Below are 115,343 nucleotides of genomic sequence, written 5' to 3' on the forward strand. Positions count from 1 at the left end.
AAGAGGGTTTTCTTTTTTGTTTTTAACAGGTGTACTTAATTTCACAATATATTTTCCATTCTTATCCTTTTGAGTTAGCATTTCAGTGCTTTTACCTTTATTAGTCTTAGCAATATATTTAGCTTTTTCTGCGGAGATTTTTTTATCATCTAAGTAGAAGGTTGCGCCTTGTTTTTCCATGTCTTCTATATATGCTAAGAATGAAAGGTTTTTAGTAGGAGATTGAGGTGCTGGAGGTGGAGGAGGCAATGTCGCTTTTTCTTCTTCATTTAAATCTTTGTACTTTTTATAATAGATGCTACCATTAAGAGTAACTTGTACGTAAGGTTTAATTGGTGAAATAGGTCGTTTTACTTTTGCTTTATTCTCTTCGGATAGTCTAAAATACATACCGCCTAAGTCAGAAAATAAAACATCTAATTCTTTTTGCTGTTTTTCTGTTTTGTTTATATAATGAGGTTTCGAGCTTCTTAATGTTTCGTACATTTTATATTTTGTTATGTATTCTTTAATACCAGTCGTGTTTTTCGATTCATTAGATAATGGTATAGGAGGAGATTGTCTAATATTGAGTCTTTCTATTTCATCTTTTGTAAATGTCTTATAAATCTTATCAGCTTGAGCTTTTATAATTTTAAGTTCAGAATTATCAGTCTCATTACCTTGTAAGTAGTTAGAAATTGCATTTGAATATTTTGTAACAGCTTTGTTATAGCGATTTAATTGCGAATTTTTATAGGTCAATTTAAACCCTTCTTTTGTATATAAATCATATTGATTTGCTTGAGGAAACTTTATACTTCGAGCATTTTTATGAACTATTGAGCCAGTTACATGTACAAAATCATTTACTGAATATTGATTTAATACAGTATTTGATACGTGTTTACCGTCAATCCAAATAGCATATTGATTAGCATTTTTAAAAGCTTCATATTGAGATGCTGAGGGTTGCCTTGGTTGTGTCTTAGAAAGATTAGATTCTGGTATTATACGCGTTGGATATTTTTTTACCGAAGAACGTTGCTCATCTGACATTAATTGGTCATATATTATAACTGCACGTTCATATTTTGAATAAAAAATAGTATTAGTTTCTGAATACTCTTTTATAAAATCTCGATATTCTTGCATCAGTTTTTCATTTGCATCACCGACGTAAGTTATGTTAAGATTATTAGCTTCTTGTAATTCTTTTTCGATGGCAGTTACAGTGTCAATTTTGTTGTTTTCAACATATTCTCTTTCTGCAAAACTGTAAAATAAAATAGCAATTAAAGGCATTACTAATAAGGTACTTAACCAAATTCTGGTTTTTGATGTTTGTGTTTTCATAACTGTAAATCGTTTTTTGATGGATGAATAATTAATGGCACTCGCTAATTGATGGTTTTGAGTGTTCGATGAAAATTGTAATAAAATATTTTGATAAACTTTAGCATCTGAGCATTGATTTAAAACGGCTTGATCGGCTAAAAATTCGTGATTAAGTTTTACGTGATGTTTCAGAATGTAAATGAGTGGATGGAACCAAAAAACAATCTGCAATACCTCTAATACTATAATATCTATACTGTGCAATTGTTTCGCGTGGGTTTCTTCGTGTAATAAAACCTCTTGCGGAATGTTATTTGATTCAAACCTGGCTTTATTAAAAAAGATATATCTAAAAAATGAATGTGGAATTAAGTCTTCATTAAGTAAAACATATATAAAAGAAGGTGTAGAAATTTGCTTATTTTTAGAAATACGACGACGCATATTTATAAGATTCACGATAAAGCGTAATGCAAATAATAGTGCGCCAACACCATAAATAAACCATAATATATTTACTAAGGTAAAAATTGAAGGTGTGTCTACAGGTGTTATTTCCACAAACTCTGTAGGAATAAAACTTGGAGCCATTTCAAAATCTGTTACAACAGGTTCTATGTATTCTGTTATTGTTAAATTAGGAATTACTAATGCAATTATGAAAGCAGCTAAAAGATAAAAGCGCTTAAACAGATGCATATTTTGGCGTTCTAGAAAAAGAATATAAACTACCCAAAAGACAAATAAACATGCGGAGAATTTTAATAGATAGGTTTCCATAATTACTTGTTTTTAATTTCCGTATCAATAATTTTTTTTAAAGCTTCTAGTTCTTCTTTCGTTAAGTCTGTTTTACGCGTAAAAAATGAAGCAAACTGTGAGGCGCTATCGTTAAAAAATGTTTTAATGAGACCATTAACGTGTTTTGAGAAATAATCTTCTTTTTTCACTAAGGGAAAATATTCTCTAGATTTTCCGTAGGTTTTATAATCTATAAATCCTTTGCCAATCATGCGCTTTAATAAGGTCGCAATTGTTGTGGTTGCTGGTTTTGGTTCTGGGTAGCGCTCCAATAAATCTTTCATAAAGGCTTTTTCAAGCTTCCAGAGATGCTGCATTAATTGTTCTTCGGTTTTTGAAAGTTCCATGCTCAACGTTTTTAGAATTAACTCTACAAATGTAGAATATAAATTTTAATTCTACAAATGTAGAGTATAAAAAGAAGGTAAAAAAAATCCGCTCACTCGGAACGGATATTTTTTTAATGTATTGATTTCTTAAGGTTTATAGTGAGTTTGTTACACTTAATTCTATTTGAATGACTCCGTAAAATACTTGTAAAACCAAGGAATAGTTTCAATGCCTTTGAGGTAATTCCATACTCCAAAATGTTCATTAGGAGAATGAATGGCATCACTATCTAAACCAAAGCCCATTAAAATAGTTTTACTTTTTAGCTCTTTTTCAAATAATGACACAATAGGAATACTTCCTCCACTACGCTGTGGAATTGGTGTTTTTCCAAACGTTTCTTCGTAAGCTTTAGATGCTGCTCTGTAACCAATACTATCTATTGGTGTTACATAGCCTTGTCCGCCATGATGCGGTGTTACTTTGACAGTTACACCATCTGGAGCTATACTTTCAAAATGAGTTTTAAATAAATCTGTTATCTCTTCCCAATCTTGATTAGGTACTAATCGCATGGAAATTTTTGCAAATGCTTGGCTCGCTATCACTGTTTTGGCACCTTCGCCTGTGTAACCTCCCCAAATTCCATTGACATCTAGAGTAGGTCTAATAGAATTTCGTTCGTTTGTAGAATAACCTGCTTCACCATAAACAGCATTAATATCTAATGATTTTTTATAAACTTCTAGTGAAAAAGGTGCTTTAGCCATCTCTGCACGTTCCTCATCAGATAAGTTTTCTACTTTGTCATAAAAACCAGGAATGGTAATATGATTGTTTTCATCATGAAGTGATGCAATCATTTTAGTTAAGACATTTATTGGGTTGGCTACAGCGCCTCCATATAAACCAGAGTGTAAGTCTCTGTTTGGTCCTGTAACTTCAACTTCTACATAACTAAGACCTCTTAAACCAGTAGTGATTGATGGTACATCTTTAGCTATCATGCCAGTGTCTGAGATTAAAATAACATCATTAGTTAATTTTTCTCTATTGGCTGCTACAAATTTAGCTAAGTTGACACTACCAACTTCTTCTTCGCCTTCTATCATAAACTTAACGTTACATGGCAACTCATTGTTAGATGTCATGTACTCCATAGCTTTAACATGGATATACATTTGACCTTTATCATCACAAGCACCTCTTGCAAATATGGCACCTTCTGGATGTAAATCTGTTTTTTGAATAACAGGTTCAAAAGGAGGTGAGTTCCATAAATCTAACGGATCTGGTGGTTGCACATCATAATGACCATAAACAAGAACAGTTGGTAAATTTTTATCAATTATTTTTTCGCCATATACAATAGGATAGCCTTCAGTTTCACAAATTTCAACTTGGTCGCAGCCTGCCTTTTCTAAGCTAATTTTAATGGCATCAGCTGTTTTTAAAACATCAGTTTTGTAGGCTGAATCAGCGCTTATAGACGGGATTTTTAAAAGTTCTATAAGCTCATTTAAAAATCGATCCTTATGGTCGTTTATGTAAGATTGTATGGTTTGCATGATGGTATTTGATTTATAACAAAAGTATGAAAACTAGTTTGAAGATATTCTTAAAAAAATCTTATTTGAATATTGAAACTATTGTTTATATTTGCATCCCAATAATTATTGGAAAGTTGCAGGCGTGGTGGAATTGGTAGACACGCTAGACTTAGGATCTAGTGCCGCGAGGTGTGAGAGTTCGAGTCTCTCCGCCTGTACAATCAAAAAAAGCTAACTTTAACGAGTTAGCTTTTTTTATTTTAAATAGATGTACTATTTATCCCGAAAATTAGTTAATGGCTAATATTTGTTCTATTACCCATGATGCTTTTGCTGCGGTTTCTCCTGTAGAAGGGTGTATCGCTGAATTATTTAGATGTTTCTTGATGTTTTCAACATGATATAATTGAATATTTTCTGGATGTTCAATTACTAAGCTTTCAATTTTTCCATTGCAATCTAATTCAATGGGGTTTTCATTAAATACCGAAAAAGAGATTTGTCCTTTGCTACCATATATTTTTACGGAATCTACTCGTTTTTCTGTTCCAAAATTCCAACTTCCAGATCCTGTTATTCCAGATTCATGAATCCAATTGCCTTCAATCGCATCGAGTGCAGAATATAAGCCTTGTTGATTTGTAGCAATTCCGTTTGCTTTACTAATGTCTCCTAAGAAATAGGCAAATAAGTCTAATCCATGTGATGCTAAATCATCAAAATATCCGGCAGGTGCAATTGTTGCATCTGTACGCCAATTATATTTTTTAGATAAATCGATATCATTTGCAGGCTTATTCAGAACCCAATTAATATGTCTAATTTCACCAATCTTATTTGCATCAATCCAGGATTTTATTTGATTAAATCGTGGTAAGGAACGTCTATAATAGGCTACAAATAGTGGTAGGTTTTTAGATTTAAAGGCTTTATTAATATTCAGACAAGCTTTGTGAGAAGGCGCCATTGGTTTTTCTATACAGCAAATTTTTCCGGCTTCAGCCACTTTCAAGGCGTAATACTCATGAGAATCTGGAGGTGTTGCAATGTAAATAGCATCAATTTCAGAATCATTGATTAGTTTATCAGCATCACTGTAATATTTTGGAACATTGTGCCGCTTAGCATAATCCTCTGCTTTTTCAGCATCTCTTCTCATTACAGCCGTTAACTCAAAGCCTTCCGTTTTTTGATAAGCTGGTCCGCTTTTACGTTCTGTAACGTCACCACATCCAATAATACCCCAATTATATGTTTTCATGTTTGTTATTTTGATACACCTTTCATTTTATGTCCCCAAATTGCAAAAAATAATATCATGGCGTAGCATGGAATTAAAATCCAGTAACTTTCTGTTGAAGCTGTTGCTAATGCTTCAGTTTCATTAATTCCTTTGGATATAAGTTCGTTTTTAGAACTGTCTACAATTCTACCGTATAAGGGCGGAATAAATGCACCACCAGATATTGCCATAATTAATAATGCTGAGGCTGTTTTGGTATGTTTGCCAAGACCATCAATTGTTAATGGCCAAATAGCTGGCCAAACTAAAGCGTTTGCGATACCTAATGCAGCAACAAATAGAACAGATATAAAACCTGAAGTTGATAAAATTAAAAGACTAAACACTATTCCTAATACTGCACTTGCAACTAAGGCTGTTTTTTGGTTAATATATTTTGGAATTAAAAAGACACCTAAGGCATAGGTTGCTACCATGGCGAGCAATGTATAAGTTGTGAAATATTTAGCCTCTTCACCAGTAAAACCTAATGAAATTCCGTATGCTATTATTGTATCTCCTGCAATAACTTCTGCACCAACATATACAAATAAAGCAACTACACCTAACCATAAATGCGGAAACTGAAATATGGTTTTATTTGAAGAACTGTTCTCTGTTGTTGTTTCTTCTTCTGTTGGTTCAACATGTGGTAAAGGCGCTTTTCTAATTAAAATTGCTAAAATAATTAAGACAGCTGCCATTATTATATAAGGCAAATAAACACTGTCTGCCATGGTATCTAAAAGGGTTGCTTTCTCAGCTTCTGAGGCAGTAGCTAATTGTTCCTTTACAGCATCAATACCAGAAAGGAGAAGGGCTCCAAAAATAATAGAACCTAACGCACCAGCCACTTTATTGGCAATTCCCATTATAGCGATACGCTTGGCACCACTTTCAATAGGTCCTAAAATAGTGATGTAAGGATTAGAAGCCGTTTGCAAAATAGTCATTCCTAAACCTTGAATAAAAATACCAGTTAAAAACACCCAATAGGTTCTTGCTTCTGCTGCAGGAATAAATACTAATGCACCAATAGCCATAATAAACAAGCCTAGAGACATGCCTTTTCTGTAACCAATTTTATTTAGAATATAAGAAGCAGGTAAGGCCATCAAGACAAAAGAAATATAAGATGCCGAAGCTACAAGATAAGATTGTGCATCCGTGAGCTCATTTATAGTTTTCATAAAAGGTATTAACGCACCATTTATCCAGGTTACAAAACCGAAAATAAAAAATAGTCCAGCAATTATAAGTATTGGGATTAAGTTGTTTTGTGTTTTTGAAGTTGTGCTCATATGCGCTATATTAATTATAGAGATGTAGTTTGAAATTTTTACTCAATTTACACAACTATTCTTTAGGTAAATAACAAATATATTAATTTAGAGTTTCAATAACTTATCAATAGTACTAATTACCTTCAAAATGATAGTACCATTAATTATTCATTATAACATGGTAAGAAATAAAAAAGAGCTTCTAATAAAAGAAGCTCTTTTGTTTTAAATCAAAAAACACTTAATCTTTATGACTTAATTAATTTTGATGTTAATACTTGATTATTTTCGTTTTGAACTCTAACCATATATATTCCTGAATTTAAAGATGAAATATCAAACGAATCTGTTTTAGTAAAATCGCCGTTATATGACTTTACTAATTTCCCTGTTAAATCGTAAATTTCAACATTTGAAATATTCGCATTTATGCTAAACGCGTTTTCAGAAGGATTTGGGAAAATACTAAATCCATAGAAAGCTTCGTCATCAATACTTAATACAGAAGACGCTTTATTACCTAAAATTCTAAACTGACCTGAAGGTATAGAAATGGAAGTTGTTGAGTTGCTAATGGTTGTATTACCAGTTGGGTCCATTAAATCATACCAAGTTGAAGTTACACCACTCGGAAAGTTTGTATTAATTGTTTGCGTAGATACATCGAAATTAGCAAGGATAATAACATTTTTTAATTCCGTTGATGGAATTGAATTGTCAAATACATCAATTCTAGGTGTTAAACTGCCAGAAGTGATTGAGTAGTCACCTTCAAAAACGGCTTCTTCAATTTTTAGTTTATGAAGTTTAGACCAATCGTCATAGATCTGTCCTCTTAATGCTTCAGTTAGCCAGTTATTTGCCCATTGAGGTTGTGGTTTTGTATCTAATTTACAATCGCCATTGCCATCACCATCTCCAGGGAAATTAGTGGAGCCATTATTACAGGTAAAAATAGAATTCTCCATTCCTAATTCTCCGAAATGCCAAATCATTTTTGGTCCAGGAACCATAGCAGATACGGCTCCTAAAGCAGACATTCTAGATAAGGCAATATTTAAATTTTGAACATTATGGGAAGAATTACTAGTGTTTCCATAAGTAAGATTTTTAAACATTAAACGTTCTTCATCATGACTTTCTGGGTAACCAACAACTCTAGGTCCATTAAAACCAGTGTGAGCATTATGGCCAATTCTGTCAATATTCTTATCGCCATTTTGACCCATAGTTAATTCATTATAAGGTTCTGTCATTTTTCCCCACATCATAATACCTTTGCCTTCGTCTAAACGATAGTTAGCCCATTCTTTTTCTTCATTATCAGATCCTAAATGCTCAAAAATAGCATAGTGATCAGTGTCTATAGACCATGAATGATCTGCATAAGTTTTTAAAATATCTACACGATCTTGTTGATAGCCATTCGTACAACCATCGTTTCCAGATGTACAATTTTGAGTGAATCCTTTAGTTAAATCCCAACGGAAACCATCAATATTGAATTCATTAATCCAATGTTCAATCGTACGTTTTACAAAATCTTGAGTTCTAGGATTAGAGTGGTCAAAATCTTCACCAACGCTATAACTATGCAAAGCAACTTCATTAAAGTAAGGGTTTTCAGAGCTAGGCGCTCCCCAACCATCTCCATCAGGATCATTCATCCACATTCTTACCATTGGGTTTCTACCGAATGCGTGGTTAAAAGCAATATCTAAAATTACCGCTATGCCGTTTTGATGACATACATCTACTAATTCTCGTAGCTTATCCTCAGTACCATAATACTTATCTAAGGCCATATGAAATGAGGTGTTATAACCCCAACTTTCGTTACCTTCATATTCCATAACAGGCATTAATTGAATGGCATTGACATTAAGATTTTTAAAATAATTTATTCTGTCTATAATATCTTGATAGTTTCTATTAGCATCAAAGTCTCTTACTAAAAGTTCATAGATAACTAAATCTTCTTTCTTTGGTTTATTGAAATTTGTAACCTGCCAATTGTAAGCAGTTTGCCCTGTTTTTAATACCGTAACTTCTCGTTCTTGACCAGCAGGATATGTTGGTAAATTAGGATATGTTGTTGCAGAAATATAAGGGTCATCAAATGGAGAAAGTACTAAGGTAGAATACGGATCTGCTGTTTTAACTAAAGATGGTGAATTAGCAATAGGTGTTTTGTCTACAACCCAATACTGGTAAGTTTCAACTTGTCCTGGCGTTAAACCAGTTAATTCTAACCAAAATTTATTATTTCGGGTAGGATCTTTCTTCATAGCATAGGCCGAATTTGGTTGCCAATTATTAAAGCTACCTGCTACATAAACAAAATCTTTTCCGGTTGCGTATAAAACTAAAACAGCTGTATTATCATCAATATATGTAATGCCATCTTCATAGGTTGTTGGCATAATACCAATATTAGATCCAGGGTCTACTATAACACTAAAGGTTTTGATAATGGTGGTGCCATTTGCCACTGCAGTTAGTTCGTAGTTTTTGTTAGCTGTAATGTTAGTGTCTACAAAACTATAACTATTAGTTGAAGTATTTGTGTCTATTGTTGTTCCATTTGCCTTCAATGTATAGCTTGCATTACCACCTATATTTGATGCTGTAATCGATAAATCTTCACCAGAATTTAAAATTGTAGTGTCACTACTTGGAGATGTAACACTAACTTGAAATGTTCCCACTTCAAATATAAAATCACTACAACCACTAGCTTTCATTTCTTGTGAACCGTCAGCATTTCTGAAGACCATTCCCATTTGTATAACGTTGGCTGCTTGCGTAGTTGTTAAATTATAATAAGTTTCAGGCGTTAATGTAATACTAAATATTCCTCCGCCTTGATTGGTCATTTCACCAATACCATCATCTTGTCCCCAATTTCCAACAACACTAATACCAAACGCATTAGAACCGTCGCCTACACCAGAGTGCATATATACTTTAGTTGGGTTACTAAGTCCATTACAATCTGTAGCTGAACTATTAATATCAACCGAAATCGTGATACTTTCATCAACCTCAAATGGATTCGGAGTAATTGTGACCTGTGCAAATGCGAATATTGACAGACAAATACATAGAAAGGATAAGTAAATCTTTTTCATATTTTTTTTGTTTAAAAAAAGGGCTGATGTTAATCAGCCCTTTTAGGTTATAAGGGTTTAAAGTTTTTTATTGAATTTTGTTCAACATATAAGTACCACTTGTAGTGTCCAAATGTACTCTATATAAACCAGCTGTTACTGCAATATTATCACCACCACTATCTAAGGTGCCATCTGCTCCTGTATCTCCGAAATCCATTGCCCAATCGTTATTTGCTCTAAATTTAATTTCTCCATCTAATAGAGTTGCAATGTCGCCATAAAAGATACCAGGTTGAACTTCAGTTAACGAGAAATCTGGAGAGGCTCCCCAATCATTAAATCCAGATCCAACTATTCCCCATACATCAGTAGATTCAATTGTATAAGTACCAGCATTAAAATCTAAAGTAATAGCATAATGACCAGCTGTAACAGCGATGTTATCACCACCACCATCTAAAGTACCATCAGCTCCTGTATCACCAAAATCAGTTGTCCATTCGTTGTTTTGTCTAAATTTAATTTCTCCGTCTACTAATTGAACGCCGACTTTAAATGTATCAGTCGTATAATCGTAATAGAACTTTGCATCTGGAGAAGCTCCCCAATCATTATAACCTGAGCCTACAACTCCCCAAGAAAACGCTTCCATTGTATAGGTACCAGAAGCAATATCTAGAACAATTTTATAAGTACCAGCAGTTACTGCAATGTTTGATCCACCTGCATCTAAAGTTCCGTCTGCATCATTGTCACCAAAATCATTGGTCCACTCGTTGTTTTCTCTAAATTTAATTTCACCATCAATAAGTGTAACATAAGCGACATAAACATCAGCTTCACTTGTAGTGTAGAACTGACCATCAGGTCCTGCTCCACCCCAATCATTGTAACCAGAACCTACAACACCCCAAGTTGCTGGCATAAATCCGCCACCACCAACGCTAGTTTGTTCTTGTAATTCTACATTTAAGGCTTTTATCTCTGAATAAGATGGTAATCCATCATTTCCAATAACTGCCATTAATCTAAAATAAAGTGTTCCTGTATTAGGTTCAGCAGTATCAGGATCATTATCTAATCCAGCCACTTCTGCTAAAGCAAGCATTTGCGCAACTGTAACAGGGATTTCATTTGCTTCAGGATTGGCAGTATTGCTACCTAAATCATATAAGTTGTCACCAGCCACGTAATCTGAAAAATCTGCAGCTGTGGCACCTTGTAGGTAATACGTAATATTAGTTGGTACCCCAAAGTCTGCATTGTTCCAAGTAAAACGCTCAGCAAGATTAGCTGAAACCGCTGAATTTAAAACATAGTTTTCTAAGAATGAAGTGTTAAAGGCTACACCTTCTGCTTCATTTGCTACAAATTCTAAATCGTCATCCGTTTCACAAGCTGTAAAACTTACAACTGTAATAAATGCTAGTAGTATAAATTTTAATTTTTTCATTGTTATTTATTTTATTAGTGTATTAGTAACCTGGATTTTGTGTTAAGTTAGGATTGGCTTGTAATGCCGTTGCCGGAATTGGAAATAATTTGTAGTCATCAGATATTGATGTACCACCTGCTGTACCACCTTTCCAAGGCCAAATATAGCTTCCTCCTGTAAATTTGTTGAAACGGATTAAATCACTTCGTCTCATGCCCTCTAAGTTTAATTCTCTTGCGCGTTCGTCAATTATGAAATCTAAAGTTAAGTCAGACATTCCAATGGCATCAGCATTAGATCTAGTTCTTACATTGTTCACATAAGTTAACGCGTCAGTCATAGATGTACCAGCTGCACCTCTAAGTGCAAGTTCAGCATACATTAGGTATACATCAGATAAACGATAGAAAGGAAAGTCAGTTGAAGAGAATTCTACAGGATTACCACTACCATCTGAAGCTGTATTTCTAAATTTCGTAGAAGGGAAACCATCTGTCCATTCTCTGTAATCATTCATTTCATAATTATGACCTGTAGTCCAGAACAAGCTTGCTCTAACATCACTAGATGATCCTAAATCAGCTGCGCTGTTACCAAACAAACCATACCAAGCTTTTGTTGTTCTATGACCTGTCCAACCTCCAGAGGCACCAAACTGCGCTAAAGGCATAGTATCAGCACTTAAGCTTCCATTTACGATGTAAGTTGTATTACCATAACTTTGACTCGTTAAAGACTCAGCTAGTAATGGGAATATAATTTCTGGAGAGCTATTGTTATCCGAAGAAAAGATTCTTACAAAATTAGAATCTAATGAATAACCTCCTTCATTTATTATTTTATTTACATAAGTTGCAGCATCATCCCATCTTGGTGTTCCTGTGTAAACTTCTGCATTAATATATAGTTTAGCTAAAAGCATGTCTACAACAAACTTATTGGCTCTACCATAACTAGAAGTCGTTGTAATTACAGGTTCAATAGCTAAAAGCTCTGACTCGGTGTAGTTAAACAATTCTAATCTTGTCGCTTCAGGAAGCGGCTCTGATTGTCCAAAATTAACTTCAGTAGCTAACACACCTTTTCCAAATACATCTATAATGTTATAATAAGCCAATGCTCTTAAAAAACGAGTTTCAGCAACAATGTTTTCTTCATTTGGAAAATCTGCCACATCAAGTGCTTGTAAAAAGTTATTACATTGTGGAATGGTATAATAAGCTCTATCATAGAATAATCTAAAGAATTTATTATTTCTGTCCCAATTTGATGTTGTAGTTAATTGGTCTAAACCATCATCTCCCCATCTGTTCTTCATTCCGTCTGCAGTAAAGTCTTGTAAATTGACAATTGCTCTTAAAAAAGCACCTTCACCAGCATCTGGACTTACAATATCAGAACTCCCTGGACCACTTGGACCAGTAAGTGCATACGAAGCATACAGTCTAGCTACTAGTCCTTCAACAGCATTTGGGTCAGAGGCTAATAACTCTTCAAGAGTAAGTTCCACAATTGGTTCAGTATTTAGGTCATCTGTACAAGATGTATAAATACCAAACGTGGCAATACTCAATAAAATTAAAAATCTTTTTTTCATAATTTTTTTTTTAAAAATCTATATTAACACCTAAAGTATAAACGGTAGGTCTTGGATAAGCGTTTCTATCAATACCTCCAAAATTTTCTGGATCTTCACCAGAATAGTCTGTAATTAAGAATGGGTTTGTTACAGAAGCATACAATCTAAACGAGCCATCTTTAATTAACTCATTAAAACGGTAACCTAAAGCTATATTATCACATCTTAAAAAAGTAGCGTCCTCTAAATAGTAGTCTGAGAATTGTACATTTCCATTTACATTATCAATTACTGGATTTGCAGAACCGTCATAAAAATTTAATACGTTAGTTAAATTATTTTGACTAGAAAAAACGGCACTTTCAGTAAAGCCAAAATTTAATTGAGCAAAATTATAGACGTTACCACCAATTTGTCCTCTGAAGCTAGAGCTTAAATCCCAGTTTTTGTAATTTGCATTTAGGTTAAAACCATATGTCCAGTTAGGTGTTACTTGCTTGTAATATCTATCATCATCTGTAATTTGGTTATCACCATTTAGATCTACAAACGCATTTGGAATAGGATTACCTTGAGCATCATAAACTTGTTTGAACACATAAGCACTTCCAGCTTGTTCATCAATAGCATGTCTCAACAAATCAGCACCAGTTCCTCTTAAAGTTCCACCTGCATTTAATGTTTCTAAACTATTTAAGTCTGTAACGATTGTAGAATTGTAAGATAAGTTACCACCTAAGCTAAGTGTAAAATCATCGGTATTTATAGGAGTTAAATTAATATTTAATTCAAAACCTTCACTTTCAGTTTCTCCAATGTTGTCAATAAATGAATTGGTTAATGCTTGTCCTGGAGGAACAGGAGCTTGTGCTAATAAATCTCTTGTATTTCTTCTATAAATATCAAAAGAACCAGAAAGCAATCCGTTATTGAACAAGTCGAAATCTAACCCTAAATTTATAGTACTAGTCTTTTCCCAAGTTAAGTTAGGGTTGAAGGCAACTGCGGAATAAAGCGATGAATTAGGGAAATACTGACTATTAGCATCTCCTGCTAAGAAAAGTGGGATTGATGGATAATAACCAACAGTACCAGTTATATCTTGCTGTCCTGTTTCTCCCCAACCTATACGTAACTTTAAAGAGTTAATTACTTTAGAGTTTTCTAAGAAAGCTTCTTCATTTATTTGCCATGCTAATGCTGCAGAAGGGAAATATCCCCATCTGTTTTCTTCAGTAAATAAAGAAGAGGCATCAGCTCTTACAGATGCTGTAAATAAATATCGATCCAAAATACTAACATTTCCTCTTGCGAAAAAAGATTGTAGATTTAATACATTATAATATCTGAAATTAGGATTTGCGGGATTTAAAACTGGTTCTCTTTGACCTGAATCTAAATCATACTGATAACGTTCTTGGTTACCGTCATTTTTAAAATTTTGATAAGAATATCCTGCTTGTAAATCCCATTTGTTAATGACTTTATCAGTTAGTAACTTTGTGTACTGTAAAAAACCATCTAAGGTTGTATTCGTAATTCTTTGGTTTTCTCTAAAATTAACACCAGGATTGAATAAAAAATTATTTTCTATATCTGAATTGCCTGCGTTAAATTGGTAAGTTTCAAAAGAATTCTCACTGAAACGTTCTTCAATTTTAGATCCAGAAGCATCTAAACCAAAGTTTACTACGGCTTTTAATTCTGGTAAAAATGGCATAGTGTAATCAAATTCAACATTTCCTAAGAAACGATATACGTTTTCAGGTCTTTCACGTTGTTCTAATCTAGCTAAAGGGTTAGATTGAATGATTCTTCTAAACGTGTCGTCATCATCAAAAGTAGTTAGGTAATATCCTCCAAATCTATTATTTTCAGAATTGTCATAAATAGGTTTTGTAGGATCAAATGTTAGTGCTTCACCTAAAGCTCCATCAGAATCAATAGCATTCTTAAATGCAAAAATACTTTTGGCGTTTACATCTATTTTAAGATTATCGTTCAATAATTTCGGAGTTAACTTAACAGACATTGTTAATCGCTCATAATCATCATTCTTTACAATACCTTCAGCATAAGTATATCCAACAGATCCTCTAAATGGAATTTTGTCAAATAAATTTGCTCTAGCGCTAAAGTTTGTATTAGATGTTGTAGCTGTTCTAGTTATAGCATCTCTCCAATCTGTATTATAAATGTTTCTTCCATTAAGTGTGCTAGATACAGTTTCACCTGTGCTAACAGAACCAGCTGGTACACCTAATTGACCAACTCTTGTTGGATGATATTCTTGAATAAATCTTGTGTATTCATCACCGTTCATCATATCTAAGCCGTCACCAATTTTACTAATTGAGTAATCCGTAGAGAACGTAAACTGTGGACCTCCAGAAGTTCCTTTCTTTGTTGTAATAATAATTACACCATTAGATGCTCTTGATCCATAAATAGCAGTAGCAGACGCATCTTTCAATATAGAAAAACTTTCTATATCGTTAGGGTTTACTAATGTTAAAGGGTTAGATACACCAGCCGGATTATCATTACCAATAGCAACACCATCAATTACAATTAATGGGTTGTTTTGCGCGTTAAGGGATGATCCACCTCTAATTCTAATATTTGGAGCAGCATCTGGAGAACCACCCGAAGTAGTTATTCTTACACCTGCAGCTTTACCATTTAATAATTGATCGGTAGAAACAATCGAACCTTTATTAAAATCCTTGGATGAAACGACATCAACAGAACCTGTTGCATCTTCCTTTTTCACAGAGCCGTATCCTATTAATACAACTTCATCTAATTGTGACGCATCTTCTTCAATGGCAACATCTATAGGAGACTGACCATTAAATACTATTTCTTGTGCGGTATAACCAACATAAGAAAAGACGAGAACTTCACCATTACTTACCTCTATTGAATAGTTGCCGTCAAAATTTGTCGAGGTTCCTCTAGAGGTCCCTTTAATAATGACATTTACACCTGGCAAAGGCATAGCATTTGCTTTATCTGTAACTGTACCTGTCGCAGTAGATTGCGCCATCAAGGAAGCAGGTAGAATAATTAGACAGAATAGTAAAGCATTTAAAAATGTTTTCATATAATGTTTTTAGTTAATTACTTAGTTAATTGATTTATATTTTCACTTCTCGGGTTAAATCTAGGTAAATTTAATGTGATTAGCGTGTTAAAAACTATGACGAAAGTCACGAAAACGTTTGCGTGTTAAAAACTTTTAAGATAAAATGGTATTAGCAGTAAAATAATAAAAAAAATACGTGATTTTCACTATTTCGTTTCAATATTAAGATATTGGCAATATTTAGTTTCTAATTTTGAACTATATTCGTTCCTTATTTAAAGTTAAAAATGAAAAAGAAAATAACATTAAAACAGATTGCAAGGGAATTGGATGTATCGATTTCTACAGTGTCTAAGGCCTTAAAAAATAGTAAGGAAATTAGTGCTGATACCATTCAAAAAGTCCAGGCTTTTGCTAAACTCTACAATTACAGACCCAATAACATTGCACTTAGTTTAAAAAACAGAAAGACAAATACCATCGGAATTATCATACCAGAAATAGTTCATCATTTTTTCTCAAAAGTAATTCGAGGTGTAGAATTGGTGGCAAACAAAAGAGGATATAATGTAATCATTGGGTTGTCTAATGAGTCATTTTCAAAAGAGGTAATTAATATGGAAATGCTTGCCAATGGTAGTATTGATGGGTTTATACTTTCCATGTCAAAAGAAACCTTGCTTCAACAAGATTATCACCATTATACAGAAACTATAAATCAAGGAATGCCTATTGTAATGTTTGATCGTGTGGTATCTGAGATTAAATGTGATAAAGTCATCGTGGATGACTTTAATGGCGCAAAAAATGCTGTTAAAAAATTGATTGCTAATAAATGTAAACAGATAGCCTTAATAACTACTAAAGATTACGTGAGTGTAGGTAAACTGAGAACTCAAGGGTATCTAGAAGCTTTGCATGAGAGTAATATAACACCTCAGGCTGAATTAATTTTAAAAATGGACGATACTTTAGATTACGAAGTTCATTTAGAAAAACTTGAAGCAGAAATAGAACAACTTTTCAAGGCACATAAAAAAATTGATGGTGTATTTGCTGTAAATGAATTGTATGCTTTATCGGCTATGAAAGTAGCAAGGAGATTAGGTTTAAATGTGCCTAATGATATTCAGGTAATTGGTTTTACAGATGGTGTGTTGTCAAAGCATTCAACACCTAGTTTAACTACAGTTAGTCAGCATGCGCAACTCATGGGAGAACGTGCTGCAGATTTATTAATTGATAAAATTGAAACGGAGTTTGATACCGAAGAAGAACAGTATCAGACTGTTGTTGTTAATACGGAATTAGTAGAGCGAGAATCCACCAAATAGAATTTTATCATTGTTATTTTAAAATCTTTCATATATTTGCTCCATATTCAAAACTTATATTTTCACTTCTCACATAAGTTTTGATAAGCATAGCTTGTCAGAATAGTATTAATTTAAATATACTATTTCATGAAAAAGCGTATTCTTGGATTTTGGGAAATTTGGAACATGAGTTTCGGGTTTTTAGGAATTCAATTCGGTTTTGCTTTGCAAGGTGGCTTTATGTCACGTATTTTCCAAACACTTGGTGCAGATAAGCATGACATCCCTTTATTGTGGATTGCAGCACCTTTAACAGGTTTACTTGTGCAGCCAATTATTGGTTATATGAGTGATAGAACTTGGAACTCTCGTTTTGGAAGACGACGACCGTATTTTCTTGTAGGAGCTGTTTTGAGCTCCATAGCTTTATTTTTTGTGCCATACTCGCCAGCCTTATGGGTTGCTGCAGGTTTTCTTTGGATTCTAGACGCATCCATTAACGTATCAATGGAGCCATTTAGAGCTTTAGTTGCAGATAAATTAGATGAGTCCCAAAGAACTTATGGTTTTGTAATGCAAACTTTAATTATTGGAATAGGTACTTGGGTAGCTAGTAATTTACCTTGGTTGGTTTCAAAAATGGGCGTAAGCGATTCTGCAGGACCTGGTATTGTTACTGATTCAGTTAAGGTTGCTTTTGCTATTGGAGCATTTGTATTCTTAATAAGTATTCTTTACACTGTATTTACAACAACTGAGTATCCGCCTGAGGATATGGAAGAGTTCGAAACAGAGAAAGCTAAAAAAAGTAGTTTTGTTTCAGATATTTTAAATAATATTGGGAACATGCCATCTACAATGAAAAAATTGGGCATCATTCAATTCTTTAGTTGGTTTGCCTTTTTTACCATGTGGAGTATGGCAAATCCGGCCTTAACAGAACATGTATTTAATACACCAGCACCTATAGAAGCTAATTTTGATATGACAAGTGCTATTGATAAAGAAGCATTCGATTTAGAAAACACAGCATTTCAAAAAGCATCTAATTCAGTTGGTTCTGCAATGGGAGTTTACGGACTTTCCTCAATGGCTTTTGCTTTATTATTAGTATTTTATACTTCAAAACGAAATATAAATAGAAAATATGTGCACATGCTATCCTTAATAATAGGAGGTGCAGGTTTCTTATTAATGACAGTTGTGTCACCAGAACAACTTAAATATTGTTTCATATTAATTGGTATTGCTTGGGGAAGTATTTTGTCCATGCCATACGCCATGCTTTCTAGTTCAGTAGACCCAAAGAAAATGGGAATGTTTATGGGTATTTTCAATATGTTTATTGTAATCCCTCAAATTATTGCGGCACTTGGTGGCATTAATTTCATTTCTGGTCTATTAGGAGAAGAAGCAATACATGCTATGACCATAGCAGGTTTAAGTTTAATTATCGCTGGTTTCTGTAATTTTTTAATTACGGAAAAAGCAGCAATATCATATCAACCTACAGAATAAAATTTAAAAATGAACAAAAAAGGATTCATATTCGATTTAGATGGTGTCATTGTAGATACTGCAAAATATCACTTTTTAGCGTGGCAAAGGTTAGCTAAAGGGTTAGATATTAATTTTACTGAAGAAGAAAACGAACAATTAAAAGGGGTTAGTAGAGTACGCTCACTAGAAAAAATACTGGCTTGGGGAAATAAAACTATTTCACAAGAATTGTTTGATGAACTCATGGGTAAGAAGAATGAAGAGTATCTCAGCTTCATTGCAGAAATGGATACAAATGAAATTTTACCAGATGTCCCAAGAGTATTGAAGTTTTTGAAGGAGATGGATCAACCTATTTCATTAGGTTCTGCGAGTAAAAATGCAAGAACAATTTTAGAACGCGTTAATCTTAAATCTAGTTTTAATGCCATAGTAGATGGTAATGATGTTTCAAAAGCAAAACCAGATCCTGAAGTCTTTTTAATTGCCGCTAAAGAAATTGATGTGAAACCAGAAGATTGTATTGTTTTTGAAGATTCAGTAGCTGGTGTTACTGCTGCAAACACAGCCAATATGATTTCAATTGGTATAGGAAGTAAGGATGTTTTAGGTCACGCAAATTATGTCTTTAAAGATTTTACAGAAATATCTAATGACCTCATTAAGTCCTTAATAGAAAATTAAATAAAAGTTAAATGATTGAATTGTTCTTGTCAAAGGACTTTAAAGGTGTTTTTCTAAATTTTGAAAACACACCAAACAAAATTCAATAAATATATCATTAAAATGAACCTAGATTATATCATTCCAAACAATTGGTCAATCATAGAAGAAGGATTTGACCCAAATCAGGTGAAAGCATCAGAAAGTTTATTTAGTATCGGAAATGGTGCTATGGGACAACGTGCTAATTTTGAAGAAAAATACTCAGGCCCAACTTTTCAAGGAAGTTATATTGCAGGAGTTTACTATCCCGACAAAACCAGAGTAGGTTGGTGGAAAAATGGCTATCCAGAATATTTTGCAAAAGTATTAAACGCACCAAATTGGATTGGTATTAATGTTTCTATAAACAATGAACAACTCGATTTATTTGCGTGTAAAGATGTCAAAAAATTCAGAAGAGAGTTGAACATGCAAGAGGGTTGGTTGTCAAGAAGTTTTGTGGCGACGCTTCAAAATGATATAGAAGTTGAAGTTAAAACAAAACGGTTCTTAAGTTTAAATTTAGACGAAGTAGGTGCAATAGATTTTAGTATAACACCACTAAATTCAGATGCAGAAATTACATTTGAGCCATATTTAGATTCTGGTATTACTAATGAAGATACCAATTGGGATGATAAGTTTTGGGATACATTACAGGTTAGTCATGAGAATAACCAAGCCTTTATCCAGGCAAAAACCATGAAAACAGATTTTTATACATGTACCTTCATGGAATCTCAAGTTTTTATAGATGGGAAATCTATATTGGTAGAGCCTAATTTCAAAGCAGATGCTAATTTGGCTTCATTTAGTTATGCATACGACGTTAAGCAAGGCGAAACATACGCAATAAATAAATTTGGTGGATACACCGTAGATAGAAATCACAATAAAAATGAATTAATTGCAGTAGCAAAAACGTCATTAAGTAAAGCAAAATCTTTAGGTTTTAATAATTTGTTAGAAGACCAAAAGCAAGCTTGGGCTAAAATATGGGATATGGCAGACATCACTATCGAAGGCGATGTTAAAGCTCAACAAGGTATTCGTTTTAATATTTTCCATCTTAATCAAACTTATCTAGGAACAGATCCATTATTGAATATAGGACCAAAAGGATTTACTGGAGAGAAATATGGAGGAAGTACATACTGGGACACAGAATCATATTGTATTCCTTTCTATATGGCTACTAAAGATCAAGAAGTAGCAAGGAATCTTTTAACGTATAGATATAAGCATTTAGAAAAAGCAATAGAAAATGCAGAGAAATTAGGGTTTTCTAATGGAGCAGCATTGTACCCAATGGTAACTATGAATGGCGAAGAATGCCATAACGAATGGGAAATTACATTTGAAGAAATCCACAGAAATGGAGCCATTGCTTTTGCTATTTTTAATTATTACAGATACACAGGAGACTTCAGTTACATACCAGAAATGGGATTAGAAGTTTTAATTGGTATTGCACGTTTTTGGCATCAAAGAGCTAATTTTTCTACAAAGAAAAATAAATATGTAATCCTTGGTGTAACAGGGCCTAACGAATACGAAAACAACGTTAATAATAATTGGTACACTAACTACATTGCAAAATGGTGTATTGATTATACTTTAGAAACGATCAAAAAAGTAAAAGAAGGTCATAGCGATGATTACGCTAGGATTTCGGGCAAAACTAAAATTTCTCACGAAGAATTAGCACTTTGGGAAAAGGTAGCAGACAATATGTATTTTCCATATTCTGAGGAGGAAAACGTTTATCTGCAACAAGATGGTTTCTTAGATAAAGAATTAATTACGGTTGCTGATTTAGATAAATCGCAACGACCAATAAATCAGAAATGGTCTTGGGATAGAATTCTACGTTCACCATATATAAAACAAGCCGATTTGCTTCAAGGAATGTATTTCTTTGAAGATCAATTTACAACCGAAGAACTAGAGCGTCATTTTGATTTTTATGAGCCATTTACGGTTCATGAAAGTTCATTATCGCCATGTGTTCACAGTATTCAAGCGGCTAAATTAGATAGAATGGACCAAGCCTATACCTTCTATTTAAGAACATCGCGTTTAGATTTAGATGACTATAATCACGAAGTTCACGAAGGTTTACACATTACTTCAATGGCTGGTACTTGGATGAGTATTGTTGAAGGTTTTGGTGGTATGCGTGTTAAAAATGACACTTTATCTTTTGAGCCAAAAATTCCTTCGCAATGGGAAGGTTATTCATTTAAAGTGAATTTTAGACATCAAGTTATCACTGTAAGTGTTAACCAAAATGAAACACAATTTAAACTTGAAGGCGATAAAGAATTAACCATTTATGTAGATGGAAAAGAGGTTTCTATAAATCCTAATAATATGGTTACTATTTAACTTAAAAGACCTAATAGGTTTTTAAAACCTAGCAGGTCTAAAATATCAATAAAAAATCCTGCAAGGTTTCAAAAACCTTGTAGGTATTCGTTTAAACTTACTACAAGGACTTGTTTCATTTATAAAATATAATTACAATGAAAGCACTAAAACTAACTCTATTAACACTATTAGTTGCAACGGTGTTTTCATGCCAAGAAACTAAATCTGAAGAAAATGAAGTTTCAGAATCTGTAACTGAAATCCTAAACGATATTGAAAAAATGGAGCCACCACATTGGTGGGTTGGTTTCAAAAATCAAGACTTGCAATTATTGGTAAAGCATCCTAATATTGGTAAAGCGACAGCAAAAATTAATTATTCTGGTGTTAGTTTAGTGGAAACACATAAAGCAGATAGTCCAAATTATCTGTTTTTAGATTTAGAGATTTCTGAAACGGCAAAAGCAGGGAAATTCAATATTACATTTCAGCTCGAAGATAGTTCCGAATTAATTCAAACTTACGAGTTAAAATCAAGAGAAAAATCAGCGGAAGATTACATAGGTTTCAATAGTTCAGATGCCGTTTATCTTATCACACCAGATCGTTTTGCTAATGCAAACTCAGAAAATGATGAGGTTGATGGGCTTTTACAACAAGGAATTGATAGAACTGATGGTTACGCAAGGCATGGAGGCGATTTACAAGGAATTACAGATCATTTAGATTATATAGAAAACCTTGGATTTACAGCAGTTTGGCCATGTCCTGTTTTAATAAATAATATGCCAAGTGGTTCTTATCATGGTTATGCAATGACTGATTTTTATAAGGTAGATCCAAGATTCGGAACTTTAGAAGACTATAAAAAATTAGCTTCAGATTTAGAGTCTAGAGATATGAAACTTATCATGGACCAAGTAGCAAATCATTGTGGTTTAGAACATTGGTGGATGAAAGATTTACCGTTTAAAGATTGGGTAAATTATCAAGAAAACTACGAGAAAAACATAAATAATTGGGATAGTAAAACAACTATAACTTCTAATCATAGACGTACTTCTAATCAAGATTTATACGCATCTAAAAAAGATAATGAAGGCATGACAGATGGTTGGTTTGTATCTGGAATGCCAGATTTAAATCAGCGCAATCCGTTTATGGCTAAATACATTATACAGAATAGTATTTGGTGGGTAGAAACTTTAGAATTAGGAGGCATTCGTCAAGACACATATCCTTATCCTGATAAAGATTTTATGAGTGATTGGGCAGGTTCAATAATGACAGAATACCCAAATTTTTCGATAGTAGGTGAAGAGTGGAGTTACAATCCTTTACTTATTGCTTATTGGCAAGATGGTCATAAAAACGCAGATGGTTATGATTCTAATTTAAAATCAACTATGGATTTCGCCATGCAAAGAACTATTGTTGAAGCTTTAAAAGAAAATGAATCTTGGGATAAAGGTCTGGTAAAAATGTACGAAGGTTTAGCTAACGATTTTGTGTATGCGTCGCCAAAAGATATTATGGTGTTTCCAGATAATCATGATATGAGTCGAATTTTTACACAATTAGATGGGAATATTACTAATACTAAAATGGCTCTAAGTTACCTCTTAATGATGCCTAGAATTCCTCAAATTTATTACGGAACAGAAATCTTAATGGACGATTTTGATAAACCTGGAGATCATGGGTTAATCCGTACAGATTTCCCAGGAGGTTGGGAAGGCGATTCTATAAATGCGTTTACAGGTGAAGGACTTACAGATTCTCAAAAAGACATGCAATCTTTTTTAAGCAAGATGTTAAATTACAGAAAGACTAGTGAAGCTTTACATAACGGTAAAACGCTCCATTTTGCGCCTCTTAACGGAATTTATATGTTAGCAAGAGTGATTGATGACGAAACTGTTGTTCATATTATTAACAAGAATGATGAGGCCCAAGATTTGGATTTATCTCGATTTGAAGAGTTAGGTTTAAACGGAAAAACGCTAACTAATATTATTTCAAAAGAAACCCTAATTTGGAATTCTAGTTTAATATTAGAAACAAAAGGAAGTATTATTTTAACAACCAAATCATTATAGCATGAAAAGTGTTTTACTACTATTGAGTGTTAGTTTATTTATGTTTTCATGTAAAAATGAAACAAAAAGTCAAGAAGTGAATACTTTAGAAATAGACAGTGTTGATGCACCTTTAAATTTTCAGCATTTAAAAAGCGCAAGACTTTATAAAGGCGAAATCCATAGAATAGATAGTTTTCCATCTAACTATATTACACCAAGACCAGTAGATGTTTGGCTGCCAGAAAGCTATGTAGAAAACAAAACTTATGATGTACTTTATATGCACGATGGTCAAATGTTATTCGATTCATTATCAACTTGGAATAAACAAGAATGGAAAGTAGATGAATGGGCTTCAGAATTAATGTCAGAAGGGAAAACTAAGGATTTTATAGTAGTTGCTGTTCATAATATTGCAAAACTACGTTGGCAAGACTTATTTCCTCAAAAGGCCTTCGATTATATAAACGAAGCCACTAAGGATAGCTTAAAAGATCTTTCGGGTTCAAAGGATTTTAAACTAAAGGGTGATAATTATTTAAAATTTATTGTTGAAGAATTGAAGCCAAAAATAGATAAAACGTATGCTGTGAATCCTGAGAAAGAAAGCACGTTTGTAATGGGTTCTAGTATGGGAGGATTAATGTCTATGTATGCCATTTCTGAGTATCCTGAAGTTTTTAGTGGTGCAGCATGTTTATCTACGCATTGGCCAGGTGCAATGCCAATGGAGAATAATCCGTATCCTGAAGCTATTTTTAAATATATGGACGCTAATTTACCACAAGCTGGTGGATACAGGTTGTATTTTGATTATGGAAATAAAACCTTAGACGAGCATTATCCGCAATATGCGCCAAGGGTAAATGACATATTAAAATCAAAAGGCTACACCCAAGATAATTCTAAAAACTTATTTTTTGAAGGAACAGATCATTCTGAAAATTCTTGGAATAGTAGATTAGATCAACCACTAATGTTTTTGTTAGGTAAAGACTAAATTATGAAGCAATTAATTTTATCAATAATAATTCTTTTTTCTTTTGCCTGTTTATCGGCTCAAAATACAAATCGTGTTTTTAAAAGTGCTGTAAAACAAGGACTAGATTTAAAGATAGAAGTCAATGATGGTTATTACTTGATAAAGCCATATTCTTCTAATATTATTGAAACCACTTTTGTTCCAAAAGGCGATTATTACAAATCGCAATCTCATGCTGTTGTAGCAAAACCTTATGGTTCTTATTTTGAGATGACTGATAGAGGTAATGATGTTGTATTAAAAACAAAGGGCTTATATGTAACAATTACAAAGAGCCCATTTCAAATTTCATATTACTATAAAAATCAATTTATTGTTTCAGAAAAAGAAGGTTATGTAAAAAATGACAGTTTAGAAACCATTCAATTTAACCTTACAAAAGATGAAGTATTATATGGCGGAGGCGCAAGAGCTTTAGGTATGAATCGTCGTGGAAACCGACTTCAACTATACAATAGAGCACATTATGGTTATGAAACCCATAGTGAATTAATGAATTTTACAATGCCAATTGTGGTATCATCTAAACAATACATGTTGCACTTTGATAATGCACCAATAGGATTTTTAGACTTGGATAGTAAAAGTGATAACACCTTAACTTATGAAACTATATCTGGTAGAAAAACCTATCAGGTCATCGTTGGAGATTCATGGTTAAATTTAATTAATAATTATACAGATTTAACAGGTAAGCAACCTATGCTTCCGCGTTGGGCTTTAGGGAATTTTTCTAGCCGTTTTGGTTATCATTCTCAAAAGGAAGTGGAGACGACCATTGCGACATTTAAAGACGAAAAAATTCCGGTAGATGCTATTATTCTAGATTTATATTGGTTTGGAAAAGAGTTAAAAGGCACTATGGGGAATTTGGAAGTTTTTAGAGATTCCTTCCCAGATTTTGAAGGCATGGTAAAACGCTTAAACGACAAAGGCGTAAAAACTATAACTATTACGGAGCCATTTATTTTAACAACATCAAATAAATGGGATGAAGCTGTTCAAAATAGAATCTTAGCAAAAGATGCTATGGGAAATCCGGCTAAATACGATTTCTACTTTGGCAACACTGGACTCATTGATATATATAATCCTGATGGTGAAAAATGGTTTTGGAATATCTATAAAGATTTGGCTAATAAAGGTGTTGCAGGTGTTTGGGGAGATTTGGGAGAGCCAGAAGTACATCCAGATTGGGTAATGCACAAAACAGGATCTGCTAACGAGGTTCATAATATATACGGACACGATTGGGCAAGATTAGTATATGAAGGTTATGAGCGCGATTTTCCAAATACAAGACCATTTATTTTAATGCGAGCGGGTTATTCTGGCTCACAACGCTATGGAATGATTCCTTGGTCTGGAGATGTTAACAGAACTTGGGGAGGATTACAATCGCAACCAGAAATTGTGTTACAAATGGGTATGCAAGGTTTGGCATATATGCATAGTGATTTAGGTGGCTTTGCGGGTGCAAATTTAGATGATGAATTGTATGTGCGTTGGTTACAATATGGTGTTTTCAATCCTATTTTTAGACCTCATGCACAAGAAGATGTGCCAAGTGAGCCAATTTATAGGAGTGAACATGCCAAAGCATTAGTCAAGCAAGCTATAGAATTACGTTATAAATTATTGCCTTACAATTATAATTTAGTTTATGAAAATAGCCAATTAGGTAAACCTTTAATGCGACCATTGTTCTTTGAAGAACCTACGAATAAGAATTTGTTTAATTATTCAAAAGCCTATTTGTGGGGAAATGATATATTGGTGTCGCCAGTTTTAGAACCAAAAATTACAGAGCAGGAAGTTTATTTTCCAAAAGATAATGTTTGGTTTGATTTCTATACAGATGAAAAAATAAAAGGAGGACAAACAAAAACAATAGAGTTAAATGAAAATTCTATACCTACTTACATTAGAGCTGGTGCTTTCATTCCCAATCTTTCAATTATTCAAACTACTGATAATTATGATGACTCCATGTATAAGATTGAATATTATCATGATGCCAGCGTGCTATCTAGCAGTCAACAGATTTATACAGATGATGGTGTTTCTGCCAAGACCATAAAAAATAATGATTATGAAATTTTAAAGCTAGATATGAACGTAAAGGGTTCAACATTAGAATTTAAAATTAGTAATGAAATAGGAAAAAATTTCAATCCAAAATCGCGTAGATTTTATTTAACAATTCATGGTTTAGAACATAAACCCAAGCGTATAAAGGTTGGTAAGTATTCATCTTTTGATTGGTCGGAGAGTTCTAAAACTTTAAGAATTCCTATTGAAAGAAATTCAAGTGAAACATCAGTTGTAACTGTTAAACTCAAAAAGTAGTTTAAATGAAAATTATAAGAAAAAGTATTATTTTAATAGCTGTATTCAGCATTTTTGGATGTGAGAATGAAACTAAAACACCCTTAGAGTTCAAAGAAATAAAAATTAATATGAAGAAAAAAGAAGTCGTATATCAAGTTTTTACTCGCTTATTCGGAAACACGAATACCACTAATAAACCTTGGGGAACACTTCAAGAAAATGGAGTAGGTAAGTTTAATGATTTTACAGATAAAGCTCTAAAAGAAATAAAGGATTTAGGTGTAACACATATTTGGTATACAGGAGTTCCACATCATGATGTGATTACGGATTATTCACAATTTGGGATTTCTAATGATGATCCAGATATTGTAAAAGGTCGAGCAGGTTCGCCATATGCAGTAAAAGATTACTACAATGTAAATCCAGATTTAGCTGTAAATGTTGAAAACAGACTCGAAGAATTTGAAGCTTTAATTGAACGTTCTCACAAAGCAAATTTAAAAGTGATTATTGATATTGTTCCTAATCACGTGGCTCGTAATTATCAAAGTTTAACTAATCCTGAAGGATCAACAGATTTTGGAGCAGAGGATGATAAAACAAAAACGTACGATGTTAATAATAACTTTTATTACAATCCAGGAGAAGCTTTTACAGTACCAGAATGGAAACATGGTTACCAACCCTTAGGTGGAGAAAAAAATAGTTTAGCAGATAGTAAGTTTGAAGAAATTCCTGCAAAATGGACAGGTAATGGATCTAGAGCTTCACAACCAGATATTAATGACTGGTATGAAACTGTAAAAGTAAATTACGGCATTAGTCCAGAAGGTAGAAAAGATTTTGATGAATTACCTGCTGGTTTTGAAAACGAAAATTACAAAAAGCATTACGAATTTTGGAAAGATAAAACCGTACCAAGTTCTTGGGTTAAATTTAAGGATATTGCGTTGTATTGGACGGCAAAAGGTGTTGATGGTTTTAGATACGATATGGCAGAAATGGTGCCAGTTGAATTTTGGAGTTATATGAACTCTCATGTAAAAATGAAAAACCCAGAAGCCTTTTTATTAGCTGAGGTCTATAACCCAAGTTTGTATAGAGATTACATTAAACGTGGTAAAATGGATTATTTATATGATAAAGTTCAGCTCTATGATACCCTTAAACACGTAATGCAAGGTCACGGAAGTACAGACAATATTCCACCAATTTTAAATGATTTAAGTGATATTGAACATCATATGCTTCATTTTTTAGAAAACCATGATGAGCAACGAATTGCTAGTCCAGATTTTGCTGGTAGCGCAGAAAAAGGAAAACCAGCCATAGTGGTTTCTGCAACATCATCTACTGCACCAACAATGATATATTTTGGGCAAGAATTTGGTGAACCTGGTGCAGAGGATTTAGGTTTTGGAGATCCAACAAGAACTTCAATTTTCGATTATGGCTCAGTGCCTAGTTTAGTGCGTTGGGTAAACGATAAAAAGTTTGATGGCGGACAATTAACCAAGCAAGAAGATGAACTTCGTGATTTTTATAAACGTCTATTGAATTTCACAATAAATAGTTCTGCTTTGATGGGCAATTATCAAGATCTTCAACATTACAATCATCAACACACAGAATGGTATAACGATAAAGTTTTATCGTTTGTTCGTTGGAGTAGTGATGAAAAACTAATTGTCATTTCAAATTTCAATGCAGATAACACCTATGGATTCGAGTTGCAGTTACCAGAAGATCTAGTTCAAAAATTACAACTAAAAGATGGAGAATACAACGTTGAAGATCAATTATACAATACGTACGCTTCAACTTTAAAAGTAAAAGATGGAAAGGCCAATGTAAGAATTGATATTAAGCCTTTAGAGTCGTTTATTTTGAAAATTGAAAATTAAAACGACAAGACATAATAGTTTCTATAAATTTATAAACAACAATGAAAAAACTAATTTTATTCACGATAATTCTAATCACTTTGAGTTGTAAAGATAAAGCAGAAGATAACAGAAGCAGTAGGGATGCGTCAGCAGAAGTAACTGAAACACCTTTTGTTTGGGAAGGCGCAAATCTTTATTTTTTACTCACGGATAGATTTAATAATGGAGATCAATCTAATGATGTAAATTTTAATAGAACTCGAAAAACTGGTAAGCTAAGAGGTTTTAAAGGAGGTGATATAAAAGGGATTACTCAAAAAGTGAAAGAAGGTTATTTTACAAAATTAGGTATTAATGCAATTTGGATGACTCCAATTGTTGAGCAAATCCATGGAGGAACAGATGAAGGAACAGGAGTATCTTATGGTTTTCATGGGTATTGGACAAAAGATTGGACTCGTATTGATCCTAATTTTGGGACCAAAGAAGATTTACGTGAGTTAATAAAAGAAGCACATGAAAGAGGTATTAGAATAGTATTAGATGCCGTTATTAATCATACTGGTCCTGTAACAGATAAAGATCCAGTTTGGCCAGAAGAATGGGTAAGAACAGATAAGCAATGTACCTACGATAATTATGATAATACGATTAGCTGTACGTTGGTTGCAAATCTTCCTGATATTAGAACAGAAAGTAATGAAAATGTAGAATTGCCACCGCAATTAGTAGAAAAGTGGAAAGCCGAAGGTCGTTACGAACAAGAGGTAAAAGAACTCGATGCGTTTTTTGAAAGAACGGGCCATCCTAGAGCACCACGTTTTTATATCATGAAATGGTTAACAGATTACATTACCGAATTTGGAGTTGATGGATATAGAGTAGATACTGTAAAACATGTCGAAGAATATGTGTGGACAGAATTCAAAGTAGAATGCGATTTTGCTTTTGCAGAATACAAAAAGAACAATGCTGAAAAAGTACTAGATGACAACAATTTTTACCTTGTTGGCGAAGTATACAATTATGGCGTAAGCTCAGGCCAGGAGTTTGATTTTGGCGATAGAAAGGTCAATTATTTTAATCCACCGAGTTTTCAAAGTCTCATCAATTTTGAATTTAAATATAATTCTAAGGATAAAGATTACGAAGACTTATTTAAACATTATAATGCTATTTTACATGATGAGTTGAAGGACTTTGGAACATTAAATTACCTCAGCTCACATGATGATGGTAGTCCATTTGATGCCCAAAGAAAAAAGCCTTACGAAACTGCAAATAAACTTTTATTGTCGCCAGGAACATCGCAAGTTTATTATGGAGACGAATCCTCAAGATCATTAATAGTTCCGGACACAGAAGGAGATGCTACATTGCGATCTATGATGAATTGGGATTCTATAGCCAAAAGAAAACGCATAAAAGAAGTTTTAACACATTGGCAGAAATTAGGTCAATTTAGAGCAAAACATCCTGCTGTTGGTGCAGGTACTCACCAAATGATAACGTCTTCTCCTTACTATTTTTATAGGAGCTACCAGAAAGGTGATTTTAAGGATTTAGTGTTAATAGGGTTAGACTTAGAACAAGGCAAGAAGGTCATAGATGTTTCTAAAATTTTTGAAGAAGGAGATGTTTTAAATGATACATATTCAGGCAAAACGGCAACAGTAGAAAATGGTGAGATTACAATAGACTCAGAATTTGAAGTCGTACTGATAGAAAAAAAATAATCTATTTATTATCCTACTAGGTTTCAAAAGCCTTGTAGTTATGGATTATAGACTTAGAAGGTTTTTAAAACCTAGCAAGTCTCTTAGTAAAGTAATAAAATAAAAAAAACGAACCTATGAGGTGCCGACTGCGATTATGCTCAGTTAGCATTAATATTAGTTGGTCTAAAACTTTATACAGCATGAAAAACTACATTTCAATATTTGCAATTGCATTGGTATTATTCTCTTGTAATTCAGAAGAAAAACGAATTACAAAAATCACATCGCCAAACGAAAAAGTATTGGTAGATTTTAATGTTAATTCTGAAGGTCGGCCATTTTATATGGTAAAATTTAATAATGAGACTATTGTAGATACGTCTTATCTAGGTTTTGAGTTTAAGAATATTCCAGCTTTTAATAAGAATTTCATTATTAAGAATTCAAATATTTCAACATTCAACGAAACATGGCAAATGCCTTGGGGCGAACAATCAGAGGTTGTAAATAATTATACAGAATTAAAGATAGAACTTCAAGAAACAACAAGTCCAGAACGTTTTTTGCACATTATTTTCAAAGTTTATGATGATGGCATAGGTTTTAGATACGAATTTCCGGAACAAGCACGATTAAAAAACGATGTTTTTATAACTGAAGAAAACACCGAATTTAACCTTACAGAAGATTATAAAACCTTTTGGATTCCTGGAGATTGGGATATTTATGAGCATTTGTACAATACCACGAGTCTATCAGCAATTGATGCCTTACAATTTAAGAATCACAAGAATCTAGCACAGACCTATATACCAGAAAATGCAGTTAATACACCAGTCACTATGGTGGGTAAAGATGGAATACATCTTAGCTTTCACGAGGCAGCTTTAGTAGATTATTCAGGTATGACCTTAAAAGTAGATACCGAAAACTTAAACCTAATAAGTAATTTGGTTGGTTCAGAAAATAGGGATTACAAGGTTAAAAAGACGATGCCTTTTAATACACCTTGGCGAACGATACAAATTTCAGACAATGCGCCAGATTTAATTGCATCTAAACTTATAGTGAACCTTAACGAGCCAAATAAACTTGGCGATGTATCTTGGTTTAAACCTATGAAATACACAGGAGTTTGGTGGGAAATGCATTTAGGGAAATCCTCATGGGATTACGGAATGACTCAAGATATGAACACATGGACAGATGGTGGGAAATCGCATGGAAAACATGGTGCTACAACAGAAAATGTAAAGAATTTTATTGATTTCTCTGCTAAGAATAATATTGGTGGTGTATTAGTTGAAGGGTGGAATACTGGTTGGGAACATTGGATTGGTTTTGAAGACAGAGAAGGTGTGTTTGATTTTGTAACACCTTATCCAGATTATGATATTGCAGAGGTTGTACGTTACGGAAAAGAAAAAGGTGTCGATATTATTATGCATCATGAAACTTCTGCTGCAACAGAAACTTACGAGAAACAACAAGATACTGCCTATGCTTTGATGCAGAAATATGGTATGCATGCTGTAAAATCTGGTTACGTAGGTAAAATTCTACCAAAAGGGGAATATCATCATGGACAATACATGGTCAATCAATATAATAATGCAGCTATAAAAGCCGCTAAATATCAAGTCGCTGTAAATGCTCATGAGCCTATTAAGGCAACAGGATTACGAAGAACGTATCCTAATATTATATCTAGAGAAGGTTTACGAGGTCAAGAATTTAATGCTTGGGCAAGTGATGGTGGCAATCCACCAGAACATTTGCCAATAGTAGCGTTTACTAGAATGTTATCAGGACCAATTGATTATACACCTGGAATTTTCAATATTAAATTTAATGAATATAAACAAGACAATCAAGTTAATACAACCCTCGCACAGCAATTAGCACTTTATGTGGTTATATACAGTCCTGTGCAAATGGCTGCTGATTTAGTAGAACATTATGAAGCTAACCCTGAACCTTTGCAGTTCATCAGAGATGTTGGTGTTAATTGGAATAAATCTCTTATTTTAAATGGCGAAGTAGGTGATTATGTGACTATTGCAAGACAAGAACGAGAAACAGAAAATTGGTTTGTTGGTGGAATTACAGATGAAAATTCTAGGACTATAGATTTAGATTTTAGTTTTTTAGATAGTGACACAACTTACGAAGCTATTTTATATAAAGATGGCGAAAAGGCGCATTGGGATGATAATCCATTAGATCTTAAAATTGAAAAAATTGAACTAAATAAAGAGTCAAAGCTCTCTATAAAGCTTGCCGAAGGTGGCGGTTTTGCTTTGAGTCTAAAAACTAAATAATAATTAATTTTTTTATCCCTTATGAAAAATGTAATACTAATATTAGTATTGGTACTCTGTTTTAATGGTGCCAATGCTCAAGTTGGTGTAGGAACAACAGACCCAAAAAGCACCTTGGATATTAACGGCAATTTATCATTAAAAGTAGTAAGTGTAAATGGTGGACCAAGTGGATCTGCGACACCTATTGATGATGGTGTTTATATCAATTTAACGCCAACAACTGGTAGTGAGGAATTTATATTACCAGATGCTACAGTGGTACCAGGGAGAATTTATATTCTAAGAAATGTAACCGATACTGTAAATGCCGATATTTATACGTTCGGAGCAGGTGTGTTGTTTTTTGCTGGTGATAGTACTGCAGGTGTATCAGTTGTAAATATGACAACTACTGTAGGTAATGGAAACACTAGTAAAACTTTAATATTTATAAGTGATGGGTCTAACTGGACGTACGGTCAATTAGGATTTTAGACCTTATAGCAGACTGTTTTAAATTAAATACAAGGTGTAAGAAATTAATTCGATACACGACTATTCTTAATATTTGTAACTTTGCCTATATAAAAAAACTACTTTTTTTGGATATTAACGATAACATAGAATCTCCTTTTGAAATAAAAATAAGTTTCAACAAACTTCTTAATCAGTATGAAAATTTAATAGCTGCTGATAATGATTTTATAGCTGCTAATGCACGACGTGTATTAAGTATAGCAGAGAAAAATCCTATTTTAAGAGATGGATTTAGTGATTTTGAAATCTTTAATACTTATGAAAAAGAGATTGAAGGATTACTCCAAGATGCTTTTAGTCCATTATTAACTAAAAATGAAATTAAAACGGCATCTATTCCATTTCATAATTTTACATTCAATTCTTCAGAGCGTTTTAAGTCTATTATAAATACAGCCGGAAGTAATTTTGATTTGGAAATTCAGAATATGCCTAAGGATCAAAAATATATTTTTGCTTGTGCAATAATTTTAAATTTTTGTTATGGTTATAATTTAAATTTTAAACGACCTTTTTTTTATGAAATACCAGATTCTAATGGTGTAATTCGTTACTACAAAATGTTGTATAACGCGGATTTTACAGAAGTTATTCCAACAGAAAACGCGCCACAGATTACTCAGCAAGATTATGATGAGCTAATAGATAATTTTGAAGATATAGAACTGTGGAAAAAGAAGTTTCCGCCAAATAGCTATCTTTTTAAAGGCTTTGTGATTTCTAATATTTTTGATATTACAGACGATCAATCCATTTCTAACGTAAAGACCACTTTAATAGGTGAGACCCAACAAAAAAGTGAAGGTTTTATGGAAGGTTTTCATGACATTTTTCAGTCTTTATTTGGGCTTAAAAATATCAAAGTTGGTTTTTCAACTTTCAATGCAGAAGAGGATGTTTTTGAGCGTATTTATGGTGTTGGCATGAATAGTTATTTACTTAATAATTTAGAAAGTCAAAATTGTACGGATGCCTTATGTACGTGGTCTTACAATAAGCTTTTAAAAGAATTTAAATATTTTTCAGTATCTGATGTAGATAAATCTTTTGAACGGTCACAAGGCCAAGCGCCTCATATAAATGTTTTACATGAGCAAGGAATTAAAAGCGCCATTTTTGCGCCTATTGCTAATAAAGATGGTTTAATGGGTATTTTAGAAATTGTTTCTAACGAGCCTAAAATCCTAAATAGTATCAATGCTAATAAATTGGTGGATGTTATGCCCTTTATTGTAAGTGCTGTAGAACGTTCTAAAAATGAAGAGTCTAATTTAATTGAAGCAATAATACAAAAAGAATGTACATCAATACACTCTAGTGTACAGTGGAGATTTAAGAAAGAAGCGAAGCAATTTATTAAGGACCAAATGAATGGTAAAGACACTAATTTTAATAAAATTGCTTTTGAAAATATCTATCCACTTTACGGTCAAATAGACATAAAAGGGTCATCAGAAGCTAGAAATTGGGCAACTCAAAAAGATTTATCATTACAACTTAATGCATTAAAGAATGTTTTGTCTAATGCTTTTCAATTAGAAGCACTTCCAATTTATGAACAATTTATATATCAAATTGATAGCTTTTTAGAAAGTGTTGATTCTCATTTTCAGGTTGATAGTGAGCATCAAATTTCTGTTTTTATTAAAAAGGAAGTAGAGCCTGTTTTAAAACATTTGTACACTGTTGATGCATTAAAAGAAGAAATTGATAACTATTTTGAAAAAATAAATTCGCAAGCAGATACTTTATATCATCATAGAAAACAATACGATGATACTATATCACTTATAAATAAAGAAATGGCTTCTATTTTAGATACTAAACAAGAAGAAGCACAACAAATGTATCCGCATTATTTTGAGCGTTTTAAAACTGATGGTGTAGAACATAATATGTATATCGGTGAATCCTTAACTAAAGAAGATGGTTTTAATACAATTTACTTATATAATTTAAGGTTATGGCAATTACAAGTGATGGTGGAAATGGAGAATGCTTATTATCAAATGCAACCAGATTTTCCAGTAGCGTTAGATGTTGCGTCGATGATTTTGGTATTCAATCAGCCATTGTCTATTAGTTTTAGAATGGATGAAAAACAATTTGATGTTGATGGAACATACAATGCTAGATATGAAATTGTAAAGAAACGGGTGGATAAAGCCTTTATAAAGGGTACCAACGAACGCGTGACTCAAAAAGGTAAATTGAGTATTGTTTATTCTCAGAGAGAAGACGAAATGGAGTATTTACAATACGTAAAATTCTTGCAGGCTAAAAAATACCTAGATACAGATGTAGAAATTGTAGAATTGCAAGATTTACAGGCTGTAACAGGTTTAAAAGCTATACGAGTTAGTGTTTTATATCACAAAGCGAAAAACGACAAGGAGTTTTATACCTATGAAGATTTAATGAAAGAAATTAAAGCTTAATTTACAATTGTAGTTATTGGAGATTCTTGGCCAGATAGTTGAAAAGCTATAGCAAACGATATTACACTAACTACAATCCCAATCGCAAAAAAGGTATAGGTCAGTCTTAAAATCTTATACTTTCTATTTAAAACTAAACCGAGGAAATAGAGATCTTTAGTCAGTGATCCGTAAAGGTATTCCTTGTCTTGCATCATTTCCTCCATTGCCCATTCAAACTCTTCAAGTTTCATTTTGTGAAAGTTTCCAAAGAATAACAAGTTTACTTTTTTATTAGCGACATCCTCCTTTGTGAATTTTCCGCTAGTTACATTCGGTCGTGTTGCTATTACAGACAAAACAATTGATACAACTGTAAATATTGCAAAAATGAACGTTGGCCAAATAAGATATTCGTTTGTAGGGTTATCTAGTTTAGAAACTAAGTTAGATAAGACTAACGAGATGATAATGGCATTTACAGATAATAAAATATTAGCTTTTGTGTCTGCAATATCACTTAATGTAATGTGATTTCTTAATGCAACTCTAAACATAGTTTCTATACCACGATCTGGTAAGTCTAACTTTGCTTTCTTAAAATTTAATTCTGCCTTTTTCTGTTTTAATTTTTCTGTATTTGCTTTTACTTTATTTTGATTTTGTAAAAGGTTGGCTAAATTTTTCCCTTTACGACCTTCCCATTTCTTTGTTGCTAAGTCGGTGTAAAAACTATGGTTGGTTAAAAAGGCAATATTTTCTTTTATCCATTCAGTCTTAGATACTTTTTTACCTAAAGTCAGTTCCCATTCTTTTCTTAATAAAGACGCGTATTTGCGGTAGTTTTTACTAGATAAATGTGCACAATCTGCATCTTTAATATAACCCTCTAATTTATTAGTAGGTTGGTAACCCATTGTAGTAGCTAAAATAATAGCGGAAATGGTTTCAATAGTTTTATCAGAAACATTTTGAGATTTTAAAAATTCCGTTGCTATTTTTACACTTTCCTGCTCGTGCCCTTCGATAGTTTTAGTAAATCCAGTATCATGAAACCAAGCAGCAACTAACAATTGATCTTTTTCGGTTTCGTTTAAAGGACCTTCTTCCAAAAGTTCGTTCACTTTACCAACAACCCTTTGCGTATGCGCAAGGTTATGATATACAAATGAGGCATCTAAATTACTATTTAAATAAGCTATAACGTATTTTTCTGCTTCTACTACAATGTTCTTCATATAATAAATTGTGAGACTAAATTAAGAATTTTTTATAAGCTTAGTTAATATTTGAGTTAGCAATCCTATTTCTCGTTTTATTTTTAACAGTTGTTAGGTTCGTTAACTTACTAATTCCAGTTTCTACAATTCATTGTCATATAATTACCTTATAATTCAGTTTTTTAAGATTCTACAAATGGGGTAATTAATTCGTATTTTTGAATACCAACCCTTTTTTATGAAAATAGTATACAAGTACGGGATTTTTTTAGTCTCAATATTAGTTTTTAATGCGTGTGCAACCTATAAAAAACAAGTTGTACGTGATGCAGAAGTTGCCCAGCCAAAACATAAAGAATTAGCGCATACATTTTATCTTATTGGTAATGCAGGTGACTCAAACCTAGGCGAAAGTTCTGATGCTTTAAAAGCTTTTAAAGTTGAATTGGAAAAAGCAGATAAAAAGAGTACGGCTATTTTTTTAGGTGATAATGTCTACCCAAAAGGTATTCCAAATAAATCATCAAAATTTTATGAGTTAGCAAAGCATAGGTTGCTGTTGCAAACGGAAGCAGTTAAAAATTTTGAAGGTAAAACTATTTTTCTGCCAGGAAATCAGGATTGGTATTCTGGAATCAAAGGTTTAAAAGCCCAAGAAAAAATAGTTGAAAAAGAATTAGGGAAAGATAGTTTTTTACCTGAAGATGGATGTTCTATTGATAAAATTCATGTTTCAGATGACATTGAACTTATTCTGGTTGATACGCATTGGTACATAAACAATTGGGACGAGCAACCAACTATTAATGACGACTGCGAATTAAAAACAAGACAGAATTTTTTAGATGAGTTTAGTGATTTAGTTAAAAAAGCGCGAGGCAAAACTACAATTATAGCATTGCATCATCCCATGTATACTAATGGTCCTCATGGTGGTCAGTTTAGTGTAAAAAGTAACTGGTCACCTGCACCAATTGTAGGAACTTTAAATAATGTTTTTAGAAAAACAAGTGGTCGTGTAGAAACAGATTTACAAAATGCGTGCTACAACGAATTAAAAAAGCGTTTAGTAACGCTAGCGCAAGTAAATGATAAGGTTGTTTTTGTATCTGGTCATGAACACAGTTTGCAATATTTAATTGATGATAATTTACGTCAAATTGTTTCTGGTTCAGGATCTAATGTGTCTGCTGTAAGAAATGTTGGTGCTGGTATTTTTGGATATAGTACACCAGGTTATGCTACGTTACGTGTTTACACAGATGGTTCTACCCATGTATCCTTCTATTCATCCGATGAAGATGCAATTGTATTTGAAACAGAAGTTTTTCCGCAAGATGCACCATTAGAACTTAAAACATATAAAGAAAATTTAGAGTCGCATACAACGGCTTCTATTTATGCAACAGAAGAAACGGATGTTACTGGGTTTCGAAAATTCCTTTGGGGAGATCGTTATAGAAAAGAGTTTAGTACCAAAGTTATGGTGCCAAATGTAAAGTTAGACACACTATATGGTGGTTTAGTTCCTGTAAGGCAAGGTGGTGGAAATCAGTCTAAATCCTTAAGGTTAGAAGATAAAAACGGAACACAATATGTGATGCGAGCTGTCCGTAAACAAGCTCTTCAATATCTACAAGCTGTACTTTTTAAAGATCAGTTTATTGATGGTCAGTTTGATAATACTGCGACCGAAGATTTAATTTTAGATGTTTTTGCAGGTTCTTATCCATATGCGCCATTGATTATTGGAGATTTAGCAGATGCAATTGGTGTTTATCATACAAATCCGGTTCTCTATTTTGTACCAAAACAAGAACGATTAGGAGAATATAATAACGACTATGGTGATGAACTTTATATGATTGAAGAACATACATCTGAAGGTCATAATGACAAAGCAAGTTTTGGGTTTCAAAATGAATTGTTATCAACGCTTGATATGATGAAAAAAATTCATAAAGATGAAGATATAATCATAGATGAGCCTTCGTATATAAAAGCAAGATTGTTTGATATGCTAATTGGTGATTGGGATAGGCATCAAGATCAATGGCGCTGGATAGAATTTAAGGAAGATGGGAAAAAAATATATAGACCAATGCCAAGAGATCGTGATCAAGCGTTCTCAAAAATGTCAGATGGTTTTCTTTTGGGTACAGCCGTTAAACTAATGCCAACTGCACGTTTATTGAGGGCGTATTCTAATGATTTAGTAGATGTAAAAGGTGTTAATGTAGAACCTTATCCGCTAGATATGGAAATTATAGTGAGATCTGGTAAAGTAGATTGGGATGCGCAGGTAAAAATTATACAAGAAGGTATCACGGATGAAGTCATAGAAAAAGCTTTTGCAAATATTCCAAATGAAATGCCAAGTGAGTCTATTAAGGATATTAAGAAAAAATTGAAAGCTAGACGAGGTAATCTTCAAGCGATATCAGATCGTTATTTTGAATTACTCAATGAGTATGCCGTTATTAAAGGGACTAATAAAGACGATTGGTTTGATATACAACGTTTACCAAATGGACAAACAAAAGTTACAGTTTACAGGATTAAAAAAGGAGAAAAAAAGGATAAGTTTCACGAGAGAACGTATAATAAAAATGAAACTAAAGAAATTTGGATCTATGCATTAGACGACGATGATGTATTTGAGGTCACAGGAGAAGGTGATAGCTATATCAAAGTAATTTTAATAGGAGGTCAAAATAATGATAAGTATAACATTGAAAATGGAAAACGTTTAATTTGCTATGATTACAAATCCAAAAAAAACACATTTGTTACAGATAAAGGACGTATAATATTAACTGATGATTATGAAACAAATGTGTACGATTATAAGAAACTCAAAAATAGTACGAACCAAATCATCCCAACATTAGGCGCAAATCCTGATGACGGATTTAAGTTAGGGATTCAAAATGTTTACACAACTTATGGCTTTGTGCGTAATCCGTTTACTGCTCAGCATAAACTTTCAGCAGCTTACTACTTTGCAACTGAAGGTTATGAATTAAACTATATAGGTGATTTTGCGAAAGTAGTTGGTAATTTTAATTTAGGTATAGATTTGCGTTTTACTAGCCCTAATTATGCATTTAATTTCTTTGGTTATGGAAATGATTCATTAAACCCAGAAGATGATACATCAGATGGATTAGATGTTAATTTAGATTACAATAGAGTAAAACTTCAAACCTTAAAGTTTGAACCGTCTCTTAAATGGATAGGTAGATATGGTGCAAGTTTTAAATTTGGTTTAACCTATGAGTCTATAGAAGTAGAAAAAACGGAAGGACGATTTATTAATTCGGTAATTGGTGATAATATAGAAGTTGAAAATGTTTTTTATGGAGCAGATGCCACTTACCAATTTGCACATTCAGATACTGAAGTATTTCCAACATTAGGATTCTTATTTAATATTCATGGCGGATTTAGAAATAATGTAGAAACCTCAAAAGGGTTTGGTTATGTAATATCTGAGTTTGGGTTAGATTATAAATTGGTTCCAAATGGTCAATTAGTATTGGCAACAAAGCTTAGAGGACATTTTAATATTGGAGATAATTATGAGTTTTACCAAGGCGCAACAATAGGAGCTAATAACGGTTTAAGAGGTTATAGAAACCAAAGATTTAATGGTAAAAGTGCTTTTGTACAAAGTACAGATTTAAGATTAAACCTAACTAAAGTAAGGACTGTCATAACACCTATGAAACTTGGGTTGTATGGAGGTTTTGATTACGGTAAAGTTTGGATTAGTAATGGGAATTCTGACCATTGGAATACGTCAATTGGTGGAGGCGTTTTTGCTATTGCAGCAGACTTATTAACGCTTAATTTATCAGCTTTTAATAGTGATGAAGGTGTGCGTTTTGCATTTAAATTAGGCTTTGATTTTTAAAAATTTGGGTAAGGTTTCATATTATTTGTAGACCTATAGATGAATCGCGTATATTATGAAAAACACAAAATTAAAAATTGAAAATAGAAAAGGAGATATTTTAAGTGCTCATCTAGAGTTGCCTGCAAATCAAAAGCCAAATTACTTTGCCATTTTTGCGCATTGTTTTACATGTAGTAGTAATCTCAATGCAGCTAGGAATGTGAGTAGAACACTGACACAACAAGGTTTTGGAGTCATAAGATTTGATTTTACAGGTTTAGGCAAAAGTGAAGGCAAATTTGCAGATAGCCATTTTTCTGCTAATGTAGAAGATTTAATAGATGTTCATGCATATATATCGCAAGCTTATACAGCACCAAGTTTATTAGTTGGGCATTCTTTAGGAGGTGCAGCTGTACTTGTAGCGGCTTCAAGAATTGCAGATGTTAAAGCAGTAGCAACAATTGGTGCACCAGCAACAGTAGATCATGTTAAACATTTGTTCTCTCATCAAATAGATGATAATAACGCAACCAATGATGTAGAGGTAAATATTGGTGGGCGACCATTTGTGATAAATAATGATTTCGTTAAAGAATTTGATAAAATAGATTTACCAGAAGTTGTAAAAAATCTTCGTAAGCCATTATTAATAATGCATTCGCCTTTTGATAAAATTGTTGGTGTAGAAAACGCTGAGAAGTTGTATAAAACGGCCTTACATCCTAAAAGCTTCATTACTTTAGATAATGCAGATCATTTATTAACAGATGTAATTGATAGCCAATATGCTGGTGAAATGATTGGGACTTGGGCAAAACGTTATTTTCCTAAAGAAGAAAATAAAATGATTAGTACAGAAGGCGAACAATTGGTCGGTCATCTCAACATTGTAGAAGATAACTTTACAACAACTATTCAAACTAAAAACCATGCTTTAATTGCAGATGAACCCATAAGTATTGGTGGTAATGATTTTGGTCCTTCTCCTTACGAGTATCTCAATGCCGCCTTAGCAGCTTGTACTGTAATGACACTAAAAATGTATGCAGAGCGAAAACATTGGGATTTAAAGGAGGTTTATGTTTACGTTTCGCATTCTAGAAAGCACAGTGATGACCTAAAATTAGAAGTTGATAAGCCAAAATACTTAGATCATATCAGTAAAAAGCTTAAGTTTATTGGTAACTTAGATTCTGATCAAAGAGAGCGATTAAAAGAAATATCGTCGCGTTGTCCTGTACATAAAACTATAGCGAGTGAATTAATCTTTGAAACGCAATTACTTCAAGATTAGAGAATTATTTATAAAAGATAACAGTCAGAATTGATAGTATTAGACTTTGGTTGTTTATGTCGTAATTTTTTTAAAGATGCGGTATAACCAATTCAATTTTTGTTGTTTTTCTAATGGTAATTACTATTTTATAAATTCTACGCGCTAATGTGCGTAAATGGATTAATATTTTAAGATTGTTATTAAATCCATTAACTAATCTAATATACCTTTACATTATAAATATACACATGAGAAATTTTATCAAGAAAACAATTATTATACTATCGTCAATTATATTAAGCGCTTGCGCAACAGAAAAGGCCTTGTATAAAAGTGAAGATGATAAATCTGGTGTTTTGCCTAATAAAAAGGTAGATAAGGTATTCTATCTAATTGGAGATGCAGGGAAATCTCCTAAAGGCGGAATGTCTAAAGGTCTTACAGCTTTTAACAATTACACTAAAAATAAAAGTACTAAAGGGGACTTTGTGATTTTTTTAGGAGATAATATTTATCCAGCGGGTTTACCAAAGAAAGATAAAAAAGGAAGGGCTGAAGCAGAAAATGCATTAGATGGCCAAATATTATCAATCAAAGGGTTTGATGGCGAAGTTCTTTTTATTCCTGGCAATCATGATTGGTACGCAGATGGAGTTAAAGGAGTTAAGAGAGAAGAAAAGTATATTGAAGATGCTATCGGTAAAAATACGTTTCAACCAGAGAATGGATGTCCTTTAGAGAGTATTGATGTTAGTGAAACTGTACAGTTAATAGTCATTGATACGCAATGGTATTTAGAAAATTGGAATGATCATCCAACTATTAACGATGAGTGTGAAATAAAGACTAGAGAACGCTTTTTTGAAGAATTAGAAGGGGAACTTAAAAAAGCTCAAGGCAAAACAATTGTCTTTGCGATGCATCACCCAATGTATACAAATGGTGTGCATGGTGGCCAGTATGCTTTTTCTAAACACCTTTTTCCTGGCCAGAAAAAAATACCGTTACCAATATTAGCCTCATTGGCTACACAGATAAGAACTCAAGGTGGCGTTTCTATTCAAGACCGTTACAATGAGCGTTATAATAAATTAATGAAGCGAATTGAAACGTTAACTTTTGATACTAAGAACCTTGTTTTTGTTTCAGGCCATGAACATACCTTACAGTATATAGAAAATGAAAATGTAAAACAAATTGTCTCAGGATCTGGAGCTAAAGAATCTTATGCTAATCTTAATAATAATGGATTGTTTTCTTACGGAAAACAAGGGTTTGCAGAATTAACCATTTATGAAGATGGTAGCAGTTGGGTTTCATTTTTCGGTGAAGAAAACGGTAAGGCTAAAAAGTTATTTACCAAAATGATATTTGAGCCTACAAAAACGTATGACGTATCTGTTTTGCCTGATACTTTTCCACAAGAAATTGAAACATCTATTTATACTGCTGAGGAAACTGATAAAACTGGGTTTTTTGAGTCGGTTTGGGGAAGTCATTATAGAGATATTTATGGTACAAAGATAAAAGCTAAGGTGGCTACACTAGATACATTATATGGTGGTTTAGAGGTTGTGCGAGCAGGTGGTGGTCACCAAACAAAATCGTTACGCTTAAAAACCAAGGATGGAAGGGAGCTAAATATGAGGGCGTTACGAAAAAGTGCTACACAATATTTACAAACTGTTGTTTTTAAAAATACTCATATAGAAGATGAGTTTGAGAAAACCGCAGTAGAAGATCTAATTCAAGATTTTTATACAGCAGCACATCCATATGCATTTAAAGTAGTTCCAGACTTATCTGACGCTGCTCAGGTTTACCATACAAATCCAAAGATATATTACATTCCAAAACATAAAAACTTAGGAAAGTTTAATGATGAGTATGGTGATGAACTTTATATGATTGAAGAGCGTCCAGAAGAAAATTATACTGATGAAAGAAACTTTGGTTACGCTGATGACATTGAAAGCACTCATGATATCATTGCGAAAATTAGAGAGGATGAGAAATATAAAATTGATGAAAATTCTTATGTAAGAGCACGACTTTTTGATATGTTAATTGGCGATTGGGATAGACATCAAGATCAATGGCGATGGGCACAATTTGATCAAGAAAATGGTGATAAACTATATAGGCCAATTCCAAGAGATAGAGATCAAGTGTTTTCTAACTTCGATGGAGCGTTATTAGATGTTATGAAAGTTATATCTGGTTCTACAAAGCAATTGCAAGTCTATGATGCAGAGCTAAAAGATATTGAATGGATGAACGCAGCAGGAGTTAAGCTAGATCGTATTTTGGTTCAGAAATCTACCAAAGAGAAATGGCTTGAACATGCCAAATTTATTCAGGAGAATATTACTGATGAAATCATTGATAAGGCGTTTTTAAAAGTACCAAAAGAAGTACAAGATGAAACTTTAGAAGATATTAAAGTTAAACTAAAGGGAAGACGAGCTCATCTTATAGATATTGCTGAGCGCTATTATACATATCTCAATGAGTTAGTGATTTTAACAGGTACTGATAAGGATGACTATATAGAAGTCACTAGATTAAGAGATAATGAAACCAATGTAAAAATTTATAGAATTATAGATGGTGAAAAGAGTGAAGTGCTTGTAGATAAAACTTTTAATAAAGATACAACTAAGGAGATCTGGATTTATGGTTTAGACGATAAAGACATATTTGAAGTTAATGGAAAAGCAAATAATTTAATTTTCACTAGACTTATTGGCGGTCAACAAAATGATACCTATATTATAAATAGTGGCAGACGAATAAAGGTGTATGATCACAAAAGCAAACCAAATACTATAAAAGTCAATAATAGAGGAGTAGTAAGGTTAACAGATGTCTATAATTTAAATTTATTCGATTTTAAAAAAAATATAGTTACTAATAGTGTGATAACACCTGCAATTGGTTTTAATCCAGATGATGGAATGTTAGTGGGAGTTCAGTTTATTAAGACTAAGAAAGGCTTTCAACGTAATCCATTTTCGCATCAACATCGATTTAAAGGTGGTTATTATTTTGCGACGCAAGGCTTCTCTTTAAATTATGATGGAGAATTTGCCAACATAAAGGACGATTGGAACTTACACATTGGAGGGCAATTTACTTCAGATAATTTCACAAATAATTTCTTTGGTTATGGAAATGAAACAATCAATTTAGATGACGACCTCGATTTAGATTACAATAGAGTAAGAACAAGTATTTATATGCTCAAAGCTGGAATTCTAAAGAAAGGTAATTTTGGTAGCAATTATGGTTTTAGAACTGTTTTTGAAGCTATAGAAATTGATGAGTCTTCAGATAGATTCATTTCTGAGTTTAGTGATGCAACTAATGATGGATTTTATGACAGAAGAGTATTTGGAGCAATAGAAGGAGAGTACACATATAATAGTTTTGACGAACGACTTAACCCAACAAGAGGAATGACCTTTTTACTCAATTTAGGCGTTAAAACAGAGTTTGCAGAAACAGAAAATACTTATGGTTATATTAACTCTAATTTAGGTTTTTATAATGCGCTTTCACAAAATAGAAAATTAGTATTAAAAACAGATTTAAGGACTCAATTTAGAATTGGAGATGACTTAATCTTTTATCAAGCTGCAAATATTGGCGGGCGAAATGGACTACGAGGGTTTAGAAATGAACGTTTTACCGGAAGAAACTCATTAGTTGGTAGTACTGATTTACGTTATAGTTTTAACCAATTTAAAACAAATACACTTCCATTGAAAATTGGTGTTTTTGGCGGGTTTGATGTTGGTAGAGTATGGCTTAAAAATGAAAATTCAGATAAATGGCATAATGATTATGGTGGTGGTTTTTGGATTACTGCAGCAGAAAGCCTCTCGGGAACATTTAATTTGTTTAACAGTGTGGAAGGCTTAAGATTCTTATTTGAATTTAATTTAAATTTTTAAAATTTATGATAAGTTTTCTACGCAAATCATTTAAGTTTATATATCAACTTGAAGCTAAAATTGCATTCTATCCCACGATTATAAGTATAGCAGGTATTGTTTTTGCATTTTTTATGTTTTATTTAGAAAGTCATGGCATATCAAAGATGCTTTCTAAACACGCGCCTATTTTAGTTGTTAATGATACAGATACTGCACGTAGCTTATTAACAACCTTTGTTGCTGGGCTAATCTCAATCATGGTATTTAGTTTCTCTATGGTAATGATTTTGTTAAATCGAGCATCAAGCAACTTTTCTCCTAGAGTTTTGCCAGGTTTAATATCTAATAGGCGACATCAAATTATCTTAGGTATTTATAATGCTTCATTATTATACTGCATTTTTACGTTAGTAGGTATAGAGCCTGTAAGACAGGAGTATCAGTTGCCTGGTTTTTCGGTTCTAATTTCTATTTTTTTCATGACAGTATGTTTAGGCGCTTTCATATATTTTATACATTCTATTTCTCAAGAAATTCAGGTAAATAATATAATGAGCAGAATTTTTACTACGGCTAAAAATAGATTGGTAGATTTAATTGATAGTCAAAGTGAAAGTGTGATAGAATTTCCTGATTCAGAGAATTGGAATACTTTAAGGTCAAAAAAGTCTGGTTATCTTCAGAACATATCCATAAATGCAATGGCTCAAATTGCAAAAGAACATAATTTGCAATTCGAAATCATTCCAGCTAAAGGTACATATGTACTAAGTGAAATGCCAATTTTAAAGTATAATAATGATATCAGTGACACTCAGAAAGACGACATATTATCTAACTTTCTTTATTCAAAAGGTGAGCGTGTTGCAGATAATTATGTGTTAGCATTTAAACAGCTTACAGAAATTGCAGTAAAGGCAATGTCACCAGGTATAAATGATCCAGGTACTGCTTTAAACGCCATAGATTATATTACAGAATTATTTCTTATTCGATTAAAAAAGAAGGATTGTGCTTATTGTTTAGATGACGATGAAAAACCACTAATATTAATAAACACAATAAATTTTGAAGATTTACTTTACAATGTCATGGTCGCCTTTAGAACATATGGAAAGGGTGATGTTATAATTGTACAAAAGCTATTATTAATGTTTAAGTTGTTACTAAGTAGTCAAAATTCGGTTGTAGAATATTATAAAGAACTCTTAAGGAAAGAAACCAATAATTTATATGAAGATGCTTCTCGGAGTCTTAAAAATACTTCAGATTTAGAGCATGTTACGCAACAATTTGAAGCTATTAAGAAAAATTTATTCTAACTTTTTTCTCCATTGTTTATCATGTTTATGTCAAAGAAGAGTTTTCCATCATCAGTATCAATAGTTAAGCTGTAGTTTATGGAGCTCCATAGAGAAGATAGTTAAAGAGGCGACTTATATATTGCTATAATTAGTAAAGGAAATATTAGTCTCTTGATGTATATCATCGTAATTTTATGTTTTTAATTAAGGTAATTTTCCTCATTTAAAATGAAAAGATTATTAACTCACAACTTCTTAAAATTGCTATTTGAATTCACATAGAGACATAATTATCATAGGAGGAGGAGCAGCAGGCTTTTTCGCCGCTATTAATATTGCGCAGCAACACCCAGAACTATCCGTTGCAATTTTAGAACGTGGAAAGGAAGGTTTACAAAAAGTAAAAATCTCTGGAGGAGGTCGCTGTAATGTAACACATGCGGAATTTACTCCATCAGAATTGGTACGCAATTATCCAAGAGGAGAAAAAGAACTTTTAGGACCTTTTCATAGTTTTATGACTGGTGATACTATCGCTTGGTTTGAAGAACGAGGTGTAGAATTAAAAATTGAAGAAGATGGTAGAATGTTTCCGGTTTCAAATTCATCTCAAACGATTATAGATTGTTTCCTTTCTGAAGCACAAAAACATAACGTTGAGGTGCTTTATAATTATTCAGTGAAAGCGATAAAAGCCAATGAAACCAATTTTTCTATTGAAACAAATCATAACGCAATAGATTGTAATAAACTCGTCATTGCCACAGGAAGTAATCCTAAAATATGGAATCTACTAGCAGATTTAGGACATACAATTATTCAACCAGTGCCATCACTATTTACATTTGATATTAAGGATAAACGTATCAAAGATATTCCTGGTGTTGTTGCCAAAAACACTGAAATAAAAGTCGTAGGAACCGATTTAGAATCTAATGGACCATTGCTCATTACGCATGTTGGTATGAGTGCGCCAGCTATTTTAAAATTGTCTGCTTTTGGTGCAGTGGAATTAGCAAAACGAAATTATAATTTTAAGATTGAAGTGAATTTTATCAGTTTAGATTTTGATAGTTGTTTAACTGAGCTTAAAAATTACAAACAAGAATTTGCTAAGAAAACATTAATCAATTATACGCAATTCAATATACCAAAGCGACTTTGGAAACAATTGGTTTTAGCCTCTAATATTAGTGAAAACGAACGTTGGGCAGATATTAATAAACAGCAATTAGAAAATTTAGCATCACAATTAACCAAAGCAATTTTTGAAGTGACAGGAAAAAGCACATTTAAAGAAGAATTTGTAACAGCTGGAGGTGTAGATTTAAAAGATGTTAATTTTAAAACCTTTGAGAGTAAACGAATTCCTAATCTTTATTTTGCAGGTGAAGTAATAAATGTAGATGCGGTAACAGGTGGTTTTAATTTTCAGAATGCATGGACAGGCGCTTATATTGTGTCACAATCTATTAACAAATAATGCATACTTATATCGCACTGTTAAGAGGAATTAATGTTGGTGGACACAAAAAAGTGCCAATGGCAGAGTTAAGAGAATTATTAACGAATTCTGGCCTGCAAAACGTAAAGACATATATACAAAGTGGTAACGTTATTTTTCAATCTTTAGAAAGAAGCAGTAATATTTTAGAAGACACAATTCAAAAAGTCATTTTAAAACATTTTGATTTTCAAGTTCTAGTAATAATAAAAACTAGAGCAGAACTTTTATTAATCTATAATAATTGTCCATTTTTAGATTCGAAGAAGACAGATAGTTATTTTGTAATACTTAACGAAATTCCAGAGGCTCTTGTGGTGGAAAATGCTTCAGAAAAAACATACCCAAATGACGAGTATGTGATATTCAATGATTGTATTTATTTGTTTTGTGCTAACGGCTATGGTCGTTCAAAATTCAATTTAAATTATTTTGAGAAAAAATTAAATGTCATTGCAACAGCAAGAAATTATAAAACAATGCTAAAACTCTTATCTTTGTCGGATATATAGTAAGCAATGACTGAACAAGACTTTATTCTTAAAACTTATAATTCTAAAATAGAAAACGGTTCCGTAAAATGGGCTTCTCCAAGTAATATCGCTTTGGTTAAATATTGGGGAAAAAAGAAGCATCAAATTCCAGAAAACCCTTCGATTAGCTTTACACTTTCGGATTGTAAAACCATAACCGAAATAACGTATTCTAAAAAGAACGAAGACGGTTTTAGTTTTGATGTTTATTTTGAAGGAGAGAAGAATGAAGCCTTCAAGCCTAAAATTAAAACATTTTTTGAGCGTATTGAAGTCTATATGCCTTTTTTAAAGGAGTATCACTTCAAGATTGAAACCACAAATACATTTCCACACAGTTCAGGTATTGCTTCTTCCGCTTCTGGCATGAGCGCAATTGCGTTGTGTTTAATGAGTATTGAAAAAGAGCTAAAAACTGATGATGGCAATTCTAAAATAGATAACAAATCTTATTTCAACCAAAAAGCCTCATTTTTGGCTAGATTAGGATCAGGTAGCGCATGCCGCAGTATTGAAGGAGAAATTGTAGTTTGGGGAGAAAATGAAACTTTTACTCAAAGTTCAGATTTATATGGTGTAAAGTTTGAAGGTGATGTACATTCCAATTTTAGTAATTATCAAGATGCTATTTTACTGGTAGATAAAGGTGAAAAACAAGTGAGTAGCACAGTTGGTCATCAGTTAATGTATGGTCATCCTTTTGCAAAAGAGCGTTTTGCCCAAGCGCATGATAATTTGGCGAAATTGAAAACCATTTTGGCTTCAGGTGATTTAAATGAGTTTATTAAAATTGTAGAAAGTGAAGCACTTACATTGCATGCTATGATGATGACAAGCATGCCTTATTTTATTTTAATGAAACCTAATACTTTAGAAGTAATAAATAAAATTTGGGCTTACAGAGAAAAAACAGAATCTAAAGTTTGTTTTACGCTAGATGCTGGTGCAAATGTTCATGTGCTTTATCCTGAAAATGAAAAGGAAAATGTGCTAGAATTTATTAAGAATGAATTGGTTAGCTATTGCCAAAACGGTCAATACATTTGTGACCAAATCGGACAAGGCGCAAACCAAATACAATTATAATACGTATATTTGTTAAAGTAATTGCTCTCAAATCATGAAAGGACCACTATTTTATTCAAAAATTCTATTATTCGGAGAATATGGAATTATAAAAGATTCTAAAGGCTTATCAATACCTTATAATTTCTATAATGGAGCACTTAAGGTAGATAAAAATCCTACTGAGGAAGCTGTGAAATCTAATGAGAGTTTAGTGCGCTATGTTGCATATTTAAAGGATTTAGATAAAGAATTAGTGTCTTTTGATATTACTACTTTGCAGAGTGATGTAAATAAAGGTATGTATTTTGATTCTTCCATTCCACAAGGTTATGGTGTAGGTAGTAGCGGTGCACTAGTGGCTGCGATTTATGATAAATATGCGTCAGATAAGATTACAGTTTTAGAAAATCTTACTCGAGAAAAATTGCTAAAATTAAAAATGATTTTTTCTGAAATGGAATCTTTTTTCCACGGAAAATCGTCTGGATTAGATCCTTTAAATAGTTATTTAAGCCTTCCAATCTTAATTAATTCTAAAGATAATATAGAAGCTACAGGTATTCCATCGCAACAAACCGATGGTAAAGGTGCCGTATTTTTATTAGATAGTGGTATTGTTGGTGAAACTGCGCCAATGGTAAGTATTTTTATGGAAAACATGAAGAATGAAGGTTTCCGTAGTATGCTTAAAGACCAATTTATAAAGCACACAGATGCTTGTGTAGATGATTTCTTAAAAGGTGATATAAAGTCATTATTTCATAATACTAAACAACTATCTAAAGTTGTATTAAATAACTTCAAACCAATGATTCCTTCACAATTTCATGAACTTTGGAAAAAGGGAATTGAAACCAACGACTATTATTTAAAACTTTGTGGTTCTGGTGGTGGAGGCTATATCTTAGGCTTTACAGAGAATATTGAAAAAGCAAAAGAAGCTTTAAAAGGACAAAAGCTAGAAGTAGTTTATAATTTTTAATCAAGGTCCTTTTTTGAATTTAGTTTAGCAGTTTACCAATATATAAGCCATGTTATCAAGACGGCAGAAACACATTCTTCTTAAATTTTTTAGTTTGTTTTCTGTAGTAAGAGGCTATAATATTCTTGTTATTGTTGTTGCTCAATATCTGGCTTCGGTTTATATTTTTGCACATCACAAACCCTTAAAATCTGTTTTATTAGATGTTAATTTGCTTATGCTTGTATTAGCATCAACGGCTACTATTGCTTCAGGTTATATTATTAATAATTTCTACGATTCGGAGAAGGATTTAATTAACAAACCTAGAAAAACAATGTTAGATCGATTGGTAAGTCAAAATACCAAGCTATCTTTTTATTTTACACTTAACTTTTTAGCTGTTGTTTTTGCAAGCTACGTGTCGTTTAAAGCCGTATTATTTTTTGCGTTCTATATTTTTGCAATTTGGTTTTATTCACATCGCTTAAAAAAGCAACCTATTATAGGGAATATGGTTTCTGCTATATTAACGGTTACGCCATTCTTCGTTATTTTTATATATTATCAAAATTTTGAAAAAGTAGTTTTTGCGCATGGTATCTTTTTGTTTTTGCTCATTTCTATGAGAGAACTCACTAAAGATTTAGAAAATATAAAAGGTGATTTGGCTCTAAACTATAGAACGGTTCCAGTGGTATACGGAGAAAAAGTGTCTAAACTCATGTTAACCGTAGTTGGCGTTTCTACAATAATTTCTGCGATCTTATTAATACTATTTTTTAAGATAGGTCATATGTATTATTACTTTTATCTTAGTATCATACTATTGCTTATTTATCTCATAATTTTACTAAAATCAAATAAGAAGACTCATTACCTTATACTTCATAATATCTTAAAATTTATTATCGTAGCTGGTGTTTTATCTATTTTGTTAATTGATGTTTCAGTTGTTTTAAACCGTTTATAAATGAATCATACTTTAAAAATTGCAATGGCTCAAATAGCGCCTGTTTGGTTAGACAAAGAAGCTACATTACGCAAAATTGAAAGTTCAATAGTTGAAGCTTCAAAAGAAAATTGTGAATTAATTGTTTTTGGAGAAGCGTTATTACCAGGTTATCCATTTTGGTTAGCGTTAACAGGTGGTGCAGAGTGGGATAAAAAAGTAAACAAAGAATTACATGCACATTACGTTAAAAACGCTATTAGCATAGAAAAAGGAGAATTAGATGCGGTTTGTAACCTTGCTAAATCTAATAAAATAGCAATTTATTTGGGTATAATAGAACGACCTATAGATCGTGGTGGTCATAGTATTTATGCCTCTTTAGTTTATATAAATGAAATAGGTGATATCAAGTCTGTACATAGAAAATTACAACCAACTTATGACGAACGTTTAACTTGGGCACCAGGTGATGGTAATGGTTTAAAAGTGCATGCTCTCAAAGATTTTACCGTTGGCGGACTTAATTGTTGGGAAAATTGGATGCCGTTGCCAAGGACTGCATTATATGGCCAAGGAGAAAATTTACATATTGCAGTTTGGCCAGGTAGTGATCATAATACAAAAGAGATTACGCGTTTTATTGCTAAAGAATCACGCTCTTTTGTGGTTTCTGTATCGAGTTTAATGTCAAAAACAGATTTTCCTGAAAACACACCACACTTAGATGCCATACTAAAAAATGCACCAGAAAATTTAGCAAATGGAGGAAGTTGTATTGCAGGACCAGATGGCGAATGGATTATAGAACCTGTTTTACACAAAGAAGGTTTAATTATTCAAACTATAGATTTTAATCGTGCTTTAGAAGAACGTCAAAATTTTGATCCGGTTGGTCATTATTCTCGACCAGATATTACTAAACTAACCGTAAACACAGAACGACAAACAACTGTAGAAATTAAGTAGTTAATATCAACTATTGTTATACCTTTGCGAAAAATTACAACATGAGCAGAAATCAAGATAGCAAGGAAAAAGGGAAAACTTCAGGAAGAGGAAATGCTAATAGTAAAAACAAAAGTTTTACTAGAGGAAATGCTCCTTTTAAAAAGAAACCGAAACCTGCGAAGCAAGCATCTAATTCAGATGAAATCCGTCTGAATAAGTACATAGCTAATTCTGGTATGTGTTCTCGTAGAGAAGCAGATGAAAATATTGCTATTGGTTTAGTGACTGTTAATGGTAAAATTGTCACTGAAATGGGTTATAAGGTTAAGCGTTCTGATGAGGTTAAGTTTGATGGACAACGTATTACACCAGAAGCAAAAGTGTATGTGTTATTAAATAAGCCAAAAGGATTTGCGACAACAACAGCAGAAGGAAAAGGAAGAACTGTAATGGATTTGGTTGCAAATGCAACTAGTGCAAATATAAAGCCAATAGGTCGGTTAGGTAGAAATTCTTTAGGGTTATTGCTGTTTACCAACGATGATAAAGTGGTACAAAAATTTACCAACTCCAAAAATGGTGTAGCACGATTGTTTCAAGTTGAGTTAGATAAGAACTTAAAATTTGAAGACTTAAAAAAGATACAAGAAGGATTTAAAGTTGAAGGGAAACTCGTTGCAGTAGAAGAGATTAGTTATATACAAGGCGAATCTAAAAACCAAGTAGGTATAAAGATTAAAAATACTGGTAACACTATTCTTCGTACTATTTTTGATCATTTTAATTACGACCTCGTAAAAATTGATTGTGTAGCAATTGGTCACTTAACCAAAAAAGATATTCCTCGTGGTCACTGGAAACATTTAACTGAGCAAGAAGTGAATACTTTAAAAATGCTTTAATATTCAGCTTTTTACTTTAAAAGTATACGTTGCAATTAAATGGTCTTCTAGATATAAGTGAACATCATAAAAGCCCTTTTTTGTGAATTGGTGTTCTATTTTTAAGGTTGAATTTTGAACGGAAATATTCATAGGTTCGATTTTTTCAATACTTGTGCCATTATCAATTTTAAATACAACAGCCTTTGGTTGAATCTGTTTTTTTAGTTGATATTCAAACCTTACATTTTCAAAGCGTTTAATAGTTTGGTGCATTTGTTTAGGAAGGATATGATTATCTAATCTTTCATAAGCTTTGCCATAAATAATTGGTGCAGCTAAAAATTCTTTAAAGGTAGCTGCGTTATCTTCTATAAGCGACCATTTTTCATCAACCGGAAAATGATTTACTGCAAACAGTTTTGGTTCAGCTAAAAAGAAACCATTGTTATATTGAAAGCTAAAACTATTTGTCTTGGGATTAGGAATACCACTAGCCCAAGTAGGATCGCATAAATACCATTTATCATTTAGTTTTACCGCATTCCAAGAATGATTTGGTAAGTCTAATGTTTCAATATTTGTTGTGCTTACTCTACCATATCCTTGAATAATGTTGCATTTTATATTGGCAAGATTGGCGAGTTCTCGCACTAAATAAGCGTAACCTGTGCAAATTGTTGTATTATGTTTTAGTAATTTTTTGAAAAGCTTTTTTTTGAAGTTATCATTCCAGTTTTTAAGCTTTATGCTATCATTTTTAAGACGATGACGTTGGTGTTTATTTCTTAGATATAGACTATAATTATTAGAAATATTATGACAAACCCAAAAATAAATAGATCTGAATTTTTCCGCATCTGTATCTAAATCGTTTGTCAATTGAAAAGCTAATTTTGGTAAATTATAAAGCCCTTCATTAGTGTAAGACAAAGCTATGCTATCTGCTTTTTTAAAATCTATGTGATTAAAATCAGAGATTTGCGCAAAAGAATGATTTGCAGTAATGAAGAGCAAGATTTTTATTATCGTTTTCAAATAATGAATCTAAAATTAAATTAAAGATGTTTATGGGTTTTGTAATTAATCCTTACGTTTAGATTTGTACGGTTTACCAGTATCTAATGTGCCAATCATAGTTACAGCGTCTAAAGTCAACTTTAATGTAATAAACGATGTATCTTCTTTTATTACTACTTTTTGAGTTTCATAACCTATGTAACTAAAAAGCAAAACATCGCCTACATTCAATTTTTTAGGAAATGTAAATTCGCCTTTTTCGTTGGTTGTTGTGCCATTGACTGTGCCTTCTTGCACAATGTTTACACCAAGTAGTACATCTGTTTCGTCGCTAACGATGCCTTTAATAATGCGTTCCTTTGTAATTGATGTTGCCTTGTTTTCGTTTTCTGTTTGCCCGAAAATAGGATTACTTATAAAATAAGTAAGTAGCAAAAGGCCAATAAAACTAAAAGTAGTCAAATGATTTTTTTGAGGTAATCTAACATGTTGTTTCATAATATCTGTGTTTTGTTTCCTTCAAATCTAGATGTTATGCTTACAAGTTAATAATAGTTTTGAGTAACAGCAACCAATGAATTAGTAAAGTAGTGTTTTTGGTCAGTGAAGCTTTTAAAGTAATATTAAAATTAGCCAAGTTCTATTTCAAATTTTAATAAAAAAAAGTACTCTCGTTACATTTAAAACTCGAGTACTTTGCTATCAATCAATCAATTTATAATTTTTCTATATTACATTGTGCTTGCTTTAATTGGGCAGCCAATTGCTTTTGTAAGATTAGGACTTGGCTTTTCACCTTTTTCTAATGCAGCTATTGCATCTTCAACATATTTTACCTTTACATTTTCTGATGATTTAGCGTTGTCATCAATAGATCCAATGTATTGTACTTTTCTTTCGTTATCTAATAAAAACACATGAGGTGTTCTTACAGCACCATATTGAGGATATATTTTCTGACCTTCATCAACTAAATATGCAAATGTAAACCCTTTGTCTTTAGCACGTGTTTGCATTGCAGCATAACCTTCTTTTTCGTTTTCAGGGCTGTTAGGATTAATAGCAATAACAGAATAGCCTTTAGGTGCATATTCGTTATGTAATTTTATTAAACGGTCTTCGTAAAGTTTAGCAAACGGACATTCATTACAAGTAAAGGTTACGATATAACCTTTGGCATTTTCTATACTAGCTAAAGACACCATTTCGCCATCTACGTTTTTGAGGCTGAAATCGGTAGCAACATCTCCAATTTTATAGCCACCAATCTCTTCTAAAGTTTTAGTTTGCTCTGGTCCATGTCCACCACCTGGAGGAGGTCCTTTTCGATCTCCTTTGCCTTTAGGTGGATGCCCTTTAGGTGGATGCCCATTTGGATCATGTTTTTGGTTTTCAGTTATTGTTTCTTCAGAGTTGCTAGCCTTGTCTTTACAAGAAACTAATGCAGTTGTAGATAAGACAACAGCAGCTATTAATACACTTATTTTTTTCATTCTAATTATTAATTAAAGTTTTGATAAATTTCATTCTCTAAGTCGTTAATATTTTCGAAAGCGCGTTCATAAAATAAACGCTTTTCATTATTATAGATTATGGTAAAAGGAATTGAGCCAGACCAATTAGGGTCTATTTTGTCAATCCAAGTATTAGAGTCAGGATCGTCTAGTAAAACAACATTTGCAGAAATGTTATTTTCTATTAAAAAAGGTTTGAGTTGTGTGTCAATGTCTTTTGGGAAATCTAAACTTACTAATAACAATTCTACATCCGTATTTTCATTCGCATATTGTTGTAAATAAGGTAATTCTTTTACACAAGGAGCACACCACATAGCCCAAAAGTTCACAATGGTTACATTGCTACTTTCAGTATAGAGTTGTGGTTCTAATTGATCAAAGTTATAGACCTTAACCTCGGAAATCTCCGTTTTTTTAGGTGCATTACAACTCGTTATTAAACAAATAAAAAAAACTAGAAAAGATAGTCTTTGAAATTTTATTTTCATCAAATGAGAATAGTTTCTCATTAGACTTTATTAGTAACAAAAGGTTTAATTAAGCCTGAGATTTTTTCCTTTTTATAGAAAAACGGTGGAATTGAATAAAATTTTTCTATTTGAGATTCAGTAAAGGTGGTGCAGTTATGCGTTTTTTGAATCTTTATTATATTTTTTATGAACGATATTCTTTTTTGCTAAAATCGCGTAGAATTTTCTTGGCGAAATTTTTAAGTCTTTGGTTATATCACTCACTTTCTTTTTGCCTTTTTTATATAGCTTTAAATTATCGTTTACCTTTTTATTGAAGTAGTGTTTCTCTAACCTTTCAACGATTTGTGTTTCGGTTAGATTAGATTGATTAGCATATTTTTCTATTTCAGATTTAATGCTGGCTAAATTACTCATGAGTTTTGTTTTTAACGTTCTGTCGTAGGAAGCACTAACATTCTTTTTTAAATTCTTTGGGATGAATTATATCTTGAAAAAGTGATTAGTTCACAATGATATTAGGTGCTAAGGTAAGAAATAAAAAACAATTGTAAATTCCTATTGGACTTTTAAAGATTGCTTGTAGGAATTTTATATGCGTAGAATTTTATCTGAAGATATAAAGAATCTGGTTTCAATAAAAAAAATTATGGGTATTATGAGCATTACGGATTCCCTGTGCTATTAGATTCATTTTCTGTAATTTGTTATAGGCTTTAACGTTGTTGATTCTCATAGTTTTAGTTAAATTTTTGGTTTTCATATGTTTATAACGGTTAGAAAAAAAACAAAAAATGTTATTCATATTGATAAATAATATAGATTTGTGCCGAAAATTGGTATTATCTATTTAAGATTTTAAAAGCCATTTTAAGCTAAACAATTGAAACATGTTTATATGTTCGGGTTCTTGATAATTAAGAAGTCATATTCAAGAGCAGCTTACAGGTTAAGTAACCGAATTTTAGAGCTAACTTCCGCTACTGCAATTGCTGCTAGTCAGCATGTTTATGGTTTTGTACCTACTACACATAACCAGATTCAAGTATGATATAACGTAGCCTTAACAGAGTTTACACATATTTTTTTTATTTTACATACTTAAGTCCCATGCGTTGGGAATTTTACCAGAATAACATCATGAACAATAAATACATTGATCTCATTGATCAATCCTTTCACTTTCCACAAGACGAATTTACCCTTGAGGACAAAACATTACGCTTCCATAATATTGACCTAATGAAATTGGTTGAAGAACATGGAGCACCTTTAAAGTTTACCTATTTACCTCAAATTTCTAATAACATTCAGCGTGCAAAAACCTGGTTTGCTGATGCGTTTGAAAAACACAATTATAAAGGCAAATACAATTATTGCTATTGTACTAAAAGTTCACATTTTAAACACGTTTTAGATGAAGCGTTGACTAATGATATTCATATTGAAACCTCTTCTGCTTTTGATATTGATATAGTACGTGCGCTTAAAAAAGAGGGTAAAATAACTGATAAAACCTATGTGCTAAGTAACGGTTTTAAACGCGAAAAGTACATCACTAATATTGCTGAGCTTATCAATGATGGTCACAAAAACTGTATTCCTATAATTGATAATTATGAAGAAATTGATTTATTATCTGAAGAAATTAAATGTAAATTTCAAGTTGGTATTAGGATTGCTTCAGAAGAAGAACCAAAGTTTGAGTTCTATACATCACGATTAGGAATTGGCTATAAAAATATTGTGCCTTTTTACAAATCTCAAATTCAAGATAATGAAAAAGTAGAGCTAAAAATGTTACACTTTTTTATTAATACAGGGATTAGAGATAATGCGTACTACTGGAACGAATTAACAAAGTGTTTAAAGGTTTATACAGCTCTAAAAAAGATTTGTCCATCTTTAAATAGCTTAAATATTGGAGGAGGTTTTCCTATTAAAAATTCTTTGGCTTTCGATTTTGATTACGCTTATATGGTAGACGAAATTGTAAATCAAATTAAATTGGTCTGTGATGAGGAAGGAGTTGATGTACCTAACATTTTTACCGAGTTTGGCAGTTTCACAGTAGGCGAAAGTGGAGGTGCTATTTATAAAATACTGTATCAGAAGCAACAGAACGATCGTGAAAAATGGAACATGATTAACTCATCTTTCATCACAACATTACCAGATACTTGGGCAATTAACAAACGTTTCGTGATGTTACCAATTAACCGTTGGAATGATAGTTACGAACGTGTACTTTTAGGTGGTTTAACTTGCGATAGCGATGATTATTACAACAGTGAACAACACGTTAATGCCATTTATTTACCAAAGTATAATAAAGACAAACCCTTATACATTGGCTTTTTTAATACAGGAGCTTACCAAGAAACTATTGGAGGTTTTGGCGGTTTACAGCATTGTTTAATTCCAACACCAAAGCATGTTTTAATTCAGAAAGATGCAGAAGGAAATCTAAGTACTCATGTATTCGCAGAGCAACAAAAGAGTGAAAATCTTCTCGGTATTTTGGGGTATGAAACTGAGATTAAAGAGGAAAAAGAGATAGAAGAGTCAAGAATTAAGACTGCTTCACTGTTAGAAAATAGATTAAGTTGAAATAACTTTTAAAAGATAAATTTTAAAGTAAAAAAAATAAGCCTCTCGGTTAAATTGTCCCCTTATGGATTAGTGAGAAACAAAATATTTTTTGTTTTGAAGCTACCGAGCGAAGCACTTAGGAGTGTATTAGAAAAGTATAACAATTAAAAAGATTCCCGTTTTCACGGGAAGTAAACATGAAAACAAAAACTTACGCAGGTATACCAGAAGAATTAGCAAAATTAGAAACTGCTAAAATTGTTCTAATTCCTGTACCTTATGATGGTACAAGTACGTGGCAAAAAGGCGCAGACAAAGGTCCTGATGCTTTCTTAGAAGCTTCCGAAAATATGGAGCTTTATGATATTGAAACAGATTCTGAAGTTTACCATCAAGGCGTATTCTTAGCAGATGCGGTAACAGAAAACGCGTCGCCAGAATCTATGGTAGAAGCGGTTCATTTAGCAACAAAAAAATACATCAAAAAAAATAAATTTGTCACTGTTTTTGGTGGCGAACATTCTATTTCAATTGGTACCATTAGAGCATTCAATGAAATGTTCACAGATTTAACGGTTTTACACATCGATGCTCACGCAGATTTACGTGAAAGCTATGAAGGTTCTACCTGTAACCATGCATGCGCTGTATATGAAGCGAGCCAAACTACCAATTTAATTCAAGTTGGGATTCGTTCCATGGATAGTATTGAAAAAACGGTTATGGACACTGATAAAACCTACTTTGCGCACGAGATGGCAGAAGACGATAGTTGGATGGATTCTGCCATAGACCAAATGACAGATAATGTATTTATTACATTCGATTTAGATGCACTAGACCCTTCAATTATGCCGAGCACTGGCACACCAGAACCAGGAGGAATATTGTATTACGAAACGTTAGATTTCTTAAAACAAGTCTTTGAAGAAAAGAATGTAGTTGGCTTTGATATGGTTGAATTATGTCCGAATGAAAATGAAAAATCATCCGACTTCTTAGCAGCAAAACTCTATTACAAAATGTTAAGCTACAAGTTTCAAAACCAAGATAGTGATGATACTTTTGAGAGTAACTTTAACGATGCAAATAACCAAGGAAAGAAGAAATCAAAATTCCAAACTGAAGATGACTACTAATAAAGGCGAAATTTCAAAATTCATTGAAAAGTATTATTTACATTTTAATGCGGCTGCTTTAGTTGATGCAGCAAAAGGTTACGAAGACCAATTAAATTCTGGAGCAAAGATGTTAGTGTCTTTAGCTGGTGCTATGAGTACTGCGGAATTAGGGAAGATTTTTGCAGAAATGATTCGTAAAGACAAAGTGCAAATTGTGTCTTGTACAGGTGCAAATTTAGAAGAAGATATCATGAATTTGGTAGCACATTCGCATTACAAACGTGTGCCAAATTATAGAGATTTAACACCTCAAGATGAGTGGGATTTATTAGAGAAAGGCTTAAACCGAGTAACAGATACTTGTATTCCAGAAGAAGAAGCTTTTAGAAGAATACAAGAACATATCGTTAAAATTTGGAAAGAGGCTGAAGCTAAAGGCGAACGCTATTTACCACACGAGTATATGTACAAATTATTATTATCTGGTGTTTTAGAAGAGCATTACGAAATAGATTTAAAGGATTCTTGGATGTATGCTGCTGCAGAAAAAAACTTACCTATCGTTTGTCCTGGTTGGGAAGATAGCACCATGGGAAACATTTTTGCAAGCTACGTACTTAAAGGCGAGTTAAAAGCAAGCACTATGAAATCTGGTATAGAATACATGACGTTTTTAGCAGATTGGTACACAGATAATTCTCAAGATGGTATTGGTTTCTTTCAGATTGGAGGTGGCATTGCAGGCGATTTTCCAATTTGTGTAGTACCAATGTTATACCAAGATATGGAGCGAAAAGATACGCCATTCTGGAGTTATTTTTGTCAGATTAGTGATAGTACAACAAGTTATGGTTCTTATTCTGGTGCAGTACCAAACGAAAAAATAACTTGGGGAAAACTAGATATTAATACGCCAAAATTCATCATAGAGAGTGATGCAACGATTGTAGCTCCGTTGGTTTTTGCTTATATTTTGGGCATGTAAGTTGAGATTGTAAATTTTGTAATTACTTAAAAAAGATGTTTATCATTTTATTTGAGTAAGCAAATAAGTATTATATTTAAAAAAAAATTAGCACTAGAAATTTTATCAGAAAATGAAACCGAAAGACGCACATTTAAAACGAGTTATAGTTGATTTTAAAAAATTAACACCAGAAATTTTAGCCCTTCTTGTGGAGAAATATCCACATGGTTATGATGATGGTAATGTGATTTCGTTTAAAAATGCAAAAAATGAAATTGTAGAGGCTGTTGAAGTTACTACTGAAGACACTAAGTATTTAGTAAAAGTAAGTACAAAGCTTGAGCAGACTATGGAAAATTATGATGAAGATGATTATGAAGACTTTGATGATGATGATCCAAATGCAGTTGTCGATCCAGATTTAGAACCTGGAGCAGAAGATGAAGATTTTGGTTAAATCTTAATGATTAAATTAGAAAGATATAAAAGGCTACTGGTTATCTAGTAGTCTTTTTTTTTGTAGTGACTTCCCAAATAAATAATGTGAAAACTATGATATATTCAATACCAATAACCCATAAGTTTTCAGAGAATGTAGGGTTTGTGTAAGCCAAATAACTCAATATAACTACTACAGACCAAACCAATGGAAATTTATAATTGGTAAACACACTTAAAATTACCAAAGTTGCAATATACCAAGGATGAACCGTTGTACTTAAAAATAAATACAACGTGAATACTAATAACATTGAGGTTATCAGTTTTTGTAAATTACTATTGTCTTTAAAGAATGAAAAGCCTAAAATAATTAGTATTGAAATAATGGGTAAAATCTTACCAATTATGGCAATTTCATTATAACCAGTAATAGCATATCCTATTGCTCTGGCGAGATAGTAAATACTAGCATTAAACTCAAAATTTCCAAACCATAATCCAACGGTTTTCGAATAATTATTTACAAATTCCATTGAAAAAAACGGAATAAAAAGCAGAATTATAGTACTGATAACGATGGTGTAAAAAGCAACTAATTGCGGTAAATTTAGATGTTTAATGGTGTCTAAAAACGTTGTTGGTTTGTTGTGGGCTTGGGAGCTTTTAAAATGATTAAAAAATAAAGGCAACAACATCAATGGAATTAATTTTACTGAAATAGAACAAGCTAATACGACAGCTGCCCATTTCCATTTGCCAAAGTGTAATAAGTATAATGACCAAACAAGGAAGAAAATCATGACACCTTCAAAATGAAGATTACCTGTTAGTTCTATGATAATGAATGGATTTAAAATGTACCAGAAGATATTAGAAGAAGGCAATTTTAAACGTTCTAAAAGTTTTTTTCCCAAATATATGGTGCCAATGTCAGCTGCTATAATTATAAGTCTTAAACCGATAACTGAGCTCAAAATACTTTGTCCAGGAAATAGGTTTGCCACTACAAAACAGAGTTGATTAATTGGCGGATAATTTGTAAAATGCGACGCACTTAAACTTCCCATACCATTATATAGCTCTTGTGCTGATTTAATTTTTGTTCCAGCTTGATTTATAATATAATCTGGTGTATATAAGTAAGGGTTAAACCCTTCTAAAGCCATCCGGCCATCCCAAATAAATCGATAAAAATCTTGTGATAAATTCGGAGTAGCAAATAGAAACAATAATCTAAATACAATAGAGAACATTACTAAAAGCTTAAAATTAAACCCAGTGGTCTTTATAATTTTATAAGCAAATAGAAAAAGTGCAACGTAGAGTAATATTAATTTTGTGGAATTTGAACGCACCAAATCATAGGCGAAAGCCAAATAAAATAAACTACTTATAACAGAAAATAGGAGAGGAATTTTGTGATATTTCCAGAGCGCAATCACACTTTAGAGGTCAGTGATTTAAAAAACACATAAGCAAAACCAATAAATAGCATTAAGTGAAAAGGAAACAATCCAAAATCACCACCTTGGTCACCAACAATAAAAGCACTATACATTCCAAAGGCGAAATAAAGCATTAAGAATCCCTCAATTATTACGTGAGGCGATACTTTTTTGCGTAAGTATTTATTGTTTTTCCAGTTGTCTTTAAACTTCTTAATATTGAATTTCGGTGTACGTACAAATTCACTTTTCTTACCAATATGGCCTTCGATAACGGCAATAGAGTTGTGAAGTGAAAAGCCCATAGCTATTGAAAAGAATGTAAAGAACATACCTATATAACTAAAGAATTTTTTAAACCCACTACCATAGATGTTTTTGTACATAAACCAATAGCAAACAAAGAAAATGATGGTACTCATTACAAAGAAACTCATCACATAGAAGTAATTTCTAAGGTGAGCGTATTCATTTTTAATGTACAACATTGGTATACTTAAAATAGCCACTGTAAATATGCTTAGAAACATAGAGCTATTTAATAAGTGAAGTAACCCATGAATTTTTGTTTTGGCAGAAATATTGTCAGATTTTACAACGCGCCAAAGCATTTTTCTAAAGTTTTCTGCACCACCTTTGTTCCAGCGGAATTGTTGAGAACGTGCAGCACTTATTACAATAGGCAATTCTGCAGGAGTTTCAACATCTTCTAAATATTTAAATTCCCAATTTTTTAATTGCGCTCTGTAGCTTAAATCTAAATCTTCGGTAAGTGTATCACCTTCCCAATTACCAGCATCTAAAATACATGCTTTACGCCATACACCAGCCGTACCATTAAAATTAATAAAGTGCCCTTTACTGTTTCTACCAACTTGCTCTAATGTAAAATGTGCATCTAAAGCAAAAGCTTGAATTTTTGTAAGTATGGAATAATTTCTATTAATGTGTCCCCAACGTGTTTGCACAACACCAATTTTTTCGTTTTTAAAATAAGGCACAGTGCGTTTTAACCAATTGGGCTGTGGTAAAAAATCAGCATCAAAAATGGCAATAAATTCCCCTTTTGCTATAACTAAACCTTCTTTGAGAGCACCAGCTTTAAAACCACTTCGGTCTGTTCTGGTAATATGTTTTATATCTAAACCTGTTTTTGCAAGTTCCTCTATATGTGCTTTTGTGGTCGCAACAGTTTCGTCTGTAGAATCATCTAAGACCTGAATTTCTAACTTATCTTTAGGATATTCTATAAGTGCAATATTGTCTAATAAACGCTCCATAACATACATCTCATTAAAAACAGGAAGTTGTATGGTAACAATTGGGATTTCTTCAGTATTCGAAAAGTCAAAAGTTTCGCTATCATCTCTTCTCTTTTTTGAAGAAAGATAGTTGTATAGAAGATTTAACTGTGCCAAAGCATACATGAAAATCAGTACTATGGCAATAGTATATATTACAATTATGGTGTATTGAAGGTAGATCACTTAAAACTATATTTAAAAATCCAAGTTAAGATTTTTACGCCAGCAAAGATAGCACCTTTTATCGTACCTGAAACTTTTGAGAGGCCTATTCTGTTTCTATAATTAACAGGAATTTCTTTATAGCTCATTTTTTGTTTTAATACCTTAAGTTGCATTTCTACCGTCCAACCATAAGTTTTATCTTCCATTTTTAAATCCAATAATTTACTGTATTTAATAGCTCTAAAAGGGCCCAAATCTGTAAAAGTTGATTTAAAGAATAATTTCATTAAGCTAGTTGCTAGCCAATTACCAAAAATTTGTGGTTTGGTCATAGAACCTGCTTCGCGTAATTCTTCAACTCTAGATCCAATAACGAAATCAATATTTTCTTCAATTATAGGTTGCACTATTTTAGTCAGTTCTTCCGGGTAATCACTATAATCACCATCTAAAAAAACAATAATATCTGGTTTGTTTTTTTGTTGAGAAATATAGTTCATGCCTTTTAAGCAGGCAAAACCGTATCCTTTTTGGTTTTCAACTAAAACGGTTGCTCCTGCGTTTTTTGCATTTAGCTCTGTGTTATCAGTAGAATTGTTACTAACAACAATAATCTCATTAACTAGTTTTGGAATAGCTTTTATAACATGAGGAATGGATTCTTCTTCATTATACGCAGGGATAATAACTTTTATATTGGGCATTATTTTAAATCTGATAGTTTATTGTCTCTTTTAAATGATTTTAAATCTGTCCATTCTTTCAGTTTTTTTCCTTTAGAATATTTTGAAGCAGCTATTAATTCTTCATTTTTATACATGAGGCAATATCCATTTTTTTTATTGTTAGTTAATTGACACTTGTGGTTAATTTTTTCATTTTTATCATAAAATAACCACCAATCATCTTTTTTGCCATTTACAAAATGACCTTCAGAAGTTTTAAAACCATTTTCGCTGTAAAATTGCCAATAGCTAGTGAGTTTTCCTAACTTATAATCACCAACTTTTTCAATTTGACCATTATCGTAGTAAAAACGCCAATATCCTGTTTGTTTTCCATTTAAATATTGACCTTCATTAGCTAGTTTGCCGTTGTTGTAATAGGTTTTCCAGTAAGCTGATTTTAGGTTGTCTTTGTAATGTCCCTTTTCTTTTAATCTACCATTAGAGAAATAGAATTTCCAGTATTTAGAACGTTTGCCGTTATTGTAATGACCTTCTTCTAATAGTCTATTGTTATAAAACATTTTCCAATGATTTATTTTAAGTCCATTTTTAAAATATCCATAGGCTTCAATGTTTCCGGTTTTATCGTAAAAGCTCCAAAACCCATTTTCTTTTCCATTAATAAAAGCACCACGTTTTTCTAATTGACCATTGGTGTGATAAAAGTACCAATATTCAACTTTTAGATTGTTTTGAAGCCAACCTTTAGAACTGGTTTCTCCATTGTCATAAATGTTTTTCGTGTAGTTTTTTTGGCCAAAAGCCAAGGATGAAAACAACAATAAAAATAGAAAGACTCGCATTATTTCTGATTTACTAAATCCATTAAATCAACATCATTTCCTAATAAAATTTCCGTTGGATTAATTCTTCCTTTCATGCTATCATTCTCTAGTTTAAGAACACCTCTTGGGCAAACTGCAGAACAAATACCACAACCAACACAACTAGAACGTACGATGTTTTCGCCTTTCTGTGCATAAGCACGTACGTCTATTCCCATCTCGCAACTGTTAGAACAGTTACCACAAGAAATACATTGTCCGCCGTTTGTTGTAATTCTAAATTTAGAAAACAAACGTTGTTGAAACCCTAGAATCGCGGCCATTGGACAACCAAAACGACACCAAGATCTATTTCCTAAAATAGGGTAGAAGCCAGTACCAATAACACCAGAGAAAATAGAACCAATATATATACCATAAGCAGACCTTAAAGCGCCAGCTTTAATATAAAAAATATGTTCTGTAGTACCTGTAAAGTGCATAATAAGTAATAATGCAATTACTGAGAAAAAGCCAATAGCACCATATTTAGCATCTTTACCAAGTTCTTGTCTTCTAAAAAACATAACTGCAGCAAAAACTAAAGTTAAAAAGCCAATAACTAAGCTAATAAATACATCTCGAGTTAGCCAAAAATCATTTTTATCGTAACCTAAATAAGTGTAAATCATGGCTGTTGTCATCACTACAGAAAAAACTAAAACGGTATGTATTAACCATCGTTCTAATTTCCAAGCCGACATTTTTTTAGATGATAATTGTCTGAATGAATCTCCTGCAGTTTCCGCTAAACCACCACAGCCACAAACCCAAGAACAATACCAACGCTTTCCGTATTTGTATGTAAGAATTGGTGTGATGACAAATATGGATATGATACCAAACAGAATTAATGCCAATCCAATATTTCCGTTAGATAGGAAGCCATTAACAGACCATTCGTCAAAAATATAATAGTTAAGTGGCCAAATACTTTTAAGGTCGTAGTAAGGTAAGTCGTTATTCATAACGTACATGAATTCTGGAATCAAAAAGGCAAAACCTAATTGAAAAAACATAACCGAAACTGTACGTATTTGTTGGTAGCGATTATGCCTGTATTTAAGAATAAACTTATACCCAAAAGCTAAAATAGCAACCGTATATAATGTGCCATAAACAAACCATTGACTTGCATTTCTTCCACTTAGTAATTGACTTAACGGGTCAAATAAACCGATTAAACCTGCATTGGCTTCGCCATCTGAGCCTAGACCTAAATACTTTGGAAAGAAATAAAGCACAATATAAAATGTAGTTAGTATTACACCAACAATCCAACCCCAAACACCACGAGAAGAAATGGATTTAAACCAAACGCCATCATTTTTTATGCCTTCTAATTTAGTTAGGTAGGCTTCTCTAGCATATATAATTGTACCAACTGTAATTAAACCTAATGAAAGCGATAGGAAAACGGCTTTGTTAGGAAAGTTGGTGTTGAATAAAGCTAAAACTAAAATGAATAAACCTATAACGCCAACAGCTAACGCTATTTTTTGTTTGTTTGTAATGTCTACAGCATCTGGTTTTGCCAGAGACATACTATGATTTAATTTATTACTCATAATTAAGCGGTTTGTAGTTGTTTATTGTAGGCTGTTAGTATTTCATTTTCAAATTTTGAATAAAACTCAGGATCAAAATTGGCTTCAGATAAATGATTTATTACGTAATCTACATTGCGTTTTTCCGTTAACCAGGTATCAAACGTTTCATGTCGCATTCGTATGCCAAAAGTGTTGATGCCTAAAAATTCTTTAGTGTTTTTGTGGTAAGCTACTGTGATGCATTTAGTGTCATCATTGTGTTTCCAGTGAAAATGTTTTTCGTGTTCAGGACGACCTCTTACACCAAAAACCCAACCGTAGGTTTGATATTCAATATCTAAAAATTTAGCAGAGTTAAACCAATGACCTGGTTTGTATTCAATTTTATTACCACAAATGGTTTGTGCTAAGGTTTCTCCCATCATTCTGCCTGTGTACCAAACGGCTTCAATAGGTCTACGGTTGCCAATAGCTTCATGTTGTTCAGCGCAATCACCAATTGCATATACATCTGAAATGTTAGTTTCTAAAAAACGATTCACTTTTACGCCTCGTCCTAATTCAATTTCTGAACCTTTTAAGAAATCGATGTTAGGCGTCACTCCAGCAGTTAATCCTACCACGTTACAAGGGATTTCTTCTCCTGTTTCTTCAATAATGACAGATTTAACGTTTCCGTTTTCGTCAGATTTTATTTCTTTTAAATTAGTTGAGAGCCTCAAATCTATATGATGATTTTTTATATGTCTATTAATCATCTCACTTTCACCTTTTGGTAAAACACCATTCCAAAAACTATCTTCTCTTACTAAAAAGGTAACTGGAATACTTCTAGAATTCAACATTTCCGCTAATTCAATTCCTATTAAACCACCTCCAACAATTACAGCACGTTTACAGACCTCTTTATTAGGTGCATGTTTTTCAAGATTATCTAAATCTTGTTTGTGGTACATGCCCATAACACCATTTAAATCTTGTCCTGGCCAACCAAATTTGTTGGGTTTACTTCCTGTTGCAATAATCAATTTATCATATTGCATCGTGTCTCCTTCGGCAAAATGAAGTGTTTTAGATTTTGTTTCAACATTTTTTACGTAACCTTTTTTAAGTTCAATTCTGTTCTTTTTCCAAAACCAGTTTTCGTAAGGTTGTGTGTGTTCAAACTTCATGTGTCCCATATACACATACATTAATGCTGTACGTGAAAAGAAATAATCTGTTTCAGCAGAGATAATTGTAATCTTTTTATTAGATAGCTTTCTTATATGTCTGGCTAGTGTAACACCAGAAATTCCGTTGCCTATAATAACGATGTGTTCCATGAAATTTGTTAGTTAGTTATGCAGTCTGTCGCAACTAAAGGTAATAACTTAATTTTTGAATCTTATTTATATCCTTTTTAAATTAATTGTGTTTTGTAAGGATATGTATTTCAGTAAGACGTTAGTTTTTTTCAAAATTGTTGTAAGTCCTATTAATTTGTTGCGACCTAAAAGTCTTTAAACTTTAGAATTATGAAAATTTTTAGCTTTTTATTTGCCCTTATAATTACTTCGAGTATGAATGCGCAAGATTTAGAAACGTTTTTTTCTAAGACGGATGCGTTCTTTGAAACACATGTTAAAAACGGAAAGGTAGGATATAATAAAATCCATAAAGACCAATCGTCTTTAAACGACATTCTAAAAATTGCTGAAGGTATATCAGTCGAAAAAACGGATGTAAAAAACTTTCAAGCTTTTTGGATAAATGCCTATAATATTTCGGTTATAAAAGGAATTATAGATAACTACCCAACTAAGTCTCCTTTAGACAATGCTGGTTTTTTTGATAAAACGACCTATAGTTTAGGTGGCATGGATATTACATTAAATGATATTGAACATAAATTGTTAAGAGGTAACTTTAAGGATGCTCGTTTTCATTTTGTCTTAGTTTGTGGTGCGTTGGGTTGTCCGCCTTTAATTAGTGAAGCATATATGCCAAATACGTTAAATGCACAATTAGAGAAGCAAACAAAAGAAGCACTGAATGGTAGTTTTCTAAAGGTTAATACAAAGAAAAAAAAGGTGGAAGCTTCTGAAATTATGAAATGGTATAAAGAGGATTTTACTATGGATGGCATTACCGAAATTGAGTTTATAAATAAATATAGAACAGAAAAAATTCCTGATAACTTTAAGTTAAGTTATTTCACATATAACTGGAATTTGAACAAACAATAAAATCTCTTTAGAAATAGTGATCCCAAAAATTAACTTAACCTAAAATATTAATCAACAAAAAAAGCAATGAAAAAAATTAGTTTATCAATCCTAGTAATGATGGTTACATTTTTAGGATTTTCGCAAGAAGACGAGGAAAAAGAGAAGAGTGTTATTCAAGAATATACACCTTCAAAATTATTAGAAAAAGGACAATGGGATATTAAGTGGTTTAATAACCTATATACCCAAACTGAAAGTACATTTAGCGATGGCAAAGAACCAAGACAAACCTTTTTTACATCGAGTATAGATGTTTTTACAGGTGTTTCTGAAAACAGTAAATTTAATGTTGGTTTACTATTAGAATTTAGATCTAATGTTATAGCAGGTAGAGACGCATTAGACGTGTTTTCTTTTGATGGTGAAAAAGGCACAGCACGATCTGGTTTTACATCATTTGCACCTGCTGTAAAGTTTAATCCGTTTAAGAATGTGTCAAATTTCACAATTCAGAGTGCATTTCATATTCCATTAGTAGATAATGAATCTGAAGATTTCTTACCTATAAATGGTAATAATGGTGTGTTTTTAGATCAGAAAGGATTTATTTTTCAGAATAGATTTTTCTACGATTACACCTTTCCGAGTGGAGATTGGCAAATCTTTACTGAGCTAAACACCGAATATAATTTTGGTAAAAAAGAAAATAGTTTTGCTAATAACAGTCTTAACTTAACACCAGGTGTTTTTCTAAGTTATTTTCCGAGCGATAAATTTACGGTTCTAGCTTTAGCACAACATTCTCAACGTATTGATACAGGTAATGATTTTGAACAAGATTTCACAGCCTTAGGTGGTGGTTTTAAATATCAATTAACAAAGGTTTTAAATATTGAAACCTTGTACACCAATTTTGTAAGAGGAAATAATACAGGTTTAGGACAAACCTTTAATTTAGGTTTAAGAGCTTTGTTTTAGACCTTCATTTTTATGGTTAACGCTTATTAGAAGAAATCCCGTTTCTTGTGCTGAATTTATTTCAGTATCAACGGGATCTTTTCTATATTTAGAAATACAATATCAAAACCTATGAAGCTTTGTAAGTTCTTAATTATTTTTTTGTGCTTAGTAATTCAATCTTGTACGAGTCAAACCGAAAAGATAAATGGTGTTAGTTTTGTGGCATCTAGAGATGTAATAGACGATAAACACGTGCAACCTGTAGTTAATGTAAATGCCAATTATGCTGCGATTATGCCTTTTGGATTTATAAAAAACTTAGAGCATCCCGAAATAATTCATAACACAGAAAGACAATGGTTTGGAGAAACAAGAGCAGGTGCAAAGCAATATATTGAAGCGCTAAGAACCGAGCAGATTAAAATAATGGTAAAGCCTCAGATTTGGGTTTGGAAAGGAGAATTTACCGGATTAATTAAAATGGATTCCGAAGAAAACTGGAAACTTTTAGAGGAATCTTACTCCAATTTCATCTTAGAATATGCAGCTTTAGCTAATGAGATAAATGCCGAAATTCTTTGCATTGGCACTGAGCTCGAAAACTTTGTAAAACATAGGCCAAATTATTGGATGGACTTAATAACTAAAATTAAAACCATTTATAAAGGTAAATTAACTTATGCTGCCAATTGGGACGAATTTAAGCGCACGCCATTTTGGGATCAACTCGATTTTATTGGCGTAGATGCTTATTTTCCGGTTAGTGAAAATAAAACACCAACACTTCAGGATTGTTTAGAAGGGTGGAAAGCACATAAATCTACCATTGAAGAAATGTCTACAAAACACGATAAGCCTATTTTATTCACGGAATATGGTTATAGAAGTGTAGACTATTCTGGCAAAGAACCTTGGGTGTCATCGCGAAGTATGCAAGGTGTAAATATGGACGCACAAGTAAACACTACAAAAGCACTTTACGAAACGTTTTGGAAAGAAGATTGGTTTGCTGGTGGCTTTATTTGGAAATGGTTTCACGATTACGAGAATGTTGGAGGAGAAGATAATCATATGTTTACACCACAAAATAAACCGGTTGAAGCTGTTATTAAAAACTATTATAAAACTGAAGAATGAAAAAACTAAAGTTTATTTTTATTGCGCTGCTCATTGTAAGCTGTTCATCTGATGGTAACACCTCTGATGATTCTATTATATTGTCAGATTATATTGAAAACCGAATTTTTGAAAACGGAGCGGTTATCGCTTGTGCAGGTAATGATGTAAATGATGCAAATACTTTGGAAGTCTACTTTTATCCCGAAAATAATGCCTCTAATTTTAGACTTTATCAAACCAGTTCTACTGATGTAGATCCTAATGATTTTTCAAATTACACGCAAGTGATAAATAGTGATCTCCCTTTATTTAATGGGTATCTAAGAAAATTTGTTGCAACATATACTTCAGAACGTTGGTTTGTTGTATCTGTTGAAATAGATGATGAGATAAAATTATCTAATCCTATTAGGTCTAAAAATCAGTCGCAGCCAATGTTGTTTTCAGATCAAATTAATATTAATCATGATGAATCCTTGATGCCAGTTTTTAATTGGGATATCAATTCAGAAAGTAATAATGCTATTTTCTTTCAGGTTTTATCTACTACAGATGATGATTTAATTTCAGGTACGTATACTTACGAGAATCAATTTCAATATTACAATACTTCAAATGTTGTTTTAAATATTACCAACGGAACACCACCAAATTTAACTCAAGGACAAGATTATAAATTTACTATTATGGATGTAAGTGAAGATAATTGGGTCAATGAATTATTTGTTTTACAATTTACAGCCCAATGAATCGAATTTTACTCCTCTTCCTTTTTAGTTTTTGTTGTTTTGGTTATTCTCAAAACAAAGTCGCGGATCTAAAAGTGCAAGGCAATAAAAAATTGAAAAGTGCTTTTGTAAAAAAGATTTCTAATATAAAACCAGGTGTAGTTTTAGATTCTGCTGTGATAGAAGAGGATATTAAACTATTGAAACGGTTACCTTCAATTGCACACGCGTATTATCAAGTGTTTCCTGCAGAAGGGACTAATGAATACAATGTGTTTTATAATATTGAAGAAAACTTTACTATTATTCCGTCCGTTAATGTTTACACCACTAATGATGATGAATTTGCTTATCGTTTAGGCTTGTACGAATTTAATTTCTTAGGACAGAATATAACCTTTGGAGGCTTTTATCAAAAAGACATATACAGTTCTTATGCGGTAAACTTTAGAGCACCATATCTATTTAGTAGATCGTTTGGCTTGGCATTAAATTATCAAAATTTAACCACGCAAGAACCTATTTTTTTTGATAGAAGATCGGCAGATTATAAATACAATAACGAGTCTTATGAAGCTTTAGGTTTATTTCAATTAAATTTTTCTAACCGTTTTGAATTTGGTATCAATTATTTTACCGAAGATTACAGTTATAAATCAGGTGCCACTAGCCCAAATATCCCTCAAGATTTGAGAGTTCATAAGTTATTGTATAAACTTATTTATGAATATAATAACCTTAATTACGATTATCAATATGTAGAAGGTTTTAGGAGTATTCTTAATTTTCAGTATGTAACGACAAGAGATAACTCATTACCAGAATTTCTAATCGGTTGGAATGATTTATTATACTACAAACGTTTCGGTAAAAAAGGCAATTGGGCCAATAGATTAAGATTAGGTATGGCAACCAATAATAAAACGCCTTTTGCACCATTCTCAGTAGATAACAATGTCAATTTAAGAGGTGTTGGTAATACTATTGATAGAGGAACAGCAGCGATAGTTTTAAATTCAGAATATAGATATACACTATTTGAAAAAAAATGGTTTTCACTTCAAGGTAACGCTTTTATTGATGCAGGTACATGGCGAAATCCAGGAGGAACGTTTAGTGACTTTTCAGATTCCGAAAATTTACGGGTTTATCCAGGTTTAGGCTTACGTTTTATTCATAAAAAAATATTCAATGCTATTTTTAGAATTGATTATGGTGTTGGTATTACGCCAGATGCAACACGTGGTTTAGTATTTGGTATTGGTCAGTATTTTTAATCTTCAGCTGGTAAGGCTTTAAACTTTTTTATAGCATTATTTGGTTCGATAATATTATGGCCTTTCCAGAATTCAGGATTATATTGACTTAGTTTAGTCGGTAAAACAAGTGTTTTTTCTTTAAAATTATGATAGTCTGCTTCAGATAACAAATCAGTTTCAAAAACGACGAGTTCTGTTTTTTCAATATTTCTAATTATAAAATGGAGGTCTGCTTTTAATTCATTTTGTTTACGTCTACCTTTTACATTTTTGTTTTTTTCTACGATTTTTATAGGTCGCTTAATTCCTGTTTTTTCTCCAAAAGTTTCATCTCTATATTTTAGGGTGTACTTTTCGTTTTCGTTTTTCTGAAAAATAATAGTGCCTTCTTTTAAGTACTTATTCATGGAAATGCCAAGTATAGAAAACTTACTTAAAGGTTTTATGTTTTTATAATCTACGCGCACTATAGCAAAATCCTCTGTGTTAACGTACATGGTGCCAAAATAATCTTCACTGCGTTTGGGTTTAAAATCTATTTCATAAACAAACATGTCGTCCATATAAGCATAATCTGAAACTTCAAACTCATAACGATTAGATTTATGAATAAAGTTGAGGTCATTGTCTTCATCAATAAAATTATTGTTTTCAAAATTATGAACCATCATTTTTTTCCAGTTCAAAAATCCTAATTTTTTTAGAGAGTCCTTTTTCTTTTGAGCGTCGACCATAGCGTCAGTAACAACTTTTTCTTTCTCGTTTTTATCGCCAAACAAAGACGAGTCAATTTCTTCTTTAGCACCAAACCATCCCGATTTTATCTTAAAGTAAGAATCGCGTTTTACATATTTTCTAAAAATAGCATTAAAGCGTTCTTCATAGTTGTTAAAGTTGAGATCAGCAGATGAATCGTAGAGCTGGCACGCTTTTAGAATTTCCATTTTCTGATAAGATTTAGGCTCAATTTTTCCGTAAAGTTCGCCTAAAATTTCAGTGTGGTCTGCAATGGTTTTGGGCATAATAGTGATTAAACTATCAATAAGATGTTGGTTAAATTCTGGAATCGTAGATTTCTCTAAATGCACGTTATGCTTATCTATATTTGTATAAAAGGATTGTCTAAAAAATAACTTGCGTTTGGCATAGTCATAATCGTAATTCGTAGCGAGCCCTTCTTTTATCTTATCTAAAATCTCATCAATGGTGTAAGATTTGTTAGTGACTAAAACTTCAGATAAATCTACACTTTGTGGTATTAGGTAGATAGTAGCATGGTTATAATTTAAGAGTGAAATTCGCTTTTCTTCATAGCCTAAACAACTAATAACTAAAGAGTCAACAGCTTTAATATGTCGTTTAATAGTGATGCTAAATTCGCCATTGTCATTACTAATGACTCCAGACTTGGCATTGAACTGAATGGTTGCAAAAGGAATGGGTTGCTCAGTTTTAGAATCTAATAATTTTGAAGAAAAAGTGTGCTGTCCGTAAGATTGCGATATCGTAAAGACTACAAACGCAATAATGATTTGATTGATTTTCATTGAGTTGATAATTGATTGGTGTTCAGCCAAAGTAGAAGAATGAAATAATTCTGAAACTCAATTTATAATTTTGTTAAGTCATATTTTACTTAAGTTTAACATCTTTAAGAAAAATTATAGGTTTTCATTATCAAGATTTTAACAATGTTAGTATATTTGTGTCAATATTACACAAACAAAACATGGCGTTACAACAAGATATAAAGGTAGCCGTAGATGCAGTGATTTTTGGCTACGAGTCTAAAGGGAATTTATCGGTTTTATTAATTAAGAGAGGTATAGAACCCTTTAAAGATGCTTGGGCCATGCCAGGAGGATTAGTGTTAGAACACGAATCTTTAGAAGCAGCAGTAAAACGAGAGCTCAAAGAAGAAACAGGTGTAAGGATTGATTATTTAGAACAATTGTACACCTTCGGAAAGCCAAACAGAGATCCAAGAAATAGAGTAATATCAGTGAGTTATTTTGGTTTAGTTAGGCCAAATCATTTTAAAATAAAAGGCGATACAGATGCCGTAGATGCTAAGTGGTTTCCGGTAAATGACTTACCAAAATTGGCTTTTGACCATAAGAAGATATTTCAAATGGCAGCACAACGATTAAAAGGCAAATTAATGTACCAACCTATTGGTTTTGATTTACTATCTCCAGAATTTCCGTTCTCAGATTTAGAACATTTATATACTACAATATTAGGTCGAGATATAGATAGACGCAACTTCAGAAAAAAAATTAAAAGTTTTGGTTTTGTTGAAGAAACTGATAAATTACACCAAGAAGGCAGTGGTAGACCAGCAAAACTATTTAAATTTAATAAGCAAAAATATGATACGCTAGTGGATGATGGCTTCCACTTTGATATTAAGTTTGTGTAGTTTTTACGCAAAATATTTGGTCGATTCATATTTTCAATCTACATTTGTGTAAAAATAACGCAAATGATTTTAAATTTAGATACTTCGTTTCAACCTTTAGGAAAAGACAATACCATTCAGTTTAATAGTTTTACATTCTCTGGAGGCGAGCCTCATATTAAGATACTTTCAGATTTAAATGAGGTCACAGAAGTTACGGTAACAACCAGAATTCAATCCTTTAATGATTTAGGGTTGCTATTGATTGCTGTGGATGCTTTGCGTAGAATGGATGTAAAAACCATGCATTTGTTTTTGCCATATATGCCAGCAGCACGTCAAGATCGTGTTATGATTCCTGGAGAAGCCTTGTCAGTAAAGGTCTATGCAGAGGTCATTAATAGTTTAAATTTTGAATCTGTTTCGGTTTTCGATCCGCATTCAGAAGTCACAGCAGCTGTATTGAACAATTGTAAAGTGATAACTAACCATACGTTTATTCAGCAGGTAATACGAGGTATCAATTCTGAAGTTTTACTCATTTCACCAGATGGTGGTGCTCTAAAAAAGATTTATAAAGTGAGCGAATTTCTAGGCGGATTCCCAGTTGTAGAATGTTCTAAAAAGCGAAACGTAACCAACGGAAAACTTGAAGGGTTTAAGGTGTACGAAGATGATTTAGAAGGTAAAGCCTGTTTAATTGTAGATGATATTTGTGATGGAGGCGGAACATTTATGGGTTTAGCAGAAGAACTCAAAAGGAAAAACGCAGGAAAATTATATTTGGCCATAAGTCATGGCATATTTAGTAAAGGTGTAGAAGCTCTGAATCAACATTTTGAAACCATTTTTACAACAGATAGTTTTAAGGATATAGATGAGGTTGGTGTTGTACAGATAGCATTGAACAACATCCTTAGATGAAAAGTATTAGAATTTTATAGCGAAATGATGATAGACGATGCAAATATTACTTTAGAGTTGGTATCAAAACACATCCATAACATGTGGACAACTTGGGCAAAAAACATTATTGAAACAGAACCCAATATTTCTAAAGAACGAAAAGAACGATGGCAAAAAGAATGTTTCAAACCGTATGAAGAACTTTCGGAAAGCATGAAACAATTAGATCGGAATTTTGCAGTTCAGATTATAGAAGCGATTACTAATGAACGAACAACATAAAAAAAGAATAAGCAAATTTCTGAGTTTGGTGTTAAGACATCAGCCAGAACATATCAACCTACAATTAAACGAAAACGGTTGGGCAAAAGTTGATGAACTCATAGAGAAATCAAAAGCCAAAAAGAGAAGCTTTTCAAAGGAAGAATTAATAGAGATTGTGGCCACAAATGATAAACAACGTTTTGCTTTTAATGATAACAAAACCTTAATACGAGCTAATCAAGGGCATTCCGTAAAAACAGTAGATTTACAACTAGAACCCATAAAACCACCAGATGTTTTATGGCATGGAACGGTTGCAAAGTTTATGGATTCTATTAATACATATGGCTTACTAAAGCAAAGCAGACAACATGTACATTTAAGTAAAGATGTAGAGACGGCTTTAAAGGTAGGAAATCGAAGAGGGAAAGCCTTAATTTTAAATGTAGCATCTGGTAAAATGCATCGCGATGGTTTTAAGTTTTACTGCTCAGAAAATGGTGTGTGGTTAACGGAAACTGTACCATTAGAATATATAACACTAAAAGAATGAAAAGAACATTTGCCATAGGAGATATTCACGGAGGATTTAAGGCCTTAAAACAGCTTATAGAGAATCTTCAAATCACTAAGGATGATGTGCTTATTTTCTTAGGTGATTACGTTGATGGTTGGAGTGAATCTGCCCAAGTTATTTCATATTTAATAGACTTATCAAAGACAAATACATGTACCTTTATTAAGGGTAATCATGATGCTTGGTGCGAACAATGGTTGGCATCTGGTTTTATCAATGAGGTGTGGTATCAACATGGAGGAAAGGAATCAATAGAAAGTTATATTGGTGTTTCGGATCACGATAAAAAAATGCATCTTAAGTTTTTTGAAGATTTAGCGATGTATCATATTGATGCTAAAAACAGATTATTTCTTCATGCTGGTTTTACGTCTATGCATGGTGTAAACAAAGAATTTAATATCCAAAATTTTTATTTTGATAGAACCCTTTGGGAAATGGCATTGACCATGGACAAGCGTATAGAAAAGCATTCCGAATTATATCCTAATCGTTTAAAACATTATGCGGAAATCTATATTGGCCATACACCTACAACCAATTATTCTCAAACGCAACCTATGAATGCTGTTAATGTCTGGAATGTAGATACAGGAGCTGCTTTTAAAGGCCCTTTATCTGCTATAGATGTAGATACTAAAGAAGTGTTTCAAACAGACAGAGTTATGGATTATTATCCTAATGAGACTGGTAGAAATAAATAGAAAAGCAACAGTGAGACTGTCCCTTTGAGGAGATTTTAGGGGTGTAATTCTTATAATTAATCTCAACTTCCAAACACTACAATTTTTAAATTTTAACCCACAATTACAACTTAACAACAAGGTTTAAAGATAATTTGCGTAAATAAAACGCAAATTATTTTGTTGCCTCAAAATTAAAATATATATTTGTGTGTATATTACGCAAATTAAATAATTTTATTATGAATCCACTATTATATACAGACGGTTACAAAGTAGACCACAGAAGACAATATCCAGAAGGAACAACATTAGTATATTCTAACTGGACACCGAGAAAGAGTAGAATAGAAGGCATAGAAAATGTTGTGTTTTTTGGGTTGCAATATTTCATTAAAAAATACATGATTGAGGATTTTAATACTAATTTTTTCAATCAACCAAAAGCTGAGATATGTAAACGTTACTCTAGACGTATCAATAATTATTTAGGGCCAAACCAAGTAGGTATCGATCATATAGAAGCGCTTCATGATTTAGGCTATTTGCCAATGGTTATAAAAGCGTTGCCAGAAGGTGTGCAAGTGCCAATTAGAGTACCAATGGTAACGATGTACAATACAAAACCAGAATTTTTTTGGCTCACAAATTATTTCGAAACCTTATTATCTACCACACTTTGGATGCCTTGTAACTCGGCAACTATAGCCAAAGAATACCGAACAATTTTAGATAAATATGCCTTAGAAACATCGTCAGTTCCAGAATTTGTAGATTGGCAAGGTCACGATTTTTCAATGCGAGGAATGGCAGGATTAGAAGCCGCTGTAATGTCGTCAGCAGCACATCTGTTGAGTTTTACAGGTACAGATACTATTCCAACCATCGACTTTTTAGAGGATTATTACAATGCCAATTCAGATACCGAGTTAATTGGTGGTTCTGTCGCAGCAACCGAACATTCTGTAATGTGTATGGGCACTAATTTGGGAGAGCAAGAAACCTTTAAACGTTTAATTACAGAAGTCTATCCAAATGGTATTGTGTCTATTGTTTCAGATACTTGGGATTTATGGAAAGTTCTAACCGAGTATTTACCAAATCTTAAAAACGAAGTATTAGCAAGAGACGGAAAAGTTGTGATAAGACCAGATTCTGGAGATCCTGTAGATATTATTTGTGGTCATCCAAATGGCACGTCTACTGAAGAGAAAAAAGGGGTTATTGAACTACTTTGGGAGATTTTTGGAGGAACAACCAACGCTAAAGGTTATAAGGAATTAGACGCACATATTGGAGCCATTTATGGAGATAGCATCACCTTAGATAGAGCGACTCAAATTTGCGAGCGTCTAAAACAAAAAGGCTTTGCTTCAACTAATGTGGTTTTAGGTATTGGTTCTTTTACATACCAATATAATACAAGAGATACCTTTGGATTTGCAATGAAAGCTACCTATGGCGAAGTAAATGGCGAAGGGCGCGAAATTTATAAAGATCCTATTACAGATGATGGTACAAAGAAATCGGCTAAAGGTTTAATTAAAATCGAAAAGCAAAATGGTGTTTACCAATTAATAGACCAAGTCTCTTGGGAAGAAGAAAACCAAGGCGAATTAAAAGAGGTTTATCGCGATGGCAAATTGTTAATCGACGAAAGTTTGACCGAAATTAGAAAACGAATAAAATCTTAACTTCTAATTATAACCTACAAGGTCCTAATGATCTTGTAGGTTTTGTTTTTTAACAGACGCTCTTTTTATAATATGCTTGCAGTTCTTCAGCCGAAGCACCAAACATCTTCTTTATATAAATAGTCCAAAAGTGATATTGCACTTTCCAAATTCCATGCTTGTTATACATACGAGCTGAGGTTTTTAGCTTTTTATTAATCACAACAAATTGGTTTCTGGCGTAGAGTTCGTTAATTAAAATATTGTCTTCGTAAATGATATAATTTTCATCATAACCACCAATATCATCAAAAAGTGTTCGCGTTATAAACTGACTTTGGTCGCCTCCTCTGCAAGCACGCCAAGAAAATTGCGTCAACCAACTGGCTAAACGTAACCACCAATGCTTGCTATCAAACTGCATTCTAAAACAACCTGCATTATTATTGTTGTTAACTTCATTAATAATCAGTTGGTCAAAATCTTTTGGTGGAAAAGAATCCGCATGAAGAAAATATAAAATGCTGCCTTTGGCATGTTTTGCACCAAAATTCATTTGTTTGGCTCTACCTTTTTCAGAATTAACCAATACAATTTTTGATTGATTTTGGGATGCCGAACTTGTTTTTGGATTACTTAAGTCACTACTTTGTTGCACGTCAGTTCGAGTGAAATTCCTTTTTTGGAATTTTGTATTGAGAACTATTTTATTTTCTTCTCCATACGATGCTTCACGTTGATCAGAATCCCTCGAAGCGACGAAATCGCTAATAATTTGTAATGTTCCATCCGTACTTCCACCATCAACAATAATTATTTCCGAAATGTTTGAAGCCAATGTATTTTGATTAATATGGTGTAATAAATTACCAATATTATCAGCTTCATTTAAAACAGGAATAATTATACTTATCATAGTTTACTTACGAAAAATGTTTTAGGTGAGTTTTTAATCATTCAAATTCCAGTTGTAATCTTTGAAACTTTTTTTAGCTGAACTTGAAATTTTTAGGTCAGCATATTGATTTAAGAAATCTATTAAATTGCCATCGTGTTCAAAATCCTTTTTAAACCATTTAAAAATTTTAGACAATTTAATGTGGTCTTCGGTTAATTCATTTTTAGTAGAATCCTTCAAAAATTCTTTAGTCGCCTCTGTTAATTGCGTTTCTAAATTTGAAGCTGTAAAAGCTTCGTTTTGTAAATTAGGACAGGAAATAGACGCACAAACTATCGCAAAATGAATGCGAGGTTCGTTCATTTCTCTTAAAATCTTATGTTCAATATCATTAAGGTTTTGCCACTTGTCGCCAAATTGCCAAAGCCTTTGATCCCAAGGGTCTTTAATGTCTTTGATGCTTTTTACAGGATAATGTCTAAGAATTAAATCTACAGTTAAGGCATTGTAAGCGTTAATCCAATAGGCTAATTTTTCGTCTTTAGTCCAGTTGTCATCAGGTAGTGTTTCACTAAGGTAATCAATGTAGACATCAAATTCAGATTCGTTTTTTATGCCTTTATAATCAACATTACCAGATTCAGAAACATGCTTTTGTAAAATTTTGTTCCACCTGTTATGCATTACATCTTTATAATTAGATAACCGTTTCGGTGGTTTTGGTGGCAGTGGAATTATTTCTTCTTCTGACTCTAGAACTGTTTCATTTTGAGATTCTGGCTCTTCAATAATTGTAGTGGATTCGGCTTTTTTAGTTTCTATAGTTGCCGCTTCAGAAGTGTTCTTTTCTGTATTAATCGTCTGCTTTTTCGCAGCGCAAGACGTTAGAAATAGTGATACAATTAAAACAAAAAGATATTTCATTGGTAGAAGTTTTAAACATCAGATTCTCGTTTTTTAGAGAATGCAGGATACAATTCCTGACTAATAAAATCTTTAGGAAATTCTTCATCGCCTTCAAAACCTAATTCAATATCTCTACCATCGTGTGGTATATAATCAGTTTTAAAAATGTAATCCCAAAGACTTAATGTTAGTCCGAAATTAACACCATACCTTACGTCTTTTGGCAATTCTTTTACATGATGCCAGATATGCATTTTAGGATTATTAAAAATGTATTTTAAAAACCCATAATCCCAACCCAAATTGGCATGGTTTAAATGGCCAACGGCAATGCTAAAGAAATAGACGATAGCCACATCTTGCGCATCAAAACCGCCAATAATAGCAATAGGAATGTATAAAATAGACTTGTACATCACTGGTTCCATCCAATGGTAACGCAAGTGTGCAGCAAAGCCCATTTCCTTTACAGAATGATGTACTTTGTGGAAATTCCAAAGCCATTCAAAACGATGTAAAAGTCGATGTGTGTTCCATTGTACAAAATCGGAAACTATAAAAAAGATGAATAAGCCTAACCACTTTGGTAGCTCATCAACATCAAACAATTGAAAACTAGAAACCGATAAACCAACTAAGCCTAAAACATCATTAAATAATTCTGAAACTGTATTTGACAAAGCAATGAAAACAATTAAATTCAGAAGAAAAAAATTGAAGAACATATAGAACGTATCTAACCAAAAATCCTTCCGGATTAACGCTTGGTTTTTTCTCCAAGGAAATATAATTTCTAAAAGCCAAACGACTATAGAGATTATAACTAGGCCATAGAAAAAATTGTCCCAATGATTAATGTCAATGAGTTCGTATTTTAAATAATTCCAGTAATTGGAATAGGATTTTGTGAATATGTCTAAGTATTTTTCCATCTCAGTTCCCATGAAAATGGGAATCTTCTTTTGTCATTCCTGCGAAGGCAGGAATCTCTTTTTTATATATTTAGACCTGCTACGTTTTTAAAACCTGCTAGGTCTTGATTATGGTTTACACCTACTAGGTCGAAAAAAAGACCTTGCAGGATATTTCGCGATAATGATTTCGTTTTTATTTTACACCTACAAGGTTTTCAGCGTATAGTTGCGTATCAGTGAGACTGAAGACTGCAAACTGAAGACTGCCAACTATTAAAGTGTCTTTATCATTTCTTTAAACAACGTAATCATGTTTGGTTCTGCTTGTCCTGCCATAGCAATAATTTCAGCAATATCAACAGGTTTAAGGTTTTCTGGGTCGCACTCATCCGTTAAAACAGAAACAGCAGCCGCTTTTAAATTCAAATGGTTAGCAACAATAATTTCTGGTACAGTACTCATACCAACAGCATCTGCACCAATCATTTTAAGCATGCGGTATTCTGCTCGCGTTTCTAACTGTGGGCCAACAACACTAGCATAAATACCTTTGTGTAATGTGATGTTTTGTGCTTTAGCTATGCCCTCAAATTTTGAGTTGATTTCAGCATCATAAGGTGCACTCATATCAGTAAAGCGCTCACCTAATTCTGAAACCCCTTTAAAAGCTAAAGGCGAACCGCCTTGTAAATTTAAATGGTCGTCAATAAGCATTAATTCACCTTTTTTGAAATCTAAATTTACAGCACCTGCAGCATTAGAAACTAATAAGGTTGTAATGCCTAATTTTTCCATAATTCTTACCGGAAACGTCACATCTTGCAACGTGTAACCTTCATAAACATGAAAACGGCCTTGCATCACAACGACTTTCTTACCTTCTAGAATTCCATAAATAAGTTTGCCTTTATGAAACTCTACAGTTGCCGTTGGAAAATTAGGAATGTGATTATAACTGGCTTCTGCAATGATTTCAATTTCATTAATTAATTGTCCTAAACCAGTACCAAGAATGATACCTATTTCAGGATTTTCAAAACCTTTGCTTTGTAAATATTCAGTGCTTTCTGTTATAAATTTAATCATTGAGTTAATGTTTAATTAGCTTTTTTGTAAAGGTATTACCATTAACTGAAAAACGTATTAAATATAAACCAGTTTTTAATGAAGAAATATCAATGATTTGTGTTTGTTTCGTAAGATTTTTATATTCTAAAATACGGTCGCCTAGTGTATTGTACACAGAGAAATTAATATTGGCTTGTGTGTTATTAGAGATTTCTAAAATATCATTTGCAGGATTTGGAGATAAACTTATTTGTTGTGATAAAGTGTTTTCCTCTACACTTAATGCAGAACAGGTTGTATTTGTAAATGGAATTATTTTACCAAAATCCCAAAATTGGTCAAATTGTTGGCAGTAAAAAAATACGCGGTCGTAATTAGAAATATTTACATTAGTTGGAATGTTTACAGTAAACATTTTTGAACCGTTTTGATTGATAGTGTTAGAACCAACTATGCCAAACTCAAAGTTTTCAAGATTAGAAATTAACGAATTTCTTAAGGTTGCATCTGTAGCTCCATTTGAGGCTACAAAATAGGCTCTAATGTCTGGTCCAGCGGCTGTAGTGAAATTGTCTCCTAAGTTGAGCGTAACAGTATTATTTGTGTTTAGCACAACTGTAACATCTCCCATTACATTGTACATTGGAATACTGCTATTGTTTTCAAAATCCGTTGCCATCACTGAACATTGGGAATAAACAGTAGAAATTGCAGAAAAAATAAGGCAAATAAAAAGTAATTTTGTTTTCATAATTTACACATTTGGTGGTTTGTTAAATATTTTTCGAAAACTTTATATGGTTTTAAATCTTCGACATTATCTATGTCGTTAAGAGTTTTTAAAACATACACACTTTTATCATTGAGTTTGTTAATTGTTTGCTCGTAAACAGTCTCTCCTCCCCAATTTTGTATATTAAACACTTCAGGGTAAGCGTGTTTCATTCCCAAAAGATAATAACCTCCATCTTCTGCTGGTCCTATTACAAAATCTTGATTTTCTAAATTTTTAAAGGATTCATCAATTATGAATTCGTTTAAATCTAGCAAGTCACTGCCAATTATCACTGCTTTTTCGTAAGCGCTATTAAATACATCCTTAAAGGCATTTTGCATACGTTCACCTAGGTCACTACCAGATTGCAATTTTTTTATAAAATGGTCGTTGTGCCACAAGTCATTTGTACTTATGTTTTCTGAATAAAATACAAAAATATCTGCATTTACCTTTTGAGATATATTCGCTGTGTGCTGTAATAGGTATTTGTAAATATCTAGCGCATTTTGATCACCAATTGTTTTTGCTAAACGTGTTTTACATTTTCCCAATTCGGGATTGCGAGTAAAGATTATTAGGGCATTCTTATTCATCATTTTCAAGCTTATCGTATATTTTATTCCCTTTTAAAAGCCATTTACTCCATTCTTTAGAAAATGCGTGAACATCATCTGTTTCGCCTTCTGTATTATAAATTGAGAAGTCGTTATTTTTCCATTCAAAAATACCACCAAATAAATTAAAAACATTGGTGTAACCAGCCTTTTTAAGCTGTTCGGCAACATCTTCTGAACGAATGCCAAGTGAACAATACACTACAATGGTTGCCGATTTATCAGGAAGTAATTCCGTAGTTGTATCTAAATTAAATTCGTCATAACCAACACATACAGCACCTTCTAAATGACTAACATTAAATTCTGAAACTTCTCTAGCATCTAATAAAATAGCATCCGTTTTTGGCATTGCTAATTCGTCTACAGAGATATAAGGCACGCTTTCTTCGTTATATTTTTTTAGTAGTTTTTTAATGCTACTTTGGCTATGTCCTGTAATGCCTAGAAGCAGAAATGAGAGTAAAATTAAATTCTTCATAAGGGTTTAGTATAATTTGTTTATCCAACCTTACAGTGGTATCGGTTTTCCTTGTAATTGTTTTTCTGTTTCTGGTAATATTTCCATGTTGTCCCAAATACCAGAGACTATAGTTTTCGCATAAGATTCTGGTAAAAATCCGTTTAACATCAGTTGATTTGTACGTTTGTAATTATAATCTAATTTACGGAAATTTACTATAGTTGGTTTTTTAGATTCATCCAGAATAGCATACCAAACGTTAGGATTTCCGTCATTTGCAGGCATACCAATAACACCAGGATTAACCCAAAGTTTACCGTCTTGTTGGTCTAAAAAAGGTAAACCACAATGACCAGCAATAATGATGTCACTTTGATTTACTTCAAAATTTTTAGCTTTTATGGACCAATCTGTGGATTTAAAAATAAATTCAGATACATTAAAATACGAGCCATGAACTACCATCAAGTTTTGATTCCCAATAGTGAATTTTATATGGTCTGGAAGCGTTTCAAGATAATTTAAAGAATCCTTTGATAATTTACTTTTAGCATAAGGATACCATTGTTGCGAAAAATTATCACATCGTGAGCCTGCTCTAAAATCGCAACCACAATCGTCTTCATCATCGCGTAATTGTATTTCTACATTGCCAACAATGCTTTTAGCTTTCCAGTTTTTAAAGGTTTGAATGGTTTCTTCTGGCTGCGCACAATACCCAATAATATCGCCTGTACAAACACAGTTTTCTGGAGGAATCCCTTCCGCTTCTGCTACAGCAATAAGTGCTTCAAGGGCTTGAAGATTACTGTAAACACCACCAAAGAGTAATACTTTACCAGTTAAATGTCCTATGTCAGTTATGTTTTTATTCATAGTTTTTGTCATTGCATTGGACAGCTTATTAATTTAATTTTAGCCATTTAGGAATGAAATATAAAATATTACAACTTAAAATTCCCCAAATATTTACCCAAAGCAAGTCCGCATATTTACCTTCTGTAAAAATTAAAGCTTCAGGAAATACATTAAAGACCAATAAGAAACCAAATACCAATCCTGTAATAACGCTCAGATAAAAACTGATTTTTGGTACTTTGAGATTCCAAAATAGAAAAATAGGTGTTAAACCGATGACCATGGTTCCAGAAATGGTTGTTGCGGATAAAATTTCGGCATTTAAAAATATTGGTAAGGTTCCTAAAATGGCAATTGCAGCCATGGAAGCACGTCCGAATGTAAGGTCTTTTACCATGCCTAAATCGATAACTAATAATTTAGAAAAGGATGAAAATGTTGAGTCTAAAGTAGACGCTGCAGAGGTTATCATTATAAAATTAATGACTAAAAGAATGATAACACCAAAGGCTTTACCAACATGCACTGCTGCCTGACCTGTAAAGCCTTGTGTTTGTGCATAAACACCAATAATACTAAATAAAATAATACAAATAGCACCTAGTAAACTTGCCCATAAAAAGCTTTTGCGTGTTACTTTTGGCGAACTTATAAAAGCTCTATCCGTTAAAACTGGGTCGTGAAAAGGATAACTAAACGACTGAATAATGGCTGCGAAAAATAGATTTAAACCCAACTCAAAACTCCATGTTCCTGATGCAGTAACATCGCTGATGGTAAAGGATTCTACTGAGAAGATTTTCCAAAGAATGATTAATAATAAAATACCAAACAATACCATTTGAATTACATCTGTAAAAATGGAACTGCTCAATCCACCTTTAATAGCATAAGCTAAAGTTAAAGCGGTAAAAACCACAATGGCCCAATAATAATTGGTGCTTCCAAAGTCTCCAAAATAACTACCAATAACCATGGTATTACTCCACACTTCATTAAATAAACGAATAGCAATTAAAATTGAAAATAAGGCCATAGCACCTTTTCCAAATTTACTGGTAAGGAATTCATGAATACTCTTAAACCCACCAACCGTTCTTATTTTGTAAATCAGAAGACCAGCTACGGCAAAGGATAGATAGTAGCCAGCATAAGCTACACCGCCAACAATACCAAAGCTTAAGCCTAAATTTGCTGCATTGGTAATACTCTTGGCAAAAATCCAAGAAATAATAAGACTACCAGTAAGCACTAAAGCATTTGGTGCTTTCTTGTTATGAACCGCCTTAAAAAATTCGTCTGAAGTTTTTGCTAATGGCGAAAGCACAAAGAGCAAAACACTCGATGTGATTATTAAAAGCCATTGCCAGTCAATTATATCCATACGTTTTTATTCATTCCACCACACTGGAACATTTATACTATTGTTGTCGGTTGCCGATGCAGCGACACTGTAATTTTCAAAATTTAAAGCTTCTTCTTCCGCAGGATAAGGCATTCTTACTGGAATGACATCATTATTTAAACTCGCAGAAATAGTTCTTAATTCTGGGAAGCCTGTTCGTCTATATTCAATCCAACCTTCGTAACCATTAATCACATTCGCTATCCATTTTTGCGTTAAAATTTGCTCAATAGGATTTGAACCAAAGGCATTATAAGCTGCAGGTCCTGTTAAGTAATCTGCTGGCAATGTTGTGTTCCAATACTCAAAAGCCAAAGTAACGCCATTATTGTATAAGGTTTGTGCATTGGCGTTAATTATATTTTTAGCTGCTGCTTCTGCTAAAGCAAATTGCACTTCCCAAGCTGTTATAAAATTAGCGTCTAATGTAGATGTGTCTTCTCTAAAAGCTGTACTTGCTAAAGAATAATCGGCTAAGGCAATAGAGGTAGAGGACGCATCAATACCATTTAATAGTCCGTTATATTCATTTGAAGTTGAATTAGAAAATGGACGAAATAAACTTGAAATTCTGGTGTCGTTAAATGCAACTAATATGTCTTCCATAGTTTCTGATAATACGAAGTTGTTGAAATCTCCAATGCGTAATTGTGCTAATCTAAAACTGTTTGGGTCTGTATTTGTAAAATTGAAAATAGCATTCTCACTGTTTGAAGTGATATAATTCCCTTCATCATACAAGGTTTGCATTGCGCTTGAAACATCTACTTTATCTGAAATACGAAGCAAATGTTTAATTTTTAAGGCATTTGCAAACTTTACCCAAGCGTCTAAGTCGCCGTTGAATAAAATATCGCCTTCTAGTGGAATCACATCGGCATAAGCTTCAATGGCTGTAATACCTTTGTCTAGATTATCTAAAATACCGTTAGTGTTGAGGTAAATATCCTCCTGTAAATCGTAAGCAGGTGTTACGGAACCTTCAACACCATTAAAGGCTTCAAAATAAGGAACGTCTCCAAATAAATCGGTTAAGCCAGCTGTCATATAAGCTTTTAAAATTAACGCAGGACCTTCATAAACTGCAAAAGTCTCCACAGTTTGCGATTGGTTTAAAATGATTTCATTATCTCTTAAATTGGTGTAAAATATAGGCCAAGGATTACCACCTAATTGTGGTGATTTTAAAGCATGTCTATCAAATAAATTAAAATCTAAAGCGGTTCTGTGTTGTGCTAATAAATCTCCAGCCACAAAACCTTCGTAGCTCATGTTTTCGCCAAAATCGTAAATAACTTGTCGCAGCAATAAACTCGGTTGTACTGAACTTGGCGAGTTAGGATTGGTATTGATATCTTCAAAATCTTTGGTACAGCTTGTTGTAAAAATTAAGCTTAAAATTGAAATGGTATATATAAATTTTTTCATCGTACTATTTTAGAAATTAAATCCGGCTTTAAAACCAATGCTTCGTGTTGTGGCATAACTCATATCTTCAACACCACTTACAAATCCGTTGCCTTGTACGGCTAATTGTTCTGGGTCAAAATGTGGATTTTCAGTAATGGCGAATAAATTATTTCCTACCAAAGACAGGTTTAAATCTGCACCTTCTTTTAAGCCTAAAAAGCCATCTTTAAAATTAAAGGTGTAACCAATGGCACATTGACGCAGTTTTAAAAATGACGCATCGTAAACATTGTTTTCTTCATGGTTTCTATCGTAAAACTGTCTGTAATAACTTTCTGCAGTAATGGCAACCGTATTTGCGGCACCAGTATTAACATTTACACCTTGCGCTATAATACCATCGTCTGGTCTGTAACTGGTTTCGGCTAATTGTCCACCAACATTTCCTAAAGCGCGTGTTCTAGAAACGATTTCTCCACCTTGTCGCCAATCGAATAAAAAGCTTAGGTTCCAATTTTTGTAGTTGAAATTATTGCGCCAACCTAATGTGAAATCTGGATTGTAATTTCCTAGTTTTTTCAAATTGTCATCAGCAATGTAATTGCCGTTATCATCAATTAAAAATTGTCCATTTTCGTTTTTCTGATAGCCTGTGCCGTAAAAATCGCCCACGCGTCCACCTTCTTCAACTTGAAACCAAACGGTTTGGTTAGCACTATCGTAAATTCTGCTGTATGCGAGTGTTAATCGTCCATCAGATTGTGGTAAATCTTTAATAACGGAACGGTTTGTGGCAAAATTGCAAGTGGTATTCCAATTAAAATTATCCGTTTGTATTGGTGTAATGCCTAAAATGATTTCTACACCTTGTGTATTCACTTTTCCGCCATTAACCACTTGCTGACTGTAACCTGAAGAAATAGCAACAGGTAAAGAAATGATTTGGTCTTCGGTATTGGCATTATAATACGTAAAATCTAATCGTAATTTATTATCTAAAAAACGTAAATCGGTACCAAATTCATAAGAGGTGGTTCGTTCTGGTTTTAAATTAGAATTAGGAATAAAATCTTGGTTGCTAAACGTTGGCTCACTATTGTAAGGCGTTTGCGATACAAAAGCACCAGAGGTTTGGTACGCACTGGTATCATTTCCTACTTGCGCCACACTAGCTCTTAACTTCGCAAAAGAAAATATACTTGGTAATTCCGTAACGTTAGAGAGAATAAAACTTGAAGATACTGAAGGGTAGAAGAACGATGTGCCATCTACCGAAAATGGTGTTGCTAATGCACTAGACCAATCGTTTCTACCAGTAATATCTAAAAATAAAAAGTCTTTATAACCGAATTTAGTAATACCATAAAATGAATTGATGCGTTTTTCACTTTCAAACTGAAACGTTTCAATGGGCGAAGCTGCATTGTTGAGATTGTAAATTCCTGGTTGCGCTAAACTCACGGTTTGCGATTGATTTGTGGTTGCGTTTTGGTTGAGTCTATTGCCACCTAAAAATACATCCACCGAAAAGTCATTAAATTGATTGTTATAATTGATTAAAAAATCAGTATTTACCTCTCTAAAGGTTACATCGTGCTCTGCATAAGCACCATTGCTAAAACGATTACTACTGTAAGCACGTCTTAATTGACGCTTTTCTGTGCTGTAATCCATTCCCGTTCTTAAGGAAATGCTTAAGTTTTTGGCTAATTCTTGTGTTATTGAAATGTTACCAAAAATGCGGTCGCGATTAAATGAATTGGTGTTTTCGTTTAATATGAAATACGGATTATCAAAAAAGGTATAATTAAACGAATATTGTTGTGTGCCTTCTAAACCAGGTTGCCAATAATCCTTTAAATTTTCAATATTTAAAGAACGTGGTCCCCAAGCCACCAGTGAATAATTGGCATTTTCACTGCCGTAACCATTAGAAGGTCTGTTGTCGCTACTAGAATTTATATAACTAATAGAAGCATTGATTTCAGTCTTTTTACTTGGATTAAAATTTAATTTAGCAGCAATGGTTTGTCTATCTAAATTAACACCAGGAATTATAGATTCACTTCTTAAATCAGTAAATGATAATCGGTAGTTTCCGGTATCAAATCCATTAGACACTGAAATATTATTAATGGTTGTGGTACCAGTTTGATAGAAATCTTTTAGGTTATCTGGATGAGACACAAAAGGCGTCGCAGTAATATCTAAGCCGTTATAAAGTGCAGTGTCGCCACCTCTTACAAAAGAACCGTTTGCTAACTGCACAGGACTATCAAATTGCGGAATAAGTAAACCAGTATCTAAACGCGGTCCCCAAGAATAGGTAATATTATCATTGATACCACCACCAAGACCATCTACATATTCAAACTGACCAGAATTTCCCTGACCATAAGAATTTTGAAAATCTGGTAATCTAAACGCCGAATCCACAAATAATGATGTGTTAATACTAATGCCTAAGCCTCTTTTGTTACTGCCATTTTTGGTGTCGATAACTATAACACCATTAGAAGCTCTTGTGCCATACAAAGCAGCAGCACTTGGGCCTTTTAAAACGGTAACAGACGCAATATCATCCGGATTTACTTCCATGCCACCATTTCCAAAATCAATTTCTTGAAATCCAGCAGCAGCTTCATTCGTAAAATTAAAAACCGTTTCGTTGTTAATCGGTACACCATCTACCACAAATAATGGATTGTTATTAGAAAAAGATGCTTCGCCTCTAATGGTAATTTTAGAAGACGACCCAACACCTGTTGCACCTTGTGTAACGGTTACACCAGCTAATTTACCTTGTAAGTTGTCTAAAAAATTGATGGTTTTTACTTCGTTTAAATTCTTTGAAGAAATGGCTTGTACCGCATAACCCAATTCTTTGGTATCGCGTTCTAAACCTAAAGCTGTGATAACCACTTCGTCTAAAGCCGCAGAATCTTCTTCTAAAGCGATATTAATTAGGGTTTGGTCGCCAATCACAATAGTTTGAGACTTAAAACCTAAAAACGAAAATGTAAGTGTATCTGCCGTAGACGACACCACAATACTATAAGTACCATCGTCATTTGTTGTAGTGCCTAAACCTGTGTTTGATGTAATATTTACAAACGGTAAAGGTGTTGTAGAAACGGCATCTGTGACGGTTCCGGTAATTGTAATTTGAGCATTACTGAAAAAGCATAAGCATAGCAGTAAGCCTGTGTAAATGTGCTTCATATTAAGACCACAAAACGTGGCGATTTTTTTGAGATGTTTTGGTTTGGATGAAAAAATCGTGGGAAATTCTGTAATTTAAATTCCCGTTTTAAATATGAAGTAAAATAGGCGAGCCTTTGTTATAGTGTTTTTTAAAAACGGTTCTACCATGAAAAACTGCAGTTAAACTAGAGTATGCTTGAGTGGCCTTCCGAAGTTTTAAGAGTAGTTTTTTTATCTTAAAATCTAAGGGTTTGAAACTTTCTAAAATGAGTTCAAAATCAGAAGCATCATCGATATCAGATAAGGTTTCAAGATAAGCCGTTTTTATATGTTGCTGCTGTAATTCAGAATTTAAACAATGACGAAGCTGTTTAGTTTGCCAAGGAAGATTTTGAATTTTGGTTGTATTAAAATGCGTTTTCTTGAAACCCATTAAATAAAAACCACCATCCGTAGAAGGTCCTAAAACGACATCGGAATGATTTAGTTGGTCTTTGGCTTTTAAAATGTGATTAGCGGTAAGATGAGGTATATCATTGCCAAGTGTAATAACTTGGTTGAATCCTTTATTGTAAATTGTAGCAATAGCATTTGTAAAACGCTCGCCAAAAGTCTGTCCTGTTTGTTCCTTTTCAGAATAATGAAAATAAGGTAAACCTGTTTTTTTAACCGTTTTTACCGTTTCCGTATCAAGCAATTCAAAAAAATCAGCAGAAGAACTTGATGTAGACATCAATTCTTTTTCTGCAGAATTTGCAAAGATTAATATGGCGGTTTGGTTGGTCATCTTTTATTCCTACGACAGCAGGAATCTTATATTTTAGATTCTTTTATTTTCTAGATTCCTGCTTTCGCCGGAATTGGGTTAAGCGACAACACCTTGACAGCTGCTTCCTGCACCAGCAGTACAACCGTAACAATGTTGTGAAATTACGATATTTCGTCCTTCTAATAATTCTTCATTAAAATCTGAAATATGCTTAGACTTACTATTTACTGGTAATTCTAACATTTGGTTAAAATCACAATCAAATAAATATCCATCCCAACTGATAGAAATGGTGTTGGTACACATTACATTTTCTACGGCAGCAGGATTATAAGCTTCTACCAGCGAATACATATAGTCTTCATAATTTTCTGAAGCAATAAGGAAATCTAAAAATCGAGCGATTGGTAAATTGGTAATGGCAAATAAATTGTGAAATTCAATACCAAAATCTTCCATTAATGCCTTTTTAAAATCCTTTTCCATAGAAGCTTGGTCTCCTGGTAAAAATGCGCCAGATGGATTGTACACTAAATCGAGACGTAAATCACTTCCTGGCATGCCGTAACCAACGGCATTTAATTCTTGCAAGGCTTTTATTGACTTATCAAAAACACCATCGCCTCTTTGTTTGTCCGTTTTTCCACGTGTCCAGTGTGGCATAGAACTTACCACGTGTACGTTGTGTTTTTTAAAAAACTCAGGTAAATCGTAATATTTTTTATTGGCTCTAATGATGGTAAGGTTAGAACGCACTATAAAATCTTTAATTCCGGCTTTAGCAGCTTCTTCTACAAACCACCTAAAATCTGGATTCATTTCTGGTGCGCCTCCAGTTAAATCTAAAGTGTGTGCGCCTGTGTTTTTAATCACCTCAAGACATTGTCTCATGGTGTCTCTGGTCATTATTTCCTTTCGGTCTGGACCAGCATCAACGTGACAATGGTCGCACACTTGGTTGCACATGTAACCCACATTGATTTGTAGAATTTCAAGTTTTTTTGCTTTTAAAGGAAATTGACTCGTTTCAGAAATCTTAGCTTTAAACGTTGGTAATTCTCCATTTTGAAAAATACCATTAGAAAGTATTTCTAATTGTTTGTTGCTTTGTGCTAAATCGCTTCCTTGCTTTTTTAGTGATTTTGTTGCTGTCGCCATTAATCTATTTCGGGTTTTGTAAGCTTGCTAATTAATCAAGTGCTAGTTTTTCCCTTTTGGGGAAATTAAAAGGGGCTTTTTTTACCCATCTAATTTATTTACTTTATTCATCATTTGTACACCATGTACTAAGGTTGCACCACTTTTGATAGCAGCACCAACATGTATGGCTTCCATCATTTCTTCTTTGGTTACACCTCTTTGAAGTGAATCTTTAGTGTACGCATCAATGCAATAAGGACATTGTTCTGTATGCGCTACAGCTAAAGCAATCAATGATTTTTCACGAGCAGTAAGCGCGCCTTCTTCAAAAACTTTTCCGTAATAGTCAAAGAATTTGTTGCCAAGTTCTTCACTCCATTCTGTAATTTTTCCAAATTTGCGTAAATCTGCAGCGTCGTAATATGGTTTAGACATATAGTGTTTTTTTAAGATTTGAATCAAAAATTGTTTTGTCGAAATGATTTCAAAGACATAACAAAATTTGAAATTAATTTTATCGATTAGTATTTTGTTAGTTGTGGTAAGGAATATTCAGTGATTTGAAGAACATCATTTTTTCTTACAGTTTTATCTAAAAAGTAGAAAATATCATCTAAATCATTACTGTTAACCGAAGCGACTTCATGAGCACCTCCTTTTACAATATTGAAATAATATGGCGTTTCTAATTCTTCAAGTTTTTTTACAATAGTGTTAGGTCCATCTAGCATCATATAACCCACTTTATTGGGTTGGCAATTGTGATGTGGTGCTGTACTAAAAGGTACTGTGGTATCGTTTGTGCCATGGAAAAGTACAGTAGGTATAGCATTAGTAGTTATAATATCTTCACTATTTAAAATGGCACCAGAAAAAGAAATAGCTGCAGCATATTTAATGGAATCATAAGCCGTATCGTTAGACAAGAAAAATCGTTTCATAAAAACAGTATGTAGAATAATTTCTGCACCTGCGCTGCTTCCTGCTGCAATTATTTTACTAGTATCTACTTGTAGAGTGTCACTATTATCATATATAAATTGGGTGGCATCTAAAAAATCGAGGACACCTTGATTAAAGGTAAAGAGTTTGTCTTCTTTAGAGCATTTACAGCCAAATCCCGTTTTGATACCTTTTCTTAATAGACGATAAGAAATGGAAATACCAATGTAGTTTTTTGAAGTGGCAAAATTAGCAATGTTTGTTTCGTCTGTACCAGCGCGACTTCCACCAGAAAATCCACCACCATGCATCCAAACTACAACAGGTAAACTGTCTGTTTCTTTTATGTTTTCTGGCTTATAAACGTCCATTTTAAGTGTGTCTAAACCTTTGACAGCATACGTGTAGGTTTGTACGTTTTGCGCAGAGCTAAAGACATAGGAAAAAATAAAGATGACGATGAAGAGGTGTTTCATAAAACCAAATTTAGGTCAAAAAAAATAAAATGGTATGAGGATCTACGTTTAAAGGATGCAATTGTGTTCAATTTCATATATGTCAAACTCAAAAAGTATTACTTTTAATTTTCTTTTAACCTTGTAGATGCAAAATTGGATTACTCTTTTAGCCGAATTTAAACAAAAGCAAATTCCTGTTGCGTTAGTGACCGTTACAAAATGTTTAGGTTCTACACCATGTACTGTTGGTTCTCGATTGATAATGACCAGTGATAAAAAAACTTATGGAACAATTGGTGGTGGGAAATTAGAATTTTTGGCCATAGAAGAAGCTATTGTTGCCTTGAATGAAAATAGAATTATTGAATCAACATATACTTTAGGTCCAGAGTTTGAACAATGTTGCGGAGGAAAAGTAGAATTTATAATAGAACCCATGAATCAATCGCCAGAATTATTTTTGTTTGGAGCAGGCCATATAGGTGTTGAAATTGCAAAATTATTAGTGGATACACCTTTTCAAGTTAATTTATTAGATTCTCGAGATAGTTGGTTGTCTAGTCTCGATTTAGATAAAACTATTAAGACGCATCAAACCTCTGAAACTGATTTTAAAACCTTTAAGGATGTTGTAAAATGGGGCAATAATTGTTATGTTTTAGTGTTAACTCATAACCATGCAATAGACTTTGATATTATAGCTATGGCTTTACAAAACGAAACAAAATTTTTGGGTTTAATTGGTAGCAAAACGAAAAAAGTGCGCTTTAATAATATGCTTATTAACGATCTAAATATTGAAGAAGGTATGAGTAATGTAGTTTGTCCAATTGGTTTAGATATTGGCGGAAATACACCAAAGGAAATTGCTATTAGTGTCGTTGCTCAACTAATACAAGTGCATTATTACACTAAAAACGAATAAAGTGTTCTAGCTGAAAATGGTTTCGCTTAAAGCATAATATATTGCCATTAGTGCTGAAAATATGGCGCTTCCTAAAAACCTCCACTTTAGTTTAAAGCGATTTTGAATTAAATAATTAGCTATAAATGAAATTGGAATATTGACTAGAAAAGACCAAAAGGCAATATCTAAGAGGTTGAAGCCAATAGCTTCAAACTGACCTGAAAATAATTTAATAAAGAGTAAATGCCTTGCAATCCAAAGCGGATTGAAATAGGCAATAGCTAAACCCGTTTTGGTTAAAGTTGCTTTTATTCCTTTTAAGAAATGTGTCTTTTTTACAATCCAATCAAAATAATTTGGGATTTCAAAAGCGTAAAAACTAGCACCAACCAATACCATTCCTAATAAGCGCATCCAAGAAAATTCATCTAACAGAAGTGCAGCGATAGTGTCGCCAGCACTGTAGATTAGTGCGCCTTTTGTAATGTTCGATTTTTTGTAGTGTAGTGCGATAAGAATTTATTTTTTATATAATGCCATCAAAACCTTCTCAGGTGTCATTGGCGCATGAAACTCTAAATCGTATTTTGGATTAAAAGCTGTAATGGCATTCTGAAGCGCAAAATAAGCACCAATGCCATACATTAAAGGTGGTTCGCCAACGGCTTTCGATTTTAAAATAGCCATGTCGTTTCCTTCCGTTTCAACAGGAATTACTTCAACTGTTTTTGGTACGGAAAAAATATCAGGAACTTTGTAAGTAGACAAAGCATTTGATAATAAACGTCCATCTTCATTATAGGCAATTTCTTCCATGGTCATCCAACCAATGCCTTGGATTAGTGCACCTTCAACCTGACCTAAATCAATACCTTCACTCATACTTTTTCCATAATCGTGAACGATTTTCACAGCGTCAAATTCATAAGTTCCACGCGTACAATCTATAGTTGTTGTTGTAATCGCTGTTCCGTATACATGATAAGCGAATGGATGTCCTTTTTCTTTGGTTTTGTCAAAGTGAATTTCTGGTGTGGCGTAATGTGCATTTTCGGTTAATGCGACACGCTCTAGCATCGCCATACTTATCAGATGTTTCCATTCAACTTCTGTTTTGTCGTTATTTATATAAACGAATTCATCTTTTAACACAATGGCTTCTGGTCGCACTTTTAAATGTGTGGCTGCCACATTTTTTAGTCGATCTAGTAAAGCATTACATGCCATTAAAGTTGCTTTTCCGTTTAAATCCGCAGTAGAACTCGCAGCAGAAGGCGAGGTGTTTGCAACTCTAGTTGTATTAGTGGTTTCAATTTTAATATGTTCTATTGAAACAGAGAAAACATCAGCTGCAATTTGCATCATCTTGGTATTTACACCTTGTCCCATTTCTACAGCAGCTGTGCTAATACCAATACTTCCATCTAAATAAATATGAACCAAAGCACGTGCGTGATTCATTGGTGTATTGGTAAAGGAAATACCAAATGTAATTGGCATAAACGATAGTCCTTTTTTGAATGCAGTATTTTTTTTATTGAAATCTGAAACCTCTTGTTCTAAAGTTTCAATATCAAATAATTGTTTTGCTGAATGCCATGTGTTTTTTGCTTCTACTTTTTTAGCAATTTGACCATAAGAAAAGGTGTCGTTTTCATCTAGTAAGTTAGCTTCTTGAATCTCTCTCGGACTCACACCAATTTTATGAGCTGCTTTTGCAATAGCAGATTCAATAACAAACATACCTTGTGGTCCGCCAAAACCTCTAAAAGCTGTATTTGGTGGTAAGTTGGTTTTACAACTTAATACTTTTGTAGTTACGTTTGGTGCGTAATAACTGTTGGTAGCGTGAAACAAAGTTCGTTCTGCAATGGCTGGCGATAAATCTGCTGCAGCACCAGAATTTTGTAAAAATTCAGATTGATACGCTAAGATTTTTAAGTCTTTGGTTAAGCCAATTTTATAAGTGCTTTCGTATGGATGACGTTTTCCCGTCATACGTAAGTCATCGTGACGATTCAGTATCAATTTTACCGATTGGTTTAAATGATAGGTTGCTAATGCAGCCATTACAGCCCAAGGTGTTGCTTGGTCTTCTTTACCACCAAATCCACCACCAAGTCGTGTGACATCAACTTCAATTTTATGCATGGCAACACCCAAAACTTGAGCCACTGTTTTTTGCACAGCAGTAGGACCTTGTGTAGAAGACGTGATTTTTATATTGCCATTTTCTAAAGGTTCTGCATACGCACCTTGCGCTTCAATATATAAATGTTCTTGCCCGTTTGAGAACGTTTCGCCTTCAAAAATATAATCGCAATCTGCAAATGCTTTATCAGTATCTCCTAGACTAAAAGAACGTGGTGCATTGATAAAACTGCCTTTTGCTTTCGCTTCTTTTGCCGTTGTAATTACAGGAAGTTCTTCAATATCTATTGTTATTAAATCTCTAGCTTTTCTCGCAATAAATTCAGATTCTGCTACGATTAGTGCAATTGGCATGCCCCAAAAATGGACTTCGTGTTCTGCGAATAACGGTTCATCAGGAATAATTCCGCCAATTTCGTTTTTGCCAGGAACATCTTTATATGTAAAAATTCGTTCTACACCTTGTAAGGCTTCGGCTTGAGAATAATCGATGCTTTTAATTTTTCCGTGTGCTTTTGGCGAATCAAAAACCACAGCGTGAAAAGTACCTTGCCTAATATTTACATCGTCCACGTACAAAGATTCTCCACGAACATGTGTATAAGAATCGAGGTTTTTAATACTCTTTTTTAGAGACTTTGAAACAGCATCTAATTTTGAATCTAGGATTTTATTATCTGTGTTTTTATGCATGTTGAATAAAATCGTTTAATGTGAATTGCTCTGAAAATAAGGTCGTGAAATGCGCAAAGAATAATTGTCTTGCTAATAAGCGTTTATAATCACTTGTACCTCGAACATCACTAATTGGACTAATTTCATTTTGAAGCATGGCGTTAGTTTCTAAAATAGTTGCTGATGTTAATGATTTTCCTGTTAAAAAAGCCGATGCTTTGTGCAAGTATTTAGGAATTGCAGCAACTCCTCCAATAGCAATATGTGCTTCTAAAATGACATCTTTTTCTATAGTAATATGAATTGAAGAATTAACACTTGCAATATCTAAATGGGTTCGTTTACAAACTTTTTCAAAATTAAAGAATGTTGTTTTTGTTGGTAATTTGAAACTGATATTTTTAATAAGTTCGCCTTCCTGTAAGTCGTAAGTTTTGTAAGCTTGATAAAAATCTTTTAGCGAAATTTTACGTTCTTTATTATTCTCATCTGAAATAGTAATAGTACTATTTAAGGCTAAAAAGAAAATAGTCATATCTCCAATTGGCGAAGCATTAACCAAGTTACCACCAAAGGAAGCCATGTTTCTAATTTGCTCTGAAGAGACTAGTTTAAGATGCTTTTTTAAATTTGGAAAATAGTGGTTCAATTCGGTATGATTCCATAAATCGGAAACGGTTGAGTTTGTTCCAATGGTACAAACTCCGTTTTCAATCGCGATGCCTTTTAGATAGTCTTTTTCGGCAATTAGATGAACCTTATTATCAATTAAAAGGTCTGCTTGTTGTACATATAAATCCGTTCCGCCAGAAACAAATTTTCCTTTTGATTGGTTTAAATCTTGTGCTTCTAAATCTTTTAAACGTTTTGGAATAGTTTTAAAATACTCAGGAATAAATTCGTTTTTAATTAACCAATCAATCGATTGCTTTCCTTTATGTTCTAATTTTTCAACAACTTGATGTGCTGCTTTTTCGATAGACTTGTAACCTGTACATCTACAAATGTTTCCACTAATAGCATCTAAAGCATTAGAGTAATTGTTTTCTGAATTTGACAATGCAAAACCAGTGAGCGCTACTACAAAACCAGGTGTGCAAAAGCCGCATTGTGTGGCATAATTTGATTTCATCGCTTCTTGTGCAGTGGTTAATTTATCTGTTAGATTTGTGCCTTCAACTGTTACAACGTGTTTACCATGTGCATTTCCTAATGGCGAAATACAAGAGGTTATGCTTTTGTATTCTATAGTATTGTTTTCTAATGTGCCAACTAGTAATGTGCAAGCACCACAATCGCCTTCGCGGCAACCAATTTTGGTGCCTGTGAGACGTTGTTGGTAACGTACGAAATCTAATAAGGTCATTCCAGAATTCTCTGAAGTGGTTATTGTTTTATTGTTTAGGATGAAGGTTATCAATTTTAATTATAAATTTTGATTACGTATTATGAACTCATTAAATAATGTCTGTTCATGCTTTTTTTCTTTTGACATTTCTGATAATTTTAAATCACTCATGCCACGAGGCGAATAAAAATATGTTTTCCAAATAGGTCTATGTTTTATGAAAAGATGATGACCTTTAAATTCATCATGAGAAAATATGCCAATCCAAAATTTCAACAAGAGAAGAATTGAAAAAATCATTAAAAAGAAGTTGATTTTGTTATTAATGATGATGGCTTTCATTTTCTTAAATTCAATTTTTTGATTTCATGGTTAATATGTTTTCTTAAAAATGCCCTTTCATTTTCATTAATACTATCAAGAATGCCAACTCTGCCATAAAAGCTTATGTCTTCGTTATCTTTATGGACAAGTACTATTAAAGGATATCCTTTTTTTGCTTCAAATATTTCCAAATTCTTTTCAATTCCCTTTTTAGGATTTTCACGATCTAAAAAATAAGAATAACTAATATTCTTAACTATTGAATTATCAAATGAATTGTCATTTTGGACTGCAGAAGTTATGACTCCTTGCACCTCATAAAAATCAGACTCATCATACTCTGAATATTTTGGGTTAGATTTACAAGAAGCAGTTGTAAAAATGACCGCAATTGTTAAAAGATAAATATTTTTCAAATTATTTAAAACTAATACTCAGTCTTATCCGCTTTCTTACTCCATTCTTGAAACGGTTCTAAAGCAATGTCTCTGGCTAGTTGCTCAAAAGGAATGCTTCTTTTCTCGTAGGGTAATGGAATTTCTTTATAAATAAACTCGTCATCAAAGCCAATATTTGCAGCATCGACTTGGTTGCTTCCGTAATATACTTTGTCTGGTCTCGCCCAATAAATAGCACCTAAACACATTGGACAAGGTTCACAAGAGGTGTAAATTTCGCAACCGTTTAATTGAAACGAATCTAAATTTTTACAAGCATCTCTAATGGCTGTAACTTCGGCATGTGCTGTTGGATCGTTGGTTGAGGTTACTTTGTTGTTACCTCGTCCTACAATTTTTCCGTCTTTTACTACGACGCAACCAAATGGTCCTCCTTCATTGTTGTTCATTCCTTTTAAGGCAGCCCTTACAGCTTCATGCATGAATTGTTTTTTATCTGTCATATAATATTGTGGGTCTAATTTTTGAAAATTTATGTTTTACTAAAGGTATTAAATTTTTGAGAATAGAATGGCGACTGAATAATTTTAAGAACCAAGAACCAAGAACCAAGAACCAAGATTAACTTCACTTTGTCTTAAAACGAATAGCCAATGGCAAAATTAAGAATAGGTTCGTCTATTTTAAAATCTAAACGATTTCCTTCGTTCTCTGTCGGATCATGAAATGGTGCAGCTAAATCAAACCTAATTACAAAACCTTGCACATCGATGTGTAAACCAAAACCTGCTCCCATTCCCAATTCATTTATAAAATTGGAGGTAAACTTGTCTTCACCATCAAATGTAGGATTTGCTTTTGAGTTCCAAACATTACCTGCATCTGCAAAAATAGCACCTTTAAAAAATGAAAACAATGGAAAACGATATTCTGCATTTGCCTCTAATCGTATGTTTCCTGTTTGATCAAAATAGGTATTGTCACTGTTTTCGTCATTTTCTGAGTTATATGTTCCTGGTCCTAGAGATCGAATTCTGAAGGCTCTAACACTATAAGGTCCACCAGAAAAATATTGTTTTACATATGGAATGATCTCAGAGTTTCCGTAAGGCAAACCATAACCAGCAAATAATCTGGTAGCGAGTGTATGTGATTTGTTTTTACCAAAATTGTAATGGTATCTTATTTCAATATCGGTTTTTGCATATTGTGCGTACTGTAAGCCAAGAAATGTATTAGGCTCATTTTGCTCAGTTTCCTTATCAAAAAGACTTACGGAGTTACCTGCGATATCTAATGTGGCATTGGCAAAAAATTGGTTAGTTTTATTTGAATCTACCATCCCATTGTAAGTAAAAGAAAAGGTCATGCCAGGAATAAACTGCTGATCGAAGCTTTGTTGTAGAAATGGGTTTTCATCTAAAATGGCTTCAAATTCCGCTGAGGTTTTTGTGAGTTCTGTATAATTCACTGAAATAGGATTAAACTGATAAGTTATATAACGATTAGCATTCCATGAGTAACCAAAAAGAGCACTTCCAGAAATTAAGGTGTATAATTGGCTCCTACTTAGGTAATTTACACCTAAACTCGTTTTTGTAATTGGTATAGAATATTCAAAGAAGTTTTCGTTGAATTTCCAAGGAAAAAGTACTCTAGGAAATATGACTTCGGCTTTTAATCCTAACTCTACACTACTTAAATTTGAATTGTCTCCACTAGCAAATTGTACTTCGTAACCAACATTACCACTAATGTTTAAAACTTCTCCGCCTTTAAATAAATTTCTATTACTGTATGTTAGAGCGAGATTAGGGCCTGTAAAATTATTAGATTTTGTAACGGCTTGTAGTTCTGCTCTTATAGCGCGTTTGGTTAAAGGTGATAGAAAAATATTAGCTTCTAGCATGCCTAAACTATCGGTTTGTAAAGAATCAATTTCTTTATATTGAATATTCACGTATTTGTAACTTCCTAACGTAGATAAGCGTCTGGCTGTATTCTTTGAGGTTTTGGGATTATAATATTCGCCTTCTTTTAGTGTAATGTATTTGTCTAAATATTTTGGTTTTATAAATAGCGAATCTTGATAGTAGTTTTTATCATTAAATCGCTCCATTTTAGAATGTGTAGAATCTTGTAAGTCGTAATTTGGATAGATGTTAATTCTATTTATTTTGTAAGGTATTTTTGATTTTTTAGGAACTTCAGCTTTGAGTTTTAAAAATAAATTATAGCGCTTATTGTCATACTGATTGGTGTCTGCTTCAAAAATGAAAAAATCAGAATTCATATTGTAATACCCTCTTTTCTTTAATTCTGAATCTAAGCGCTGTCGTTCTAATTTCATGTATGTTAAATCAAAACGTGTGTCTTTTTTAAAAGGAGAATTACTCACTATGTTTTGTACATCGCTGTACAAAGGTGTTGGCATTGAATCAATTTTAAAACTTGCTAATCGATACGCTTTTTTAATATTAATCTTGTAGGTCACAGACGCTTCTAATTCATCTTCTTCAAAAGAAGAAGATGATGAACTGTAGAAATAACCTTTGTTTTCTAGCCTATTTCGTAATATTTCTTCAACTTCAAAGGGTTTAACATCAGATTGATATACCGGTTCTTCGCCTATTTTTTTATTTAGCCATCTATTTATGAATCCTGGATTTTTATTTTGTGCTTTATAATGATAATACAAACCCAGATACATGCCCAAAAACTTTGAGTTGGGTTGAGGTCTAACAACAGTTGCAAGTTCTGGTTTTAAGTTTTTAGAAATGACAACAGAAGAATCTGATTTTATTTCAACGTTTGCACCAGAGTATAATCTTTCACCTTCGGGTATATATTTTTTTATACTACACGAGAATAGTGTTGTTATAACCAGGATTGTTAGAATAATATGTTTTAAAAATCTATTCAAGTCTAATTCTTTTTGTTTTCGATACTTCGATCTGTTTCTTCTTGTTTTAATTCAAGTTTTTCGTCAGCTTCGCGTTGTTCTTTTCGTTCTTTTTTAGCTTGAAGCATTGCTTGCCAAAGTTCGCTAAATTGGTTAAACTCTTTAGTAAATATCAAGGCAATTCCACTTACAATGGTTTGACCATCAATTACGTTCTCAAACTCACTTTTTCTAAACCCTTTTAAAATATATCTTCCATCTTCAGTTAATGTATATTCTAAACTTACATTACCAATTAAAGGTGTTGCTCCATCTGTACTGCTACTACCTTGTATGTCCACTTCACTACCAACTCTAACAGTTAATCTATCATTAAATAATTTTTTTTGTGCAGCAATATCTAGCTGTGTTCTGTCTGTTGGTGAATCACCTTGGTAATCGGTGTAACTATTGAGGCCAAAATCAAGTTCTACACCTGAGTTGCCTAATAACTTATTAGAAAAGGTGTTTAATTGATCTGAAACAGCATCGTTTAAATTATCGCGTGCTATGGTTGCAAAACCACCACTACTTCCATCACTACCAGAATCTGGATAGAAACGATTAAGAACTAATAAAGAAAACACTTGACGATTAAGTTCTCCTTCTTGCTGGTTAATCTGTTGTACTCGTCCGTAAACTTGTCCTCCAATAGCGCCTTGGTCGTCCTCCGGCATGTCTAAATTAAATGCAATCTTAGGTTGAAGTAATTCTCCATCAATATTAAGGTATACATTAAAAGGTAATACTTGTTTGTACTTGTTTTTTACAGTAGAAGTTGCATTTGAAAGTTGAGAAGCCATCAGCCCTAAAGCAGATGTTTCTATGTTGTAAATTGCTTGTACATTTAGTTGAGCGTCAAAGGGATCGCCAGACCATGTTATTTTACTTCCGTTTGCTATTAGAAATTTTTTGTTTACCAAATTATAGAGATTTAATTCATAGTGTCCATCTGAAATTTCATAACTTCCGGTTAGCGTAATGCGACCATTTGGATTCATTGTAAAAATAAAATCGCCTTCACCAGACACCTTAAAATTGTCTCCTGTTTCTTCATCAATAACAACAGTTACCGAAGCGTTTTTTCCAATATTAAGCATTGTAGAAATATCAAAACCCTTTATAGTGGCTGTTTGCTCTTCAGTTTGTGTAAGGATAGCATCAGGATTTTCACGGTTTACAAAAACAACAACACCATCGCGTTCCTCTACGCTAGCAACTGCGGATGGCATAATGTAAGTGAAATCAGTATCAGAACCTACAGTAAGTTTTGCATCTAATTTTGGGATTTGCAAATCGCCAGTTAAATTAGCGTCAGCATTAAAAGTAGCTTTGCCATAAAAGGCTTCATTATCATCTTTTGTAGCATTTAGTATTTGAAAATCTTTTGCTTCTACATTTAAATCAAAAGTTGGATTAATTAAATTTTCAGTGCCAATCTCACCAGAAAGTACTAGTGCATTATTGTTTTCATCTTTAATAGTGAAATTAGACATTGATAGTCCATTATTATCAACATTAAGTTTTTCATTCGCCATAGTGAACTTAGAATTAAGTTTGCCAACGTTAAAACCAGCGTTATTAAAAATTATGGAGCCAGTATATTGTGGATCTTCAGTTGTTCCTGTGAGTTTAAATTTACCCGAAAAGCTACCATCAGTATCTTTAATTTCTCCCAATGAAAGCGTATTTAGTGCTTTCATTTTAAACTCATTAATATCAAAATTAAGGTCTAAATTCGCCACAGTATTATTCACGGTGTAATCACCTACAAGATCAAAATCTATATCGCCACCTTTTAAGCCTGCGTTAAAAGCATAGTTGTTTTCACCTAATGAATTTCCATTAATACTCAGAATGCCTAAGTCTGTTTTTAATACTTTGAATTCTTCAATATTAAGATCAGCAATAATTCCGGTTTTTGTAAAAGGATTTTCTAGGATAAAATTCCCTTGTAAATTTCCTGTTGCTAATTCTGCATTGGGACTTAAATAATTAAAAACCTCATTGATATTAAAGTCTTTAAAAGTGATTGCAATATGTTCTTTTGTAATACTGTTTAGTTTGTCCGTAAGCTCTATAGATTGGTTGTCTTTAGTGATTTTGAATGCGTTGAAATCTAAATTTTTATCGGTTATTACAACTTCATTGTTTTGAGGAATAGTCCATTTTTGCTTATTGAGAATTAAGCTATCTGGATCAACAGAAAATACTAAGCGCTCTCGGCTTCCTGATAAGTTAGTATTCACATTCATTAGTTTTTCTCCGTTATGGAAGCCTAAAAAATCTAAATGTAATTCATGATTAGATTGTCTACCTTTTATAATGGTTTTGGGCACATCTAATGGTCCTGCAGATATATTTTTAAACCCAAGATTGAAATTAAAATTATCTATATTAGTGTCCATTGAAAAGGCTAAACTGTCTAATGTATTTCCACTATAATTAATATGAGGAGCTGTAATGTTGGCTGCAAGTTTTCGTTCTTTTTCATTAAAATCTACACTTAGATTTACAGTGTCCAAATCCTTGATGTTTACAAGAAAAACTTCATTGGTTAATGGCGATTCAGATATTTTTCCTTCTAGTTTTAAGTTTACGTAGTTTGAAATGGTATCAGACACTACTTCATCTCTGTAAAAATAACTGAAAATATGTCTTTTTATCGCTGTACTAAAGGCTTGAGGGTTAGCGTTAGATTGTAAGTCTAGATTTATTATTTTATTCCTTACAGTGACGGATGTTGTATCCTTATCTACAAACGCAAAAGCGTCTACATTACCAAGTAAGTAGCTTTTGTTGTCATAAACTACCACACCATTGTCTATGCTTGCATTAGCTTCATAATTTTCGCCATTACCTTTAAAATCTGCTTCAATTTGCATGGCAGTTTTTATATTACGTTTCATTAAGCCAAGCGCTTGTAAATCTGCACCAATGACATTTAAATTTACGTTAGCTTCTGGTTTAACTGAGTCTAAAACCACTAAAGCATCTAAATCAATATTTAGATTTTCATCTTTGTATTTGGATATGATATTCCCAGTTCCATTTTTAATTTTACCGTTTAGATCTAAGTTTTTTATGGCATAATTGTTTAGCTGAAATTCTAAAATGGTAGCCTCAAGATTAGCATTGAGTGTATTTATATCGTTTCCTCGTCCTTCGGATTTTAGGTTTAAACTTAAAGTGCCAAATTGCGGATCATTTAACAATTCATTAATGTGGTAATCTGCAATTGATACGTCTGCATTATATGTAATAATATTTTCGTTTTTTAAGCGAGCATCGATAGTTATATTGCCTTGAGATGAGATGAGTTCTGTTTTGGTTTCAATATTAGTGATGCTACCATTTAGTGTGCCAGTTAATTCAATAGCTTTTGGAACATTAATTCCTAAATCCTTTTCACTTATAAAATTAGCAATATCTGTTCGCGTTGTTACCAACGAAAATTTTGGAATATTAAAATATAAAGAATCCGTATTTGTTATGTTTTGAAGTGAGCCAGAAGTAGTTATTTTTGTTGATTTTCCCCAAATAACTTCAGCCTTATTTAAATCTATAGAGGCCAAAGTGCCGGACGCTTTTAGTTGACCTTTGATTTCTTTTTGGCTTAACGTACTTAAATATGCATTGTCCTTTAACGTTGGTTGAAATTTAAATATGTCTGATAATGACACTTGGTAACTTGGCAAATTAAGATTAACTTTCGTCTTATTTGGCGAGTCTATTAACTGTGACACTGACTCGTAACTTAATGAAGCAAATCCATTGACTATATTGTTATTTAATTGAAAGTTTAAATCATTTAATTCTAAGCTTTGGTCGTTTGCTTTAAGTCTAACGGCCAATTGTTTTAGATTTAAACCTGAAGCTTCATAAAACTTAAATTGTTCTAAGTTTAGGCTGGCACTTTTATCTTTTAGTAAGATGTTTTTAGCTTGAAGCGTTAATTGGGTAAGCGATATAGCATTAGGATTAAGAACATTTTCTTTTGTTTTAGCATTGCCAGCACTGTAACTGATTTTATTTTTTTCAAAATCTATTGCCGAAATGTCCAACTCAATCTGAGGCCAAATAAAAATTGAGTTATTTGTTGTTTTGTCTACTTCTCCTGTATTTTTAATTGGTGCTTCAGTGGTTATTTTAATTTCTGAATTTTTCAGCGAAATTAAGTCTAGTTTAAAATTATTGTCTGCTAAATTTAAATTTGGTGCTTTGGTTGAAAATTCCGAAATATTGACATCAGCAATGATTCCGTTTGCTTGTGATTCGTAATAGGTTATGACATTATTTAAAGCAATATGCTCTGAAGTAAATTTAGGAAGAGGCACATTTGAAGATGTAGTGTCTAAGGCTACAGGCTTTTGAATAAACTTTATATTGGAGTTGTTTATTTCTATAGTCGATGCATCAAAAATCATGTCTTCAACATTAGTAGTATTCATATTGGCAATTAAATGGCCAATCTTAAATCTAGAATCTATACCAGCTACAGCATCGTTAAAAACAATATCTATATTATTAAAGTCTAAATTACCAATGACTAGTTGGAGTGGAGTGGAAGCCTTATCGCTAGCGACGCTTGTAGTATTTGTAGTTGCGAATGCATCAATTAGAAATTGAAAATTATAACCATTTATTGAGTCATGTCTTACAATATTTGCACGTAATCCGTCCCAATTTAAGGCATCAACTCCAATACTTTCACCTTTTATCATTTGCCAAATTGGTATGTTGGCTTCTAACGATTTTGAATAGACCAACGTATCTCCTTTTTTGTCTTCAAGATAAAGTCCGTTGAGTTGAAGATTACCATCAAAAGTGATAAACAGCTTTTTGATCTCAACCTTAGTCCCTGTTTTATTAGAAATATAGTTCGTTGTTTTGTTTACAATAATGTTTTGACCAAAAGAACTTTTAATAAATAAAATTACGAAAACCAAAAAGATAATAATGGTAAGCAATACGCGTAGCGTTCTGCGTAACCAACGATACTTTCGTTTTACTGGAGAATTAGATGCTGTGTTTTCAGGATTATTCAAGGTGCTAAGATAAGTTAGTAAATTAAGAATTATTACTCTTAACGCAACCGTTATTAACCCTTATGAAGTAAAATGAAAAATATATTTATGCAACATTTTTTTCTTTGAGGTCAGAAACCTTAGCATCAACTTTAAATATTGGTTTTAAAAAACGCTCTAGTTGATCGAATTCAATTAAAAAAGCATCATGCCCATGAATAGATTTTATTTCATGAATGTAAACATTCTCTTTTTTACTTTTTAAGTTCACATAGGTGTTCCAGTTTTCTTCAGCTTTAAAGAATAAATCAGAATTTATTGTAATAATGTGAATGTCTGATGAAATCGTAGATGCCACTTCAACGAAGTTCTCATTTCCACTAGAGATATCAATCGTCTTTAATACTTGGTTCATCGTTTTGTAGGCAGATAAATTAAAACGTTTGTTTAGATTATCACCATGATAATTAAGCCAAGATTCTATATTGAATAAAGTATCTGATTTCTTAGTTCGTCCAAATTTTTGAGTTAACGAATCTGGTGTGCGATATAAGGTCATTGCATGCATTCTGGCATCTGCCAAAGGTTGATTGGAGTTGTTTAAAATTGCATCTTGTATATGGCAGTTTGCAATGATCCAATCTGTAGATTTCCAATCTGTAGCTATAGGTATTAAATGTTGAATTAATTTGGGTTTAATAATAGCTAGTTCCCATGCCAATCCACCACCAACTGATCCGCCTATTACGGCAAACAGTTGTTCTATTTTTAATTTTTCTAAGGCTAAAGAGAAAAGTTTGGCGATATCCTTAGCAGTAAAATCTTTGTAATTTTCAATTAGATTTTCAGATTTATTATCATATCCATTTCCAGGAATATTAAATGCTATAATAGTATAAGAATTAGTGCTAATACATTTGTTCTCTCCAATTAAATCGTTCCACCAACCATCTTCTCCAATGACATTAGAGTTCCCAGTGAGTGCATGATTTACTAGTATAATTGGCGCAGAATGTAATGCCATACCAAAAGTTTGGTATGATAAATTAATAGAATGAATCTTACCAGAATTGGTGACAAAATTAGGGATTGATATGTATTGTAATTCTTTCATACTGTTTCTTACGTCTGAAGAAATCTTTTTAATAGTTAAACAGATGCCTTAAAATTAAGACATCTGTTTCATATAGTTTTAGGCTAAATTTTTTAGATAGCTTGTTTCTTTTTTACTGCAGAAAAGGCCTCTTTTAAATCAGCTTTTAAGTCTTCAATATTTTCTATACCTACAGACAAACGAATTAAATCTTTTGTTACACCAGTGGTTTCTTGAGCGTCATCACTTAATTGCTGGTGCGTTGTACTCGCTGGATGAATAATTAATGATTTTGTATCACCAATATTCGCTAATAATGAAAACAACTTAGTGGTATCTGCTATTGTCTTTGCAGCATCATAGCCACCATCTGCACCAAATGTTACGATTCCACTCTGTCCATTTGGTAAGTATTTTTTGGCAAGTGTATTGTATTTGCTAGATTCCAATCCTGGATAATTTACCCATGTGACTTCTGGTTGTTCTTGTAGCCATTTTGCTAACTCTAACGCATTTTCGCTATGCTTTTTTATACGTAATTCTAAAGTTTCTAAACCTTGAATTATTTGAAATGCATTAAATGGGCTTAATGCTCCGCCATAATCACGTAAGCCTTCAATTCTAATTTTGGCAATAAATGCAGCTGCTCCAATAACCTCACTATAAACTAATCCATGATAACCAGCAGAAGGCTCGGTGAATTCTGGGAATTTTCCGTTAGTCCAATCAAAAGTACCAGCATCAATAACCACACCTCCTAATGATGTACCGTTTCCGTTGATATATTTAGTTAGTGAATGAATAACAATATTAGCGCCATGCTCAATTGGGTTTAGTAAGTATGGTGTAGCTACTGTATTATCTACAATTAATGGTACTTTATGTGCTTTTGCTGCTTTAGAAATAGCTTCTATATCTAATACATCTAGTTTAGGGTTTCCTAAAGATTCTACAAAAATTGTTCTTGTATTTTCTTGTACTGCTTTAGCAAAATTTTCAGGGTCTGATGGATCTACAAATGTCGTTGTAATTCCGTGTCTTGGTAATGTTACACTAAGTAAATTATAAGTTCCTCCGTATAAACTGCTAGATGCAACAATATGATCTCCAGCTTTTAATAACGTTAAAAGTGTTGTTGAAATTGCTGCAGTACCAGATGCTGTTGCTACAGCTGCAATTCCACCTTCTAAAGCCGCTAATCGTTGTTCTAAAATATCGTTTGTTGGGTTATTTAACCTTGTGTAAATAAATCCTGGTACAGATAAATTGAATCGTCCGGCAGCATCATCTGAGTCATCGAAGACATATGCTGTAGATTGATAAATAGGAACAGCTCTAGTTCCTCCAGTTTGTTTAGTGTCGTGACCTGCGTGCAACGCTTGTGTTGCAAATTTTTGTGTGCTCATTTTTCTTGTTTTTTGAGATAATAAATAATTAAGTCAAACCAAAAAAAGAAATAATTATTCCATGATTTGGTAACGCAATTTGCTGCGTCAATACTAGAAAAATGTTATAAAGAAAATGCTAATTACAAATGAGTAATTAGGCTTTAGTTATCTATCCGAATTTGCAAAAAATGACTTGCACTTTCAAGTAGAATTTAGCACCTTCATAGTAAGTCTATGGGTTGCTAAGGCTTCAATGGGTCTTTCCCTCCACCTTTCTTGATAACATTTCAGTAAGTGTTTGAACTTTGTGAGCACAAATATTGCAATACAAAACTTAGAATTCCAAATTTATTTGCACTTTTTATATTTTTTTTATGAGATTCAGGTAATTATGATGGGTATTTTGATAAATATTTAGCGTTTATTATTTCACTTACAGGCTTGTTATTAATTTTACTTTCTAACCACGAAATAATGTCTAAATACAAGAATGCTCTGCGTTCAAAGGGATGGTCTTCAAAGGTTTTGAGGGTTTTGTGTAATTCTTTAAAAGCATTTTTAAGATCATGAGGGTAAATATCTTGTAGGCCTCTAATAAACTTTATCATTTCTTTTTGTACTTCATGTAGTTCATTCATTTTTATTAAGAATTTATAGGTGCTTCTCAATAAGGTTTCTAAATGATAGTCTAAACCAGCTTCATAATGAGCGACTAAATTTAATACTCTTGAAAAACAAAGCAAATCCTCGCGCATGGACAGTGTTTTGTTCGAAATAATTTTGTCTAAGTATTTAATACACGTTTTATTGTTGCCAGCTCCAAAGTGCATACTCGCAAACTTGTAATAGAAAATCATTTTGTGATGCGGATCTGTTCTGTCTTTATAAGTTATAAGATCATTTTCAATTTCAGGAATTAAATTAAGACCTTCTTCAAAGCTACCATCTATGAAATGTTGGTTGATAGTGTGAAAATTAGTATATAAAAATATTAATGTAGAAACATTCTCATCTTTATTAAATTTTGTATCATCAACTACGCTTTTAAATTGATCTAATTTTTTTATAAATTTTGGTTTGTTACCGATAAAAAATAGAGATTCTAGTAGATAATTGTTGCCTTTTAAGTAAAAAACAGGATTGTGATTTATCATACTAGGATTTTGATGAAATAAATCAACCCATTTAGAGGCATATTTATAACAATTTAAAAAATCTTGTAATAAAAAACTATACCATAAATAGGCTTTATAGAGCCATAATTTTTCTCTAAACCCAATTTTTTTACCCTTAATATTTGGAAGCCTATCGTTAAAATATTGAGTAACCATTTGGCTTTCCTCTTCATTTTTAACATAGCCTGTTTTTAAAATAATACTATAAAGTTGGAGTGATAAGTTAGATAATTTACTGGCAATTACATTTTGAGAACTTAGTTCTTTGGCTTGTACCGCTAATTCATCTGCACGTGTATTTATACTACGAGTAATGTATTGTGCTTCAATGATTTTTTCGAGTTCTACAATTTCAAACGCTGAATTTTTTTCTTCATTTACTATCGCTAATTCTTTGGCCTTATCCAAAATTTTTAGACTCTGCTTATATAATCCCTTATGATATAATATTGAGGCAAAATCTAATTGCTCTCTAATTTGTAAACGTACGTTTTGATGTGATGGATTTAATTTTAAACTAATTAAAATTTGCTTATACAAATGCGCTTTTACGTTGGCTAACTGTGATTTTTTTACAATGCCACTTTTTAAGATTGAAGCTTCGTTATACGTCTTAGCTTTATCTAAAAGGTTAAATAGTTTTAAGAATTTAGAATCAGAATTTACACCAAGTCGTCCTACGTAAAGTT

87 protein-coding genes, 1 tRNA gene and 1 riboswitch (2 of these 89 only partly in view) are annotated in these 115,343 nt (G+C 32.8%); of the genes, 40 read left to right on the forward strand and 48 right to left on the reverse strand.

Annotated elements, in window-relative coordinates:
- From ACJBCC_RS05520 to ACJBCC_RS05530, 3 genes are all read right to left on the reverse strand, one after another.
- A protein-coding gene (locus ACJBCC_RS05520) for a M56 family metallopeptidase (RefSeq protein ID WP_299102171.1) crosses the window boundary here: on the reverse strand, positions 1 to 2,097 show its 5' portion. 276 nt of this gene lie to the left of the window's left edge; 2,097 of the gene's 2,373 nt are visible here — the first part of the coding sequence; it begins with the start codon at positions 2,095 to 2,097; its stop codon lies beyond the left edge, outside the window.
- A gap of 2 nt (positions 2,098 to 2,099) precedes the next feature.
- Entirely contained in the window at positions 2,100 to 2,465 is a 366-nt protein-coding gene (locus ACJBCC_RS05525; protein ID WP_173279904.1) for a BlaI/MecI/CopY family transcriptional regulator, read from the reverse strand.
- Positions 2,466 to 2,627: 162 nt separating this feature from the next.
- Entirely contained in the window at positions 2,628 to 4,016 is a 1,389-nt protein-coding gene (locus ACJBCC_RS05530) for a dipeptidase (RefSeq protein ID WP_407556600.1), read from the reverse strand.
- Between the two features lie 118 nt (positions 4,017 to 4,134).
- On the opposite strand from ACJBCC_RS05530, the gene ACJBCC_RS05535 reads away from it, so the two are divergent.
- Positions 4,135 to 4,216 (forward strand) — tRNA-Leu (locus ACJBCC_RS05535).
- 71 nt (positions 4,217 to 4,287) lie between these two features.
- Here ACJBCC_RS05535 and ACJBCC_RS05540 read toward each other — a convergent pair.
- From ACJBCC_RS05540 to ACJBCC_RS05565, 6 genes are all read right to left on the reverse strand, one after another.
- Positions 4,288 to 5,259, reverse strand: a complete 972-nt coding sequence (locus ACJBCC_RS05540; protein ID WP_407556601.1) for a Gfo/Idh/MocA family protein — start codon at positions 5,257 to 5,259, stop codon at positions 4,288 to 4,290.
- A gap of 5 nt (positions 5,260 to 5,264) precedes the next feature.
- Positions 5,265 to 6,581, reverse strand: a complete 1,317-nt coding sequence (locus ACJBCC_RS05545) for a sugar MFS transporter (RefSeq protein WP_407556602.1) — start codon at positions 6,579 to 6,581, stop codon at positions 5,265 to 5,267.
- Between the two features lie 230 nt (positions 6,582 to 6,811).
- Positions 6,812 to 9,694, reverse strand: a complete 2,883-nt coding sequence (locus ACJBCC_RS05550) for an alpha-amylase family glycosyl hydrolase (protein WP_407556603.1) — start codon at positions 9,692 to 9,694, stop codon at positions 6,812 to 6,814.
- A gap of 67 nt (positions 9,695 to 9,761) precedes the next feature.
- Entirely contained in the window at positions 9,762 to 11,129 is a 1,368-nt protein-coding gene (locus ACJBCC_RS05555) for a SusE domain-containing protein (RefSeq protein ID WP_407556605.1), read from the reverse strand.
- Between the two features lie 22 nt (positions 11,130 to 11,151).
- The gene (locus tag ACJBCC_RS05560) at positions 11,152 to 12,708 is read right to left on the reverse strand and encodes a RagB/SusD family nutrient uptake outer membrane protein (protein ID WP_407556607.1); all 1,557 of its coding nucleotides are present in this window, start codon (positions 12,706 to 12,708) and stop codon (positions 11,152 to 11,154) included.
- A gap of 10 nt (positions 12,709 to 12,718) precedes the next feature.
- Positions 12,719 to 15,796 carry a SusC/RagA family TonB-linked outer membrane protein gene (locus tag ACJBCC_RS05565; RefSeq protein ID WP_407556608.1) on the reverse strand — a complete coding sequence of 1,026 codons (3,078 nt, stop codon included), beginning with the start codon at positions 15,794 to 15,796 and terminating at the stop codon, positions 12,719 to 12,721.
- A 269-nt stretch (positions 15,797 to 16,065) separates the two neighbouring features.
- On the opposite strand from ACJBCC_RS05565, the gene ACJBCC_RS05570 reads away from it, so the two are divergent.
- From ACJBCC_RS05570 to ACJBCC_RS05625, 12 genes are all read left to right on the forward strand, one after another.
- On the forward strand, positions 16,066 to 17,112 hold the full coding sequence (locus ACJBCC_RS05570; RefSeq protein ID WP_299102162.1) for a LacI family DNA-binding transcriptional regulator: 1,047 nt from the start codon (positions 16,066 to 16,068) through the stop codon (positions 17,110 to 17,112).
- Between the two features lie 129 nt (positions 17,113 to 17,241).
- On the forward strand, positions 17,242 to 18,612 hold the full coding sequence (locus ACJBCC_RS05575; RefSeq protein WP_407556609.1) for an MFS transporter: 1,371 nt from the start codon (positions 17,242 to 17,244) through the stop codon (positions 18,610 to 18,612).
- 9 nt (positions 18,613 to 18,621) lie between these two features.
- Entirely contained in the window at positions 18,622 to 19,278 is a 657-nt protein-coding gene (gene pgmB, locus ACJBCC_RS05580) for a beta-phosphoglucomutase (protein WP_407556610.1), read from the forward strand.
- 102 nt (positions 19,279 to 19,380) lie between these two features.
- Positions 19,381 to 21,687 carry a glycoside hydrolase family 65 protein gene (locus tag ACJBCC_RS05585; RefSeq protein ID WP_407556678.1) on the forward strand — a complete coding sequence of 769 codons (2,307 nt, stop codon included), beginning with the start codon at positions 19,381 to 19,383 and terminating at the stop codon, positions 21,685 to 21,687.
- A 137-nt stretch (positions 21,688 to 21,824) separates the two neighbouring features.
- A complete protein-coding gene (locus ACJBCC_RS05590; protein ID WP_407556611.1) occupies positions 21,825 to 23,768 on the forward strand; it encodes a glycoside hydrolase family 13 protein in 1,944 nt (647 codons plus the stop codon).
- Position 23,769: 1 nt separating this feature from the next.
- Entirely contained in the window at positions 23,770 to 24,750 is a 981-nt protein-coding gene (locus tag ACJBCC_RS05595; RefSeq protein WP_407556612.1) for an alpha/beta hydrolase, read from the forward strand.
- 3 nt (positions 24,751 to 24,753) lie between these two features.
- The gene (locus ACJBCC_RS05600; protein WP_407556613.1) at positions 24,754 to 27,141 is read left to right on the forward strand and encodes a TIM-barrel domain-containing protein; all 2,388 of its coding nucleotides are present in this window, start codon (positions 24,754 to 24,756) and stop codon (positions 27,139 to 27,141) included.
- Positions 27,142 to 27,146: 5 nt separating this feature from the next.
- Entirely contained in the window at positions 27,147 to 29,030 is a 1,884-nt protein-coding gene (locus tag ACJBCC_RS05605) for an alpha-amylase family glycosyl hydrolase (protein ID WP_407556614.1), read from the forward strand.
- Positions 29,031 to 29,071: 41 nt separating this feature from the next.
- On the forward strand, positions 29,072 to 30,748 hold the full coding sequence (locus ACJBCC_RS05610; protein ID WP_407556615.1) for an alpha-amylase family glycosyl hydrolase: 1,677 nt from the start codon (positions 29,072 to 29,074) through the stop codon (positions 30,746 to 30,748).
- A 182-nt stretch (positions 30,749 to 30,930) separates the two neighbouring features.
- Positions 30,931 to 33,051: a glycoside hydrolase family 97 protein gene (locus ACJBCC_RS05615; RefSeq protein WP_407556616.1), complete on the forward strand. Its 2,121-nt coding sequence runs from the start codon at positions 30,931 to 30,933 to the stop codon at positions 33,049 to 33,051.
- A gap of 21 nt (positions 33,052 to 33,072) precedes the next feature.
- The gene (locus ACJBCC_RS05620; protein ID WP_407556617.1) at positions 33,073 to 33,528 is read left to right on the forward strand and encodes a hypothetical protein; all 456 of its coding nucleotides are present in this window, start codon (positions 33,073 to 33,075) and stop codon (positions 33,526 to 33,528) included.
- A gap of 107 nt (positions 33,529 to 33,635) precedes the next feature.
- Positions 33,636 to 36,008 carry a GAF domain-containing protein gene (locus ACJBCC_RS05625; protein ID WP_407556618.1) on the forward strand — a complete coding sequence of 791 codons (2,373 nt, stop codon included), beginning with the start codon at positions 33,636 to 33,638 and terminating at the stop codon, positions 36,006 to 36,008.
- On the opposite strand, the gene ACJBCC_RS05630 is transcribed toward ACJBCC_RS05625, so the two are convergent.
- Entirely contained in the window at positions 36,005 to 37,225 is a 1,221-nt protein-coding gene (locus ACJBCC_RS05630) for a Pycsar system effector family protein (protein WP_407556619.1), read from the reverse strand. The genes ACJBCC_RS05625 and ACJBCC_RS05630 overlap by 4 nt on opposite strands.
- Positions 37,226 to 37,445: 220 nt before the next feature.
- Here ACJBCC_RS05630 and ACJBCC_RS05635 point away from each other — a divergent pair, with 220 nt between their 5' ends.
- The 11 genes from ACJBCC_RS05635 to ACJBCC_RS05685 all read left to right on the forward strand — a co-directional run bounded on the left by ACJBCC_RS05635 (position 37,446) and on the right by ACJBCC_RS05685 (position 54,497).
- Positions 37,446 to 41,123: a phosphoesterase gene (locus ACJBCC_RS05635; protein WP_407556620.1), complete on the forward strand. Its 3,678-nt coding sequence runs from the start codon at positions 37,446 to 37,448 to the stop codon at positions 41,121 to 41,123.
- Between the two features lie 55 nt (positions 41,124 to 41,178).
- A complete protein-coding gene (locus tag ACJBCC_RS05640; RefSeq protein ID WP_299102147.1) occupies positions 41,179 to 42,402 on the forward strand; it encodes a bifunctional alpha/beta hydrolase/OsmC family protein in 1,224 nt (407 codons plus the stop codon).
- Between the two features lie 230 nt (positions 42,403 to 42,632).
- The gene (locus ACJBCC_RS05645) at positions 42,633 to 46,340 is read left to right on the forward strand and encodes a metallophosphoesterase (protein ID WP_299102146.1); all 3,708 of its coding nucleotides are present in this window, start codon (positions 42,633 to 42,635) and stop codon (positions 46,338 to 46,340) included.
- A gap of 5 nt (positions 46,341 to 46,345) precedes the next feature.
- Positions 46,346 to 47,644, forward strand: a complete 1,299-nt coding sequence (locus tag ACJBCC_RS05650; protein WP_407556621.1) for a DUF2254 domain-containing protein — start codon at positions 46,346 to 46,348, stop codon at positions 47,642 to 47,644.
- Positions 47,645 to 47,894: 250 nt separating this feature from the next.
- Positions 47,895 to 49,109: an NAD(P)/FAD-dependent oxidoreductase gene (locus tag ACJBCC_RS05655; protein WP_299102144.1), complete on the forward strand. Its 1,215-nt coding sequence runs from the start codon at positions 47,895 to 47,897 to the stop codon at positions 49,107 to 49,109.
- Entirely contained in the window at positions 49,109 to 49,642 is a 534-nt protein-coding gene (locus tag ACJBCC_RS05660; protein ID WP_299102143.1) for a DUF1697 domain-containing protein, read from the forward strand. The genes ACJBCC_RS05655 and ACJBCC_RS05660 overlap by 1 nt, the downstream gene beginning before the upstream one ends.
- A 6-nt stretch (positions 49,643 to 49,648) precedes the next feature.
- Positions 49,649 to 50,749 carry a diphosphomevalonate/mevalonate 3,5-bisphosphate decarboxylase family protein gene (locus ACJBCC_RS05665; protein WP_299102142.1) on the forward strand — a complete coding sequence of 367 codons (1,101 nt, stop codon included), beginning with the start codon at positions 49,649 to 49,651 and terminating at the stop codon, positions 50,747 to 50,749.
- Positions 50,750 to 50,783: 34 nt separating this feature from the next.
- On the forward strand, positions 50,784 to 51,713 hold the full coding sequence (locus ACJBCC_RS05670) for a mevalonate kinase (RefSeq protein WP_299102141.1): 930 nt from the start codon (positions 50,784 to 50,786) through the stop codon (positions 51,711 to 51,713).
- 49 nt (positions 51,714 to 51,762) lie between these two features.
- On the forward strand, positions 51,763 to 52,665 hold the full coding sequence (locus ACJBCC_RS05675; RefSeq protein ID WP_407556622.1) for a geranylgeranylglycerol-phosphate geranylgeranyltransferase: 903 nt from the start codon (positions 51,763 to 51,765) through the stop codon (positions 52,663 to 52,665).
- Entirely contained in the window at positions 52,666 to 53,613 is a 948-nt protein-coding gene (locus tag ACJBCC_RS05680) for a carbon-nitrogen hydrolase family protein (RefSeq protein WP_407556623.1), read from the forward strand.
- 41 nt (positions 53,614 to 53,654) lie between these two features.
- Positions 53,655 to 54,497: a pseudouridine synthase gene (locus tag ACJBCC_RS05685; RefSeq protein WP_407556624.1), complete on the forward strand. Its 843-nt coding sequence runs from the start codon at positions 53,655 to 53,657 to the stop codon at positions 54,495 to 54,497.
- Positions 54,498 to 54,500: 3 nt separating this feature from the next.
- Here ACJBCC_RS05685 and ACJBCC_RS05690 read toward each other — a convergent pair whose 3' ends face one another.
- From ACJBCC_RS05690 to ACJBCC_RS05710, 5 genes are all read right to left on the reverse strand, one after another.
- Complete coding sequence (locus ACJBCC_RS05690) at positions 54,501 to 55,514, reverse strand: transglutaminase domain-containing protein (protein ID WP_407556625.1); 1,014 nt, start codon at positions 55,512 to 55,514, stop codon at positions 54,501 to 54,503.
- Between the two features lie 45 nt (positions 55,515 to 55,559).
- Positions 55,560 to 55,994, reverse strand: coding sequence for a carboxypeptidase-like regulatory domain-containing protein (locus ACJBCC_RS05695; protein WP_407556626.1), 435 nt, complete (start codon positions 55,992 to 55,994; stop codon positions 55,560 to 55,562).
- Between the two features lie 233 nt (positions 55,995 to 56,227).
- Positions 56,228 to 56,989, reverse strand: a complete 762-nt coding sequence (locus ACJBCC_RS05700; protein ID WP_299102134.1) for a thioredoxin family protein — start codon at positions 56,987 to 56,989, stop codon at positions 56,228 to 56,230.
- Between the two features lie 8 nt (positions 56,990 to 56,997).
- Positions 56,998 to 57,501, reverse strand: coding sequence for a TlpA disulfide reductase family protein (locus tag ACJBCC_RS05705; protein ID WP_299102132.1), 504 nt, complete (start codon positions 57,499 to 57,501; stop codon positions 56,998 to 57,000).
- Positions 57,502 to 57,636: 135 nt separating this feature from the next.
- A complete protein-coding gene (locus ACJBCC_RS05710) occupies positions 57,637 to 57,900 on the reverse strand; it encodes a hypothetical protein (RefSeq protein WP_299102129.1) in 264 nt (87 codons plus the stop codon).
- Positions 57,901 to 58,623: 723 nt separating this feature from the next.
- Between ACJBCC_RS05710 and ACJBCC_RS05715 the strand changes: the two genes are divergently transcribed.
- The 4 genes from ACJBCC_RS05715 to ACJBCC_RS05730 all read left to right on the forward strand — a co-directional run bounded on the left by ACJBCC_RS05715 (position 58,624) and on the right by ACJBCC_RS05730 (position 62,620).
- Entirely contained in the window at positions 58,624 to 60,093 is a 1,470-nt protein-coding gene (locus ACJBCC_RS05715) for an arginine decarboxylase (RefSeq protein WP_407556627.1), read from the forward strand.
- Between the two features lie 179 nt (positions 60,094 to 60,272).
- Positions 60,273 to 61,214 carry an agmatinase gene (gene speB, locus ACJBCC_RS05720; RefSeq protein WP_299102124.1) on the forward strand — a complete coding sequence of 314 codons (942 nt, stop codon included), beginning with the start codon at positions 60,273 to 60,275 and terminating at the stop codon, positions 61,212 to 61,214.
- Positions 61,204 to 62,181: a deoxyhypusine synthase family protein gene (locus tag ACJBCC_RS05725; RefSeq protein WP_407556628.1), complete on the forward strand. Its 978-nt coding sequence runs from the start codon at positions 61,204 to 61,206 to the stop codon at positions 62,179 to 62,181. The genes speB and ACJBCC_RS05725 overlap by 11 nt, the downstream gene beginning before the upstream one ends.
- 112 nt (positions 62,182 to 62,293) lie before the next feature.
- Positions 62,294 to 62,620, forward strand: coding sequence for a hypothetical protein (locus ACJBCC_RS05730; RefSeq protein WP_299102120.1), 327 nt, complete (start codon positions 62,294 to 62,296; stop codon positions 62,618 to 62,620).
- Positions 62,621 to 62,660: 40 nt separating this feature from the next.
- On the opposite strand, the gene ACJBCC_RS05735 is transcribed toward ACJBCC_RS05730, so the two are convergent.
- From ACJBCC_RS05735 to ACJBCC_RS05760, 6 genes are all read right to left on the reverse strand, one after another.
- A complete protein-coding gene (locus tag ACJBCC_RS05735) occupies positions 62,661 to 63,857 on the reverse strand; it encodes a mannosyltransferase (RefSeq protein WP_407556629.1) in 1,197 nt (398 codons plus the stop codon).
- A 185-nt stretch (positions 63,858 to 64,042) separates the two neighbouring features.
- A complete protein-coding gene (locus tag ACJBCC_RS05740; RefSeq protein WP_407556679.1) occupies positions 64,043 to 65,476 on the reverse strand; it encodes a cellulose synthase family protein in 1,434 nt (477 codons plus the stop codon).
- Between the two features lie 56 nt (positions 65,477 to 65,532).
- A complete protein-coding gene (locus ACJBCC_RS05745; RefSeq protein WP_407556630.1) occupies positions 65,533 to 66,222 on the reverse strand; it encodes a glycosyltransferase family 2 protein in 690 nt (229 codons plus the stop codon).
- Complete coding sequence (locus tag ACJBCC_RS05750) at positions 66,222 to 67,049, reverse strand: toxin-antitoxin system YwqK family antitoxin (RefSeq protein ID WP_407556631.1); 828 nt, start codon at positions 67,047 to 67,049, stop codon at positions 66,222 to 66,224. The genes ACJBCC_RS05745 and ACJBCC_RS05750 overlap by 1 nt, the downstream gene beginning before the upstream one ends.
- Positions 67,049 to 68,638 (reverse strand): 4Fe-4S binding protein, encoded by a 1,590-nt coding sequence (locus ACJBCC_RS05755; RefSeq protein WP_407556632.1) that lies wholly within the window; start codon positions 68,636 to 68,638, stop codon positions 67,049 to 67,051. The genes ACJBCC_RS05750 and ACJBCC_RS05755 overlap by 1 nt, the downstream gene beginning before the upstream one ends.
- Before the next feature lie 2 nt (positions 68,639 to 68,640).
- On the reverse strand, positions 68,641 to 69,945 hold the full coding sequence (locus tag ACJBCC_RS05760) for an NAD(P)/FAD-dependent oxidoreductase (RefSeq protein ID WP_299102112.1): 1,305 nt from the start codon (positions 69,943 to 69,945) through the stop codon (positions 68,641 to 68,643).
- 192 nt (positions 69,946 to 70,137) lie between these two features.
- Between ACJBCC_RS05760 and ACJBCC_RS05765 the strand changes: the two genes are divergently transcribed.
- The 5 genes from ACJBCC_RS05765 (at position 70,138) to ACJBCC_RS05785 (ending at position 74,914) form a co-directional block, all read left to right on the forward strand.
- Positions 70,138 to 70,848 (forward strand): DUF547 domain-containing protein, encoded by a 711-nt coding sequence (locus ACJBCC_RS05765; protein WP_299102110.1) that lies wholly within the window; start codon positions 70,138 to 70,140, stop codon positions 70,846 to 70,848.
- Positions 70,849 to 70,914: 66 nt separating this feature from the next.
- Positions 70,915 to 71,808, forward strand: coding sequence for a hypothetical protein (locus ACJBCC_RS05770; RefSeq protein ID WP_407556633.1), 894 nt, complete (start codon positions 70,915 to 70,917; stop codon positions 71,806 to 71,808).
- A 111-nt stretch (positions 71,809 to 71,919) separates the two neighbouring features.
- Complete coding sequence (locus tag ACJBCC_RS05775; RefSeq protein ID WP_407556634.1) at positions 71,920 to 72,927, forward strand: glycoside hydrolase family 113; 1,008 nt, start codon at positions 71,920 to 71,922, stop codon at positions 72,925 to 72,927.
- Entirely contained in the window at positions 72,924 to 73,658 is a 735-nt protein-coding gene (locus tag ACJBCC_RS05780; protein ID WP_407556635.1) for a hypothetical protein, read from the forward strand. The genes ACJBCC_RS05775 and ACJBCC_RS05780 overlap by 4 nt, the downstream gene beginning before the upstream one ends.
- A complete protein-coding gene (locus ACJBCC_RS05785; protein WP_407556636.1) occupies positions 73,655 to 74,914 on the forward strand; it encodes a POTRA domain-containing protein in 1,260 nt (419 codons plus the stop codon). The genes ACJBCC_RS05780 and ACJBCC_RS05785 overlap by 4 nt, the downstream gene beginning before the upstream one ends.
- Here ACJBCC_RS05785 and ACJBCC_RS05790 read toward each other — a convergent pair.
- A complete protein-coding gene (locus ACJBCC_RS05790; RefSeq protein ID WP_407556637.1) occupies positions 74,911 to 76,443 on the reverse strand; it encodes a carboxypeptidase-like regulatory domain-containing protein in 1,533 nt (510 codons plus the stop codon). The genes ACJBCC_RS05785 and ACJBCC_RS05790 overlap by 4 nt on opposite strands.
- A 182-nt stretch (positions 76,444 to 76,625) precedes the next feature.
- On the opposite strand from ACJBCC_RS05790, the gene ACJBCC_RS05795 reads away from it, so the two are divergent.
- The 6 genes from ACJBCC_RS05795 to ACJBCC_RS05820 all read left to right on the forward strand — a co-directional run bounded on the left by ACJBCC_RS05795 (position 76,626) and on the right by ACJBCC_RS05820 (position 81,421).
- A complete protein-coding gene (locus ACJBCC_RS05795) occupies positions 76,626 to 77,318 on the forward strand; it encodes an NUDIX hydrolase (RefSeq protein WP_407556638.1) in 693 nt (230 codons plus the stop codon).
- Between the two features lie 63 nt (positions 77,319 to 77,381).
- Positions 77,382 to 78,221 carry a ribose-phosphate diphosphokinase gene (gene prs / locus ACJBCC_RS05800; protein WP_407556639.1) on the forward strand — a complete coding sequence of 280 codons (840 nt, stop codon included), beginning with the start codon at positions 77,382 to 77,384 and terminating at the stop codon, positions 78,219 to 78,221.
- A 27-nt stretch (positions 78,222 to 78,248) separates the two neighbouring features.
- Positions 78,249 to 78,485 (forward strand): RyR domain-containing protein, encoded by a 237-nt coding sequence (locus tag ACJBCC_RS05805; protein WP_407556640.1) that lies wholly within the window; start codon positions 78,249 to 78,251, stop codon positions 78,483 to 78,485.
- Positions 78,469 to 79,020 carry an RNA 2'-phosphotransferase gene (locus ACJBCC_RS05810; protein WP_407556641.1) on the forward strand — a complete coding sequence of 184 codons (552 nt, stop codon included), beginning with the start codon at positions 78,469 to 78,471 and terminating at the stop codon, positions 79,018 to 79,020. Before ACJBCC_RS05805 ends, ACJBCC_RS05810 begins: the two co-directional genes overlap by 17 nt.
- Positions 79,017 to 79,748 carry a metallophosphoesterase family protein gene (locus ACJBCC_RS05815; RefSeq protein WP_407556642.1) on the forward strand — a complete coding sequence of 244 codons (732 nt, stop codon included), beginning with the start codon at positions 79,017 to 79,019 and terminating at the stop codon, positions 79,746 to 79,748. The genes ACJBCC_RS05810 and ACJBCC_RS05815 overlap by 4 nt, the downstream gene beginning before the upstream one ends.
- A gap of 221 nt (positions 79,749 to 79,969) precedes the next feature.
- Positions 79,970 to 81,421, forward strand: a complete 1,452-nt coding sequence (locus ACJBCC_RS05820; RefSeq protein WP_407556643.1) for a nicotinate phosphoribosyltransferase — start codon at positions 79,970 to 79,972, stop codon at positions 81,419 to 81,421.
- 49 nt (positions 81,422 to 81,470) lie between these two features.
- Here ACJBCC_RS05820 and ACJBCC_RS05825 read toward each other — a convergent pair whose 3' ends face one another.
- The 15 genes from ACJBCC_RS05825 to ACJBCC_RS05895 form a co-directional block, all read right to left on the reverse strand.
- A complete protein-coding gene (locus tag ACJBCC_RS05825) occupies positions 81,471 to 82,316 on the reverse strand; it encodes a TIGR04283 family arsenosugar biosynthesis glycosyltransferase (RefSeq protein WP_407556644.1) in 846 nt (281 codons plus the stop codon).
- Positions 82,317 to 82,349: 33 nt separating this feature from the next.
- The gene (locus tag ACJBCC_RS05830) at positions 82,350 to 83,222 is read right to left on the reverse strand and encodes a DUF547 domain-containing protein (protein WP_407556645.1); all 873 of its coding nucleotides are present in this window, start codon (positions 83,220 to 83,222) and stop codon (positions 82,350 to 82,352) included.
- A gap of 11 nt (positions 83,223 to 83,233) precedes the next feature.
- Positions 83,234 to 84,136 carry a sterol desaturase family protein gene (locus tag ACJBCC_RS05835; RefSeq protein WP_407556646.1) on the reverse strand — a complete coding sequence of 301 codons (903 nt, stop codon included), beginning with the start codon at positions 84,134 to 84,136 and terminating at the stop codon, positions 83,234 to 83,236.
- Between the two features lie 255 nt (positions 84,137 to 84,391).
- Entirely contained in the window at positions 84,392 to 85,204 is an 813-nt protein-coding gene (locus tag ACJBCC_RS05840; RefSeq protein ID WP_407556647.1) for a purine-nucleoside phosphorylase, read from the reverse strand.
- 4 nt (positions 85,205 to 85,208) lie between these two features.
- Complete coding sequence (locus ACJBCC_RS05845) at positions 85,209 to 85,937, reverse strand: T9SS type A sorting domain-containing protein (protein ID WP_407556648.1); 729 nt, start codon at positions 85,935 to 85,937, stop codon at positions 85,209 to 85,211.
- On the reverse strand, positions 85,934 to 86,557 hold the full coding sequence (locus tag ACJBCC_RS05850; protein WP_407556649.1) for a TIGR04282 family arsenosugar biosynthesis glycosyltransferase: 624 nt from the start codon (positions 86,555 to 86,557) through the stop codon (positions 85,934 to 85,936). Before ACJBCC_RS05850 ends, ACJBCC_RS05845 begins: the two co-directional genes overlap by 4 nt.
- Complete coding sequence (locus ACJBCC_RS05855) at positions 86,550 to 87,059, reverse strand: rhodanese-like domain-containing protein (protein ID WP_407556650.1); 510 nt, start codon at positions 87,057 to 87,059, stop codon at positions 86,550 to 86,552. Before ACJBCC_RS05855 ends, ACJBCC_RS05850 begins: the two co-directional genes overlap by 8 nt.
- Positions 87,060 to 87,089: 30 nt before the next feature.
- Positions 87,090 to 87,917 carry a metallophosphoesterase family protein gene (locus ACJBCC_RS05860; RefSeq protein ID WP_407556651.1) on the reverse strand — a complete coding sequence of 276 codons (828 nt, stop codon included), beginning with the start codon at positions 87,915 to 87,917 and terminating at the stop codon, positions 87,090 to 87,092.
- A 28-nt stretch (positions 87,918 to 87,945) separates the two neighbouring features.
- On the reverse strand, positions 87,946 to 89,283 hold the full coding sequence (locus tag ACJBCC_RS05865; RefSeq protein ID WP_407556652.1) for a sodium:solute symporter: 1,338 nt from the start codon (positions 89,281 to 89,283) through the stop codon (positions 87,946 to 87,948).
- 6 nt (positions 89,284 to 89,289) lie between these two features.
- Entirely contained in the window at positions 89,290 to 90,732 is a 1,443-nt protein-coding gene (locus tag ACJBCC_RS05870; protein WP_407556653.1) for a SusD/RagB family nutrient-binding outer membrane lipoprotein, read from the reverse strand.
- Between the two features lie 9 nt (positions 90,733 to 90,741).
- Positions 90,742 to 93,936 carry a SusC/RagA family TonB-linked outer membrane protein gene (locus tag ACJBCC_RS05875; RefSeq protein WP_407556654.1) on the reverse strand — a complete coding sequence of 1,065 codons (3,195 nt, stop codon included), beginning with the start codon at positions 93,934 to 93,936 and terminating at the stop codon, positions 90,742 to 90,744.
- Positions 93,937 to 94,024: 88 nt separating this feature from the next.
- The gene (locus ACJBCC_RS05880) at positions 94,025 to 94,705 is read right to left on the reverse strand and encodes a DUF2064 domain-containing protein (protein WP_407556655.1); all 681 of its coding nucleotides are present in this window, start codon (positions 94,703 to 94,705) and stop codon (positions 94,025 to 94,027) included.
- Between the two features lie 78 nt (positions 94,706 to 94,783).
- Positions 94,784 to 95,845, reverse strand: coding sequence for an arsenosugar biosynthesis radical SAM (seleno)protein ArsS (gene arsS, locus ACJBCC_RS05885; RefSeq protein ID WP_407556656.1), 1,062 nt, complete (start codon positions 95,843 to 95,845; stop codon positions 94,784 to 94,786).
- A gap of 81 nt (positions 95,846 to 95,926) precedes the next feature.
- A complete protein-coding gene (locus tag ACJBCC_RS05890; protein WP_092445017.1) occupies positions 95,927 to 96,262 on the reverse strand; it encodes an arsenosugar biosynthesis-associated peroxidase-like protein in 336 nt (111 codons plus the stop codon).
- Between the two features lie 86 nt (positions 96,263 to 96,348).
- The gene (locus ACJBCC_RS05895; protein ID WP_407556657.1) at positions 96,349 to 97,245 is read right to left on the reverse strand and encodes an alpha/beta hydrolase; all 897 of its coding nucleotides are present in this window, start codon (positions 97,243 to 97,245) and stop codon (positions 96,349 to 96,351) included.
- Positions 97,246 to 97,372: 127 nt separating this feature from the next.
- Between ACJBCC_RS05895 and xdhC the strand changes: the two genes are divergently transcribed.
- The gene (gene xdhC, locus ACJBCC_RS05900; protein ID WP_299102066.1) at positions 97,373 to 98,152 is read left to right on the forward strand and encodes a xanthine dehydrogenase accessory protein XdhC; all 780 of its coding nucleotides are present in this window, start codon (positions 97,373 to 97,375) and stop codon (positions 98,150 to 98,152) included.
- Between the two features lie 6 nt (positions 98,153 to 98,158).
- Here xdhC and ACJBCC_RS05905 read toward each other — a convergent pair whose 3' ends face one another.
- The 11 genes from ACJBCC_RS05905 to ACJBCC_RS05955 all read right to left on the reverse strand — a co-directional run.
- Positions 98,159 to 98,548, reverse strand: coding sequence for a hypothetical protein (locus ACJBCC_RS05905; RefSeq protein ID WP_299102064.1), 390 nt, complete (start codon positions 98,546 to 98,548; stop codon positions 98,159 to 98,161).
- Positions 98,549 to 98,653: 105 nt separating this feature from the next.
- Positions 98,654 to 100,978: a xanthine dehydrogenase molybdopterin binding subunit gene (locus ACJBCC_RS05910; protein WP_299102063.1), complete on the reverse strand. Its 2,325-nt coding sequence runs from the start codon at positions 100,976 to 100,978 to the stop codon at positions 98,654 to 98,656.
- The gene (locus ACJBCC_RS05915; RefSeq protein WP_407556658.1) at positions 100,971 to 102,380 is read right to left on the reverse strand and encodes an FAD binding domain-containing protein; all 1,410 of its coding nucleotides are present in this window, start codon (positions 102,378 to 102,380) and stop codon (positions 100,971 to 100,973) included. The genes ACJBCC_RS05910 and ACJBCC_RS05915 overlap by 8 nt, the downstream gene beginning before the upstream one ends.
- Positions 102,381 to 102,386: 6 nt before the next feature.
- Positions 102,387 to 102,650, reverse strand: coding sequence for a hypothetical protein (locus ACJBCC_RS05920; RefSeq protein WP_407556659.1), 264 nt, complete (start codon positions 102,648 to 102,650; stop codon positions 102,387 to 102,389).
- Entirely contained in the window at positions 102,647 to 103,048 is a 402-nt protein-coding gene (locus tag ACJBCC_RS05925) for a hypothetical protein (RefSeq protein ID WP_299102059.1), read from the reverse strand. The genes ACJBCC_RS05920 and ACJBCC_RS05925 overlap by 4 nt, the downstream gene beginning before the upstream one ends.
- A gap of 11 nt (positions 103,049 to 103,059) precedes the next feature.
- Positions 103,060 to 103,533, reverse strand: coding sequence for a nucleoside deaminase (locus ACJBCC_RS05930; RefSeq protein WP_299102057.1), 474 nt, complete (start codon positions 103,531 to 103,533; stop codon positions 103,060 to 103,062).
- Between the two features lie 134 nt (positions 103,534 to 103,667).
- Entirely contained in the window at positions 103,668 to 105,953 is a 2,286-nt protein-coding gene (locus tag ACJBCC_RS05935) for a BamA/TamA family outer membrane protein (protein WP_299102055.1), read from the reverse strand.
- 2 nt (positions 105,954 to 105,955) lie between these two features.
- Positions 105,956 to 111,019 (reverse strand): translocation/assembly module TamB domain-containing protein, encoded by a 5,064-nt coding sequence (locus ACJBCC_RS05940; protein ID WP_407556660.1) that lies wholly within the window; start codon positions 111,017 to 111,019, stop codon positions 105,956 to 105,958.
- 85 nt (positions 111,020 to 111,104) lie between these two features.
- Positions 111,105 to 112,112 (reverse strand): alpha/beta fold hydrolase, encoded by a 1,008-nt coding sequence (locus ACJBCC_RS05945; protein ID WP_299102051.1) that lies wholly within the window; start codon positions 112,110 to 112,112, stop codon positions 111,105 to 111,107.
- A gap of 92 nt (positions 112,113 to 112,204) precedes the next feature.
- Positions 112,205 to 113,497, reverse strand: coding sequence for an O-acetylhomoserine aminocarboxypropyltransferase/cysteine synthase family protein (locus ACJBCC_RS05950; protein ID WP_407556661.1), 1,293 nt, complete (start codon positions 113,495 to 113,497; stop codon positions 112,205 to 112,207).
- Positions 113,498 to 113,641: 144 nt separating this feature from the next.
- A riboswitch (SAM riboswitch) is annotated at positions 113,642 to 113,765 on the reverse strand.
- A gap of 103 nt (positions 113,766 to 113,868) precedes the next feature.
- Positions 113,869 to 115,343, reverse strand: partial view of a hypothetical protein gene (locus ACJBCC_RS05955; protein WP_299102188.1) — the 3' portion only. The gene runs 73 nt beyond the window's last position; only the last 1,475 of its 1,548 coding nucleotides appear in the window; the start codon falls outside the window, past its right edge — the gene reads right to left on this strand; the stop codon is at positions 113,869 to 113,871.

This window comes from Winogradskyella sp. 4-2091, assembly GCF_045765065.1.
Classification (GTDB): Bacteria; Bacteroidota; Bacteroidia; order Flavobacteriales; family Flavobacteriaceae; genus Winogradskyella.

What these genes read in the sequence shown, in the direction of transcription:
- ACJBCC_RS05525 (WP_173279904.1), bottom strand. Translation starts at nt 2,465, where the DNA reads ATGGAACTTTCAAAAACCGAAGAACAATTAATGCAGCATCTCTGGAAG.
- ACJBCC_RS05530 (WP_407556600.1), bottom strand. Translation starts at nt 4,016, where the DNA reads ATGCAAACCATACAATCTTACATAAACGACCATAAGGATCGATTTTTA.
- ACJBCC_RS05540 (WP_407556601.1), bottom strand. Translation starts at nt 5,259, where the DNA reads ATGAAAACATATAATTGGGGTATTATTGGATGTGGTGACGTTACAGAA.
- ACJBCC_RS05545 (WP_407556602.1), bottom strand. Translation starts at nt 6,581, where the DNA reads ATGAGCACAACTTCAAAAACACAAAACAACTTAATCCCAATACTTATA.
- ACJBCC_RS05550 (WP_407556603.1), bottom strand. Translation starts at nt 9,694, where the DNA reads ATGAAAAAGATTTACTTATCCTTTCTATGTATTTGTCTGTCAATATTC.
- ACJBCC_RS05555 (WP_407556605.1), bottom strand. Translation starts at nt 11,129, where the DNA reads ATGAAAAAATTAAAATTTATACTACTAGCATTTATTACAGTTGTAAGT.
- ACJBCC_RS05560 (WP_407556607.1), bottom strand. Translation starts at nt 12,708, where the DNA reads ATGAAAAAAAGATTTTTAATTTTATTGAGTATTGCCACGTTTGGTATT.
- ACJBCC_RS05565 (WP_407556608.1), bottom strand. Translation starts at nt 15,796, where the DNA reads ATGAAAACATTTTTAAATGCTTTACTATTCTGTCTAATTATTCTACCT.
- ACJBCC_RS05570 (WP_299102162.1), top strand. Translation starts at nt 16,066, where the DNA reads ATGAAAAAGAAAATAACATTAAAACAGATTGCAAGGGAATTGGATGTA.
- ACJBCC_RS05575 (WP_407556609.1), top strand. Translation starts at nt 17,242, where the DNA reads ATGAAAAAGCGTATTCTTGGATTTTGGGAAATTTGGAACATGAGTTTC.
- pgmB (WP_407556610.1), top strand. Translation starts at nt 18,622, where the DNA reads ATGAACAAAAAAGGATTCATATTCGATTTAGATGGTGTCATTGTAGAT.
- ACJBCC_RS05585 (WP_407556678.1), top strand. Translation starts at nt 19,381, where the DNA reads ATGAACCTAGATTATATCATTCCAAACAATTGGTCAATCATAGAAGAA.
- ACJBCC_RS05590 (WP_407556611.1), top strand. Translation starts at nt 21,825, where the DNA reads ATGAAAGCACTAAAACTAACTCTATTAACACTATTAGTTGCAACGGTG.
- ACJBCC_RS05595 (WP_407556612.1), top strand. Translation starts at nt 23,770, where the DNA reads ATGAAAAGTGTTTTACTACTATTGAGTGTTAGTTTATTTATGTTTTCA.
- ACJBCC_RS05600 (WP_407556613.1), top strand. Translation starts at nt 24,754, where the DNA reads ATGAAGCAATTAATTTTATCAATAATAATTCTTTTTTCTTTTGCCTGT.
- ACJBCC_RS05605 (WP_407556614.1), top strand. Translation starts at nt 27,147, where the DNA reads ATGAAAATTATAAGAAAAAGTATTATTTTAATAGCTGTATTCAGCATT.
- ACJBCC_RS05610 (WP_407556615.1), top strand. Translation starts at nt 29,072, where the DNA reads ATGAAAAAACTAATTTTATTCACGATAATTCTAATCACTTTGAGTTGT.
- ACJBCC_RS05615 (WP_407556616.1), top strand. Translation starts at nt 30,931, where the DNA reads ATGAAAAACTACATTTCAATATTTGCAATTGCATTGGTATTATTCTCT.
- ACJBCC_RS05620 (WP_407556617.1), top strand. Translation starts at nt 33,073, where the DNA reads ATGAAAAATGTAATACTAATATTAGTATTGGTACTCTGTTTTAATGGT.
- ACJBCC_RS05630 (WP_407556619.1), bottom strand. Translation starts at nt 37,225, where the DNA reads ATGAAGAACATTGTAGTAGAAGCAGAAAAATACGTTATAGCTTATTTA.
- ACJBCC_RS05635 (WP_407556620.1), top strand. Translation starts at nt 37,446, where the DNA reads ATGAAAATAGTATACAAGTACGGGATTTTTTTAGTCTCAATATTAGTT.
- ACJBCC_RS05640 (WP_299102147.1), top strand. Translation starts at nt 41,179, where the DNA reads ATGAAAAACACAAAATTAAAAATTGAAAATAGAAAAGGAGATATTTTA.
- ACJBCC_RS05645 (WP_299102146.1), top strand. Translation starts at nt 42,633, where the DNA reads ATGAGAAATTTTATCAAGAAAACAATTATTATACTATCGTCAATTATA.
- ACJBCC_RS05650 (WP_407556621.1), top strand. Translation starts at nt 46,346, where the DNA reads ATGATAAGTTTTCTACGCAAATCATTTAAGTTTATATATCAACTTGAA.
- ACJBCC_RS05660 (WP_299102143.1), top strand. Translation starts at nt 49,109, where the DNA reads ATGCATACTTATATCGCACTGTTAAGAGGAATTAATGTTGGTGGACAC.
- ACJBCC_RS05665 (WP_299102142.1), top strand. Translation starts at nt 49,649, where the DNA reads ATGACTGAACAAGACTTTATTCTTAAAACTTATAATTCTAAAATAGAA.
- ACJBCC_RS05670 (WP_299102141.1), top strand. Translation starts at nt 50,784, where the DNA reads ATGAAAGGACCACTATTTTATTCAAAAATTCTATTATTCGGAGAATAT.
- ACJBCC_RS05675 (WP_407556622.1), top strand. Translation starts at nt 51,763, where the DNA reads ATGTTATCAAGACGGCAGAAACACATTCTTCTTAAATTTTTTAGTTTG.
- ACJBCC_RS05680 (WP_407556623.1), top strand. Translation starts at nt 52,666, where the DNA reads ATGAATCATACTTTAAAAATTGCAATGGCTCAAATAGCGCCTGTTTGG.
- ACJBCC_RS05685 (WP_407556624.1), top strand. Translation starts at nt 53,655, where the DNA reads ATGAGCAGAAATCAAGATAGCAAGGAAAAAGGGAAAACTTCAGGAAGA.
- ACJBCC_RS05695 (WP_407556626.1), bottom strand. Translation starts at nt 55,994, where the DNA reads ATGAAACAACATGTTAGATTACCTCAAAAAAATCATTTGACTACTTTT.
- ACJBCC_RS05700 (WP_299102134.1), bottom strand. Translation starts at nt 56,989, where the DNA reads ATGAAAAAAATAAGTGTATTAATAGCTGCTGTTGTCTTATCTACAACT.
- ACJBCC_RS05705 (WP_299102132.1), bottom strand. Translation starts at nt 57,501, where the DNA reads ATGAAAATAAAATTTCAAAGACTATCTTTTCTAGTTTTTTTTATTTGT.
- ACJBCC_RS05710 (WP_299102129.1), bottom strand. Translation starts at nt 57,900, where the DNA reads ATGAGTAATTTAGCCAGCATTAAATCTGAAATAGAAAAATATGCTAAT.
- ACJBCC_RS05715 (WP_407556627.1), top strand. Translation starts at nt 58,624, where the DNA reads ATGAACAATAAATACATTGATCTCATTGATCAATCCTTTCACTTTCCA.
- speB (WP_299102124.1), top strand. Translation starts at nt 60,273, where the DNA reads ATGAAAACAAAAACTTACGCAGGTATACCAGAAGAATTAGCAAAATTA.
- ACJBCC_RS05725 (WP_407556628.1), top strand. Translation starts at nt 61,204, where the DNA reads ATGACTACTAATAAAGGCGAAATTTCAAAATTCATTGAAAAGTATTAT.
- ACJBCC_RS05730 (WP_299102120.1), top strand. Translation starts at nt 62,294, where the DNA reads ATGAAACCGAAAGACGCACATTTAAAACGAGTTATAGTTGATTTTAAA.
- ACJBCC_RS05735 (WP_407556629.1), bottom strand. Translation starts at nt 63,857, where the DNA reads ATGTTCTCTATTGTATTTAGATTATTGTTTCTATTTGCTACTCCGAAT.
- ACJBCC_RS05740 (WP_407556679.1), bottom strand. Translation starts at nt 65,476, where the DNA reads ATGTATGCTTTGGCACAGTTAAATCTTCTATACAACTATCTTTCTTCA.
- ACJBCC_RS05745 (WP_407556630.1), bottom strand. Translation starts at nt 66,222, where the DNA reads ATGCCCAATATAAAAGTTATTATCCCTGCGTATAATGAAGAAGAATCC.
- ACJBCC_RS05750 (WP_407556631.1), bottom strand. Translation starts at nt 67,049, where the DNA reads ATGCGAGTCTTTCTATTTTTATTGTTGTTTTCATCCTTGGCTTTTGGC.
- ACJBCC_RS05755 (WP_407556632.1), bottom strand. Translation starts at nt 68,638, where the DNA reads ATGAGTAATAAATTAAATCATAGTATGTCTCTGGCAAAACCAGATGCT.
- ACJBCC_RS05760 (WP_299102112.1), bottom strand. Translation starts at nt 69,945, where the DNA reads ATGGAACACATCGTTATTATAGGCAACGGAATTTCTGGTGTTACACTA.
- ACJBCC_RS05765 (WP_299102110.1), top strand. Translation starts at nt 70,138, where the DNA reads ATGAAAATTTTTAGCTTTTTATTTGCCCTTATAATTACTTCGAGTATG.
- ACJBCC_RS05770 (WP_407556633.1), top strand. Translation starts at nt 70,915, where the DNA reads ATGAAAAAAATTAGTTTATCAATCCTAGTAATGATGGTTACATTTTTA.
- ACJBCC_RS05775 (WP_407556634.1), top strand. Translation starts at nt 71,920, where the DNA reads ATGAAGCTTTGTAAGTTCTTAATTATTTTTTTGTGCTTAGTAATTCAA.
- ACJBCC_RS05780 (WP_407556635.1), top strand. Translation starts at nt 72,924, where the DNA reads ATGAAAAAACTAAAGTTTATTTTTATTGCGCTGCTCATTGTAAGCTGT.
- ACJBCC_RS05785 (WP_407556636.1), top strand. Translation starts at nt 73,655, where the DNA reads ATGAATCGAATTTTACTCCTCTTCCTTTTTAGTTTTTGTTGTTTTGGT.
- ACJBCC_RS05790 (WP_407556637.1), bottom strand. Translation starts at nt 76,443, where the DNA reads ATGAAAATCAATCAAATCATTATTGCGTTTGTAGTCTTTACGATATCG.
- ACJBCC_RS05795 (WP_407556638.1), top strand. Translation starts at nt 76,626, where the DNA reads ATGGCGTTACAACAAGATATAAAGGTAGCCGTAGATGCAGTGATTTTT.
- prs (WP_407556639.1), top strand. Translation starts at nt 77,382, where the DNA reads ATGATTTTAAATTTAGATACTTCGTTTCAACCTTTAGGAAAAGACAAT.
- ACJBCC_RS05805 (WP_407556640.1), top strand. Translation starts at nt 78,249, where the DNA reads ATGATAGACGATGCAAATATTACTTTAGAGTTGGTATCAAAACACATC.
- ACJBCC_RS05810 (WP_407556641.1), top strand. Translation starts at nt 78,469, where the DNA reads ATGAACGAACAACATAAAAAAAGAATAAGCAAATTTCTGAGTTTGGTG.
- ACJBCC_RS05815 (WP_407556642.1), top strand. Translation starts at nt 79,017, where the DNA reads ATGAAAAGAACATTTGCCATAGGAGATATTCACGGAGGATTTAAGGCC.
- ACJBCC_RS05820 (WP_407556643.1), top strand. Translation starts at nt 79,970, where the DNA reads ATGAATCCACTATTATATACAGACGGTTACAAAGTAGACCACAGAAGA.
- ACJBCC_RS05825 (WP_407556644.1), bottom strand. Translation starts at nt 82,316, where the DNA reads ATGATAAGTATAATTATTCCTGTTTTAAATGAAGCTGATAATATTGGT.
- ACJBCC_RS05830 (WP_407556645.1), bottom strand. Translation starts at nt 83,222, where the DNA reads ATGAAATATCTTTTTGTTTTAATTGTATCACTATTTCTAACGTCTTGC.
- ACJBCC_RS05835 (WP_407556646.1), bottom strand. Translation starts at nt 84,136, where the DNA reads ATGGAAAAATACTTAGACATATTCACAAAATCCTATTCCAATTACTGG.
- ACJBCC_RS05840 (WP_407556647.1), bottom strand. Translation starts at nt 85,204, where the DNA reads ATGATTAAATTTATAACAGAAAGCACTGAATATTTACAAAGCAAAGGT.
- ACJBCC_RS05845 (WP_407556648.1), bottom strand. Translation starts at nt 85,937, where the DNA reads ATGAAAACAAAATTACTTTTTATTTGCCTTATTTTTTCTGCAATTTCT.
- ACJBCC_RS05850 (WP_407556649.1), bottom strand. Translation starts at nt 86,557, where the DNA reads ATGAATAAGAATGCCCTAATAATCTTTACTCGCAATCCCGAATTGGGA.
- ACJBCC_RS05855 (WP_407556650.1), bottom strand. Translation starts at nt 87,059, where the DNA reads ATGAAGAATTTAATTTTACTCTCATTTCTGCTTCTAGGCATTACAGGA.
- ACJBCC_RS05860 (WP_407556651.1), bottom strand. Translation starts at nt 87,917, where the DNA reads ATGAATAAAAACATAACTGACATAGGACATTTAACTGGTAAAGTATTA.
- ACJBCC_RS05865 (WP_407556652.1), bottom strand. Translation starts at nt 89,283, where the DNA reads ATGGATATAATTGACTGGCAATGGCTTTTAATAATCACATCGAGTGTT.
- ACJBCC_RS05870 (WP_407556653.1), bottom strand. Translation starts at nt 90,732, where the DNA reads ATGAAAAAATTTATATATACCATTTCAATTTTAAGCTTAATTTTTACA.
- ACJBCC_RS05875 (WP_407556654.1), bottom strand. Translation starts at nt 93,936, where the DNA reads ATGAAGCACATTTACACAGGCTTACTGCTATGCTTATGCTTTTTCAGT.
- ACJBCC_RS05880 (WP_407556655.1), bottom strand. Translation starts at nt 94,705, where the DNA reads ATGACCAACCAAACCGCCATATTAATCTTTGCAAATTCTGCAGAAAAA.
- arsS (WP_407556656.1), bottom strand. Translation starts at nt 95,845, where the DNA reads ATGGCGACAGCAACAAAATCACTAAAAAAGCAAGGAAGCGATTTAGCA.
- ACJBCC_RS05890 (WP_092445017.1), bottom strand. Translation starts at nt 96,262, where the DNA reads ATGTCTAAACCATATTACGACGCTGCAGATTTACGCAAATTTGGAAAA.
- ACJBCC_RS05895 (WP_407556657.1), bottom strand. Translation starts at nt 97,245, where the DNA reads ATGAAACACCTCTTCATCGTCATCTTTATTTTTTCCTATGTCTTTAGC.
- xdhC (WP_299102066.1), top strand. Translation starts at nt 97,373, where the DNA reads ATGCAAAATTGGATTACTCTTTTAGCCGAATTTAAACAAAAGCAAATT.
- ACJBCC_RS05905 (WP_299102064.1), bottom strand. Translation starts at nt 98,548, where the DNA reads ATGCGCTTATTAGGAATGGTATTGGTTGGTGCTAGTTTTTACGCTTTT.
- ACJBCC_RS05910 (WP_299102063.1), bottom strand. Translation starts at nt 100,978, where the DNA reads ATGCATAAAAACACAGATAATAAAATCCTAGATTCAAAATTAGATGCT.
- ACJBCC_RS05920 (WP_407556659.1), bottom strand. Translation starts at nt 102,650, where the DNA reads ATGAAAGCCATCATCATTAATAACAAAATCAACTTCTTTTTAATGATT.
- ACJBCC_RS05930 (WP_299102057.1), bottom strand. Translation starts at nt 103,533, where the DNA reads ATGACAGATAAAAAACAATTCATGCATGAAGCTGTAAGGGCTGCCTTA.
- ACJBCC_RS05945 (WP_299102051.1), bottom strand. Translation starts at nt 112,112, where the DNA reads ATGAAAGAATTACAATACATATCAATCCCTAATTTTGTCACCAATTCT.
- ACJBCC_RS05950 (WP_407556661.1), bottom strand. Translation starts at nt 113,497, where the DNA reads ATGAGCACACAAAAATTTGCAACACAAGCGTTGCACGCAGGTCACGAC.